The organism is Arthrobacter sp. Ms25, assembly GCF_059090365.1.
In genome coordinates, this window is the sequence record NZ_JBNHFP010000001.1 from 512,108 (window position 1) to 625,142 (window position 113,035).

Sequence of the window (113,035 nt, forward strand, 5' to 3'; positions counted from 1 at the left end):
CCGGAACGGCGGCAACGAAACTCCCGGCTCGCAGAGCTCGCGGGGAGTATTAAAGCCGCCTAGCCCGGAACGTCCTACGCGCCTGTTACAAGCACCACGTGCTTCATCGGGCAGAACCGCCCCGCCGTGGGTTCCCCTTCCCGCGGGTTGTACAGATGACGGGGCCAGGAAGGGCGCATAACCCCGTTACCTGTACAAACGGGAAGTAGTTTGGGCACAACATCCCAAGCTTTGGGACTCCTGTTACTGCTGGGGCCACACGCGCCACAGCAGCACCAGACCGTGGGACACGGTGCGGACAACAGACCCCGCCGTGCACAACATCCCAAGCTCCCGCCGGACACAAAAAGAGCCGGACCCCTCGGGGAGTCCGGCCCTTCAATGGAGAATTGCAGCGCTACTTCCCCCGCGCGCCGCGACCTCCCCGCGCCCTCCGGGCCTGGCGGACAGCGATGGCCGCTCCGCCGGGAACCTGCTTGTTGAAGCCGATGTACACAACCTGCGCCGCGGCCGCCGTCAGGAGGCAGGCGCCGAGCATGTGCAGGGCCACCAGGGCGATCGGCAGGTGCAGGAAGTGCTGGGCGTAGCCGATGGCCGCCTGGGCCAGGACGACCACGGTCAGCACCGCGAGGGCTTTGCGGACCCTGGCATCGGCACCCCGCCGGTAAACCAGGTACAGGGCCACGGCCAGGGCGAAGACCAGCAGGTACACGGGCACCACGTGGATACGGGTAATCAGGTCCGGGTTCAGGCCGTTGCGGGCGGCACCGTGGTCTCCGGCGTGCGGGCCGGAGCCGGTGACCACAACACCCAGCACCACGGTCAGTGCGGACAGGACGCCAATGGCGCCCAGCACCGGACGCAGGCTCGTGTCTGCCAAGGGTGCGTGGCGTGCTTCGAGGTCCAGCGCGGACAGCCGGGACCGGTTGACCATCACGACGGCGACGCAGATCATCACTGACGAGGCCAGGAAGTGCAGGCCCACCACCCACGGGTTGAGGTCGGTGAGGACGGTGATTCCGCCGATCACTGCCTGCGCGGGGACTCCGGCCAGCAGGGCGATGGAAAGCCACCATAGATCGCGGCGCGCGGCCCGGATCCGCCAGATCGAGAAGACCGTGGCGAAGGCAACGGCTGTCAGTACGAAGGTGAGGAGGCGGTTGCCGAACTCAATGATGCCGTGCAGGCCCATTTCCGGCGTCGTCACGAGGGAGTCCGCCGTGCATAGCGGCCATTCCGGGCAACCGAGGCCAGACGCCGTGAGGCGTACGGCTCCGCCGGTCACCACGATCACGATGTTGGCCACCAGTGACGCTACGGCGAGGTTGCGGATTAGGCGTCCGGCCGCGACCGGCTGCAGGCTGTTCGATTGCCGGGCGGGGACCCCGGCCGAAGTCTGTGACACGGTTTCTAACTCCATTTGAACCAGCGGACAGCGCCGAGGCCGCCCAGTATTGTCCACGCCAGAAGGATCAGCGTGGCGGAAATATTGAACTGCGAGTCGATCAGGGCCGAGCGCAGGGCATTGCCCAGGGCAGCCGAGGGCAGGACTTCGACGAACGGCTGCAGCACTGCGGGCAGGTTGCCTACCGGGATGATGATACCGCCGGCGGCTGCCAGGAGGATCCACAGCAGGTTGGTGATGGCCAGTGTGGCCTCGGGCCGGACGGTGCCGGCAACGAGCAGGCCCAGGGCGGTGAACGCCACCGCGCCGAGGAACAGCTGCACCGCGGCCGGCAGCACCCCGCTCAGCTCCGGCTGCCAGCCGAAGAACAGGGCGATAACCGAGACCAGCACCACCTGGATGACCAGGACGGCAAGGACGGCAATGACCTTTCCGGCAATCAGCCCGGTCCGGCCCAGCGGGGTGGTGGAGAGGTACCGGAGTACCCCGTAGCGGCGGTCAAAGCCAGTCGCGATGCCCTGGCCCGTGAAGGCCGTGGACATTGCACAGAGCGCAAAGATTCCCGGTGCGGCCATATTGATCCGGCTGGTTCCGTAGCCGTCCAGCAGGGGAGTGACCACCAGGGCCACCATGGCCAGCAGCGGCAGGACGACGGCGAGGATCAGCTGTTCGCCGTTGCGCAGCATCGTGAGGGCCTCGTAACGGCCCTGGTTCAGGATGCGCGCCGGCAGCGACGCGGGAGCACTCATCGGATAGCCCTTCCGGAAACGTCAAGGAAGACATCCTCGAGGGTGCGGGACGCCATATGTATCGACGACGGCAGGATGCCGCAGTCCTCCCACCAGGCAGCCAATGCGGTCAGGTCCCGCGGAGCCAGCGAACCGCGGACCGAATAGTGTCCCGGCGCTGCTTCGGCAACCTCGAAGTGGTGCGGCAGGCCGGCGGCGAGGGCGACGATGTCGAGCCCGGGGTCGGCGTCGAACGTCAGCAGCCGCTGCTCGGCCGGGGATCCGACCGCGGACGTCAGCTCCGCAACCGTTCCGGAAGCGACGGTCTTGCCGGCGTCAATGATGTAGACGTAGTCCGCGAGTTTCTGCGCGTCGTCCATCAAGTGGGTCGTGAGGATGATGCCGAGGCCCTCGGACCGCAGCTCCTCGATCAGTTCGAAGACGATTTGCCGCGACTGCGGGTCCAGGCCTGCGCTCGGCTCGTCCAGGAAAAGCACTTCCGGCCGGCCGATCAGCGCGGCAGCCATGGCCAGGCGCTGCTTCTGCCCGCCGGACAGGCGCCGGATGCCGGTGTTGGCGAAGCCGGCGATGCCCAGCCGGTCCACGAGTTCGGCGACCGGCCGGGGAGACTCGTACATCCGGGCGACGTGTTCCAGGAGGGCAACGGGACGGGCCGACGGCGGCAGGCCGCCTTCCTGCAGCATGACGCCCACGCGGCTGCGCAGGTGGGCGTCCGCACGGTACGGGTCCTGCCCGAGCAGGCGGATTTCCCCGCCGTCAATGGGCTGGAGGCCCTGGGCACATTCCAGGGTGGTGGTTTTGCCGGCGCCGTTGGCGCCGAGCAGGGCTGTGACGGAGCCGCGGCGGGCTGTGAAGTCGACGCCGGCGAGCACACGAATCATTTTGCCGTCGAGACCAGCAACCGGGCCGCAGTCCTTGATCAGACCTTTAATGGTCAGGCAGGGTTCATCGGTAGGCACCTGCATATTCTACGTTAGGTAGTACAGCCAACCGGAACGGATGCAGGGACCCCCGCCGGACCGGCTCCGGCAGCAGATCCCTCCAGGTGTTGCCGCTGTTGCTCACGGGAAAGCAACAGTCACACCAGCCCCACCGGGTGGGAAGCTCTGCGTCGCCGGAGTGGTTGCGGCAAACGAGAAGGCACAAATTACCGATTTTCGGGCGGAAATCGGTAATTTGTGCCTTGTAGATTCCCGGTCGCGCGGCATCAGGGTGGCCGACGCCGGCAGAACCATCCCCAGCAGGCAGCCGGACACCGCCGTCGTCGAATCCGCGGCCTCCACCGGGACCCGGGCGATGGTAGGTGCGAAGGCTGCGCAGATAGCAAGCCTTGCCTTAGTGGAATCAGGGAACAGATTAGGACATGCTTGTGTTGTGTATTCTGTGAGCAACTCTGAGACTAAGGCGGCGGCAATGCCGAATGCTGCCCGCGATGCGGAGGAGCGCACCCGGGACAAGGTCCTGGGTGCCGTTCTGGAACACGGCCCTGTCAGTGCGGCCGAGCTGGGTGAGCGGTTGGGCTTCACGCCTGCTGCCGTACGCCGGCATCTGGACGCCCTGTCCGGGAAGGGCCTGATCCAGGTCAAGCTCGTGCGCAATTCCTCCTCCGGAGCGGGACGCCCGGCACGCCGGTACGTGCTGAGTCCGCAGGGTCAGGCGCATCTGGGCAACGACTACCTCGACATCGCCACCGAGGCGCTGCGCCAGCTCGGTGCGGCGCTCGGACCGCAGGCAATCGAAGCCTTCGCCGCCGAGCGTTTCGGGGGGATGGAGGAGCGCTACCGTCCCGTCGTCGAGGCCGCAGGACCCGACGTCGCCGACCGCGCGGAGGCGCTGGCAGCGGAACTGACGAAGGACGGCTTCGTGGCGTCAACCACCATGATCGGTGCCACCGCGAAGAAGAGCACGCTGCTGAGCGTCCAGCTGTGCCAGGCACACTGCCCCATCCAGGGGCTCGCCACGGCCTATCCCGTTTTCTGTGACAAGGAAACCGAAGTTTTTGCCCGCCTCCTGGACGTGGACGTCCGCCGACTGTCCACACTCTCCAGGGGCGGCCACGTTTGTACGACCCACATCCCCGTGGGTCGGACCCGATCCGCGCCGCAGGTTCCACTGCGCGTCGAGACCACCCAGTCCACATCCATTCATCAGCAAGAAAGGCCGTGATGACGGATCAAGTAACCCAGAAGCCAACGGCACCTTCCATGGTGCCGGAGTCTGTGATTTCAGACATCCTGGAGAAGAACCCTGAACTCGAGGGCATCGGTACGTACGAGTACGGCTGGGCCGACTCGGACATCGCGGGCTCAACCGCCCGCCGCGGCCTGAGCGAGGAAGTCGTCCGCGACATTTCGGCAAAGAAGAACGAGCCGCAGTGGATGCTGGACCTCCGCCTCAAGGGCCTGAAATACTTCGACCGCAAGCCCATGCCGACCTGGGGTGCAGACCTCTCCGGCATCGACTTCGACAACATCAAGTACTTCGTGCGTTCCACCGAGAAGCAGGCGAAAAGCTGGGAAGACCTGCCCGAGGACATCCGCAACACGTACGAAAAGCTCGGCATCCCCGAAGCTGAGCGCGGCCGCCTGGTCTCCGGCGTTGCGGCACAGTACGAGTCCGAGGTTGTCTACCACCAGCTCCGCGAGGACTTGGAACGCCAGGGCGTCATCTTCCTGGACACGGACACCGCACTGAAGGAACACCCGGAACTGTTCCAGGAGTACTTCGGCACCGTCATCCCCGTCGGTGACAACAAGTTCGGCTCGCTGAACACTGCCGTGTGGTCCGGCGGTTCCTTCGTCTACGTCCCCAAGGGCGTCCACGTGGAGATCCCGCTGCAGGCCTACTTCCGTATCAACACGGAGAACATGGGCCAGTTCGAGCGCACCCTGATCATTGCGGACGAGGATTCCTACGTCCACTACATCGAGGGCTGCACCGCGCCGATCTACACCTCGGATTCGCTGCACAGCGCCGTCGTCGAAATCATCGTGAAGAAGGGCGCCCGCGTCCGCTACACGACCATCCAGAACTGGTCCAACAACGTGTACAACCTGGTGACCAAGCGCGCCATTGCACACGAGGGCGCCACCATGGAGTGGATCGACGGCAACATCGGTTCCAAGGTCACCATGAAGTACCCAGCCGTCTACCTGGTCGGCGAGCACGCCAAGGGTGAGACCCTGTCCATCGCCTTCGCCGGCGAAGGCCAGCACCAGGACACCGGATCCAAGATGGTCCACATTGCCCCGAACACCAAGAGCTCCATCATTTCCAAGTCCGTGGCCCGCGGCGGCGGCCGTGCTGCCTACCGCGGCCTGGTCCAGGTCCGCGAAGGCGCCAAGCACTCGGCCAACACCGTGCGCTGCGACGCCCTCCTGGTGGACACCATCTCCCGCTCGGACACGTACCCGTACGTGGACATCCGCGAGGATGACGTCACCATGGGCCACGAAGCCACTGTTTCCCGCGTCAGCGAGGAGCAGCTGTTCTACCTCATGTCCCGCGGCCTTCCCGAGGACGAGGCAATGGCAATGATCGTGCGCGGCTTCATCGAGCCGATCGCCCGCGAACTGCCGATGGAATACGCCCTTGAACTCAACCGCCTCATCGAACTCCAGATGGAAGGAGCCGTCGGTTAATGTCGAAGCTTAACGACGTCGTCGAAACCGTGACCGAAAAGGTCAGCAACGTAGTGGAGGAGGTCAAGGCGAAGGTTGGCTCCCCGAAGGAAACCAACCGGATCCGCATTGACGGCTTCACCGAGGAAGGCGAAAACCTTTCCCCGCTGAATGATGACTCCTCGCCCCTCGGCGGCGACAGCAGCAAGTCCCACAGCCACGGTGGCGGAGAGGGCATTCCGGACAGCTCACGCGCCGGCCGGATGACTTCCTTCCACCGGGCTGACTTCGGCAAACTGAACGGCCGCGAAGAGGACTGGCGGTTCACCCCGCTCAAGCGCCTGCGCGGACTGCACACCGCTGACCTCGACGGCACGGCTCCCGAGCTCGCCGTCGTCGCCCCCGACGGCGTGCGGGTCGAAAGCATCGCCCGGACCGATGCCCGCATCGGCTCGGCCGGCATCCCCGAAGACCGGGTTGCCGCCGCCGCCTGGGAGGACTTCCGCGAAGCCACCGCCGTCACCATCCCAGCCGAAACCGTCATTGACGGCAGCGTCACGCTGACCATCAACGGCGTCAGCAAGGATCCGGCAGCCCAGCACATCGTCATCACCGCGGAGAAGTTCTCCAAGGGTGTCGTGGTCCTGGACCACAAGGGTTCGGCAGTCCTGTCCCAGAACGTGGAAATCGTCGTCGGCGACGGCGCGGAACTGACCGTTGTCTCCGTCCAGGACTGGGACGACGACGCCGTGCACGCCTCCGCGCAGTACGCGAAGATCGGCCGGGACGCGAAGTTCAAGCACGTTGTCGTCAGCCTCGGCGGCGACCTCGTGCGGGTGACCCCGTCCTCACGGTTCACCGCCACCGGCGGCGACGTGGAAATGTTCGGCCTGTACTACGCCGACGCCGGCCAGCACCTGGAACAGCGCCTCTTCGTGGACCATGCAGTAGCCAACTGCAAGTCCCGCGTAATGTACAAGGGCGCCCTGCAGGGCCGCGACGCACACACCGTTTGGGTTGGCGACGTCCTGATCCGCAAGGAAGCAGAAGGCACCGACACGTACGAGGTCAACCGCAACCTGCTGCTGACCGACGGCGGCCGCGCCGACTCCGTGCCGAACCTGGAAATCGAAACCGGCCTGATCGAGGGTGCCGGCCACGCCAGCGCCACCGGCCGGTTCGATGACGAGCACCTGTTCTACCTGATGGCCCGCGGCATCCCCGAGGACACCGCCCGCCGCCTGGTGGTCCGGGGCTTCCTCACCGAGATCATCCAGCAGATCAAGGTTCCTGCCCTGGAAGAGCGTCTCACCGACGCCGTCGAGCGTGAGCTCGAAGCCTCCGGAGCCTACTAGGCCTCGTTGCCGAAGGTGCCGGCTCATCCCGGCACCTTCGGCCCGTGCCGCCTTCCATCCCCTAAAGCTTAGTAACGCACCCGCGGGTGCAAAGGAGAAAGCCAACTCGCATGTCTACTCTTGAGATCAAGGATCTTCACGTCAGCATTGAGACCGAACAGGGCCGCAAGCCGATCCTGAAGGGTGTCAGCCTGACCATCAACACCGGTGAGACCCACGCCATCATGGGCCCGAACGGCTCCGGCAAGTCCACCCTGGCCTCGACCATTGCCGGCCATCCCCGCTACACCGTGGACAGCGGATCCATCACCCTCGACGGCGAAGACGTCCTGGCGATGAGCGTGGACGAGCGTGCACGCGCCGGTCTCTTCCTGGCCATGCAGTACCCCGTGGAGGTTCCCGGTGTCACCATGACCAACTTCCTGCGCACCGCCAAGACCGCTCTCGACGGCGAGGCCCCCTCGCTGCGTCACTGGACCAAGGACGTCAAGGCGGCTATGTCCGACCTGCGCATCGACGCCGACTTTGCCCAGCGCAACGTCAACGAGGGCTTCTCCGGCGGTGAGAAGAAGCGCGTGGAGATCCTGCAGCTGGAACTCTTCCACCCCAAGTTCGCCATCCTCGACGAGACCGACTCCGGCCTCGACGTCGACGCCCTGAAGATCGTTTCCGAAGGCGTCAACCGCGAACACGCCAAGGGTGGCATGGGCACGCTGCTCATCACGCACTACACGCGTATCCTTCGTTACATCAAGCCCGACTTCGTCCACGTTTTCGTTGACGGACACATCGCCGAGCAGGGCGGCCCCGAACTGGCCGACCGGCTCGAAGAAGAAGGTTACGACCGCTTCACCGGCGCCAACGCCGCAGCCGGCGCGTAGTCACAGACAGCTGAAGGAGCAACAATGAGCGACTCCGACCTGGCCTCCACGTCCATCGAGGACGTTGAAGAGGCCCTCAAGGACGTCATTGACCCCGAACTGGGGGTGAATGTCGTTGACCTCGGTCTGCTGTACGGACTCAAGTACGCCGAGGACGGCGCGCTGCTGATCGACATGACACTGACGACGGCGGCCTGCCCGCTGACCGACGTGATTGAAGAGCAGACCGCCCAGGCACTGGACGGCGTCGTCGACGAATGGCGCCTGAACTGGGTATGGATGCCGCCGTGGGGACCTGACAAGATCACCGACGACGGCCGCGACCAGATGCGGGCCCTGGGCTTCAACATCTAGACGGTTCCGAACTGCACGCCATGCAAGGGCCGCTTCCCCAAGTCGGGGGAGCGGCCCTTGCTGCGTGTTACCGTGTCCGTCATGGGGAACAGCAGTGCGGCCGGTCCAGCTGGAACGGGACCTATGAGGGCGCCGACACCGAGCCGGACGGAAATCAGCAGGGTACTGTCCCATGCCCTCCGCCATGCACCGGAGCAATACTCGTTGACGCTCGACCCGGAGGGCTGGGCGCCGGTGGATGATATGGTCAGCGCCCTGCACCGGCTCGGTCCGGACTGGGAATCCGTTGACGTGCAGGTGCTTGAGGAGGTTCTTGACGCAGCGGAGAAGAAGCGTCACCAGATGTACGGCGGCCGGATCCGTGCGGTGCACGGCCACTCCGTAGCTGTCCAACCGGGAGGGGAACCGGATTCGCCGCCTGCGGTGCTTTTCCACGGCACTGCCCGTGCGGCCCTTCCTTTCATCCGTGCGTCCGGGCTCCTGCCTATGGAGCGGCAGTATGTCCACCTCGCGGAAACCGTTGAGCAGGCACGTCAGGTCGGCCGGCGGAAAGACTCCGATCCGGTGATCCTGACGGTGGATACGCCCATCGCGGCGTCAGCCGGCTGCACCTTCTACCGGTCTGCGTCGGGCGTCTGGCTGTCCGGGCCCATTGTGGCTTCCGCACTGGGGATGCCGGAAGGCTGAGCGGCGGGCGGGTTCGTTGGGGGGCTGGTGTTCCTTGGGGCTGGCGTGTTCCTTGGGGGCTAGTTGGGGGCAGGGTAGTCGCAGGTGGCTCCTCGGGCGGGCTAGTGAGGCGGGCATCCAGGACAGCCCCACCAGTCCGGTCGCGGGCCAGCCCCTTACAGTTTCCGACCTAGGTAATGGCGTACGAAAGACAGGTATTTTGGGTTTCCGGAGGGGCCGGTTTTAGCCTGAGTTCGGGCCGGAAATGTCAGTGCCGGATGAAATCCTTAAGCATGGATCAGGACGGGAACACCGGACGGATAACCGAAGATCAGGCGGGCGAAGACCGACAGGCGGGTGGTGCTGCTGGTGAATCCGATGCGGCCCGCTCGGCCTGCACTTTGTCGGTGTATCGGGCGGAACTGGTTGCCGGGGATGCCGGGCCTGCTGGTCTTACCGGTCCTGACTCACCTGCCGCGCCTGGCTCCGGCTACCCGGACGGTTTCACCGGGGTGCTGGCCCTGCAGAACCTGGAAGCCTTCGACGAACACACCACCGGTGATGCCCTCGCCCGGGTGGCGCATCTGATCCGGTGGGCCCAGGCCCAGCAAGTGAGGCTGATGCACCGGATGGAGGAACTCTTCCTCGAGAGTTTCCAGACCGAGGACGGTACGGTGCTCAGCGTGGACCCGGGCATGGCCTTCAGCCTGGCGTCCTGTGAATGCGCGACCATCCTGAACGTTCCGCAGACCACCGCGCAGGGAATGATGTCCGAAGCCGGCAGGCTCTGCGACACGCACACCGCAACCCTGGCCAGGCTCGAACAGGGACAGTTCAGCTACAGGCATGCGCAGGTGGTGCTGGACCAGACCCAGAACCTTCCCGCCGACGTGCTGCCCGGCTTCGAGGCTGACCTGCTCACGGCTGCTGCGGGGAAGACCCGGGGCCAGTTCTCTGCCAAGGCCCGGCATCTGCGGGAGAACCGGTATCCGGAGACCGTCCCGGAACGGCATTTGAGCGCTTTCGAGAAGCGCCGGGTGATCCTGGACCGGGATGAGGACGGGATGTCCTGGCTGGCTGCCCACCTCCGGGCAGCCGAAGCACAGCAGATTTACACGGCCTTGAGTACTGCTGCCCAGGGTGAGCAAGCCGACGGGGACCCGCGGACCCGGGACCAGCTGCGCGCGGACATCCTGACCCAGCTGCTGATGGGCGGCCTCGGATCGCATAGGGCGGGTGGAACCGGTAGTACGGCCAGCAAGACCGGGAGCAGCCGGACTGGGAGCGGCCGGACCGGGGACGGTCCCGAAAGAGATGGTCGGGACAAAGGGCACCGGAACAGTGGAACGGGCGAAACCGAAGAGAGCTGGGGACCCGATGGAACCGGTGCGGACCACGAGACGAACGCAGACAACGGACCCGACGGGCCGGGGGTAAAGACGGACAATGACCCAGGCGGTGAGGACGGCCTCGGTGTCCTGCCGCGGGCGGAGATCATGGTCCTGATCAACGCCGAAACCCTCTTCGGAGCCGACGAACAGCCCGCAGAACTGCACGGCTACGGACCCATCAGCGCCGAGGCAGCACGGCGGCTGGCCCGTAACGCCCTCCACTGGACCGGACTGGCCCGGGACCCGGACACCGGAGAAATCCTCGGCGTCGGAAGACGGCGGAAAGTCCCCGCCGGACTGGCCCGCTGGTTACGTGCAAGGGACGGAACCTGCCGGTTCCCCGGCTGCCGGGTCAGCACCGCACTCTCGGAAATCGACCACACCACCGACTGGGCCAACGGCGGACCCACGGAGCACGGGAACCTTGAACATTTGTGCCGCAGGCACCACCGGTTCAAGACCCTTGGCTACTGGAAAGCCTGCCAACCCGAACCCGGGGTGATCGACTGGACCTCACCTACCGGACGGACCTACCGCACCGAACCGTTCCTGGAGCTGGGACACTCACGAGCGGTGCCACCAAGCCCGGACACGGCAGAAGCCAGGGCCGAAGCGACGGTCGAAGCCATGAACGACGCCCGACCGCCGTTCTGATCCGGACTGGCTGGTCGGAGTGCGTGTCCAGAGGCCGTTGCTTTCGGGGATAGGGCGTCGGAGTAAAGCGGCATGTCTAGGCAGATCCGGCCCGAGCGGTCCGGAGGGGCGTAGGTGGCCTAGCCCTGGCAAACCCAAGGGACGCGCGGCAGCCTACTAGTCCTGCCGGGCTCCTATGCCCAAAAAGCCTTAGGCAGACGGCCCCGGGCAGACGACTCCCAGACCAAACTGACCCCGGAACCGGACGCCCTGCGGGCAGAACCTACGGACGGGACAGGTCCGCAGCGCTGAAGGTATCGCAGGATTCCAGGCTGCCGCCGTCGCTGTACCCCGCAAGGAACCACGCCTGACGCTGGGCACTGGAACCATGGGTCCAGCTTTCAGGGTTGACCTGCCCCGTAGCCGAAGCCTGAATACGATCGTCGCCCACTGCTGAGGCAGCGGAGAGGGCATCGGTGATGTCCGCTTCAGTAAACGGCGCGAGGAAAGGCACGTCCGAACCCGGAGCAGGCGACTCAGCTGCATGCCGCGCCCACAGACCGGCATAACAGTCGGCCTGCAGCTCGGTACGCACCGACGCAGAATCTGCTCCCTGCGGATCCGCATTCCGCCCGGCACTGGAGCCGGTGATTTGCTGGATATGGTGCCCGAATTCATGCGCAACTACGTATTCCTGCGCCAGCGGACCGCCGGAGGACCCGTAACTCGTGACAAGGTCAGAGAAGAATGCAGTGTCGTAGTAGGTCTGCTCGTCCGCAGGGCAGTAGAACGGACCGACAGCACTGGAGGCAGAACCACAGGCGGTGGTGGTCCGGTCCGTAAAGAGGACCACACCGGGTTCGGTGTAGGTCAGGCCGTAACCGGCCAGGTACGGTGCCCAGAAGCTGTCAAGGCTTTCGGCAGTACCCAGGATGCGGCAGTCGAGCCGTTCGTTGGCGTCTTCGCCGTTCAGGCAGGTGTCGATACTTTCGGACTGCGATTGGCCGGCAGCTACGCCGGAACCGTCGCTCAGGCCCAGCCCGTCAATGACGTCCGATCCGAAGAACAGCGAAAGGATCAGCAGCAGGCCGCCGCCCAGTCCGCCGCCTACAGCGATGCCTTTGCCCTTGCCGCGCCGGTCACTGACACGGGAAGAATCCAGGCGTGCGTTGTTATTGAAGCTCATGCCACTCAGATTATCCGTTGCCCGAAGCAACCTCTGCCGTAGGCGTATCGCCGATACCGCGGGCAGCAAGCGCATCACCGGTCTGCCGGGCGTACCCGACCGCACGGATAACCACAGGAACTGTCAGGGCACGAGGATTACGCTCCAGCCCGCGCGCCATGGCCGATTCCCGGACATCCCTGGCCGAGCCAAGGAGAAACGGAATGCTGCGCAGCATGAGCGCCAACGTCAGTCCGAACCGTTCCGGGTCCGCACCAAGAGGCCGCAGCGGACGCGCCAGGGTCACCAGGCCCTCCAGGAGGTCCTGCGGGGGAGTCGTCAGCATGAGAAGCCGGGCCGCCGTCACACAGACAGCAATATTTCCGGTCACCAGGAGGGCTGCCGCCACACCGGAAGACCACCATTGGAAGGCCCCCAGCAGCACCAGGACCGGCCACATCGAATGCAAGGGCACCCAGGACTGCCGCAGCAGGCGTGCGGCAGCATACGCCGTCAGGACCAGAACGACGGCGGCGGCCAGCATCGCAGGTGAACGCAGCACCAGCACGGCCCCTGACAGGAGAACCAGGGCACCGGCCTTGAGCCCCAGCGGAGCCGTATGCACTACGGAAGTACCCTCTCGATAAGCACCGAGCAGATCCACAGACCGCGCCGACCGTTTCACCGCGCCTCCAGGGACAGTGCACGGTAAGCAGCTATGGCTTCTCGCGGACCGCCGTCGAATACCACTGTTCCGCCGTCCATGACCAGCACCCGGTCCGCATCGGCGGCAAAGTCCAGGTCATGGGTGGTGTAGATAACCTGCTGGGGCAGCGAGGCGAAAACCCGCCTCAGCCGTGCGGTGTTCCGCAGGTCCAGCAGGGTGCTGGGCTCATCCGCCACCAGCACGGCAGGCTCAACCGCCAGCACCGACGCCAGCGCCATGAGCTGCCGTTCACCACCGGAAAGGTCGTAGATACTCCGGTCTGCCAGTTCCAGCAGCCCCAGCGCCTCCAGCCGGGCTTCCGCCGCAGCCCGCCGCTGCGTCCGGTTCCGGATCGTGGCGCGCAGGGACAGCTCGACGTCGTCCCGCCCGGTGGGCATCACAAGCTGCGACAGCGGATCGGTAAAGACGAACCCGACGCGCCGGCGCACGTCCGCCCCGTTCCGGGCAGTGTCCAGGCCATCCACAGTGACCGTGCCGGAATCCGGCAGCACGAGTCCGTTCAACAACTTCAGCAACGTTGATTTACCCGAACCGTTGGAGCCGATGACGGCGGTTCGAGCCGTATACAGCTCCAGCGAAAGAGGGTGAAGGACCGGAACGCCCGCCCCGCCGCCGGACGCGGAGGGCAGCACACAGGCGTCCTGCAGCAGGATGGAGGGCATCAGCGGTTCCGGCGTTTCGGATCCGCCATCGACGGAAAGGCCTTGAAGACGCTGACTGCCACGACGGCTGCGAGGACGTTCTTAATTACGTCCCCGGGCCAGAAGGCCATATCCGCTGCCAGCGCCGCGGGGAAGGACAGATGCGCGTTGATCATCAGGGCCGCAATCCCGGCCGGATGCACCACGGTGAAGCTGGTGGCCAGCGCTGCGGCGAACAGCAGGACGGCCCGTGCACGGCGCCGCACCACCAGCCGCGTCAGCAGTCCGACGACGGCGGCGGCCGCAGGGAAGGACAGGAGGTAGCCGGCCGACGGACCGGCCAGGACACCGAGGCCTCCGCTGAACCCGCTGAAGACCGGAAGCCCGGCGAGGCCGGTCAGCAGGAAGAGTCCGACGGCGGCAGCCCCGCGTCCCGGCCCCAGAAGCATCCCGGTCAGCATCACCGCGAGGGTCTGCAGGGTGATCGGCACCCCGGCACCCAGCGGCACGCCGGGAAGGATGGAGAATACCGCGGTGAGGGCCGCAAAGACGGCAATCAGTGACAGGTCGGCAGACGTCCACCGCCGGCGTCTGGGAAGCGGCCCGGGGACGGAAGAGCCCTGTCCGGCGGCACCGGAGACGGAGCGCGGCGCATCGGCCGAAGTGTTGTTCATCGCTGCACTTTTCCTTGGGAGGGAAGAAAAACGGACCGGTTAACGTTTCGAACACTAGCTGCGCATTAGCGGGATTCCATTGGAGGTTTTCTACAAACGGACTCCGGCGGCTAGACTGGGAAGGCTGTTCCGGCCAACCAGGCCTCCAAGACCGGTCTCTGTGACCCTCCCGCCTCGGTGGATTCCCACCGTTTCGAGGCCCGCGCACCGCGCAGCGTATCTGCAAGACAAAAACCTTCGAAAGGTCCACTGAGTGATTTCCGTATCTGGTCTCGAGCTGCGTGCAGGCGCACGTCTGCTCATGGAAGCGGTTTCATTCCGTGTTGACAAGGGAGACAAAATCGGGCTGGTAGGCCGCAACGGCGCCGGCAAGACCACCCTGACCAAGGTCCTCGCCGGTGAGGGACTCCCCGCTGCCGGTACCGTCAAGCGCGTAGGCGAAATCGGCTACCTGCCCCAGGATCCCCGCACTCCGGACATGGAACAGCTCGGCCGGGACCGGATCCTCTCGGCACGGGGCCTGGACAAAGTCTCCGCACAGTTGAAGAAGTGCCAGGACGAGATGGCCAGCGACGATCCCAAGATCTCCTCCAAGGCCATGAACCGCTATGACCGGCTCGAGGCGGAGTTCCTCTCTGCGGGCGGCTACGCGGCGGAGTCCGAAGCGGCCTCCATCTGCGCCAACCTGGCCCTGCCGGACCGGCTGCTGAACCAGCCGCTGAGCACACTGTCCGGCGGCCAGCGGCGCCGTGTGGAGCTCGCCCGCATCCTGTACTCCGACGCGGAAACGATGCTCCTCGATGAACCCACCAACCACCTCGACGCCGACTCCATCGCCTGGCTGCGGGAGTTCCTGAAGAACCACACCGGCGGCCTGATCGTGATCAGCCACGATACGGAACTGCTGGAAGCAACCGTAAACAAGGTCTTCAGCCTGGATGCGAACCGCGCCACCATCGACATCTACAACATGGACTGGAAGCGCTACAAGGTCCAGCGCGAGACGGATGAGCGGGCCCGCAAGCGCGAGCGTGCCAACACGGAAAAGAAGGCCGGCATCCTGCTGGCCCAGGCCAACAAGATGAAGGCCCGCGCCTCCGGCGCCTCGGCCGCCCAGAGCATGCTCAAGCGCGTGGACCGCCTGATGGGCGGCCTCGACGCCGTCCGTGCCAGCGACCGCGTCGCAGCCCTGCGATTCCCGGATCCGGCTCCCTGCGGCAAGACCCCGATGATGGCCGAGGGCCTCAGCAAAAGCTACGGTTCGCTGGAGATCTTCACCGACGTGGACCTGGCCATCGACCGCGGGTCGAAGGTCGTCATCCTGGGCCTGAACGGTGCCGGCAAAACCACCCTGCTGCGGATGCTGGCCGGCGTGGACCAGCCGGACACCGGAAAAATCATCCCCGGCCACGGGCTCAAGGTGGGCTACTACGCCCAGGAGCACGAGACGCTGGACACGGACCGGACGGTGCTGGAGAACATGCGTTCCTCGGCCCCGGATATGGACGACGCCGAGGTCCGCAGCGTCCTGGGTTCGTTCATGTTCAGCGGCGACGACGTCGACAAGAAAGCCGGAGTCCTGTCCGGCGGCGAGAAGACCCGCCTGGCCCTGGCCACCATTGTCGCGTCCTCGGCAAACGTCCTGCTCCTGGACGAACCCACCAACAACCTGGACCCGGCCTCCCGTGCCGAAATCCTGGGCGCCCTGAGCAACTACACCGGCGCCGTGGTGATGGTCAGCCACGACGAGGGCGCCGTTGCGGCGCTGAACCCGGAACGCGTGGTCCTCCTGCCGGACGGCGACGAGGACCACTGGAACGAAAACTACCTGGACCTGGTGACCCTGGCCTAGCCGGACCCTTCACAGACAACAGCGGCCCTGCTCCCATCGGAGCAGGGCCGCTGTTGTCTGCGGGAGCTAATACCCCTGGGCGTCCAGGATGGCGTCCTCTTCCTCTTCGCCCGTGGGGCCGCGCTTCTTCCGCGGCGGACGACGCCGGGAAGGCGGCGGGACGGCGGCAATGATGTCGTCGTCATCGTCGTCCTCGTCGTCGACGCCGTCGTAATACCGGTTCAGGGCTTCCTGCCGGGCGGCATAGCCCAGGCCGATGAACATCATCAGCGCAAACCCGTACCACTGCAGTCCGTAGGACAGGTGCAGGCCTTCATCCACTTCCGGCCGCGGGGCTGCTTCGGGAACGACGGCGGGGCTCGGGTCCTCGCTTGCCATCAGCCCGTAAGAACCCTGGTGCAGCGGATAGTCCAGTTCCCGGGAAAAGGCGGCCAGATCAATGGATGCCAGCTGCCCTTCGGGTGCGCCGCGGTCCAGCGTCGGTTCGGCGGCCTTAATCCGGGCCACCACACTGACCCGGCCCTCCGGTGCTGCCGGAATGCTGTCCGGATGTCCGGCTTCGTTGTCGCCGATCGGGAGCCAGCCGCGGTTGACGGCCACGCTGGTGCCGTCGTCGAGCTTCAGCGGCAGCAGGACCTCATAGCCGGGCCGGCCCTTCAGCGGACGGTTGCGGACGATGAACTGCTCGGTGGAATCGTAGGTGCCCTCAAGCCGCACGGGCAGCCACTCGGCCGATTCGTCATAGCTGTCGAAGTACTTTTCGGCCTCCCCGTACGGCACGGGGGCGGCGTCGTAATTGTTCTCGATGCGGGCGGTGTCGGCCAGGGACGCTTCGCGGCGCTCCATTTGCCACAGACCCAGGCTGACACAGGCGGCCGCCAGCACGCAGACGAGCACGAACCACCCGAACCAGCGGGCGGAAAAGAGGAACCGGTACATCTACTCCATCCCGCCTTCGCCCAGCGGGAGGGTTTCCTTCCAGAGGCCGCGGGTGCGCAGGTAATCCTCCAGCCATTCGCGGTGCTCCTCGCAGGACAGCCAGGTCTTGCGGCGTTCCGGGGTGTGGATCCGCGGGTTGTTCCACAGCAGCCGCCATGCTGCGTTGTGCCGGCAGGCTTTCCGGGAGCACACCGGTGTGCCGGGGCCTGCGTCCGGGGTGCCGGAGAGGGAATCGAGGAGGTTCATGCTGGAGGATCAGGCCTTATCTTCGTTGTCGTTGTCTACGATTTCGCCCGGCAACACAGTGGTTTCGGGGGTGTCTTCGGGCGTTTCGGCCGCCCGCGGGGCATCCAGCACGCCGGCCGGCGGCCGGTCTATCATCGCATCCGAGGCGGTCATGAGGCGGGTGTCCGAGCCGCCGTTGGCCATGATGACGGCAAAATAGGGGAGCACCACCGCTCCGGCAATCACCACCCACAACAGCCAGCCGTGGACAAAGAACATCAGGAACAGGCAGACCACGCGGATGCCCATGGACACGCCGTACTTAATCATGCGGGTGCGCATTTCATCCGTGTGCGGGCTGGGTGCATCGGTGATTCTGGGAACGCTTTCCCCGCGGTTTGTGTCCCTAGCCATCAGTAGCCATCGGTAGTCTTCCTCACCCTCTAAACAGGTTCGTTCATTCTCTCACTAGCGGCGGCGTTGCAGAAGTTGAATCCGGCGCACGTAGGATCGAGGAAACCCCCAATCGCTGGCTGAAAGAAGGAACATCCGTGCAGAACACCCCAGAGAACGTATCCGGCCGCAGCGTCCTGGTGACCGGAGGAAACCGCGGAATCGGGCTGGCCATAGCCAAAGCGTTCCTCGCCGCGGGGGACCGCGTGGCCATCACCTACCGCAGCGGAGAGGTTCCGGACGGGATGCTGGGCGTCAAGGCGGATGTGACGGATATGGCATCCGTGGACGCCGCGTTTACCGAGGTGGAAGCCGCCCACGGGCCTGTTGAAGTCCTCGTGGCCAATGCCGGGATCACCCGGGACACCCTGCTGCTGCGGATGAGCGAAGACGACTTTTCCGACGTGATCGACACCAACCTCACCGGTGCCTTCCGCGTGGTCAAGCGCGCCTCCAAGGGGATGCTCCGGATGAAGAAGGGCCGGGTGGTGCTGATCTCCTCGGTGGTGGGCCTCTACGGTTCGCCCGGACAGATCAACTACGCCGCATCGAAGTCCGGGCTGATCGGCATCGCCAGGTCGCTGACCCGCGAATTGGGCTCCCGCAACATCACGGCCAACGTCGTGGCACCGGGATTCATCAACACCGATATGACCCGAGCACTGCCCGAAGACACCCAGAAAAACTACCTGTCCTCCATCCCCGCAGGCCGGTTTGCCGAGCCTGAGGAAGTCGCCAACGTGGTGCGCTGGATCGCCGGCGACGAGGCAGGCTATATTTCCGGTGCAGTCATCCCGGTTGACGGCGGCCTGGGCATGGGGCACTAGCCACGGCGCACGCACTGTTCCCGATTCCTTGGAGGTTTCCTCAACTGCCGGCCGGGACACCGGCTGGCAGGATGGGTTCGGAGAGCTGAACATTTAGGTAGTTTCAACAAAAAGGAGATCCCATGGGCCTGCTGGAAGGCAAAGCCGCGATTGTCACCGGATCATCACGCGGAATCGGAGCCGAGGTGGCGCGTTTCCTGGCCGCCGAGGGTGCCGGCGTCGTCGTCAACTACCGCCAGAAGGCCCCGCGCGCCAACAAGGTGGTTGCAGCGATTGAGACCGACGGCGGACGTGCGGTGGCGGTGGGCGCGGACCTCACCGTCGCGGAAGGCCCGGCAGCCCTCGTGGCTGCAGCGCAGGAGAACTTCGGCGGTCTCGACGTTCTGGTGCTCAATGCCTCCGGCGGCATGGAAACCGGCATGGGCGAGGACTACGCGTTGAAGCTGAACCGCGACGCGCAGGTCAACATGCTTACTGCGGCTGTTGAGGTCATGCCGGCCGGTTCGCGGGTGGTCTTCGTTACCAGCCACCAGGCGCACTTCATTGCCTCGGTGCCGACCATGCCCGAATACGAGGCCGTGGCCCGAAGCAAGCGTGCCGGTGAAGACGCCCTTCGCGCCCTGCTGCCGCAGCTCGAGGAGAAGGGCATCACCCTCGTGGTGGTCTCCGGCGACATGATCGAAGGAACCGTCACGGCCACGCTCCTGGACCGGGCCAACCCCGGCGCCATCGAAGCACGCCGCGAGGAAGCCGGCAAGCTGTACTCCGTGGCCGAGTTCGGCGCCGAGGTGGCCCGGATGGCGACCGCCGATGTTGCTTCCGGCCACACCGAATATGTGGGCGGCGCCGACTACCTGACCGCAGGCGCAGCGGGCGAGCCGGCCTAGAGCGTCACGAAGTGCTGCACCAGGTCCAGGCGGGGCAGGTTCAGCACGGCATCCGCGGCGGCCTGCACTGCCGGCTTGGCGTTGAACGCCACGCCCAGTGCGGCCGCCGCAAGCATGTCCAGGTCGTTGGCCCCGTCACCGACGGCAATGGTGTGCTCCGGTGCCACATCCAGTGCCCGCGCCCATTCGGCCAGCGAGCGGGCCTTGACCGAGCGATCCACCACCTCTCCGGACACCGCACCGGTCAACACACCGTCCTCGATCTCCAGCACGTTTGCCCGCCGGAAGCTGAGCCGCAGCCGGTCGGCCAGCGGGTCCAGCACCTGGGTAAACCCGCCGGAGACAACGGCAACTCCGTGCCCGGCGGCCAGGAATTCCTTCACCAGCAGCTCGGCGCCGTCGGAAAGTTCAATTTTTGATGCCACGTCATCTATGACGGATGCCGGCAGTCCGGCCAGGGTCTTCACCCGGGCATGCAGGCTTGCAGCAAAGTCCAGTTCACCACGCATGGCCGCCTCGGTCACGGCCGCCACCTCCGCTTCGCGTCCCGCGTGGGCTGCCAGCAGTTCAATGACTTCCTGCTTGATGAGGGTCGAATCCACATCCAGCACCAGCAGCTTGCGGGCTTCCTCCAGCAGCGACGGTGGCACCACGGCACTGTGCTCGCCGCCCGGCTTTGCCGGTACGGCTGCCGCAGCTGCGGCCACCGTGCGCCGCAGCCGGGACAGGCCGCCGTCGTACCCCACGTAAAGCTTGGACACAGTGAAACCGTCCCCGGCGGCGTTCTCCAGTTCGAGGATCCGCGCACCCAGGCCGGAGACGGCAGCCTGCACCGCGCCCAGATAGGCGTCGGACAGATCCGTCCCGTAGCTGACGACACTGTATTCGGGGGAGTTCGGCATGGTTTCCGTTCTGCTCGGTTCGTCACTCTGGCACCGGTGCGGTGCGGGGGGATCGGAGGCCGCATCCGAACGGCCGCTGCGGCGTATCGTTTCGCCAATGCCCCTTTCCTTAGCCTAATGTCTAGTGCTATGAGTGATGTTCTTGAATTTGCCGGCGTCAGCGTTGTGCGCGGCGGCAAGACCCTGTTGGACGGCGTGAACTGGCAGGTCAAGGAGGGGGAGCGCTGGGTGGTCATGGGCCCCAACGGCGCCGGGAAGACAACGCTGCTGCAGATTGCCGGCGGTCGGATGCACCCCACCCGCGGTGTCGCGGGCATCCTGGAGGAAGTCCTCGGAGCAGTGGACGTGTTTGAACTGCGCCCCCGCATCGGCTTGGCCTCCGCCGCACTTGCCGGCCAGATCCCCGACGACGAGACGGTCCTCAACGTGGTGGTGACGGCGTCCTACGGGATGACCGGACGCTGGCGGGAAAAGTACGAAAAGCTCGATGAGCGCCGGGCCTTCAACCTCCTGCATGAGTGGGGCATGTCCACCTTCATGAACCGCCGCTTCTCCTCCCTCAGCGAGGGAGAGCGCAAGCGCGTGCAGATCGCCCGCGCCCTGATGACCGACCCGGAACTGCTGCTGCTGGACGAGCCGGCCGCCGGGCTGGACCTCGCCGGCCGGGAGGACCTCCTGTTCCGCCTCGGCGAGCTCGCCCGTGACGAGGAAGCACCCGCCATGGTGCTGGTCACCCACCACCTCGAAGAAGTCCCCACCGGCTTCACGCACGCGCTGCTGCTGCGTGACGGCAGCGTCGTGGCGTCCGGTCCCATCGACGAGGTTTTCACTGAACAGCACCTGAGCACGGCCTTCGACCTGCCGCTGGAACTGCGCCGCGAGGGCGGCCGGTATTCGGCCACTGCCCGGCGCAGCTAGGAAACCCCGCAGTGAGCCTTCAGTACCTGGAGTCCGCGGATGATCCGCGGGTTTCCGACTACACCTCCCTGACGGACACGTCCCTGAGGAAGCGGCGCGAGCCGGAGGAAGGCATGTACATTGCCGAGTCCTCCAAGGTCCTGCGCCGGGCCGTCGACGCCGGCCACCGTCCGCGGTCCTTCTTCCTGGCCGAGAAATGGCTTCCGGACCTGCAGGACATCCTGGACCGGTTCCCCGAGGTGCCTGCCTTCGTAGGCACGGCCGAAATGCTTGAAGAAATCACCGGGTTCCATCTGCACCGCGGCGCCCTGGCTGCGATGGAGCGGCCCGCTCCGCTGGAGCTGTCCCGGCTGCTGGCCACCTCCCGCCGCATCGCCGTCCTCGAAGACATCGTCGACCACACGAATATCGGCGCCATTTTCCGCTCCGCCGCAGCCCTGCAGGTGGACGCCGTCCTCGTCACGCCCCGCTGTGCGGATCCGCTGTACCGCCGGGCCATCCGGGTCAGCATGGGCACCGTGTTCCAGGTTCCCTGGGTCCGCCTGACGGACTGGCCCGGCCAGCTCGGCCAGCTCCGGGACGCCGGGTTTGTGACGGCGGCCCTGGCCCTGCGCGAGGACTCCCTGACCCTGGACCAACTCAGCGCCCGCCGCGACGAGCGTCTTGCCCTGGTCCTTGGCACCGAAGGCGACGGGCTCGCCGAAACCACCCTTGCCGGCGTCGACCTGGCGGTGCGCATCCCGATGAGCGGAGGGGTCGACTCACTGAACGTGGCGGCCGCCAGCGCGGTGGCTTTCTGGGAGTGCCGCCCCTAATCCGTGCCGGGCAGTCCGCTGCCCTTACCCTGCAGCTCCCCAGGTGCCAGACTGTGCCCAGTCACCCACCCCTTTGAGGATGTCAGCGGAGCAGCCATGGAACCCAGTGCGCGGACTCGGCAGGGAAAGGCCCTGGCGTTGTGGGCCGCGTTGCTGCTGACGGTTTCAGCCTGCGGACCCACAGCCCAGCAGCTGCAGGAGCGGGAGGCATCGGCGTCAGCCTCACCGTCGGCCTCCGTTCCCCCTGCGGCAAAACCGTCCCCGTCCGCCTCGCGGCAGCCGCTTTCCGTTCCCGCCACGGCAGCTCCGCCGCCGCGGGTCGGGGTCACCGGCAGCCAGACCGGAATGCCGCAGCCGGTCCAGGATGCCTGCCAGTGGCTGCTGCGCCGGGATCCGGACCCGATGCCCGGTGAGGAAGCGGGTGCCTGCGTCTCCGCGGCCATGGCTGCGGGGGAGGGCGGGATCCAGACCCTGCAGACCGACACCAGCTGGCTGCCGGCAGGCACCTACAGTGTCCGCTTCGCCACTGCGCCGGGTTTCGCCATGACCCTGGAGCACACGGACCAGGACCTTGCCGTCAGCATCCGGGACGGGCAGCGGACGCTGCGCAAGGACGGCAAGGACATTCCTGCGGACCCGGAGGGCTCAGCCGAAGAAGCCTATGCCGCGGTCCTCGCCGATGCCGCCGAACTGACCGTGCGGCCGGAAAAGGTGGCTGCCCTGCTAGCCTCCGCGGCTGCAGTGGAAGTCGGCTACGGTGCGCAGCTGGACGGCGGGGCCTATACGCAGATCCGCGGCAGCTTCGACACCGCAGGGACCGCCCCGGAAACCGGGCAGGAAACGGAGTCGTCCGCCGTCCTGCCGGCGGGTTCGTTCTCGCTCTACCTGGACGATTACTACCGTCCCGTCCGGATCGACATCACCGGGCTGAACCAGGGAATCACCTCGACCATCACTGCGGTCAATGCACAGTGGGGCACCCCGGGACTGTCCTGAATCCCGCGCCGGAGCGTTTCCTGCCCGGGAACGAAATGCGCTAGTATGGGTTGCTGGCCGAATATCCGGCCAACAAAGCTTTCCACCACACTGTGCCTGGCAAAATCCAGGCACCAAAAGAAGGTAAAACTGTGAAGTCTGATATCCACCCCAAGTATGCCCCGGTTGTCTTCCGTGACCTCGCGTCCGACACCGCGATCCTGACGAGCTCCACCGCCACGTCCTCCAAGACGATCGAGTGGGAAGACGGAAACACCTACCCGCTCATCGAGGTGGAAATTTCCTCCGCATCGCACCCGTTCTACACGGGTAAGCAGCGCATCATGGACTCCGCCGGCCGCGTGGAGCGCTTCAACGCACGCTTCAAGGGCTTCGGCACCAAGAAGTAGCCAGGAACGGAAACACAGCAGTACATGGAAAGGTCCGCCGGCATCAGCCCGGCGGGCCTTTCCCTATAAGGGGGCCATCCGGTCCCGTTACCGGTTCGGAGCAAAGGAGTCTTGATGGCAAGCGCAGAACACAGCGGACGCCGGCACGGAGAATACAAAGTCCCCGGCGGCAAACTCGTTGTCGTGGACCTGGACGTCCGCGACGGCCGGTTGGCGGATGTTTCCCTGGGCGGCGACTTCTTCCTGGAACCGGATGAAGCGCTCAAGGACATCAATGCCGCCCTCGAGGGCCTGCCCGCCGAGACGCCGTTCGGCGATATTGCCGCTGCCGTCCGCTCCCGGCTGTCGCCGGATGTGGTCCTCTTCGGTTTTTCGCCGGAGGCTGTAGCCACTACCGTGCGCCGTGCCCTGGGCAAGGCCACGGGCTGGGGTGACCACCAGTGGGAGATCATCCCGCCCACTCCGCTCTCCACGCACATGCACGTGGCAATGGACGAAGTCCTGGCGGAGGAAGTCGGTGCCGGCAAGCGCAATCCGACCCTCCGGTTCTGGGAATGGGAATCTCCGTCCGTGGTGATCGGCAGCTTCCAGTCCCTGAAGAACGAAGTGGATCCCGAAGGGGCGGAACGGCACGGGGTGACGGTCGTCCGCCGCATCACCGGCGGCGGTGCCATGTTCATGGAACACGGCAATGCCATTACCTACTCCCTATACGTTCCCCAGTCCCTGGTGGACGGCCTGAGCTTCGCGGATTCGTACCCCTTCCTCGATGCCTGGGTCATGGAGTCCCTGAAAAAGCTTGGCATCTCCGCCTGGTACGTTCCGCTCAATGACATGGCCACCGACCAGGGCAAGATCGGCGGCGCCGCCCAGAAGCGGTTCAGCAGCGGCGGGATGCTGCACCACGTCACCATGTCCTACAACATTGACGCGGACAAGATGGTCGAGGTGCTGCGGATCGGCAAGGAGAAACTCTCGGACAAAGGCACTACCAGTGCCAAGAAACGGGTGGATCCGCTCAAACGCCAAACCGGGCTCTCCCGTGAGGACATCATTGCCACCATGATGGACACCTTCGCCGCCCGCTACGGAGCAGTGGAGGCCGGCATCAGTGACGAGGAGCTGGCCCTCGCCGAGGAAAAGGTCGCGGAGAAATTCGATACCCAGGAGTGGCTCAGCCGGGTACCGTAACCCTGGCCCTGCGGACCGCCCGGCTACCCCGGTGCGGTCCGCGGGCCTAGACTGCGGGCATGGAGAAAAAGTCGCTGACCGCCCTCGCCCGCCAGCACATGGAATCATCCCGGCAGGCGGCCAGCGGACGCAGCGCGTCCACGGTCTACGGCGGACACGAGCATGTGCTGCGGCAGACGGTGATCGCCCTTCGGGCCGGGTTTGTCATGGACGAGCATGAGAATCCGGGCGAGGCCACGGTCTTTGTCCTGAAGGGCCGGGTATCCCTCGCCGCGGAGGGCAACACCTGGGACGGCTCCGCGGGAGACCTCCTGATCGTTCCCCAGGCACGGCACTCCGTGGCAGCACTGGAAGACTCGGCCATCCTCCTCACCGTGGCCAAACCCCAGCTCGCCTGACCGGATACCGCAGCAGCGCCACCGCAGCCCGCGGAACTACAGGGCCGCTGCCTGGACGCGCAGGGAACGAAGCAGCTGGTCCTGCTGTTCAATGATGATCCGCCGCAGTGCCGCCGGAGCCTGGGGATGCAGTTCCAGCCATTGAACCGACTTCTGCACCACCGGATGGTCCGCCGGCGCCGTTCCGGGAGCCGCGTCCTGGTGTCCCGGATAGAGCCCGGCGACCACGCGTGATGCCAGCTCAATGCTGCGCCCGGCCCACACCTCGGTGAGGGAAGCGAAATAGTCGTCCAGGTACGGGTCCAGCAGCTCATGGCTGCCCAGGCCGAATCCGGTAATGGTGGCCGAAAGCAGCTCATTGGAGAGGGCATCCGTGTGGACCGCAGCCTGCCAGGCGGCAGCCTTGACCTCGGGGTCGGGGAATGCCGCCGCAGCGGTGGTATGCCCCACCCGCCCCGACGCGGTGGTATCGCGCTCGAGTTCCGCGTCCAGTTCCGCTCGGGTTGCCGACCGGGTTGCGGCCAGGGCCACCCACAGACGCCAGCGCAGGTCGGAGTCCACGGCCAGGCCCTCGACGCCGGCACTGCCGTCCAGCAGTCCGCGCAGCAGCCCGTTGTGGGTGCTGCTGCGCCGCCCCGCACCCGCTGCTGCCCTCGCCCAGATAATCTGCCGGTCGCTGCCGGGCGCCGCTGCCTGAAGCTGGTCGGTGATATGGGCGGCGAACTCCTCGCGCAACGCTTCCCGGAGCGGTGCCGGAGCGTAGTATTCGATGGCGGCGAGGGCGTTGTCCAGCAGCACCTGCAGCACCCCGGCACCGCTTTCCTGCGCGGATACGCGCTGGACCAGGCGTACGTAGTCCTTGGCGCTGAGGATCCCGTCGCGGACGCTGTTCCACAGTGCCGACAGGGTGATGGCCCGGGCCAGGGGATCGCTCAGCCGGTGCAGGGATTCCATCAGGGTGGCCAGTGACGCGTCATCGAAGCGGATCTTGGCGTAGGTCAGGTCCTCGTCGTTGAACAGCAGCAGGGCCGGACGCTGCCTGCCGATCAGCTCAGGCACTTCTGTCCGGGAACCGGCGACATCCAGTTCCACACTGTCGATGCGGGCCAGGGCGCCGGCGGCATCGAAATCATAGAGCCCGATGCGGAGCCGGTGCGGCCGCGGAACCTGTTCACCGCTGACCGGATCCGGCGCGTTCTGCCGGATGACCACGGAAGTGTAGGCGCCGCCGTCGTCGGTTTCCGTCTCCGGGACCAGGACCGGAACGCCGGCGGTCTGCAGCCACCGGGCGGACCACAGTGCCATGTCCCGGCCGGATGCCGTCTCCAGGGCGGTGAGAAGGTCCGCGAGGGTGGTGTTGCCGAAGGCATGCTCACGGAAGTATCCCCGGGCCGCTTCGATGAAGGTATCAAAGCCCACGTAGGCCACCAGCTGCTTCAGGACGGAGGCACCCTTGGCGTAGGTGATGCCGTCGAAATTCTGTTTGGCCGCTTCCAGGTTCGGAATATCGGCAACGATCGGGTGCGTGGTGGGCAGCTGGTCCTGGACGTAGGCCCAGGCCTTGCGCCGGTTCGCGAAGCTGACCCAGGAATTCGTGAAGTCCGTGGCACGGTCCACTGCCAGCGCACCCATGTAATCCGCGAAGGATTCCTTCAGCCACAGGTCGTCCCACCACTTCATGGTGACCAGGTCCCCGAACCACATGTGCGCCATTTCGTGCAGGATGGTGTTTGCCCGGGCCTCGTACTGTGCCTCGGTGGCGCGGGACCGGAAGACGTAGGCCTCGGTGAACGTCACCAGGCCGGGGTTCTCCATGGCGCCCAGGTTGTACTCGGGCACAAAGGCGGAATCGTACTTGCCGAAGGGGTACGGGTAGTCAAAGAGCTCATGGAAGTAGTCCAGCCCGCGCTTGGTTACCGCGAAAATGTTTTCCGGGTCGAAGTACTCGGCCAGCGAGGAGCGGCAGTAGGCGGCCAGGGGTATCCGCAGGTCCGTACCGTCCTCGAGCCGGCGGGACCACTCGTCGTCGGCCCGGTGGTAGGGTCCGGCCAGCACTGAGGTGATGTAGGTGGAGATGCGCTGGGTGGGGGCGAATTCCCAGCGGCTGAGGGTACCGTCGCCCAGCGGCGTCCGCTGCGTTTGAACGCCGTTGGAGGCCACTTCCCATCGGGTCGGCGCCGTAACGGTGAAACGGAAGGATGCCTTGAGGTCCGGCTGCTCGAAGTCGGCAAACACGCGCCGGGCGTCGGCCGGCTCGTACTGCGTGTAAAGGTAGGTCAAACCGTCCGCAGGGTCGCGGAACCGGTGGAGTCCTTCACCGCTGCGGCTGTAGAGGGCCGTACCGTCGACGGTCACCGTGTTTTCCGCCTGCAGGCCCGCCAGGTGGATCCGGGAGGCGTCGACGGCCTCCGCCAAGTCCAGTTCGGCGCCGTTCAGGACAACGGAGGTGACCCCGCCGTGGATGAAATCAAGGAATGTCGCCGCGCCGGGCTCCGAACAGCTGAAGGTGATGGTGCTGCGGGTCCGGAAGCCGGCCGCATCGGGGTCTTCGGCATTCCCCAGGTCCAGATGGACGTCGTAGGAGGTCACGGACAACAGGCGGGACCGCAGGGCGGCTTCGTCACGGCTCAGGTTCTGGTTAGGCACCTGTTCATTCAATCACTTCTTTGGGAGCCGGTGCTGCCTCATGACGGGAGGAGGGCCGCAGGCGTTTCCTCAGCGGCCGGGCCCGGAGCCGGTCCGCAGCGGCGCAGAAGGACACGGTGGCAAGAACGATGAAATACGGAGCGTAGAGGTAGAGGAACCGGGAACGGGCCTCGAAGAACAGGAGGAACAGCAGCAGCCCGAGCAGGGCAATCCGCAGTGCGGAAAGCTCCGGGCGCAGCAGCCTGGGCGTCCGCAGGAACAGCGGCAGGGCTACGAGGGCCAGGACGGCGAACCAGGTTCCCTGCCAGATGGAGAGCATCCATTGGAAGTGGGGACGGGTGTCGCCGAGCAGGTCCTGGATACCGCGGTCGGCCGGATCTTGGGAGAGGAAGTTATCGGCGGTTACCCGCCCTTCGCCCCAGCTGAAGAACGAGCCGTCCCCGGTCACCCAGAGGAGTTTGTGGTTGAGGAAGGAAAGGTAGCCTCCCGGTCCCATTTCCGCCACGCGGTCCGCGTAGGTCTCCACCCCGTTCCTGAATTTCTCCTCCTGCCCCTCAATGGCCTCCGTGCTGAGGTAGTCCGCCTGGCTGTAGGCGCCGTAGTACGGGCCGTGGGGACCTTCCGAAGCCTGCGAGCCGACCATGAGGAAGTGCCCGGGATTCATTGCGTGCGGGTTGGAGGCGACGTCGAAGCCGACGGCGGGGGACCGGCGTTCATACTCCCCGATGAGGGAGTGGCCGATAAAGAAGCTTCCGCCCACCACGGCAACGGCGGTGAGCAGGACAGCGGTCTTCCTTCTGCGGACGAGCAGGCACAGTGCCGTGATGCCGGCCGCCGCCAGGCCTATGACGACGGTGGGTTTGACCCCGTAGCCCACGGCGGCGATCCCGCCGGCCAGTATCCACAGCGGAACCTGCACGGCACGCCGGGAGGAGCGGGCCGCCGCCAGGAGCAGGCACAGGACCAGGGAGGTGAACAACACGCCCGCCGTGTCCGAGTACAACACTCCTGCCCAGGGGGACAGCATCAGGAACACCGTGGACGGCAGGAGCGTGAGCGCTGCTGCCCTCCGGCCGGCCAGCATACGTGCCGCACCATAGGTCAGCACTGTTCCGCTGAAGAGCACCAGCCCGTTGAGGAATGCCGTAGCCATGGTGAGGTCGCTGAAGCCCAGCGACAACACCAGCTCAAAGTAGGCGGCAACCAGCAGTGTGAGAAGGAGGTTGTTCGGATTGACCTGGAAATAGCCGTCCACCGATTCCAGCGTTCCCTGGGCCAGCCCGGCCGCGGAGGTGTAGACGGCGTAGGAATCCCAGTCCGCCGGGATCCGGACGGCGTACGCCACCCGCATTTGTACGGCCAGCAGCAGTGCCCAAAGGGCTGTCCACGCGGCGACGGACCAAAGCCTGTGCACGGACGGGAACCGGACGTTCCGCAGCAGCAGGTACAGGGCGGACAGGAGCAACAGGACAACCGCAGCTGCGGCCAGGGACCAGCCGGTGGAGTAGCGGGAGGCACCGTAATGCGGATTGACCAGGTTGTTCAGCAGGGCCCAGAGGATGACGGCGCAAAAGACCAACCCGGCGATGGCCGGAAGCCGTGCCGGCCACGGAGCCCGGCGGAGAGACGAATCTCTGCGGAGAGGCGGAGCCCAGCGGAAAGGCGGAGCATGCCGCCGCTTCACGCCCTCGGCAGTATCGTTCGCTGCGCCTTCATCGGGCATGGCCGTGTCCTTTGGAAGCCGTTGGAGAATCGGGCTGGTAAATCCTATCAGGAACGTGATCCCGTCATCCGGCCAGCTGCAGTGCTACGGCCAGCCCCAGGCCGGAGACCAGCAGCCAGGAAACCAACCCGGCTGCGGCCGCACGGACACCGGAGGCGGCGACCGTCCGGAACCGGACGCCTGCCCCCAGTGCGAAGAGAGCCGCCGCAAACAGCAGCTCCTGCACTAACGCAGCGGTGTCCAGGACCGCTCCGGGCAGCACACCCCAGGTCCGGACCAGGATCAGCGCGAGGAAGCCCAGGACAAATAGCGGAACCAGCGGCGGCCGCTTGCCTTTGGCAGGGCCCGGCGCATCGGTTCGGCGGACGAGGAGACCGGCAGCGGCGGTCATCGGCGCCAGGAGCACCACCCGGGCCAGCTTCACGACGACGGCTGCGGCCAGTGCCGCCGCCCCTGCGGTCTGCGCCGTGGCGACCACCTGCCCGACGTCGTGCACCGACGCTCCGGCCCAGGAACCGAATACCTCCGGCGGCAGCCCCAGGAACCCGGCCGCCACGGGCAGCACCGCGATGGCCAGGGTGCCGCACAGCGTCACCAGGGCCACCGGGACCACTGTGTCTTCAGTGCGGGTCCTGCGGGCGGCGGCCATTGCTCCGACGGCGGAGACGCCGCAAATGGAAAAGCCTGCCGCTATCAGCACCGGCTCATCCCCGGGCAGGCGAAACAGCCGGCAGATGCCGTAGGTGCCCGCGAAGGCCGCCAGCACCAGGACCACGATCAGCACCAGTGCAGACCAGCCCAGTCCGGCAATGTCCACCAGGGAGACCTTCAACCCCAGCAGCACGATGCCGAGGCGCAGGAACTTCCGCGCGGCCACGGCAAGCCCCGGCTTCCAGGCACCTGTCACCTGCGCCGCGGGTCCGGGCAGATTGGCGGCCAGCAGCCCCAGCACCACAGCTGCGGTCAGGACCGGAACTGCCGGCAGGAGCAGGTGCAGCAGGTAGGACACGGCGACGGCGGCGGCCGAGGCCAGCAGCCCCGGAACGGTGCCGCGCACGCGGGCGGGGAAGGAAGGCAGCGCAGGCGGGGAAGGGGCGGGGGAGGCTGGCACGTCTCCAGCCTGCCGTAGTCCGCTCCGTTCTCCAAAGCCCGATGCACCCCGGCGGCGTCCGCTGTGCACGGAAGTCGGCGATCCGGGGACCGGCCGTACTGGGGGCCGCCCCTCCGTTGCTACCATGGGGGCACCATCCTCAAGCCATCGGGGGAAGCGACCATGAGTCCCCAGGACAACCGCCGGGACATTGCCGGCGCCTCCGACACGATCCTCGAATCCCCGTGGTTATACCCCGCCGCCGAGGTTGCAGCGGCGCTGGGCACGGACCCGGAAACCGGGCTCGACGCCGACGAGGTCCGGGAGCGCCGGCAGCGTCACGGGCCGAACCAGCTCGCCGAGGGCAGGAAAGTGCCGGCGTGGCGGAAGATCCTGGCGCTGCTCTCGGACCGGCTGACCATCGTCCTGATCATTGCCGCGGTTGTCAGTGCCGTTGTCTCCCGGGAGTGGGAAACCCCCGTGGTGATCCTGCTCGTGATCATCCTCAACACCTCGCTGAACTACGTGCAGGAACAACGGGCGGAAAGCAGCCTCGAAGCCCTGCGCAATGCGTCCGTGGCCAGCGCCCGGGTGCTGCGTGCGGGCAGCCCGGCCACCGTGGAGCGGACGGAACTGGTTCCCGGCGACGTCGTGCTGCTGGAGGCGGGGGACAGTGTGCCCGCGGACGGACGGCTGCTGGAGGCCGTGCGCCTGCAGGTGGCCGAGGCGGCCCTCACCGGTGAGTCTCAGCCCACTAACAAGGCGGCGGCGGCGCTTTCCGATCCGCAGCTTCCGGTGGCGGACCGCGTCAACCTGCTGTTCATGGACACGGACGTGACCCGCGGGCGCGCAGTGCTGCTGGTGACGGGGACCGGCATGGACACCCAGATCGGCACCATCGCCCACCTGCTGGGAAGCACCCGGGAGGAAAAAACCACCCTGCAGCGCAGCATCGACCAGCTGGCGCGGGTGCTGACCTATATCGCCTTCGCCGTGGTTGCCCTCGTCTTCGTGCTGGGGCTGCTGCGCGGAGACAGCTGGGAGGACCTGTTCCTGACCGCTGTCTCGCTGGCCGTCGCCACCATTCCCGAAGGGCTGACCGCCGTCGTGGCGTTCACCCTCGCCATGGGCGCCTCCCGGCTCGCTGCGCGCGGGGCAATCATCAAGCAGCTGGCTGCGGTGGAAACCCTGGGCAGCACGTCACAGATCTGCACCGACAAGACCGGCACGCTCACCCTCAATGAGATGACGGTACGGCGGCTCTACTCGCCCGCCGGCCGCCGCTTCCGGGTAACCGGGAACGGCTACTCCACCGACGGAAAGATCCTCAGCCCCGACGGCCAGGCAGCCCCGCTGCCCCCCGAGGCGTATCTGGCCATGGCGCTGTGCAACGACGCCTCGGTCGAGGACGGCAGGCTCACCGGCGACCCGACCGAGGGAGCCCTGGTGGTGCTGGCGGAAAAGGGCGGCATCGACGTTGCCGGCGCCCGGGCCACCCACCGCCGCGTGGCCGAGGTTCCGTTCGATTCCGACTACAAGTTCATGGCTACGTTCAACCGCGGTGACGGCACCGCCGTGACCTGCAACGTGAAGGGAGCGCCCGGCGTCGTCCTGGACCGGGCGGCTTTCCTGCAGACCCCGGACGGTCCGGTGCCGTTGGATGCGGAGGAACGTGCACGTATTTCCCGCGACGTCGAGTCGCTGGCCAATGCGGGCCTGCGGACCATGGCCGTAGCCGGGCGGGTTCTTGATGCACCCCTGCCGTCCAGTCCGGAAGCACTCTTTGCCGAAGCCTCGAACCTGGTGCTGTACGCCGTCGTCGGGATCCTGGACCCGCCCCGGCAGGAGGCGGCCGAGGCCATTGCCCGGGCGCATCAGGCGGGGATCGATGTGCACATGATCACCGGCGACCATCTGGTCACGGCTTCGGCCATTGCCAGGGACCTCGGGATCGAGGGCAGGGCCGCCGCCGGCACGGCGCTTGACGCCATGGATGATGACGAGCTGCGCCGGCAGGCCCCGCACCTCGGGGTGCTGGCCCGGGTTTCCCCCGAACACAAGATCCGGATCGTGACGGCGCTGCAGGCCGACGGCTACATCGTGGCCATGACGGGCGACGGCGTGAACGACGCACCGGCACTGAAACGGGCCGACATCGGCATTGCCATGGGCATCACGGGCACCGATGTCTCCAAGGGTGCGGCCAAGATGATCCTCACCGACGACAACTTCGCCACCATCGTGGCCGCAGTCGAAGAAGGCCGCGGCATTTACGACAACATCCTGAAATTCGTCCGGTTCCAGCTGACCACCGCCTGGGGGTTCGTGCTGATCTTCCTTGCGGCGGCAACTTTCGGCTTTGCCGGCGGGGCGCCCTTCACCGCTCTGCAGATCCTGTGGGTGAACATCATCATGGACGGCCCGCCTGCACTGGCCCTGGGCGTGGACCGCACCGATCCGGAAGTCATGAAACGTCCGCCCCGGCCGGCGGGCGAACCCCTGCTGACCGGGCGGCGGATCGCTGTGCTCACAATGCTGGGCATCGTCATGGCCGTGGGCACCTGTACGGTGCTGGTCAACGCGCCGCGCTGGTTCCCGGAGAGCGCCGGCAGCACCGACTTCGCCGGCACCATGGCCTTCACGACCTTCGTGTTCTACCAGGTATTCAACCTGCTCAATGTCCGCTCCGAAACGGGCAGCATCTTCACGCTGCGGACCTTCACCAACCGGGCCGTCTGGGTGTCCCTTGTCGCCGTCGTGGTGCTGCAGATCCTCGTGGTGGAGCTGGACATCTTTTCGGGCATCTTCGACACGGTGCCGCTGACCTCGGCGCAGTGGATGCTGTGCATCGGCGTCGGCGCCACCGTGCTGGTGGTCTCGGAGCTCGGCAAGGCAGTCCAGCGCCTGGCCGGGCGGCGCGGCCGCCGGCCGGAGCAGGCTCCCGTGTCCTACCAGGGGGAGGGCTTGTAGTCCTTCAGGAAGACCCCGTACTGGTCTTCTCCGTTTTCACCCATCACGATCGGGTCATAGACCCGGGCCGCGCCGTCCACCAGGTCCAGCGGTGCGTGGAAGCCCTCCTCGGCCAGGCGCACCTTGGTGGGGTGCGGACGTTCGTCGGTGATCCAGCCGGTGTCCACCGCGGTCATCAGGATGCCGTCCGTTTCCAGCATTTCCTGGGCGCTGGTGCGGGTAAGCATGTTCAGCGACGCCTTGGCCATGTTGGTGTGCGGATGGCCGGGGCCCTTGTAGCGCCGGGAGAACTGGCCCTCCATGGCAGAAACGTTCACGATGTACTTCCGCCGTGCTTCGGATGCGGCCATGGCCGGGCGGAGCCGGTTCACCAGCAGGAACGGCGCCGTGACGTTGCACAGCTGCACCTCCAGCATTTCCAGCGGATCCACTTGGTCCACCACCTGCGTCCAGCTGTTGATCGGAGCGGTGTCCGGCACCAGCCCGCCGGCGTCGATAGCCGTTCCGGCTTCCATCCGGGCCAGCGACGAGGAGCCGGCGGTGAGCGCCAGCGCGGTGACCGCATCGGCCGCAAGCACGGGATGGGCGGCAACGGACCCGGCCAGGGCCGTCGGGTGCGCATCGTAGGTATGGCCGAACGTGACCAGTTCGGGCATGGGGCCGTCCGGGAGCGGCGCCAGTTCCGCGTCGGTCAGCGGGCGGTACGCATTGGAAGAACGGCGCACGGTCTGCGCTGCGTTGTTGATGAGGATATCCAGCGGTCCGGCGTCCGCCACGGACTCGGCCAGGGAAATGACCTGGGCGGGGTCACGCAGGTCGATGCCGACAATGCGCAGCCGGTGCAGCCAGTCGGCGGAGTCCTCCATCGCGGCGAAGCGGCGGGCCGCGTCCTTGGGGAAGCGGGTGGTGATGGTGGTGTGTGCGCCGTCGCGCAGCAGCCGCAGCGCAATGTACATGCCGATCTTGGCCCGGCCGCCGGTCAGCAGCGCACGCTTGCCGGTCAGGTCCGTGCGGGCATCGCGCTTGGTGTGGCTGAAGCCGGCACATTCGGGGCAGAGCTGGTGGTAGAAGGCGTCCACCACGGTGTAGGGCTGCTTGCAGATGTAGCAGTTGCGCGGCTTCAGGAGGGTTCCGGCGGACGGACCGTGGGCGGCGCTGGTGAGCTGGGCACCGCGCGTTTCATCATCGATCCGGTCAGCTGCACCGGTGGCGGTGAGGGCGACGACGGCGCGGTCCGCCTCGGCGACGGCGGAGCGCTTTTCGTTCTTCCGGTGCTTCTTAACGGACTTGAACATTTTGGCGGTGGCCCGCCGGACGGCAACGTAGTCGGGGTTCTCTTCATCCAGGACATGGATGGAGGCCAGGACCTTCAGTGCGGTAGAGATGTCTTCCGGGCTTAGTTCAGGGGTACTCATGGGGGCCTTTACGCTCATCGGCACCGGAGGATCCACAGTGCAGGCGCACCGTGTGCGCCTTCAGAGGATACCGGAGAAGACCCGGGGCACCCGTATCGGGGGCGGGGTGCCGGGATATCTCACACCCGGCACCCCCGCTCCTGGACGCTTAGTCCTCCGGAATCCGCTGCCCCTTGCTGAGCACCGTCAGGCCGGATTCGGTCACGGTGAACCCGCGGCTGAGGTCAAGTTCCCGGTCAACACCCACAGTCGCGCCCGCCGGAATGCGTACGTTCTTGTCGATGATGGCCCGGCGGACCACGGCTCCCTCGCCTACGTACACCTTGTCCATGAGCACCGAATCGGTCACCTCCGCGTTGGAGGCGACGTAGACGTCCTGCGCCAGCACGGAACCGGTCACCGTGCCGCCGGAAATGACCGTCCCGTCGGACACGATGGAGTCGAAGGCGGTACCGGCCTGGTCGGAGGCGCTGCGGACGAACTTGGCGGGCGGGGAGATGCTCTGCCGCGTGTAGATGGGCCACTTCAGGTTGTACAGGTTGAACGCCGGCAGCGGGGAAATCAGGTCCATGTTGGCGTCGTAGTAGGAGTCCAGGGTGCCGACGTCGCGCCAGTACCGGTGGTCGTTGCCGGTGGCACCGGGGATGACGTTCCGCGTGAAGTCGTAGACGGCGGCGTCGCCGCGTTCCACGAAGTACGGGATGATGTCCCCGCCCATGTCGTGCTTGGTGACCAGGCGTTCCTCGTCCCACTGCAGCGCCGAGACCAGGGCGTCGGTGTTGAAGACGTAGTTGCCCATGGAGGCCAGGAAGCTGTCGGGATCGTCCGGCAGGCCCGGGGTGGATTCCGGCTTTTCCACGAATGCGGCAATGCGCTCCGGGTTCTCGGGATCGGTTTCGATCACGCCGAACTGGTCCGCCAGGTGCAGCGGCTGCCGCACGGCGGCAACGCTCACCGAGGCGCCGGAAGCAATGTGCGCCTCCACCATCTGTGAAAAGTCCATGCGGTAGACGTGGTCCGCGCCGATGACGACGACGATGTCCGGCTGGGCGTCCTCAATCAGGTTCATGGACTGGTAGATCGCGTTTGCGCTGCCGAGGAACCAGCTCTTGCCCACACGCTGCTGGGCGGGCACCGATGCCACGTAGTTCTGGAGCTGGGTGGAAAGCCGCCAGGTCTCGGAGATGTGCCGATCCAGGCTGTGGGACTTGTACTGGGTCAGGACCACGATCTGCAGGTACCCGGAGTTCACCAGGTTCGATAATGCGAAGTCGATGAGCCGGTAGCGCCCGGCAAACGGAACCGCCGGTTTAGCCCGATCTGCGGTAAGCGGCATGAGCCGTTTACCCTCGCCGCCGGCGAGAACTACTGCAAGGACCTTCTTAGGCGCCATTGTCTGAACCTCTTCCAAAAAATAAGACTACTGACTTCACACTAGATCACAGGTTGCCCGGTGCACTACGTTGGTTTAGTGCGAGTAGATATTGTGTCGAAGGAATTCCCGCCGGAAATCTACGGGGGAGCAGGCGTTCACGTTGCCGAGCTCAGCCGTGTCCTGGCCGGAGAAGTAGATTTGAATGTGCATTGTTTCGGGGCGCCGCGACCCGAAGATTTCCATGGCGCAAAGGTAAGGAGCTACGGGGTACCGGCGGAACTGCATTCCGCGAACCCGGCAGTGCAGACCCTGGGCACGGACCTGGAAATCCTGGCCAACCTGGCCGGCGCGGACCTGGTCCATTCACATACCTGGTACGCCAACATGGCCGGCCACCTGGGGTCGCTGCTGCACGGCATACCGCACGTCCTCAGCGCCCACAGCCTGGAGCCGCTGCGTCCGTGGAAGGCCGAGCAGCTCGGCGGGGGATACGCGGTGTCCTCCTGGGTGGAGAAGACCGCCTACGAAGCGGCGGCCGCCATCATCGCGGTCTCCGAAGGCATGCGGCAGGACATCCTGCGCAGCTATCCGGACGTGGATCCTTCGAAGGTGCGGGTGGTCCACAACGGGATCGACGTGCAGCAGTGGCAGCCGGATGCAGACACCGAGGGCGTCCGCGCCTTCGGGATTGATCCTGACCGTCCCAGTGTGGTTTTTGTGGGCAGGAACACCCGCCAGAAGGGCGTACCGTATCTGCTCCGTGCGGCGGCGCTGCTGCCGCCGGAGGTCCAGCTGGTCCTGTGCCTCGGTGCGGCGGATACCCCCGAACTGGCTGCGGAGACCGCGGGGCTGATCGAGGAACTGCGGCGCACCCGCACCGGCGTCGTGGTCATCGAGCGCATGCTTCCGCGCGCCGAGCTGATCAAGATCCTCTCCGTCGCCACCGTCTTTGCCTGCCCGTCGGTCTATGAACCGCTGGGCATCGTGAACCTTGAGGCCATGGCCTGCGGCACCGCCGTCGTCGCCAGCGCCACCGGCGGGATCCCGGAAGTGGTGGACACCGGCGTCACCGGCCTGCTGGTACCCATCGACCAGGTCACCGACGGTACCGGCACGCCGCTGGACCCGGAGAAGTTCGTGCAGGACTTCGCCGCTGCCCTGACCGCAGTGGTCAGCGATCCGGATTTGGCCCGGCGGATGGGCGAGGCCGGCCGGGCCCGTGCCACCGAGCAGTTCTCCTGGGAGTCCATCGCCGAAACCACCCTCGATGTCTACCGGTCCGTCCTGAAGTAGCAGGCACAACCAGCCCTGAACACGAAGAAGGCGCCGCCGCTGATGCGACGGCGCCTTCCGTGTCCCACGGAGGAACCCGCTACTTCCGGCCGGACTTCTTCTGCGCGGCCTTCTGTCGGGCAATCAGGATCTTCTCGTCCACCGGAGCGGCACCGCTGGCCCGCAGCAGGCGCTGGTACTCCATTGCCTCGTCCTGGCGGCCCTTCTCCGCACCGGAGGCAACCTTGGCCCGCAGGTGTTCCTGGCCGTACCCGAAGGAGTCCACCAGGTCCAGGGCATGCGGGCGGATCTTGGCCAGCAGGCGGTTGATGTACGGCCCGAGGGTGCGGGCGCGCTGGGCGGACAGGCGTCCGTTCATCAGGTACCAGCCCAGGTTCTTTTCAATCAGGCACAGACCGAACAGGTCGCGGACCCAGGTCAGGACCTGCCGGGTGCCCTCGTCCTCCACCTTTTCCAGCCCGCGGGTGAAGGCCTCCCACTGGAGCAGTTCGGCGTGGGCACGTGCGGCTTCGATCAGGGCGTGCTGGTTGTCGTTGAAGACGGCGGCGCCCTTGTCCTTCGGCAGCCCGCGGGCTTCCTTGAGCGCAGTGGCAACTTCGGCGACCATGGTCCCGACCCGGTCCGCCAGCAGGTCGTGCTGGGTCCGCGGATCGCGCAGGGCAATGGCGGATTTCTTCTCCGAGCCGGAGTCGCGGAAGGACTGGGCAATCCGGCGCAGGCCCGTGCGGTGCAGGGTCAGATCCGTGGCCTGGCCCACCACATAGCGGGCGAGGACACCGAAGTCCGCTCCGGCGAATTCCTTGGCGTAGTCGGCCAGCAGGCGCTTGGCGACCAGCTGCAGCAGCACCGTGTTGTCACCTTCGAAGGTGACATAGACATCCAGGTCCGCGCGCAGGGCGGTCAACCGGTTTTCGGACAGGAACCCGGCGCCGCCGGTGGCTTCGCGGCATTCCTGCAGCGTATCCAGGGCATGCCAGGTGGACAGCGACTTCAAGGCCGCCGCCAGTGTTTCCAGGTCCTGGCGGTCTTCGTCGGTGTCGTGGGCCCCGGAGAAGACATCGTCGAACTTGTGCAGCAGTTCCTCGTGCGCGAAGGCCGCAGCGAACGTTGTGGCCAGGCGGGGGAGCAGGCGGCGCTGGTGCTGCTGGTAGTCCATCAGCACCTCTTCCTTGATGTCCGAGGCGCCGTTGAACTGGCGCCGCTCGGTGCCGTACTGGATGGCCGTCTTCAGCGCCAGCTTGCTGGCATTGACGGCCGCGCCGTCGAGGGAAACGCGCCCCTGCACGAGGGTGCCGATCATGGTGAAGAAACGGCGGCCGGGGCTGGCAATGGCGGAGGTGTAGGTGCCGTCCGCGGCGACGTCGCCGTATTTGTTGAGCAGGTTGGTCCGGGGGATGCGCACATTGCAGAAGTGCAGCCGGCCGTTGTCAATGCCGTTCAGTCCGCCCTTGACGCCGTCATCCTCGCCGCCGACGCCGGGCAGGAAGCCGTTGTCGTCACGCAGCTCCACGTAGAAGGCATGAACGCCGTGGTCGACACCGCGGGTGATGAGGTGGGCGAACACGACGGCGGCCTTGCCGTTGACGGCGGCGTTGCCGATGTAGTCCTTCCAGGCGGCACGGAAGGGCGTGTTGATGATGAACTCTTCGGACGCGGCGTCGTATTCAGCCGTGGTGGCGATGCTCGCGACGTCGGAACCGTGGCCGGTTTCGGTCATGGCGAAGCAGCCCGGAATCTCCAGGCTCATGATGCCCGGCAGCCATTTTTCATGGTGCTCCCTGGTGCCCAGGTGCATTACGGCGGAACCGAAGAGGCCCCACTGGACGCCGGCCTTGATCTGCAGCGACGGATCGGCCACCACGAGTTCGGTAAAGCCTGCGACGTTTGCACCGTGGCTGTCCTCGCCGCCCACGTACTTGGGGAACGCCCCGTGGACGGACTTGCTTTCCACCAGGATCTTCAGCTGGTCCATGACCCGCTTCCGGTGCTCGGTGTACGTCAGCCCCGCAGGCGTCTGCATGGCTTCCATGCCGGCGAGCCTGCGGGCTGCAAGCCGGTTTTCGGCCCAGGTGCCGAGCAGGACCCGGCCCAGCGACTCCACGTCCACGACGGCGGCGTCGTTGTCGCTGATCGCGGCGCTGGCCGGCAGCTGCCGTTCGGTGGGGGAAAGTGTTTGCGTCATTGCGTTTCCTTCTCGTGGTTGGAGGGAGCAGGGGCGGGGGACGGGTGTCCCCGGTCGTAGCCGATGCCGTCAAAGAGCCAGGCGGTCAGCTGGTCGGTCATTTGTTCTTCCGTGGGCTTCCCGGGGCCGGGGGGAGCGGCAATCCACCGCTCACCTGCTGCCCGGATCATCCCGAGTGCCGCCGTGGGCCAGTACTGCGCGGTGGCGCTGGCCTCGGGTGGAACCTCCCGGCCCTCGAGGTAATGGCGCATGGCCGAGTCCATCATTGCCGTGATGGTTTCGAAGAACGAGGAGAGGGTGGAATCGATCTGTCCCGGTCCGCCGTCGGCCAGCTGGCCGGTGACGAAGAGATACACGTTGGGGGAGGTTTCGGCCATCTGCAGGTAGGCGGAAACCATGGCGCGCAGCCCGGACCGGACGGAGATGGCTGTCCGGCCCGCTTCCAGGATCTTTTCCTGCATCCGTGCCACCGCCATTTCGCCCATGGCCTTCTGCAGTCCGGCCTTGTCTCCGAAATAGCGGTAGAACACGGACTTCGACGTCCCGGAAGCGGCGGCAATCTCTTCCATCGACGCCGCGCAGCCCAGGGTATGGACCGCCCGGCGGGCGGTCTTGATGAGGGTACGACGGCGCTCGGCCCGGTGCGCTTCCCAGCGAAGGGCGCGGCCGTCCGCAGCCGGGGACGGCACAGACGGATCTTCAAGTGCGTTGTTCACGATACTGAGCGTATCAGGTACGCTGGGTTACAGTAACTGGCGTCACATCGCCCCCCATGGACTCCCAAGGAGAACGACGAATGGCTGCACAGCCTGAATCCGCACGAGCTACCCCCACGACCAACGGCGCCGGCTCTTCCGTGCGCAAGGCGGTGGTGATCGGCGGAAACCGCATTCCCTTCGCCCGCTCAGGCGGCAAGTACACCTACAGCTCCAACCAGGACATGCTCACCGCCGCGCTGGACGGGCTGATTGCCCGTTTCGGCCTGCAGGGCGAACGCATCGGCGAAGTTGCCGGCGGCGCGGTCCTGAAGCACTCCCGCGATTTCAACTTGACGCGTGAAGCGGTCCTGGGCTCGGCGCTGTCGCCTGAGACCCCCGCCTATGACGTGCAGCAGGCCTGCGCCACCGGCCTCGAAACGGTGGTCAGCCTCGCCAACAAGATCAAGCTGGGACAGCTTGAATCCGCCATTGCCGGCGGCGTCGACTCCGCTTCGGACGCCCCCATCGCCGTGAGCGAAGGCCTCCGCCGGGCACTGCTGGACCTGTCCCGCGCCCGCACCACCAAGCAGAAGCTGGCCGCGGTCGCCAAGATCCGCCCCAAGGACCTGTCCCCGAACGCGCCCTCCACCGGCGAGCCGCGCACCGGGCTGTCCATGGGCGAGCACCAGGCCCTGACCACCGCCCAGTGGAAGATCACCCGCGAAGCGCAGGACGAACTGGCCTTCAACAGCCACCGCAACATGGCTGCCGCCTACGACCGCGGGTTCTTCGACGACCTCGTCACCCCGTACCGCGGCCTGGCAAAGGACGCGAATCTGCGCCCCGACACCACCAGGGAAAAGCTGGCCAAGCTCAAGCCCGTCTTCGGCAAGTCCCTGGGCGACGCCGCCACCATGACCGCCGGTAACTCCACCCCGCTGACCGACGGCGCTTCCGTGGTACTGCTGGGCTCGGAAGACTATGCCCGCGAACACGACCTGCCGATGCTGGCGAACATCGTGGATGCCGAAGCCGGCGCCGTCGACTTCGTGCACGGCAAGGACGGACTGCTGATGGCTCCGGCCTTCGCCGTCCCGCGCCTGCTGGCCCGCCATGGGCTCACCTTCGACGATTTCGACTTCTTCGAAATCCACGAGGCCTTCGCCGGCACCGTGCTCTCCACCCTGGCTGCCTGGGAGGACGAGGAATTCTGCCGCACCCGGCTGGGCCTGGACGCCCCGCTGGGCAGCATCGACCGCAGCAAGCTCAACGTCAACGGCTCCTCCCTCGCCGCCGGCCACCCGTTCGCCGCCACCGGCGGCCGGATCGTGGCGTCGCTGGCCAAGATGCTGCATGAAAAGGGCTCCGGCCGCGGCCTCATCTCCATCTGCGCTGCCGGCGGGCAGGGCCTCGTCGCGATCCTGGAGGCACGCTGATCATGAGCGACGCCTACCTGAACCTCGTGAACAAGGGCTTCACCAAGGAGCTCTCCAAGAAGCTGGGCCTGCCCCGGCCTGCGATCCTGCGCCGCTTCGATCCGGCTCAGCCGCTCGTGCCGGGTCCGGTGCTCGTGCTGGGAGGGAGCACGGCCGCCAACGAGCTGTCTCAGCTGCTCCTCGGCTGGGACCAGGACGTGCGCCGGCACGCCACGCCGAAGGAAAAGCTCGGTGCCATCCTGATCGTGCTCGACGACGCCGCCGCACCGACGGACCTGGGTGAACCTACCCTTGCCGCCGGTGCGGCCCTGCGGGACCTTGCCCCCGGCGGGCGGGTCATCACCGTTTCCCGCCCTGCCGCAGAAGCCCAGGATCCGGCAGCGGCCGCGGCCCGCCAGGGCGTCGACGGCACCCTGCGTTCCATTGCGCACGAGCTGCGTGCCGGTGCCACGGCCAATGGCATTGTGCTGGCCAACGGCGTACAGGCAACTGCTCCTTCGGTCGCGGCTGCCCTGCGGTTCCTGCTCTCGGGTAAGAGCGCCTACGTCAGCGGCCAGTTCGTCACTGTCGGCTCGGATGCCGGGAAGCTTCCCGGGGACTGGAACGCGCCGCTTGCCGGCAAGGTCGCTGTGGTTACGGGGGCCGCCCGCGGCATCGGCGCAGCCATTGCCCGCGTGCTGCACCGCGACGGTGCGCAGGTCATCGTGGTGGACGTGCCTGCGGCCGGAGAGCAGCTGGCCCAGGTGGCCAACGAGATTTCCGGCACCGCGCTCCAGGTCGACATCACCCGCGAGGACGCCGCTGACCGCATCCTCACCCACGCCGTCGAACGCTACGGGCACCTGGACATCGTGATCCACAACGCCGGCATCACGCGTGACAAGCTGCTGGCCAACATGGACGAAGCCCGTTGGGGCTCGGTCATTGCCGTCAACATTGCCTCGCAGCTGCGGATGAATGAAACCTTCCTGGCCTCCGGCGGGTTCACCCCCGAAGGCCGGATCGTCTCGCTGGCATCCACCAGCGGCATTGCCGGCAACCGGGGACAGACCAACTACGCAGCGTCCAAGGGCGGCGTGATCGGCATGGTCCGTGCCACCGCACCGCTGCTGGCACCGCGCGGCGGTTCGATCAACGCCGTCGCACCGGGCTTCATTGAAACCGACATGACCGCGGCCATTCCCGCGCTTACCCGGCAGGTTGCCCGCCGGCTCTCCAGCCTGCAGCAGGGCGGCCTGCCCATCGACGTCGCGGAGACCATTTCCTTCCTCGCCTCCGACGCCGCGGCAGGCGTCAACGGCCAGGTGGTGCGGGTCTGCGGCCAGAACATGGTGGGCGCATGACGGACACCCAGCTGAATGAAATTCCGGCGCTCGGGCGGCTGTACGCCGGTGCGGTGGGCAGCGCGGCGAAGTCGCGCCTGACGCCGTCCAAGGGCGCCGGGACCCTTCCGGCGGACCGGCACATAGTGCGCAACGCCTCCGTGGACCTGGACCGGCTCACCGATTTCCAGCGGCTGGTCCTGCACAGCGCCACCGACTACCTGCCCACCGGATACGTGCATACCTTTGCCTTCCCGGTGGCCATGAGCGTCATGGCGCGCGAGGACTTCCCGCTGCCCCTGCTCGGGATGGTGCACCTGCGCAATGAGGTGCAGCACCTGCGGCCGATCCACTACGGAGAACCGCTGACGGTCACGGCGTGGGCGGAAAACCTTGCCGGCCACCGTGCGGGAACCTCTGTGGAACTCGTGGCGGAGGTCGCCGTGGATGCCGACGGCGGCCCGGAGACTGTGTGGCGGGGCCGTTCCACGTATCTGGCCAAGGGCGTCTTCCTGCCGAAGATCGACCGTCCGGACAAGTCGGCGGTGCGGGCGGAGTTCATTCCTCCCCTCCCGACGGCGCTCTGGCGGCTGGGTGCCGACGCCGGACGCAACTATGCGCGGGTCTCCGGCGACTTCAATCCCATCCACCTCAGCCGCCTCTCGGCCAAGGCCCTGGGCATGAAGCAGTCCCTCGCGCACGGCATGTACCTGGCCTCCCGCGTGGTCGGGGATGCGGTGCAGACCCATGAGGGTCCGTTCCAATGGACCATCGACTTCGAGTCGCCGGTGTTCCTGCCGGGGACCGTTGCCGTGGCCATCTCCGACGACGAGACCGCCGACGGGTGGGCCGGTTCCACCTTCACCGGCTGGAACCCCCGGTCCCACCGCCGGCACTTCGCCGGCTCGGTCACGCCGCTGGACACCGTGTCCGGACCGCACGGATTCAGCGCCGCCACCGGCGCCTAAGCACCTCCGTAAACAGCCCGTCCGCCTCCGGCAAGTGCCCGGAAGCGGACGGGCTTCGTGTACCTCCTGCTAAGGTTCGACCATGATTGATGCCGCCGGCCTGCTGGTTGCCGCCAAGGAACTCGACGCCGCCGATCCCCTCGCGGGCTACCGGGACCGGTTCCTGCCGGCAGAGGGAGTCCGGGCGTACCTGGACGGGAATTCCCTGGGCCGCCCGCTCCGCGCCACCGCCGAAAACCTGCAGGACTTCGTGGCGCACCAGTGGGGCGGACGCCTGATCCGCGGCTGGGACGAGCAGTGGCTCGAGACGCCCGGCCGGATCGGCGACGAGCTCGGCGAGGTGGCGCTCGGTGCCGCCCCCGGACAGTGCATCGTGGCGGACTCCACCACCGTGCTGCTGTACAAGCTGGCCCGTGCCGCCGTCGCCGCCCGCCCCGGCCGAACCGAAATCCTGCTCGATGCCGACAACTTCCCGACCGACCGGTACGTCCTGGAAGGCGTGGCACGCGAATGCGGCCTGACCCTGCGCTGGGTGTCCGCCGACTACGCCGGCGGGGTGACCGCCGAAGCGGTCGCAGAGGCCGTGGGTCCGCAGACCGCGCTGGCCGTGTTCAGCCACGTGGCCTACCGCTCCGGCTATCTTGCCGACTCGGCCGCCATCAATAAGGTGGTACACGACGCCGGGGGACTGGTCCTGTGGGACCTGTGCCATTCGGTGGGTGCCGTCCCTGCGCAGCTCGATGCCGAGGGCACGGACTATGCCGTGGGCTGCAGCTACAAGTACCTGAACGGCGGACCCGGAGCGCCGGCGTGGGCCTACGTGGCCGCCCGCCACCAGGCGGAGTTCTCCCAGCCCATCCAGGGCTGGCTGGGTTCGGACGACCCGTTCGGCATGGTGCAGGGCTACGTTCCGGCCCGGGGCATCCGCCGGCTGGTCTCCGGCACCCCGCCCATCCTGGGCATGCTTGCCATGCGGGACATGATTGCCCTGATCGGTGAGGCCGGGATGGACGCCGTCCGCGCGAAGTCGAAGGCGCTCACCGAATACGCCGTCACGGCCGTCGACGTACTGCTGGCCCCGCACGGCGTCGTGCTGGCCTCTCCCCGCCATCCGGACCGCCGCGGCAGCCACATCACCATCGACCATCCGAAGTTCCGGGCTGCCACCGCCGCCTTGTGGAAGCAGGGCGTCATTCCGGATTACCGCAATCCGGACGGTATCCGGCTGGGCCTGTCTCCGCTGTCCACGTCCTTCACGGAGACCTTCACAGGGATCGAAGCGGTCCTGGCCGAGCTCAAGGCCTGACCTGCGCCCACCCGTTGCCGTCCGGCCGGCCGCAGGCCATTATCGGGGGCATGACCAAATACCTCATTTCCTTTCCGACTGAAGCCATGGTGGTCACGCCCGAGGAGCTTCCCGTCGTCGCCGCCGATTCCCGCGCCGTAATTGCGGAAGCGAAGGCCGCCGGCGTCTATGTATTCGGCGGCGGGATCGCGGAGGAGATTGAGCCTGTGCTGGTTTCCGCCGACGGGTCGGTGAGCCCGGATATCTATCCCGGCAGCCGGCTCAAGGGCGGCTTCACCGTGCTGGAACTGCCGGGCCGTGCGGACGCGGAGGAGTGGGCACGGAAGATCGCCGTCTCCTGCCGGTGCCCGCAGGAACTGCGCGAGTTTTGGTTTGACCCGGAGAGCTAGCCGGCCCTAGGCCTGGCCGGCCTTGACCGCAAGGACCGGGCAGGAGGCCTCCAGCAGCACGCGCTGGGAGGTGCTGCCCAGGATGAGCTTGCCCACGGGCGTCCGGTGCCGGATCCCCAGCACCACCAGCCCGGCACCGTGGTTTTCCACTGCCTTCAGGATCTCTTCGGCGGCGTCGAAGTCCCCGATCGGGTGAAGGAGGACGTGGGAAACGCCGCTGCCCTCCAGGACCCCGGCGAGGGTCTGCAGGTAGTCCGGAGCGGCTCCAGAGCGGGGCTTGCGCGTACTTTCCACGTTGACGACCACGAGGCCGGTGGCCAGGTCCCGGGCGGCGCGGAGGGCTGCGCGCAGTGCTGTTTCCCCCTCGGGAGTGGGGACGTATCCGACGACGACGCTCATGGTTTCCTTCTTCCTGCCTGGGCCTCTTCCTGCCTGGGTCAACTCAGCTGCGAAGGGTCGCTGAACCGGGTCCGGCGGGCCTTGACGCCCCGGTTCCAGGCCCAGGTGATCACCCATAGTGCCAGACCGAGCAGCAGCAGCAACCCGGCAATCCGGTACTCGATGGCGTCCTGCGCCCACGGACCCAGCAGGAAGGCACAAGTGGCGGCACCGATGAAGGGCATGATGCCCGGCGAGCGGAAGTGCGCCCGGTCGACAGGAGACCGGCGCAGGACAAGGCAGGCAATGTTGACCACGGCGAAGACCGCCAGCAGCAGCAGCGCGGTGGTTCCGCCGAGCGCCGTCACCGTTTCGCGGCCCATGAAGTTGGTGACCACGATGATCAGCCCCACCGCAATCGCCGTCGTAAAGAGGATCGATGCCCATGGTGTGCGGCGCCCGGGAAGAACCGCCGACAGGCCGCGGGGCACGACGTCCTGCTTCGCCATGCCGTACAGCAGGCGGCTGGCCATGAGCATGTTGATCAGGGCGGTGTTCGCGACGGCGAAGATGGAAAGGAACGGGTAAATGGTGTCCACGGGCAGATTCGGGGCGCCGGCCCGCACCACGTCCAGCAACGGGGTGGTGGATTCCGAGAGCTGCCCCACCGGCACCAGCGCCACGGCGGTGATCGAGACCAGCAGATAGACGCAGACCGTGATGGTCAGGCCCGTGAGCATGACCTTGGGGAAAATCCTCGAAGGATCACGGGTCTCTTCGGCCATGTTCACTGAATCTTCGAAGCCGACCATCGAAAAGAACGCCAGGGCCGTGGCTCCGGTCAGGGCCAGGAATACGCCCTTGCCCTCCGCGGTTTCAAAGACGACCACCCGGGAGAAATCCACATTGCCCTGGCTCATGGCCCAGAAACCGATGGCAATCACGATCAGCAGCCCGGTCAGCTCAATGGCCGTCAGCACGATGTTGAACTTCACGCTTTCGGCCGCACCCCGCAGGTTGACCGCCGCCAGCAGCAGCACGAAGGTCACGGCGACCGCAGTGACCGCAGCCTGCCCCCACTCCAGGTGAAAGCCGACGATGAAATTCTCGGCAAGGAATTTCGATGCCGTAGAGGCGGAGGTGATTCCGGAACAGAGCACGGCGAAGGTCACGAGGAAGGTCAGGAAATGCACCCCGAAGGCCTTGTGGGTGTACAGGGCCGCACCGGCGGCCTGCGGGTACTTGGTGACCAGTTCAAGGTAGGACAGGGCGGTAATGGTCGCCACCGCGAACGCCAGCAGGATGGGCGCCCACGCGGCGCCGCCGATTTCGCCGGCCACCTGTCCGGTCAGCGCATAGACACCGGTGCCGAGGATATCTCCGACGATAAAGAGCAGCAGCAGCTTGGTGCCCATGACCCGCTTGAGCTCGGGCTGGACGGTTTCCGCTTTGATGTCAGCCATGGCTGTCCTTCCGGACGTTCAGGGATGCCGCGTTGGTCGGTATTCTGCGCGGTGTCGCGCCCAATAGGCAACGGTCGGCGGTGACGGTTTAACCGGGCGCCGCAGGAATCACCCGGACCGCGCCGATCCGGCGCCCCCGCACGCCCAGGACCTCGAGCCGGCAGCCCGGGGCGGGCACGGTGTCACCGGGCCGGGCCATCCGGCCCAGCTGCTCCAGGATGTATCCGGCCACGGTTTCATACTGGCCCTCCGGCAGGCCGATGCCGGTCAGCCGTTCGAACTCCTGCAGGATGAGGGCGCCGTCCACCACCAGCTGACCCTTTTCCCTGCGGTAGCGGTCTTCGGGATCCCGGCCGGTGTCGTACTCGTCGTATATCTCTCCGACCAGTTCCTCCACCAGGTCTTCGAGTGTGACAATGCCGTCCGTGCCCCCGTATTCATCGGCGACGACGGCGATATGGCTGTTTTCCCGGCGCATCCGGCCCAGCGACGGCAGCACTGCAGCGGTCCCGGGCAGGAACAGGACGGGACGCAGGATGTCGGCTACGGTGCGTCCATCCGGATCCGGAGCATCCGGGTCCGGCATCAGGTCACGGACGTGGATGAACCCCAGGATGTCGTCCACTGACCCTCCGGTCACCGGGTACCGGGAATAGGGCTGGTGCCGCACCCGGGTGCGTGCGTCTTCCAGCGGGAGGTCCGCCGGGACAAACACCACCTCGGTCCGGGGCCGCATTACCTCCTGCACCAGCCTCGTGCCCGCCCCGAAAACGTCCGAAAGGATCCGGCGGCTGTCCTCGGCCAGCATCGGGCTGGCGGCCACCATGTCCCACAGCTCCTGGCTGCTCACCGGCACGGTCTTCACCTGCGGGTCACCGCCCAGCAACCGCACCACGGTATCCGTCGAGAAGGACAGCAGCCGGATGACGGGGCGCATCAGCACCGCAAACAGGTTCAGGGCGGGGGAGAGGATCCGCGCGAAGGCGGCCGCGTTCTGCATGGCCAGCCGCTTCGGGACCAGCTCCGAAAACACCAGGGACAGGTAGGCCACGGCAAGGGTGAGCAGGATCAGCGCGGTGGTTTCCGCCGTCGGCTGCGGCACACCCCACTGCCGCAGCAGGGGCACCACCGCCGGAGCCAGTGCCGACGCACCGTACGCGGCCGAGAAGAAACCGGAGAGCGTCACGCCGATCTGGATGGCGGACAGGAACAGGTTCGGGTTGCGGGCCAGGCGTGCCGTCCGCCTGCCCTGCTTTCCCGTCCGCTCTATCGCACTGATCTGGCTCTCGCGGAGGGAGACCAAAGCCATTTCCGCGCCGGCGAAGATTCCGCCCAGCAGGATGAAGAACAGTACGAGCAGGAGGTTAAGGGCATAGCTGCCGTCCATGGTCCGAGGGTACCGAAGCGTGCCGGGGGATGTGAGTCAAAGATCACACCGGGCGGTTTCGGGCAAACAAAAAAGTCCTCCCGGAATCCGGAGATTCCAGGAGGACTTCGCTGTGCGCGGAGGGGGACTTGAACCCCCACCCTCGTTAGAGGACTAGCACCTCAAGCTAGCGCGTCTGCCATTCCGCCACCCGCGCTTGGGTGATCTCCACAGCCCTTCAGTTGTTTCAAAGCTGTGGAAGCAACGGGAAAAACTCTAACACGGTTTTGGTCCGAACCACGAATCGGCCCAAGCCGGGGGCCGGTCCGCGCCCTGTCGCAGGGAAATACGGCCCGCCACGGCCCTTCGCTGGCTAAGCTGGCTGCACAGGTCACCGAAGGAGAACCCCATGCCCACAGACGTCCGTGCCGAGCAGCCCCGCGCCGAAGATGAGGTAACCCGGATCTGCCAAGAGCTCATCCGCTTTGACACCTCCAACTTCGGTGACAACTCCGGTCCGGGGGAGCGTGCCGCAGCGGAGTACACCGCCGGCCTGATTGAAGAAGCCGGCCTGTCTGCCGATCTCTTCGAGTCCGCCCCGGGGCGGGCTTCCGTGGTCACGCGGATGGAGGGCACCGATTCCTCCCTGCCGGCGCTGGTGGTCCACGGACACCTCGACGTGGTGCCGGCGCAGAAGGAGGACTGGACGGTGGACCCGTTCAGCGGCGAGGAACGGGAAGGGCTGATCTGGGGCCGCGGTGCCGTCGACATGAAGGACATGGATGCCATGATCCTGTCCGTGATGCGCTCCATGGCACGGACCGGCACCCGCCCGCGCCGGGACATTGTCTTCGCGTTCTTCGCCGATGAGGAAGCGGGGGGCGACTACGGAGCGCGCTGGGCGGTGGAACACCGGCCGGAGCTGTTCGACGGCGCTACGGAGGCCATCTCCGAGGTGGGCGGCTTCTCGGCAACCATCGGCGGGAAGCGGACGTATCTGCTGCAGACAGCGGAGAAGGGCATCTCCTGGCTGCGGCTGGTGGCCCACGGCCGGGCCGGGCACGGCTCCCAGATCAACACCGACAACGCCGTCACCCGGCTGGCCCGCGCCGTGGCGAACATCGGCAGCCATCCCTGGCCCATCGAACTGACAGACACCACCCGGGCCTTCCTGGACGGCGTCACGGAACTGACCGGCGTCGAGTTCGATCCGGACAACCCGGACCGGATCCTTGCCGAGCTGGGCACGGTGGCCCGGTTCGTGGGTGCCACCCTGCAGAACACCTCCAACCCCACGGTGCTCAATGCCGGGTACAAGCACAACGTCATTCCGGGCACGGCCGAAGCCCTGATCGATGCGCGGACCCTGCCCGGTCAGGAGGAACAGGTCCTGGCCACCATCCGCGAGTTGGCCGGCGAAGGCATCGACGTCAGCTATGAACACAAGGATGTCTCCCTTGAAGTACCGTTCAAGGGCAACCTTGTCGACTCGATGATCAGCGCCCTGCAGGCAGAGGATCCGGGCGCTCCGGTGCTGCCCTACACACTCTCCGGGGGCACGGACAACAAGTCCCTGAGCCGGCTGGGCATCACCGGCTACGGTTTCGCCCCGCTGCGCCTGCCCGCCGAGCTTGATTTCACCGGCATGTTCCACGGCGTCGACGAGCGGGTGCCGGTGGACTCCCTGAAGTTCGGCACCCGGGTCCTGTCCCGCCTGCTCACGAGCTACTGACCCAAGGAGGACCCCTGTGGCCGCTACTGAGATCCTTACTCCGGAACTGTTGGAGCGCCTGCGCTCCCGTGCCGCAGGCTACGACGAGACCAACAGCTTCTTCACGGAGGACTTGGAAGACCTGCGGGCGGCGGGTTACCTCGCCCTGTTCACGCCGGCTTCGGAGGGCGGAGCCGGGATGGGGATTCCCGACGTCGTCGCCTGCCAGCGCCTCCTGGCGTCCGCGGCTCCGGCTACGGCGCTGGCCGTGAACATGCACCTGGTCTGGTGCGGGGTCGCGCACCTGCTGGCACTGAAGGGGGATGACTCGCTGGACTTCGTCCTCCGGGAAGCAGCCGCGGGCGAGCTGTTCGCCTTCGGCGTGTCCGAACCCGGCAACCCCGCCGTGCTCTTCGATTCGCACACCGAGGCCCGTCCCACGGGCGACGGCGGCTACGGCTTCACCGGCACCAAGATCTTCACCAGCCTGTCCCCGGCCTGGACCCGGCTGGGTATCTTCGGCAAGGATTCCTCAGACCCGGAGGAACCGCACCTGGTCTTTGGTTTTGCTGACCGCGGGACTGCAGGCATCAGCATCGCCGATGACTGGAACACCATGGGCATGCGGGCCAGCCAGTCCTGCACCACGCGCCTGGAGAACGCCGTGGTGCCGGCACCGCGGATGGTCCGCACGACGCCGGTGGGTCCGCACAGTGATCCCTTCGTGTTCGGGATTTTCGCCCTGTTTGAAACCCTGCTGTCCGCCGTCTACACGGGCATCGGGGACCGCGCCGTCGAACTGGCCGCGGACTCCGCCCGGGGCCGCGCCTCACGGGCGGGCGAACCGGCGTCGTCCGATCCCGCCACCCGCTGGAAGATTGCCGACGCGGCCCTGCGGATGGACGGCGTGCACCTGCAGCTCGGGGCAGTGGCACGGGACCTGGAAGACGGCGCCGACCACGGCAGCTACTGGTTCCCGCTGTTGTCGGGGCTAAAGTACCGGACCACCGAGACGGCGCGCGGCGTGGTCGAAACCGCGGTCCGGGTGGCGGGCGGGCGCAGCTATTTCCGGGGGTCGGAGCTGGAACGGCTGTACCGCGACGTCCTCGCCGGGATGTTCCACCCGTCGAGCGAGGACTCCGTGCATGCCAGTGTGGCCAACGCCGTGCTCGGGCCCGTGGAGTAAGGGCTGGGGCGGCAGGGGAGAGCTACGGAGTCCGCTGGACGCGCAGGACCCTTCGGCGCAGCCAGAACCGCCTGCCGCCGCCGCTGTAGATCCGGCTGCGGTGCAGTTCCCACTTGCCGTATTCGGCATGTTCAACCAGGCGTCGCCGGGCGTCCGGCAATGATTCGTGGGGATCCACCGACACCACCAGGTACTCGTAGTCCCGTGCATTTTCGCGCCGGCGGGAGACATCAGGTGCAAGAATTTGTTCGCGCATTTCCCTCCAATTTTCCCTACTTTACCGATAACGTCTAGGTCATGAGCATAGATCCGCGCATCGCGCTCCAGTCCCTCGTCACCGCGTTCGAGGAGCATCTCGCGGCTGCGGCCGCCCGGCGTGGTGATAAGGATCCGGTGGTCGAAAGCGCGTACTTGGCCATCGCCGACGCCTTCGAAGTCTATGAGGAAGTGCTCTACGACGCCTACGGCGAGGTGACGCCGCTGGAGATCTACGAAGACGATGAGGACGAAGGCGACTACGAGGCCGGGGATAACCCGGGCGACGTCCCGGCCGACGGGCCCCGGCCGGCCGGAGACAACGGCAACCCGCTGGGCCGGGCCAACCGGTAACGGCCGGGACGGGACCGGGCCGTCCGTCAATTAGAGTCTTAGGTGTGAATTGGTTTGAAGCGATCTTCCTTGGCCTGATCCAGGGCCTGACAGAATTCCTCCCCATTTCCTCCAGCGCACACCTGCGCATCGTGGGGGAACTGCTGCCCGGCGCCCAGGATCCGGGGGCGGCCTTTACCGCCATCACCCAGCTGGGTACCGAGACCGCCGTGGCGGTGTATTTCTGGAAGGACATTGTCCGGATTGTCCGGTCCTGGTTCGGTTCCCTGTTCGGCCGTGTGCCGCGCAGCGACCCGGACGCCCGCATGGGCTGGCTGATCATCCTCGGCAGCCTTCCCATCGTGGTCCTTGGCCTCTTTTTCCAGGACCAGATCGAAAGCACCTTCCGCAGCCTGTGGGTCGTCGCCACCATGCTGATCGTCTTCGGCATCATCCTGGCAGTGGCTGACGCTGTCGGCCGCCAGCAGCGCACGCTGGACCAGCTCACTTACCGGCACGGCATCCTGTACGGCTTCGCCCAGGCGCTGGCACTGATCCCGGGCGTTTCCCGTTCCGGCGGCACCATTACGGCCGGCCTGTTCATGGGATACACCCGTGAAGCAGCTGCACGCTACGCCTTCCTGCTCGCCATTCCCGCCGTCTTCGGCAGCGGACTGTTCCAGCTGGTGAAGTCCCTGAATGAACCGATGCCCTACACCGGGCTGCAGACCGCCGCCGCCACCGTGGTCGCCTTCGTTGTGGGCTTCATCATCATCGGCTGGTTCCTGCGCTACGTCTCCACCCGCAGCTACCGGCTCTTCGTCTGGTACCGCATCCTCCTGGGTATCTGCATCTACCTCCTGCTGGGCTTCGGCGTCCTTACCGCCTAGCCGCGCCCGTTAGAGTGGAAGGGTGATTGCCTGGAAATCTTCAACCCCGCCCTCCCTGCCCGGCACGTCGGACGACGTCCGGCTCTATGACACGGCCGCGCAGGCACGCGTGGCGGTACGGCCCGCCGGAGAGGCGAGCATGTACGTCTGCGGAATCACTCCGTACGACGCCACGCACATGGGCCATGCGTCGACCTATGTGGCCTTCGACCTGCTGAACCGGCAGTGGCGCGACGCCGGACACTCGGTCCGGTATGTGCAGAACGTCACCGACGTCGATGATCCGCTGCTCGAACGCGCCAACGCCACCGGAGCGGACTGGCGCGAACTGGCCCAGGAACAGACCCAGCTTTTCCGCGACGATATGGAAGCGCTCAACGTCCTGGCCCCGGACCACTACATCGGAGCGGTCGAGGCAGTGGAGTGGATCGTTCCGGTTGTCGAAGACCTCATGGACCGCGGCCTGGCCTACCGGGTTCCGGGTGCCGCAGGCGAGCCCGACGGCGATCTCTACTTCGACGTCGACGCCGCCTCCCGGCTTGCCGAGGGCGATCCGGACGCCTGGTGGCTGGGGCAGGTCTCGCACCTGACCCGCGAGCAGATGCTGCCGGTTTTCGCCGAACGCGGGGGAGACCCGCAGCGTCCGGGCAAGCGGAACGCCCTGGACCCGCTGCTGTGGCGCATGGCACGCACCGGCGAACCGTCCTGGGACGGCGGCAGGCTCGGCACCGGACGCCCGGGCTGGCACATTGAGTGCTCCGTGATTGCCCAGCGCTTCCTGCCGCGTCCCTTCACCGTGCAGGCCGGCGGTTCGGACCTGGTCTTCCCACACCACGAAATGAGTGCCGGCCATGCCTTTGCCTGCGAAGGCACGCCGCTGGCTTCGCACTACACCCACGCGGGCATGGTGGGGCTGGACGGCGCCAAGATGAGCAAGTCGCTGGGCAACCTGGTCCTGGTCTCGAAGCTGCGCGCCGAGGGAGTGGAGCCCGCTGCGATTCGACTGGTGCTGCTGTCCCACCACTACCGCACGGATTGGTTCTGGACCTCCGACCAGCTGCGCGGAGCCGAGGAAAGCCTGGTTACCTGGCGCAGGGCCCTGCAGCACGCGAACGACGACGACGCCGCCGCACTCCTGCAGCAGATCCGCACCGCGCTGGCCGATGACCTGGACGCTCCCGCCGCCCTGCAGGCCGTAGACGCCTGGGCCGGTACAGCGGTATCCGGTAACGTGCCCGGAACCCAGACCGGCGCGGAACTGGTCTGCTCCGCGCTGAACGCGCTGCTGGGTATCCAGCTCTAAGCGGAGAGACACGAAAACGCCGGCCGCCCCTCGGGTGCGGCCGGCGTTCTCGTTTCCCCTGCTCAGTCCCGGCGGCGGCGCTTCAGGTAGCGTTCAAACTCCCGGGCAATGGACTCCCCGCTGGCCTCAGGCAGCTCCGCCGTGTCCTTCGCTTCTTCGAGCTGGCGGACGTAGGCGGCGACCTCAGGATCCTCCGTGGCGAGCTCGTCCACGCCCCGTTCCCAGGCTTCGGCCTCCTCGGTCACCAGGTGGGTGTCCAGGGGCGCCTGCAGCAGTTCCTCGATGCGGTTCAGCAGTGCCAGCTGCGCCTTGGGCGACGGCGCCTGCCCCACGTAGTGCGGTACGGCTGCCCAGAGCGAGATGGACGGAATATCGGCCAGGTTCGCCATCTCGGACACCACGCCGACAATGCCGATCGGCCCCTCGTAGGAGGAAGGCTCCAGGCTCAGGCCTTCCTGCAGGTCCGCTTCCTCGCAGGAAGCGCTGACCGGGATGGGGCGCGAGTGCGGAACATCAGCCAGCAGTGCCCCCGCGAGGACAATGCAGTCAACGTCCAGTTCCTGAGCCAGGGCAATGAGTTCGGCGGTGTAGGCCCGCCACTTGTACGAAGGCTCGACGCCGGTGACGAAAATGACATCCAGGTTGCTGCCCGGCACCTCGGCCCGGGAGATCCGCGTGGTGGGCCATTTGATCCGGTGTCCGCCTGAGGCAGTGCGCTTCAGCGTGGGCCGGGTGAACTGGAAGTCGTAGTATTCGTCGGCATCGATACTGGCTATTTTTTCGCTGTCCCAGTGCCGACTCAGGAATTTCAGGGCGTCGGAGGCTGCTTCGCCTGCGTCGTTCCATCCTTCGAACGCAGCCAGCATCACCGTGACGCGTTCGGAGGACGTCCCGTCGCCAAAGAAATCCTGGAGGCCTGTGGCTTCAAAGCCTTCGGTATTGCTCACCACTTCACACTATGCCCCGCCGGCCCCGCGTGTCAGGAGCGCGTCACGGCGCTTCGCGGAGAGCAAAAGAAACACCGGCTTCCGCGGCCCCGTAGACTGGGGACATGCCCCTCCTCTCCGATTCCCCCAACAGCCGTGCCGACGCAGCATTGCAGGCAGTTTTCTGGGATATGGACGGCACCATCGTGGATACCGAGCCGTACTGGATAGCTGCCGAAAAGGACCTCACGTCGGAGTTCAGCGTTGACTGGACGGATGCGCAGGCCGAAGCCATGGTAGGGCAGGCACTGGAAGCCAGTGCAGGGATGCTGCAGCAGGCCGGCGTCGCCCTGGGAACCCGCGAGATCATTGACCGGCTGATTGGCCGCGTTGCAGCTCAGGTACGCCGGGAGGTGCCGTGGCGGCCGGGGGCCCGGGAGCTCCTGACCGAACTGCAGGCCGCCGGGATTCCCTGCGCCCTGGTCACCATGTCGGAGCAGGTGCTGGCACAGGAAATCCTCCGCGCCCTTCCGGCGGGAACGTTCGGCGTAGTGGTCACCGGCGACATGGTCGGCAGGGGAAAGCCGGACCCCGAGCCCTACCAGCTGGCCTTCGATACCCTCGCCGCCTCCGTTCCCGGGCTGGCGAAGGAGCGGGTCGTCGCCATTGAAGACTCACTGCCCGGTGCCACTTCCGCCCAGGCTGCCGGTCTGGTGACCCTGACCGTACCGAACTTCGTGCCGCTGCCGGCGGGCGCCTTCGAGAACGAATGGGACACCCTGGCCGGCCGCGGGGTGGAACACCTGTGCGGGCTGCTTCCCGGATATGCCCTGGAGTCCGCCAGGTGAGCAGCAACGGGCCCGCCGACACCGAACGCCGCGAAGGTATCCCGCTGGGGAGCATTGCCGGGGTACCGGTGATCCTAGCGTACTCATGGTTCCTCATCGCGGCGCTGATCGTCGCCGTCTTCGGACCGCAGGTGCGGGAAGCCTTCCCACGCCTGGGTGCCGGGGCCTTTGCCGTCGCCCTGGGCTACGCGGTCCTGCTGCTGCTCTCGGTCCTGGCACACGAGGCAGCGCACGCCCTGACCGCCCGCGCCTATCACTGGCCTACCGCCAAGATCGTGCTGACGCTGTGGGGCGGACACACGCAGTTCGGTGAGCTGCGGTCCACTCCGGGACGTTCCCTCCTCGTTGCCCTGGCCGGCCCGGGCGCCAACTTCCTGCTGGCGGCAGCCGGCTTCGGTGTCGAGCAGTTCCTCGCCGAAGACAGCGTGGCTGCGCTCGTCACCTTCATTTTCGTCACCGCGAACCTTCTGATCGGCATGTTCAATATCCTGCCCGGGCTTCCGCTGGACGGCGGACGCATAGTGGAAAGCGCGGTCTGGAAGATCACCGGTTCGCAGGAACGCGGCACCGTTGCCGCCGGATGGGCCGGACGCATCATTTCGGTCCTGCTCCTGGCTGCCCTCTTCGTTCCTCCGTATCTCCGGGGCGAAGCACCATCACTGAGCCTTGTGCTGCTGGCCGCCCTGGTGTGCGGTGTCCTCTGGATGGGGGCGGGGGCTGCCATCGCCAACGCACGGGTGCGCCTGCGGCTGCCCCGGGTCAGCGCCGGCGCCCTGATGGAACCGGCGGTATCCCTGCCCGGCGTAGCACCCGTGGGGCAGGCGATGGCCCTTGCCCGCGAACAGCCGGACGCCGCCGTCGTGGTCACCGCCGCCACCGGACAACCGGAAGCGGTCGTGGACCGCGCAGCCCTGGCATCGGTTCCCGGCGAGCAGGCCGGACACGTTCCGGTGAGCGCCGTCGCCCGCCCGCTGGCAGCCGGCGCCTATGTTCCCGAGGAAGCTGCCGGATCCGAACTCGTCCAATACCTGGCCAAACTGCAGGGCAGCGAGTACGCGGTTATCAACCGTGACGGAACGGTGGTCGGCCTGCTGCGCCAGGCCGCCGTCGTCGCCGCCGTCACGGGAAAACCCGCCCGCCCCGGCCTCTGAACCTTCCAGCCTTCCTGCCCCGCCCGGCTGCAACGCGCCGGCACCCCAAGCCCGCTAGAGAACCAAAGGAACACCATGAACTCCGAAAACCAGGAGCAGGCCACCACTGCCGCACCCCACGGCGCCGAGATCCGCCGAGGACCGCTGCGGCCCGGGGAACGCGTCCAACTGACAGATGAGAAGGGCCGCCGCAACACCATCACCCTCACCGAGGGCGGCGCCTTCCACACCCACCGCGGCTACCTGCAGCACGACTCCGTCATCGGACTGCCCGAAGGGTCCGTGGTGTCCAACACCGCCGGGCACCAGTACCAGATCCTGCGCCCGCTGCTCTCGGATTTCGTCCTCTCGATGCCGCGCGGCGCCGCCGTCGTCTATCCCAAGGACGCGGCCCAGATCGTCACCATGGCTGACATTTACCCGGGCGCCCGCGTGGTGGAAGCCGGCGTCGGCTCCGGTGCCCTGAGCATCTCGCTGCTGCGCGCCGTCGGTGACCACGGCAGCCTGCACTCCTACGAACGCCGCGAAGAGTTCGCCCAGATTGCCCGCGGCAACGTGGAGACCTTCTTTGGGGGACCGCATCCGGCCTGGGACATCAGCCTCGGCGATTTCCAGGACGAAGTGGTCAAGACGCAGGAACCGGGCAGTGTGGACCGCGTGGTCCTGGACATGCTGGCGCCGTGGGAGTGCACCGACGCCGTAGCGACCGTACTGGCTCCGGGCGGCGTGTGGATCTCCTACGTGGCCACCGTCACCCAGCTGTCCCGCACCGCGGAGGCCATCCGCGCCGACGGCCGGTTTACCGAACCGGACGGCTGGGAATCCCTGGTCCGCGGCTGGCACCTGGAAGGCCTGGCCGTACGCCCGGACCACCGGATGGTGGCGCACACCGGCTTCCTCCTCACCGCCCGCCGGCTCGCCGAAGGGGCCACCGGGCTCGTGGCCAAGCGCCGTGCCTCGAAAACCAACTTCAGCGAAGAGGACCTCAACGCGTGGACCCCGGCCGCGGTCGGAGAGCGTGAAGTGTCCGCCCACAAGCTGCGCCGTGCCGCCCGGGATGCCAGCTCCACCGTGCAGCGCGGAGCCCTCGAAAACGCCGAAAAGTTCCAGCAGGAGACCGACACGCCATAGCGGGGGTAACCGGCGAAACACAAGACGCCGTACCCCGTGTATCTTCCGTAGCGCTGGGTTACTGTCATTGGACAGACCCAGAGCTACGTGAAGGCGGTCGGTAACATGACTGAACCCGAGAACGTTGGACCCGGGACCGGGGGATCCCGCCCGGTGTCCGCAGCATCCGTAGCAGGCACCGAAGCACGCCAAGTGAACGTCCTCCGGGACAAACTCCGGAATCTGGACCGGCAGCTCGCTGCCCTGACCCACAACAACGCCCGGCTCGTGGCCATGCTGGAAACCGCGAAAGCCGAGATTATCCGGTTGAAGGATGCCCTGGAGAACGAGGGTGCAACGCCCTTCAGCTTCGGCACCGTCATCGGAGTCAACCAGCGCCGCGACGCCGAACCCGGCGTGACGACCATCGCGGCAGTGCAGGAAAGCCTGGACATCATCCAGTCCGGGCGCAAGCTCCGGGTTACCGTTTCGCCCCTCCTGGACCTGGGCCAGATTGTCCCGGGCCAGGAGGTGCTGCTGAACGAATCCCTCACCGTCATTGCCGCCCTCGGCTTCGAACGCGCCGGGGAACTGTTCACGGTGAAGGAACTGCTGGACCCGGACCGGGTGCTGGTGATCGGACGCGCGGATGACGAACGCGTGGTCCGGCTCAACGGCCCCCTGGGCCGGGAAAAGGTCCGGGTGGGGGACGCCCTCACCGTGGACACCCGCATCGGCTACGCGCTGGAAAAAATTCCGCGCAGCGAAGTGGAGAACCTGGTCCTGGAAGAGGTCCCGGATATCTCGTACGCGGACATCGGCGGGCTCGGCCCGCAGATCGAGCAGATCCGTGACGCCGTCGAGCTCCCGTTCATGCATCCGGACCTCTACCGGGAGCACGGATTGAAGCCGCCCAAAGGCATCCTGCTCTACGGCCCTCCCGGCTGCGGCAAGACCCTGATCGCCAAGGCGGTGGCCCATGCCCTCGCGGCGCGGGTGATGGAGCAGAACGGCACGCTGGGTACGCGCAGCTACTTCCTGAACATCAAGGGACCCGAGCTGCTGGACAAGTATGTGGGGGAAACCGAGCGGCACATCCGGCTGATCTTCGGCCGCGCCCGGGAGAAGGCCTCCGACGGCAGCCCCGTGGTGGTGTTCTTCGACGAGATGGACTCACTGTTCCGCACCCGCGGGACCGGTGTCTCCTCCGACGTCGAAACCACCATCGTCCCGCAGCTGCTCAGCGAAATCGACGGCGTGGAGAAGCTGGAGAACGTGATCGTCATCGGTGCCTCCAACCGGGAAGACATGATCGATCCGGCCATCCTGCGTCCGGGACGCCTGGATGTGAAAATCAAGATCCAGCGGCCCGACGCCGAAGGCGCTGCAGAGATCTTCGCCAAGTACCTGACCCCGGACCTACCGCTGCACCGCGACGACCTCGCCGAGCACGGCTACGACCCGGTGGAAACGGTCAATGACATGGTCCGGCGCACGGTGGAGAAGATGTACGCCGAGGACAAGGCCAATGAATACCTGGAGGTCACCTACGCCAACGGCGATACGGAGATGCTCTACTTCAAGGACTTCAACTCCGGTGCCGTCATCCAGAACGTGGTGGACCGGGCCAAGAAGTACGCCATCAAGGACCTGCTGCAGCTGCACCAGCGCGGGCTGCGCATCGACCACCTGATGCGCGCGGTGGTGGATGAGTTCCGCGAGCACGAGGACATGCCCAACACCACCAATCCGGATGACTGGGCACGGATATCGGGCAAGAAGGGCGAGCGGATCACCTACATCCGGACCATCGTCCAGGGCAAGGCGGGACAGGAACCGGGCCGGACCATCGAAACCGCCGCAAACCCGGGACAGTATCTGTGACCGTCCGCCGTGTCATGGGGACGGAAACCGAATACGGGGTGCTGGCTCCGTCCCTTCCCTCCGCCAACGCCACCGTGCTCTCCAGCCAGATAGTCAACGCCTATGCTGCCACCCTGCGGACCGGCGCGGGCAATCTCTCCGGGACGCGGTGGGACTACACCGACGAGGCACCGCTGAACGACGCCCGCGGATTCGCGGTGCCCCGTGCCGCAGCCGATCCCACCTCACTGACGGACGAACCGCCCGTGCTGGACGCCGAACAGATCGCCATGGAGGGCGGCGGACCGGCCGCCCTCTACGGCGAACAGACGCAGGATAACCCGGTGCTGATGAACATGGTCCTCGGGAACGGCGCACGCCTGTACGTGGACCATGCCCATCCCGAGTATTCCTCGCCGGAAGTGACCCGCCCCCGCGACGCGGTGCTGTGGGACAAGGCCGGGGATGCCGTGGTGCTGGCAGCCATGCGGCACATTGCAAGGACGCCCGGATTCGCGCCGGTGCATCTGTACAAGAACAACACCGACAACAAGGGTGTCTCGTACGGGTCCCATGAGAACTACCTGGTGCCCCGCAGCGTCCCGTTCGCGGCGCTGGCCAGCGGACTGGTGCCGTTCTTCGCATCCCGGCAGGTCATTGCCGGATCCGGGCGGGTGGGCATCGGCACCAACAACCAGCGCCAGGGTTTCCAGCTAAGCCAGCGGGCGGATTTCTTCGAAACGGAAGTGGGCCTGGAAACCACCATCCGCCGGCCGATCATCAACACCCGCGACGAGCCGCACGCCGTGGCGGAAAAGTACCGGCGGCTGCACGTGATCATCGGCGACGCGAACCTCAGCGAAGTGTCCGCCCTGCTGAAGATCGGCACCACCTCGCTGGTGCTCTCCATGATCGAAGCGGGCACGGCCCCGCCCGTCGAACTCCGCGACCCGGTAGGGGCGCTGCAGGCCATCAGCCATGACCCGACGCTGGAACAACTCGTGGAACTGACGGACGGGCGGATGGTGACAGGCCTGGACCTGCAGGAGATCTACTTCGAAGCGGCGGCGGCCTTCTCCCGCGCCGGCGGCGGAACGGATCCGGACACCGAAGACATCCTGGCCCGCTGGTCCGCACTGCTGGGCACCCTCAAACGGGATCCTCTCGCCGCATCCGGTTCCGTGGACTGGGTGGCGAAACTGAAACTCCTGCAGGCCTACCGCGAGCGCGACGGGCTGGGCTGGTCCGATGCACGGCTGCACCTGGTGGACCTGCAGTACTCCGACATGCGTCCGGAGAAGGGCCTGTATTACCGCCTGGCCGCCCGCGGGCAGATGGAACGCATCCTCACCGACGCGGAGATTGCCCGTGCCGTCACCACCCCGCCGGACGACACCCGCGCGTACTTCCGCGGGAACTGCCTTACCCGGTTTCCGAAGGAAGTCATCGGGGCGAGCTGGGATTCGATCATCTTCGAACTTCCCTCCCGCCGGCGGCTCCAGCGGATCCCCACCCGGGAGCCGCTGCGCGGGACACGGGCGCTGACCGAGGAACTCTTCAACGCATCGGCCGACGCCGAGGATTTTGTCACCAGACTCCTGACCGGTTCGGACGCCGCCGTGGCACCATAGGACTAAGCTTCACCCCGGGCAGGACAGGGCTAGCAAGAAAGGGCTAGGCATCATGGCAACCCAGGACCGCAGAAACACCGGAACCCATCCCGTCGAAGAAGAAGAAACCGAGGCCGTCCCGCCCCCCGCCGCCGAAGCGGAAGCCACCACCGAAACAGAGGGCGTGGACGACCTGCTGGACGAGATTGACGGCGTGCTGGAAAGCAACGCCGAGGAATTCGTCCGCGGCTTCATCCAGAAGGGCGGTCAGTAACGGATGGCCCCCCGGGACCCCGCCGCCTCCATCCACGAAGCCCCCACCTCTTCCTTTACCGACCATCTCACGCGCCACCGCCCGGAACTGCTGCCCTCCTCCCGGTCTCTGGGACCGGCATCGCACGGTTCCGCGGCGGAGCTGGCTCCGCAGGCAACCACCATCGTGTCCCTCACCTACGCGGGGGGAGTGCTGATGGCCGGGGACCGGCGGGCGACGATGGGCAACATGATCGCCAGCCGGCACATCAAGAAGGTCTTCCCGGCGGATAACTTCTCCGTGCTCGGCATCGCCGGGACGGCCGGTCTGGCCCTGGACATGATCCGGCTGTTCCAGGTGGAACTGGAACACTACGAGAAAATCGAGGGAACGCCCATGAGCCTGGACGGCAAGTCCAACCGGCTCGCCGCCATGGTCCGTTCCAACCTTCCGCTGGCGCTGCAGGGGCTGGCCGTGGTTCCGCTCTTCGCGGGTTTCGATGCCCAGCGCCGGGTGGGGCGGCTTTTTTCCTACGACGTCACCGGCGGCAGGTACGAGGAGTATGAGCACCACAGCGTGGGCTCCGGATCGGTCTTCGCACGCGGCGCCCTGAAAAAACTCTGGCAGCCGAACCTGGACGAGGAGGATGCCGTCCGGGTGGCCGTGGAGTCCCTCTACGACGCGGCCGACGACGACTCGGCCACGGGCGGGCCGGACATGGTGCGGCGGCTGTGGCCGGTGGTCTACGTGGTCAACAGCGCCGGCAACCGGGAGATCCCGGAGCGGGAACTGCAGCAGTTGACCCAGGACCTCGTCTCACGGCGCACCGCCGCCGGGCTGGAGGCGTAACCGTGACCCAGCAGTTCTATGTCTCGCCCGAACAACTGATGAAGGACCGGGCGGACTTTGCCCGGAAAGGCATCGCCCGGGGCCGCTCGGTAGTCGTCCTGACCTGCCGGGAGGGCATTGCCCTGGTGGCGGAGAACCCCTCACCGTCCCTCCATAAGCTCAGCGAAATCTACGACCGGATCGGTTTCGCCGCCGTCGGGAAGTACAACGAGTTCGAGTCCCTGCGCCAGGCGGGCATCCGGTTCGCCGACGTGCGGGGCTACTCCTATTCGCGTGACGACGTCTCGGCGCGGGGCCTGGCCAGCGTCTACGCGCAGAGCCTGGGCTCGGTGTTCACCACCGAAGGAAAACCGTTCGAAGTCGAGCTGGCCGTGGCTGAAGTGGGGGAGGACCCGTATTCCGACCGCCTGTACCGCCTGAATTTCGATGGCTCCATCGCGGACGAGAGCAACTACACGGTGATGGGAGGCCAGGCCGAAATCGTCAACGAAGCCCTTAGCCGGAGCTGGAACCAGGATGCGGACTTCAGTTCCGCCATCCGCACGGCCGTGACGGCCCTGTCCGCCACCCGGTCCGCCGACGGCCCGGGCAACGGGTCGGCCAACGGGCAGGCGGCGGAACCGCTGGGTGCCGGGCTGCTCGAAGTGGCCGTCCTGGACCGGGACCCGCTTTCCACGCGCGGCACGGTGCGGGCATTCCGCAGGATAAACACCGTTGAGCTGGACCGTCTGCTGTCCAGCGCGGAAGGAGACTGATGGACCGCAGGATCTACGGGGTGGAAACCGAATACGGCATTGCCTATTCCGGACCCGACTCGCGTCCCCTTTCGCCTGAGGAAGTGGCCCGCTACCTCTTCCGCAAGGTGGTCAGCTGGGGCCGCTCGTCCAATGTCTTCCTGACCAACGGCTCACGCCTGTATCTCGATGTGGGATCGCACCCGGAATACGCCACCGCCGAATGCGACGACCTCGCGCAGCTGGTGGCACACGACCGCGCCGGGGAACTCATCCTCGAGGACCTGGTGGAGGAAGCGGAGGACCGGCTGAAGGCCGAAGGGTTCAACGGCAGCGTCTATCTGTTCAAGAACAACACGGACTCCGCAGGCAACTCCTACGGCAGCCACGAAAACTACCTCATTCCACGGCGGCTCGAATTTTCCCGGCTGGCGGACGTCCTCATCCCGTTCCTCGTGACCCGCCAGCTCCTGGTCGGCGCGGGCAAGGTGCTCAAGACCCAGTCCGGCTCGCTTTTCGCGTTCTCGCAGCGGGCGGACCACATCTGGGAGGGTGTCTCCTCCGCGACCACCCGCTCCCGGCCCATCATCAACACACGGGACGAGCCGCATGCCGACGCCGAACACTACCGCCGCCTGCATGTGATCGCCGGAGATTCGAACATGTCCGAGACGACCATGCTGCTGAAGGCCGGCACCGTGGACCTGATGCTGCGGATGATCGAGGCCGGGGTGCTGATGCGCGATCTCCGGTTGGAGAACCCCATCCGGAGCATCAGGGAAACCTCCCATGACCTCTCGGGCCGGCAGCCGCTGAAACTGGCCAACGGATCCACCATGACGCCCCTGGACCTGCAGCGGATCTATCTCCAGCGGGTACAGGACTTCGTGTCCGCGAACGGGGAGCATAACCGGCATGTCGGGCGGATCCTCGACCTGTGGCAGCGGACCCTGGACGCCGTCGAGTCCGGCGACTACTCGGGCATTGACACCGAGATTGACTGGGCCATCAAGAAGAAGCTGGTGGACCGCATGGGGGAGCGGCACGGCCTTGACATGACCTCTCCGCGGCTGGCCCAGGTGGACCTGACCTACCACGACATTTCCCGGCGCCGCGGATTGTTCTACCTGCTGCAGTCCCGCGGGGAGACGGCCCGGGTGGTGGAGGACAGCGACATCAAGGAAGCCGTGGACCAGCCGCCCCAGACCACGCGCGCAAAGCTGCGCGGGGACTTCGTCCGGCGCGCCAAGGCCGCCAACCGCGACTTCACGGTGGACTGGGTGCACCTCAAGCTCAATGACCGGGCCCAGCAGACGGTGCTGTGCAAGGATCCCTTTGCCTCAGTTGATGAACGGGTGGAGGCCCTGCTTTCCACTCTCTGAGCTTCGCGCGGCCCGTACCTAGGATTCATCCAGCCGGACCGGCTAGTCTGGGGCATGTTGCGGCCGCGCGGCGCCTATCTGCCCGGCGTGCCGGCACCTGCGGTACGGCCGCCTGCCTCACTGTCCACCACTGAAAGAAGTACTGTGCGTAAAGTACTAGCCATTCTCCTGCCCTTCCTGCTGTTCCTGACCGCCTGTTCCGGCGGCGACGACGCCAAGCCCTCCGGGCCGTTGTCCTCCGTGAAGATCGAACGGGGCGACGACGAAGCCTCCGTGCCCAGCGTCGATTTCGAGGAGCCGCTGAGCGTTGACGAGCCCACCCTGACCCGGATCAACGACGGCGACGGCGAGGAACTGGAAGACGGCCAGACCGCGTCGATCCGCCTCATGATGGTGGACCCCGAGACCGGAGAAGCCGGCCAGGAAACCTACACGGCGGAAACTGCCGAAGACATTGCAGTGGACGAGACCCTGAAGCAGAACAACGAGCAGATGTACAGCGCCCTGCTGGGTGCGCCCATCGGCTCCGACTTCGCGTACTTCGTCCCGGGCAACGACGCTGCCGGCACGCAGGCACAGTTCATCGTTTTCACCCTCGCTGATGCCCGCGACGTCCCGACCCGTGCCTGGGGCGACGACGTGGCCCCGGTCGAAGGCCAGCCGTCCGTCGAACTGGACGGGGACGGCAAACCCACCATCACGATTCCGGACACGGAAGCACCCACGGAGCTCGTTGCACAGGACCTCAAGACCGGCGACGGCGACGTGGTGGAAGCCGACGACACCGTAACCGTGCAGTACCACGGGGTGAAGTGGTCCGACGGAAGCGTCTTCGACTCCAGCTGGGAACGCGGCAGCCCGACCAGCTTCGGCCTCAATCAGGTCATTTCCGCCTGGACCGACGGGCTGGCCGGCAAGACCGTTGGCTCGCAGGTCCTCATTGTGGCTCCGCCCGCCACTGCCTACGGTGCAAACGAAGGCAACGAGCTCCAGAACGAAACCCTGGTGTTCGTCGTCGACATCCTCGAAGCCAAGTAACCGGATAGGATTGCAGGCAGTCCCAACACAAAGGAGCACCCATGTCATTCGGCAAGCGTGAATACGACCGCCAGAAGCCGGAAATCGATTTCCCGGCCCACGACGCACCCACCGACCTCGTCATTGAGGACCTCGTAGTCGGCGACGGCCGGGAAGTGCAGGCCGGAGACACGGTTTCCACCCATTACGTGGGCGTCGCCTTCTCCACAGGCGAGGAATTCGACGCGTCCTGGAACCGGGGCACGCCCCTGGACTTCCGGGTAGGCGTGGGCCAGGTTATCCAGGGCTGGGACCAGGGCCTGCTGGGCATGAAGGTCGGCGGCCGCCGCCGGCTGGAAATCCCCTCCTCGATGGCCTACGGCGACCGCGGCGCCGGGTCCGCCGTGGCCCCGGGCGAGTCCCTGATCTTCGTGGTGGACCTGCTCGGCGTCCGCTGATTTCCACTGCCCGGAAGGGGCGGAACCGCTGTCATCAACGACGGCGGTTCCGCCCCTTTCGCATGCAGCGTCCGGAAGGAAGGTAGATTAGCTCCCGTGTCCGCCAAGAGAACCGAGCGTCTGCTCAACCTGGTTATTGCCCTTCTGTCCACCCGCAGGGGCTTCACCAAACACGAGTTGTTCGAAGAAATTGAACTGTACGGGGAAGCCGCCACGGCCGATGCCCGCGAGAAACTGTTCGACCGGGACAAGGCGTTCCTGCGGGAGCAGGGGATTCCGGTGGAGTCCTACAGCGACGACGTGCCGTACGAGGACAACGCCGCCCAGCGTTACCGCATCCGGCAGGACGCCTACCGGCTTCCCGGCGTGCGCTTCACGCCGGAGGAATCCGCCGTCCTGACCCTGGCCGCCCGCATGTGGGACCAGGCCTCGCTCGGCTCCGCCGCCGCCCGCGCGCTGCGCAAGCTCTCCGCCCGGGGCGTACTGCCCGACGACGCCGGCGCCATTCCGCTGCAGCCCAGCATCCGCACCAATGATCCGCACTTCGACGAGATCTGGCGCGCCGCCACCACCCGCACCCCGCTGACCTTCGGCTACCGGCCGCCGGGCTCAGCAGCCCAGTCCGTGCGCAGGGTGCAGCCCTGGGGGATGGGCAGCCGTTTCGGCCACTGGTACCTGGTGGGCTACGACCTTGACCGCGCCGCGGAACGGATCTTCCGGCTCTCCCGCATGGAGGGCCCGGTCCGGCTGCGGCCCGGCACCTACACCGTGCCCGCGGACTTCGACATCGACACCTCGCTGGCCTCCCTGGACGACGTCTACGCTCCCCGCCCGGCCGTGGTGGATGTGCGCCCGGACGCCGGAGCCGCCCTGCGGCTGCAGGCGGAATCGACCGAAGCCGGGGACGCCGGCCGGGACCGGCTGCACCTGCGGGTCCGCGATCTGGACGGACTGGCGGCCGACACGGCAGCGCTGGGCGCGGCCGCCGTCGCCGTCGAACCCCCCGAGCTCGTGGACGCCGTCCGCACCGCCCTGACACGCGCCCTTCAGGCCCAGAGCCTGCCGCTGCCTGCCTTCGAACTGACGGAGACGGCAGCTCCCGCACGCCGCCCGGCGTCCGGAGCCCAGGACCACCTCACCCGCCTGCTGGACCTGGTGCCGTACGTGCTGGCAAACCAGGGCGCCGACATGAACGAAACCGCCGCCGCGTTCGGCATCAGCAAAGACCAGCTGGCCAAGGACCTGTCCCTGCTCTTCGTGAGCGGACCGCGGCATTACCCCAACGGACTGATGGACGTCAGCTTCGACGATGACCGGATCTACATTGAGAACGCCGAGAACCTGTCCGAGCCGGTGCGGTTCGGCATGGACGAAGCGGCTGCGCTGATCGTGGGCCTGGACACATTGTCGGCGCTGCCCGGCATCGGCTCCTCCGCTGCCGTAGCCAGCGCGCTGGAGAAACTGACGGAGGCGGCAGGGGAGGCCGGCGGAGTCGGGACAGCGGTCGCGGCACGCCTGGACGACGCCGCCGGCGGTGCCGTCCTGGCCGAACTCCAGCAGGCCATCTCCGGTGCACGCCAGCTGGAACTGCGCTACCTGGTGCCGCGCCGCGACGAAGTCACGCTCCGCACCGTGGACCCCCGCCGCCTGTTCTCGGTGGATAACACCTGGTATCTGGAGGCGTGGTGCCACCGGGCGGAAGCTCCGCGCAACTTCCGGGTTGACCGCATCCACGGAGTGCGGGACACCGGTCCGGCGCTGACGCACGCGCCGGAGCCCGGAGCAGCGTTTCCCGCCAGCCTGTTCACTCCCGGCCCACTTGACCGCAGGGTTACCCTGGTCCTGGATCCGGCTGCCCTCTGGGTCGCCGAGGCCTACGACGCCGAGCGCCAGGCCGCCCTGGCGGATGGACGGACAGCTGTGGAACTGCGCACGGCCGATACCGCCTGGATTCCCGCGTTTACGGCCCGGCTGGGCGGAACGGCGGCCGTCGCAGCCCCGGCGGAGCTGCGGGAAGCCGCGCTGGCCTGGCTGCGGGAGGCCGCCGCCAACTACCCGTCCGCCTAGCCGCCGGTCCGACCGGGCAGGCAGTCTCCACTATGCTTGGGGGTATGCCTTGGTGGTCCTGGATACTCATTTGGTTTGCCCTCGCGGCAGGCGCCGCGGGCTTCTACGCCCTGATCGGCTACCGGCTCTTCCGAAGGTTCCTCGCCGTTCTCCGGGAATTCGAAGCTGCGTCTGCCAAGCTGTCCCCACGCGTTCCGGACACGGTCCCGTCCACCGTGGTGGACGAAGGGCCTGCCGGCATCTTCACCGAGCCGGCCGAGGCACGGCGGGCCTACGACGCCGGCAAGGCGGCCCGCCGGGAAGCCCGGCGGCTGCACCGCATCGAGCGGCGCACCGCCAAGGGCCAGCCCCGTGCGTGGCGGGATTTCCCGGAACTCTGACATAGAATATTTCCCAATGAAAGGACACCGCCATGAGGCTTGAAGGCTGGCAAATCATCGTCATAGTTGTACTTGCTCTGCTGCTCTTCGGCGCCCCGAAGCTTCCCGGATTGGCCAGAAGCCTGGGCCAGTCCCTGCGCATCTTCAAGTCCGAGGTGCGCCAGATGAAGGACGACGACAAGGATCCCGCTCCCACCGATCCGGTCGTAGGGAAGGTAGTGAACCCCGACGCAGGAACCAAGGGCACGGAGCAGACCTTCTTCCCCGGACAGACCCCGCCGTCCGGTGCACCGGGCGGTCCCGCGGACTCCGCGGGTAACCCGCCAACCGGCCGCTAGCAGCCGTGGCGCTGAATAAAGGGCGCAAATCCAACCCCGAAGGGCGGATGGCCCTCAAAGAGCACCTGCGGGAATTCCGCAACCGGCTCTTCAAATCCGCCATCGCCGTTGCCCTGGGCACCGTGGGCGGGTTTTTCCTCTACATGCCCGTCTTCAACGCGCTGACGAAGCCGCTCATTGACGCCGGAACTTCCGGAGGGCGGTTCACCACCATCAATTTCGAGGGCGTCGCGACCCCCTTCGACCAGATGGTCCAGGTCTCGGTTTTCGTCGGCCTCGTGGTCTCCAGCCCGGTGTGGCTTTACCAGGCCTGGGCATTCATTACGCCCGGACTCAAGCGCAAGGAACGCCGTGCGGCCCTGGGCTTCCTGGCCGCCGCCGTGCCCCTGTTCATCGGCGGCATTGTCCTGGCGTGGCTGGTCCTGCCCCAGGCCGTACGGGTGCTGACCGATTTCACGCCTGAAGGCGGATCAAACGTCATTACGGCCTCGGTCTACCTCGCCTTCGTGCTGCGGCTGCTCCTGGCCTTCGGCATCGCTTTCCTGATTCCGGTCTTCCTGGTGGGCCTGAACCTGGCCGGGCTGCTGTCCGGCCGCACCATCATCAAGTACTGGCGCATCACGGTGTTCGCCATCTGCCTTTTCGCAGCCATGGCGGCCCCCGGCGCCGATGCCCTGAGCATGTTCTACCTGGCCGCACCGCTGCTGGCGCTGTTTGCCCTGGCGGTCGGCATTTGCCTGATCAATGACCGTCGCCGCGTCCGGAAGCAGGCTGCACGCGAAGCCGCCGTGGAAGCCGACGCCGACCGGGCAACCCCCATCGACAAGCTGTAGGGGCGCAGGGACGCGTTCGCCCACCGATGATTGTGGCGTGCCTGCCCCGACGCAGCGCATAGGCTGGGCTTATGACTTCTCCTTCGGAGCGGTACCTAGCCGCGAAACAACGTTCCGAACACGCCAGGACCCGGTTGGGGGTCTTCGAGCAGTCGCTGGGCTTCGAACTGGACACCTTCCAGTCCGAAGCCTGCCGGTCCCTCGAAGCCGGCCGCGGCGTCCTCGTCGCTGCCCCCACCGGCGCCGGCAAGACGGTCGTGGGGGAGTTCGCGGTCTACCTCGCCCTGCAGCAGGGGCTGAAGGCCTTCTACACCACCCCCATCAAGGCCCTGAGCAACCAGAAGTACAGCGAACTGGCGGCAACCTACGGCAGCGACCGGGTGGGCCTGCTGACCGGAGACACCAGCATCAACCCGGACGCCGACGTCGTCGTCATGACCACCGAAGTCCTCCGGAACATGCTCTACTCCAACTCGGACACCCTCATGGACCTCGGCTACGTGGTCATGGACGAGGTGCACTACCTGGCGGACCGGTTCCGCGGGGCGGTGTGGGAGGAAGTCATCATCCACCTGCCTTCCGACGTGCTGGTGGTCTCGCTCAGCGCCACGGTGTCCAACGCGGAGGAATTCGGTGCCTGGCTGGACACTGTCCGCGGAGACACCGATGTGGTGGTTTCCGAACACCGGCCCGTACCGCTGTGGCAGCACGTCATGGTGGGACGGGACATCTTCGACCTGTTCGAATCCGACGTGTCCTTCGATGAAGCCGCGGACGAGCAGCCGGGCATCAAGGAGCGTTACCGGGTCAACCCCGAGCTGATGGAACTGGCACGCGCCGAGTCCCGCATCAACCAGCGGGGCCACTGGGGAGGGCCGCGCGGCTCCTCCCGCGGCGGGCGGCGGGACTCCTCCCGGGGCGGACGCTCCGGCGCCGGACACGGCGGCTCGCCCATCACGCGCCTCCAGCGGGCCTCCCGCCCCCAGGTCATTGCCCAGCTGGACCGCAACGGCCTGCTTCCCGCCATCACGTTCATCTTTTCCCGGAACGGCTGCGAGGGCGCGGTCCGCCAGTGCGTCGAGTCGGGGCTGTGGCTGACCGACGAAGACGAGCGGCGGGAAATCGCCCGCGTGGTAGACGAAGCCACCCAGGACATTCCCGAGGAAGACCTTGAGGTGCTCGGCTTCTGGACCTGGCGGGAGGGCCTGGTCCGCGGATTCGCCGCCCACCACGCTGGCATGCTGCCCACCTTCAAGGAAGTGGTGGAACGCCTCTTCGCCGCCGGTCTGGTCCGCGCCGTCTTCGCCACCGAAACCCTGGCGCTGGGCATCAACATGCCGGCCCGCTCGGTGGTGCTGGAAAAACTGGACAAGTTCAACGGTGAAGCACACGTGGACATCACCGCCGGCGAATACACCCAGCTGACCGGCCGCGCCGGCCGCCGCGGGATCGACGTCGAAGGCCACGCCGTCGTCCTCTGGCAGCCCGGCACCGATCCTGCGGCCGTCGCAGGCCTGGCCTCGCGCCGGACCTACCCGCTGAACTCCAGTTTCCGGCCCACCTACAACATGAGCATCAACCTCATCGCCCAGTTCGGCAGGGAACGGGCCCGCGGAATCCTCGAGTCCTCCTTCGCCCAGTTCCAGGCGGACCGGTCAGTGGTGGGCCTGGCCAAACAGGTGCGTTCGCGGGAGGAATCGCTGGCCGGCTATGAGAAGGCCATGACCTGCCATCTGGGCGACTTCAACGAGTACGCAGCCCTGCGCCGGCAGCTTTCGGACCTGGAGAGCACCGCCTCCAAGACCAAGGCCCGGAACCGGCGCAGCGCGGCCGCCGCTTCCCTGGAGAACCTGCGCCCGGGGGACATCGTCTTCCTTGCCGGGGGCCGGAACGCCGGCCACGCCGTCGTGCTGGACGTGGATGCCTCTGCCCGCGAGGTGCGCCCGGCAATCCTCACCGAGGACAAGCAGATCCGGCGCATCAGCGCGTCCGATCTTCAGGACGCCCTGGAACCGGTCTCGCACATCCGCATCCCGAAATCCTTCAACTCCCGCTCGCCCAAGGACCGGCGCGATCTGGCCTCCTCGCTTCGCAACGCGCTGCATGACCACCGGCCGCCGCGCCCGGCAGCCGCCCGCGCCAACGCCATGCATACGGCCGGAACGGAGCGGCAGGAGAAGGCGATAGCCGAACTGCGCCGGAAAATGCGCGCGCACCCCTGCCACGGCTGCAGTGACCGTGAAGACCATGCCCGCTGGGCCGAGCGCTGGTGGAAGCTGCGCCGGGAAACCGACAACCTCGTCGGACAGATCCGGGGCCGGACCAATACCATCGCCAAGACCTTTGACCGGGTCTGCGACGTGCTGGCCCGGTATGGCTACATTGCCCCGGATGCGGCGGGCCTCGACTCCGTCACTCCGGCCGGGCAGAAACTGCGGAGGATCTACGGCGAAAAGGACCTGCTGGTGGCCCTCTCGCTGGAACACGGCGCCTTCGACGACCTCGACGCCGCCGAATTGGCCTGCCTGGCCTCCGCCCTGGTCTACCAGGCCAAGCGCGAAGAGCGCGGGCTGCGGCCGAAAATGCCCAGCGTGGCGCTCGAATCCGCAGTGGACACCGTCATCCGCCAGTGGTCCGAACTCACGGACCTGGAGGAGGCGTCCCGGCTGCCCCAGACCGGCGAGCCGGAGCTGGGACTGGTCTGGCCCATGTACAAGTGGGTCAAGGGCAGGCATCTGCAGGTGGCCCTGAACGGTACCGAACTCGCCGCCGGCGACTTTGTCCGCTGGGCCAAACAGGTGATTGACCTGCTCGACCAGCTGGCAAAGGTTCCGGATCTGCCAACAGGTATGCGCCGTCGCTTCCTGGACGCCATTTCCCTGGTGCGCCGCGGCGTCGTCGCCTACTCCAACGTCGGCGACTGAACCCCGGCCGCCGCCCCCTTCTTCCAACGTGCAACAGAAAACAGGTGAGTCCTTGAACGGCAGTCCCATCCAGAGCGCCCCCGCCCTGACGCTCTACCGCAACGGTTCGGTCTACAGCGCCGGCGATCCCTTTGCCACAGCCATGCTGGTGGACGGAGACACGATCGCCTGGGTCGGCTCCGAGCAGGCCGCCACGTCCATCCAGGACAGCAAAATGGAGGTGGTGGACCTGCACGGCGCGCTGGTTGCCCCCGGCTTCGTGGACTCCCACGTCCACACCACCGAGCTGGGCATGTCACTGTCCACCCTGGACCTGAGCGGCTGCACTTCCCTGGCAGACCTGCTGGGCCGGGTTGCGGACTACGCCGCCGGATCCACCGGCCTGATCCTGGGCTCGAACTGGGATGAGTCGCGCTGGCCGGAACGGCGCGTCCCGGACGCGGCGGAGCTCGACGCCGCGTCCGGCAACCGACCGGTCTACCTCTCCCGCTCCGACGTGCACTGCGCGGCCGTGTCCGGCACGCTGGCGGCCGAGCTGCGGCTCCAGGAGTACGACGGCTGGGACAACGGTTTCGTTGTCCGTGCCGCCCACGACGCCGCCCGCACCGTGGCGCGCGACGCCGATCCGGACCAGCGGGGCGTGTTCCAGCTGGCCGCACTCAAGCACGCAGCCTCGCGCGGAGTGGTGGCCGTGGCCGAAATGGCCGCACCCCACATTGCCCCGCCGGAGGACCTGCGCCGCCTGCTGGGCCTGGACGGTCCGCTCGTCGAGGAGCCGCTGCCGCAGGTTCTCCCGTACTGGGGCCAGCTGGTGGAAACCGAAGCCGAAGTCACCGGCCTGGTGGACTTTTTCGAAGGCCGGCTGCTGGGCCTGGCCGGAGACCTGAATATTGACGGTTCCTTCGGCGCCCGCACCGCTGCCCTCCGCGAGCCGTACACCGACCGCGCCGAAGCCTCCGGCACCCTGTACCTGACGGCGGAACAGGTGGGGCGCCATCTCACCCTGATGACCAAGGCGGGACTGCAGGGCGGCTTCCACGTCATTGGCGACGCCGGTATGAACACCGCGTTGGCGGGGCTGCGCATTGCTGCCGAGGCCGTGGGCGAGGCGGCTGTCCGGGCTGCCCACCACCGGTTGGAGCACGCGGAGATGACCGATGACGCTGCCATTGCCGAACTGCTGCGCTTCGGCATCACCGTCAGCCTCCAGCCCGGATTCGATGCCGCGTGGGGTGCACCGGGCGGTCTCTATGAGCAGCGTCTCGGCGGCCGTCGGGAGAGCATGAACCGCATGGCGTCGCTGCTCTCTGCCGGTGTGCCCGTTGCCCTGGGTTCCGATACCCCCGTACTGCCGCTGGATCCCTGGTCCGGGGTGCGCGCCGCTGTGTCCCATTCCAATCCGAAGGAGCGGGTCTCGGCACGGGCGGCGTTTATCGGCCACACCCGGGCCGGCTGGCGTGCTGCCGGGGAGACCAATTTCATGCGGGGACAGCTGGCTGCCGGCGCACCGGCTTCCTTCGCGCTGTGGGAGGTGCAGGAACTGATGGTCCAGACGCCGGATGCCAATGTCTCGGCCTGGAGCACCGATCCGCGTGCCGGTACGCCGCTGCTGCCCGCGCTGGACAACGGCGACGAGCCGCGCTGCCTGCAGACGGTCCACAACGGCCGGGAACTCTACCGGGCGCCGGCCTGGTGTGAACGGTAAATTACCTATGCGTCTGCATCTGCTCCGACACCGCCTCTGACCTGCACTAACAGACAAACCTCCTAGTCAGCAGGCTGATTGACAGAGACCAGCCAGCACGTAGGCTATGAAGATCGTAGTCGGGGCCGGCTCAGTAAGGGATGCCGGGGCGTTGTTCCGGATCGCATCCAGGCAGTGCCTTGGATGCCGTTCCGCCGGTCCCGTGCTGCCGTGGCCCGTTGCAGGTGCACCGGAGAAAATCCTCCGCCGTGCCGCTTCCCGGGTCCAGCATTACACAACCGGGTGGGGCCAACCGTCAGTAGAAAACAGGGCCGGCAGTTACGCCGGAACTGGCCCGAAGACGGCTGGACCCGCCCGGTTGTGCTGCATCGGGCCTCAGTGCCCGGCCCGCCGCTCCGCAGACTCCCATATACTGGATAGTCTGCCGGGGGACTAACCCCGTCCCCGAACACCGCGGCGTGCGTCCGCTGAAAGGCCTACCGAGTGCGTGTCCTGACCATCATCCCCACCTACAACGAGATCGAGTCGCTCCCCATCACCCTGAAGCGGCTGCGGAACGCAGTTCCCGATGCGGATGTACTGATTGCGGACGATAACAGCCCCGACGGCACCGGCGCCTACGCGGATGAAATCGCCGCCCAGGACCCGAAGGTCCATGTGCTGCACCGTAAGGGCAAGGAAGGCCTCGGCGCGGCCTACATTGCGGGCTTCCGCTGGGGCCTGGAACGCGGCTACGACATTCTGGTCGAAATGGATGCGGACGGCTCGCACCGCCCGGAGGAGCTGCCGCGCCTGCTGGAAGCTTCCAAGGCGGGTGCAGACCTCGTCATCGGTTCCCGTTGGGTGACGGGGGGATCGGTGGTCAACTGGCCGCTTCGCCGCAAGCTGCTCTCGCGTGCGGGGAGCACGTATTCGCGGTTCATGCTGGGCATCCCGGTCCGTGACATCACCGCCGGCTACCGTGCGTTCCGACGCGGCACCCTTGAGCAGCTGGACCTGGGTGCCGTTGAATCCGTGGGTTACGGCTTCCAGGTGGACATGACCTTCCGGGTGGCACGCCTGGGGCTGCGGATCACCGAGGTGCCCATTACCTTCGTTGAGCGCGAACTGGGAGACTCCAAAATGAGCGGCAACATTGTGGTTGAGGCGATGGCCAACGTTACCCGGTGGGGACTGACTGCCCGTTGGCAGAAGCTCACCGGGCGCAGCTGAGGTTAAACGAAGGAAGCGCGGCGGCTGCCAAGTGGCAGCCGCCCCGCTTCCTTTATGCTGTCCCGGCCCCGCCGGAAGGACCGCTAGGCGCTGGTGCGCTCTCCGCGGCGTTCGCGCAGGATGTTCAGGCGGTCCTGGAGGATCGTCTCGAGTTCGTCGATGCTGCGGCGTTCCAGCAGCATGTCCCAGTGCGTACGCACGGGCTTGTCATTGCTCGTGTCAGGCTTCTCGCCGTCCACCAGGAGGGCTTCCTTGCCGGTCTTGGAAATCCAGACCGGGGGAATGTCGGCTTCGGCCGCGAAGGTTACGAAAACCCGTTCCCCATCCTCACAGCGGTATTCCACCCGCTGGCGGGGAGCCGGTTCCACACCGGATTCAGTCTCCATGCTCTGCGCGCCGAGGCGCATACCCCGCAGGCTACGATCGCTCATCTTTTCTCCCTCTTCAATCCGCTGGATCCGCTGGCGGATCCTTCTGTTATGCCGGTGCCAACCCTGCCTGCCGACCGCGGGCGGAGCGGTCGTCCGGCTTCCGTCCATGCCGTCCCAGCTGGTACAACGCCGGCGGCGCCGCAGCTGTTCCCGACGGCGGTGACGTTGGGTGCCGCAGCTGTTGCCCGGCAAACAGACAATTATACCGGCACCAACGCGGAACCGCCTACCGGGGGAGTGTTACGGGCTAGAGCCCGCCGGAGCTGCCCGGTGCCGCCGCGGAACCGGTGTTCTGCGTCGGGGCGCTGCCGTTGGAGGAATGCGCGGCGGGGTCCGGGACGAAGTCCCCCAGTGCACTGCCTACGCCCTTCAGCGCCTCGCCGAGTTCGCTTGGGATGATCCACAGCTTGTTGGACGTGCCTTCGGCCAGCTTCGGCAGGGTTTGCAGGTACTGGTAGGCGAGCAGCTTCTGGTCGGGATTGCCCTTGTGGATGGCTTCGAAGACCTTCCCAATGGCCTGGGATTCACCGTCGGCGCGCAGGATGGCGGCTTTCGCATCACCCTCCGCGGCCAGGATGGCCGCCTGCCGGCGGCCTTCAGCCGTGAGGATCTGGGACTGCTTCGTACCCTCGGCCGTCAGGATGGTTGCACGGCGTTCCCGCTCGGCCCGCATCTGCTTCTCCATGGAATCCTGGATCGACAGGGGCGGTTCAATGGCCTTGAGCTCTACCCGGGAGACGCGGATGCCCCAGCGTCCGGTGGCCTCGTCCAGGACGCCGCGCAGCTGTCCGTTGATGCGGTCGCGGGACGTCAGTGCTTCCTCCAGGTTCAGCCCGCCCACCACGTTGCGGAGGGTGGTGGTGGTCAGCTGTTCCACGGCCTGGATGTAGTTGGCGATCTCATAGGTTGCTGCCCGGGCGTCGGTGACCTGGAAGTACACGACCGTGTCGATGGACACCACCAGGGAGTCCTCGGTGATGACCTGCTGGGGCGGGAAGGACACCACCTGTTCACGCAGGTCCAGCAGCGGCAGCATCCGGTCCACGAACGGGACCAGGATGGTCAGGCCGGGGTTCAGCGTCCGCTGGTACTTGCCAAGCCGCTCCACCACACCGGCCCGTGCCTGCGGGACGATCTTGACGGCCTTGACCAGGACGACCAGGACAAAGATCACCAGGACGGCAAGAATGACTAGGACGGCTGTTGTGCTCATGTTCCCCCTTAGGTTCCGCAGGTTCCGGAAGGCAACCCGCGTGTGTGGCCGGCGGCCGGGCCGCCGGAGTGCGTCAGTAGGCTGCTTTCTGTTCCGTGCCGGCGGCCTGCACGACGGCGGTGGCACCCTCGATGCGTGCCACGCTGACCTCGACGCCGGCGGGCAGCCGGGAGCCGTCGACGGTGCGGGCGGTCCAGGTGTCGCCGCCGATCTTCACCGTCCCGGAGGAACCGGTCACGGATTCGAGCGTCAGCGCGGGCGCGCCCACGATCCGGTCAATGTTCGACAGCTGGTCCTGGGTGCTGTGCTGAAGGTGCTTCAGGGCCAGCGGCCGGATAACACCGATCATGAGGACGGAGACCACCGCAAACACCACGACCTGCAGGACCGGCGGGACGGCGAAGAAGGAGGTCAGCATGGCCGCGAGGGCTCCCACGGCCAGCATCCCGAAGAACAGGTCCAGGGTAAGGGCCTCCACAGCGGCAAAACCCAGGAACAGCACCAGCCACAGGGCCCAGCCGTAGCTGAGCAACCATTCGTAGACTTCCTGCATCCGTTTCCCCTTACGTTTCGGACATCCTTCACCGATCCCCTGTGAGCACCGGCGACGCCCGCACGCGGGGCGGCAGAGTCCGGCGCTTAGTTCATTGTGCCCGAGTCAGCGGCGCAGTCCTAGTGCCGGCGGATGCGGATGGATAACGTTTTGCCCCGCGCGGCTCTAGACGGCGCGGAAAATCTGCAGGGTGAAGGACGCAGTCACGGCAACCGGATCCGGCAGCGCAGCCACGGTACGTTCAAGGACAACCGGATCCAGGTGCCGGGCGGAGGGCCCCATCAGCACCACGTTGCGGATGTCGGCCCGGCGCAGCTGCATCGGGTAGGTGCAGTGTCCGGTGTGCAGGGGAGCGAACCCGGATGCCAGGGACGCGGCAACCCGTTCTTCCTTCTCGGCGGCAATGCCCAGCATCTCCGCCTCGGCCCGGATTTCCTGCAGGTGCCCGGGCCGGGGCGTCACTACGGCAAGGATCCCGCCGGTGGCCAGGACCCGGCGGAACTCCTGCGGATTCCGGGGCGCGAAGACATTCAGGACCACGTCCACGGACTCATCCTGCAGCGGCAGCCTCCGCCAGACGTCCCACACCAGCGCGTAGGCGCCGGGCAGTGCACGGGCAGCCCGGCGCAGGGCATATTTGGAAATGTCCAACGCCGCTGCCGAGGCATCCGGAAGTCGGCGGAGGACCTCGCCGAGGTAATAGCCGGTTCCCGCGCCGGCGTCGAGCACTGCCGCCGCGTCCGGGGCGGCGGCCGCCGTGAGCCGGGCCAGCTCGTCCGCGAGGGGCTGATAGTGTCCGGCCGCCAGGAAGTCGGTACGCGCCTGGACCATGGCAGCGGTGTCGGCCTGGAATTTGGTGCCGCCGCCCGTGAGGAGGTTGAAATACCCCTGTTTGGCCGCATCGTATCGGTGCCCGGCCGGGCAGCTGAGGGTCCGGAAGCCGTTGTCGGGTTCGAGGTCCGCTCCGCAGACGGGGCAGGCCAGCAGCGGGAGGGAAGGCATGATTCCATCCTAAGGCGGCAGTTGGCCCCCGCGGCCGGGGACATTAGGCTTCGGAGCGTGAACCCATGTGACCTGCCTCTCATCAATTCCCTGTCCGCTCCGGCAGTGCATCCGGATGCCCTGCACTGCGTGGTCTCGGTGACCCGCCCGGACTTCGGCGCCGATGCCTATACCGGGCAGCTGTGGCGTGTCCCGCTGACGCAGGGCGGCCGGCCGCGGCGGCTCACCCGCGGATTCCGGGATACGTCCCCCAAGTACAGTGCCGACGGCTCCAGCCTTGGATTCCTGCGCGCAGCGCCGGGGGAACCGGCCCAGCTGTTCGTCCTGGGTGCCGGCATCGCGGAACCGGTGCAGCTGACGGACGCCCCGCTCGGCGTTTCCTGGTTTGAGTTCTCACCCGACGGACTCAGCGTGGTGTTTTCCTCCCGGGTACCGGAGGCCGGCCGGTACGGGACCACGGACGGCGTGGGGCCCGGTGCCGAAGATCCCCGGCTCATCACCACGTTCAGGTACCGGATGAACGCGGTGGGCTACACCGGCGACAAACCCGTCCACATCTTCCACCTGACGCTTCCGGACCTGGAGGCCGAGCCGCACATCGAACCGCGGGGCAGGGCGAAGGATGCAGGCGGCCCCGGAACGGGACTGCCCGAACCCGTCCAGCTGACCTCCGGCACGGCGGACCACCTGCGGCCGGTGTTCTCCGCCGACGGGAGCCGCATCCTTTTCACGGCTTCACCGGAGCAGGACGACTCCCTCATCTCCGATGCCTTCAGCATCCGCCCGGACGGCAGCGGCCTGGGCCGGCTGACGAACCATGATGCCGGGAACCCGCTGGCGGTCTCGGACCCGGTGGAGAGCGCCAACGGCCACTGGCTGTTCTACCTCGGCCAGGAGGTGTCCGTCACCGGCACGGATTTCGTCGCCCGCAACACGGCCCTGTACGCGGCACCTGCCGCGGATCCGGCCGCGGCCCGGCGCCTGACGGACCCGGAGACCGTCGACCTGTCCGACGGCACTATCGTGCCGCACCTGTCCGCGGAGGTGCTGGTCTTCAACCGGACCCGCGGGACGGGGGAACTCCTGGCCGTGGACCCGCGCGGTCGCGTGGAAGTGCTGGCAGCCGGTCCCCGGGTCATTGAAACCGCAGGCTCCCGGGACGGCACCGTGGTGGTCGGCTATACCGATCCCCGCACCGCCGGCGACCTGGCCGTCGTCGACGGCGGAGGCCTCCGCCCGGTTACCGATTTTTCCGCAGCACTGCGCCGGGAGACGACGGTGGCCGTACCGCTGGAGGAAACCTATCCCTCCGGGGACGGCTATCCCGTGCACGGCTGGCTGGCACTGCCCGATGGCCCGGGCCCCCACCCGGTGCTGCTCAACATCCACGGTGGCCCGTTCTCCCAGTACGGCTGGGGATATTTCGACGAAACACAGGTCTACACCAAGGCCGGCTACGCAGTGCTCATGTGCAACCCCCGGGGGTCGGCCGGGTACGGACAGGCGCACGGCCGGAGCATCAAGGAGGCCATGGGCACCCATGACCTTGCGGACGTGCTGGCGTTCGTGGACGGCGCGCTGGCCGCGCATCCGGAACTGGACGCAAACCGGCTGGGGATCATGGGCGGCTCCTACGGCGGCTACCTCACGGCCTGGACCATTACGCACGATCACCGGTTCTCCGCCGCCGTGGTGGAACGCGGCTTCCTGGATCCGCTCTCCTTTGTCGGCTCCGCGGACATCGGCTGGTTCTTCAGTGCCGGCTACACCGGCACCGACCCGGCCGCGGTCCTTGCGCAGAGCCCGATGGCGTGCGTGGACTCCGTCCGCACGCCCACCTTTGTGGTCCATTCCGAAGACGACCTGCGCTGCCCGGTGGAACAGGCACAGCGGTATTACACCGCCCTGAAACTGAATTCCGTGCCCACCGAAATGCTGCTGTTTCCGGGTGAGAACCATGAACTCTCCCGCAGCGGCACGCCGTGGCACCGGCGGCGCCGCTTCGAGCACCTGCTCTCCTGGTGGGCCCGCTGGCTGCCCACCGCGCAGAACCCGGCCCCGGAGCAGGCGCGCACCCCGGAACCCGCCGGGGCCTAGAAGCCCAGGATCCGCTGGGCCTCGCCGATCCCCGGTGAGGCCCAGCGGCGCGCGTACTCGGCGTTGCTGCACAGGGACCGGGGAAGCATCCTGTCCACGTACACCGTTCCGAACAGATGGTCCGTTTCATGCTGGACTATCCGTGCCTGCCACCCGCTGAAGCGTTCCATGCGCTGCCGGGACTCGACGTCGGTATAGTCCAGCACCACGGACCGGAACCGGCGGACCACGCCCTGGTAGCCCTCGAAGGACAGGCAGCCCTCGAAAAACTCCGCCGTTTCCGCGCCGTCTGCTTCATACCGCGGATTGATGATCGTGAAGAAGGGCAGGGGAGACCGCTCCCGGACGGCAGAAGCCTCCGCGCCGGCGTCGAAGGTGTCCTCCAGTACGGCGATCTGCAAGGGGATGCCCAGCTGGGTGGCCGCCAGGCCCACGCCGGGTGCATCGTGCATGACCCGCCGCATGAGCGCGACAAGGGCGTCAAGTTCTCCGGCGTCCAGTTCGCCGTCAAAAGGCAGCGCCTCGCGCCGGAGGGCGGGGTGCCCCAGTTGGACTATCGGTACGAGCTCCTGGTCGAGCATCGGCAGGACCAGGTCGCGCAGCAGGGTAGTGGATTCTGAGGGCACCGCTTTATCCTAGTGGCCGGTACGGGTATTCCCGCGCAGCACCGAAGGCGTAACGTCTGGAACATCATGACCGAGCAGCAGCCTTACAGCGTCCTGGGACGGTATCCGGGGTTCGAGTTACGCCACTATCCGGCGCACGTGGTCGCCCAGGTCACTGTGAACGCTGACTTTTCGAGGGCCGGGAACACCGGTTTCCGGCACCTGTATGCGTACATCAGCGGGCGGCACCGGCAGGGTCCGGATTCAGGTGTCCTGGCCATGACGGCTCCGGTCCTGCTGGAGCCGAGCCCGCTGCCGGGAGCCTTCTGCATTGCCTTCGTCCTGCCCCTGGACCTGGCGGCCGTGCCCGCCCCCGAGGATCCGGCCGTCAGCATCGTGCCGATACCGGGGCAGACGGCAGCGGCGTCGTCGTTTTCGGGACGCTGGAGCGAGGCGAGCTACCAGAGCCGGCGGGCCGCCCTCCTGTCGGCGGTATCCGCCCAGGGCTTCATCGCCCGCGGCGGTACCCGGTTCGCGCGGTTCGACCCGCCTTTGCGGCCGTGGTTCCTGCGCCGCAATGAAGTGGTTCAGGATGTGGAGGGGCCGGGGGATTGACGCGGCAGTGCACTGATGTCCGGCCGTGGATCAGTTGCCAGCCGCGCGTGGGTTTCCACATCGAAACGGGCATCGCCGTACCGCAGTTTCGCGCGCTCGATGCCCTCCGGCCGGAACCCCGCTGCCAGCGCCACCCGGCAGGACGCGGGGTTGTTGGTCCGGTGTCCCAGCTCGAGGCGGAACAGGCCGCCTTCACCGAAGGCCCAGTCCGCTGCCGCCGCAACGCCGCGGGAGGCAAGGGAATGTCCCCGCGCCGACGGAACCAGCCAATACGAGACCCAGGCGGTCTGGTGCCGCATGTCAATGGAGCTGATGCCGATGTTCCCGACCGCCGTGCCGTCCACGTCGACGGCGAAGCTGCGCCGCTCCGGCGAGTCGGTCAGTGCGGTTGCCAGGTACGCGGCGGCCTGGTCGGCGTCGTCGACCCGGCGGCCCAACTGGTACTCCAGCAATGGGTCGGCGGCGAAGGCCGCCGCGAGGGACGGTGCATCCGCCCGGTTCCAGGGACGTAGCAGGGGAGAGGCGGGCATTGGCCGGTTATTCTGCGGGCGGGACGAATCCCAGCGGCAGCAGGTCCGGAGCGGGAATGCTGACCGGGCCGTCTGCCGTCGGCAGGATCACGCGGATCCCGGGGTAATAGTCGGCAAGGACCTGCCGGTCACGGCCGCAGGGACTTTGGACACCGCGGCCGTGGTTGCCGACAGCGACAATGCAGGTCCGCTCGCCGGATCCCGCAGCCCGTGCCGCACCCAGGGCAACAAGTTCGGCGCAGGGACCGCCGGTGAAGTGGTACAGGTTGACCCCGGCGTGCATGCCGCCGTCGGCCGTACGGACGGCAGCGCCCATGGTGTGGATGCCGTCTTCATCCGGTCCGGCGTCGGTGGCGGCGTCAATGGTACGGCGGGCCAGGTCCACGAGCGCCAGGTCCGCCGGGGTGAGCGGCAGGGCGGATGCGGGGAGGGAACTAAGCATGCGGGAGATTCTACGGGTTAAAGACAAACAGCCGGGGCCCGCCGTACGGCGGAACCCGGCTGTGCGGCTCGGAAGAGACTAGCCCTCGCAGTCCAGGCAGTAGGCCTCGCCGTTCTTTTCGCGCGCGATCTGCGAACGGTGGCGTACGAGGAAGCAGGACATGCAGGTGAACTCGTCTGCCTGCGGCGGAACCACCTTGATGAGCAGTTCTTCGCCGGACAGGTCCGCTCCCGGAAGGTCAAAACCGTCGATGGCATCTGACTCTTCGACATCGATGACTGCAGTCATCGCTCCGCCGCGCTGCTGAGCTTTCAGGCCCTCCAGGGAGTCTGTCTGCTGGTCTTCTTCCTTGACGCGCGGGGCATCGTAATCGGTAGCCATTTTTTTGTGCTTATCTCCTGATTGTGGGGGGGTGAAGCGTAGATCATATAGGGCAACGAAAGTCGCTGCACCAAACCGTACAGGCGTGGCGGTCCACGTATGACGAAATACGGCAGGAAAGTGATCAACATCCCGCCGGGGATCTCTATTCCCGCGTCCGCAACGGCGTCCGGACGGACGGAATCGGCCGGTGGGGCGGGGACTGGCGGGGCAGCGGCGTAGGTTATGTAAAGCGGGACGCCCGGGTCAAGCAGCCCGATGAGGGCATTATGTCAACTTATGACGACGGGCGGGTGCAGGAGGTGGAGTCCCGGACCTGTCTGACCAGGTCGGGCCCCCGGCAGGGCAGGGCAGGAGCCGGCGGGCGGTTATGTCAACCCGCGGGCCGACGCCGGTAGGTCGCCGGGGGACGTTATGTCAACTGATTTGCGGGGCGGGATCCAGCACCGGCAGGGCGGAAACGGCCCGACCAGGTCAGGCTCTTTCCGGCCCCTGCGAGCCCGTGGCTTTCGCCGGACCAGACTGCAATCCCGGCCGAAGCCAGAGCGCAGAATTGGCAGACGCAGGCAAAATCTGCGGAAAAGCAGCAAAAACGGGGGATGAGCGGGCAATCGGGGCCGGATGGACGGTTCGGGAATATTCGTGGTTTCCGCCACTTCCGGCACCCCGTTTATAACGCCGATAATCCACATTATGTCAACTAGCGTTGAGAAGGAGCTCCCCCAGGGCCGCTGATACCAAGGATGGACGTTCGGTATGGAGCTGGAACGGCTGTCAGTCTGCTGCTGTCCGCTGTGCAGCTGACTAACCTCTGGGGCACCGATGGGACATCGATGGCATACCGGCTGCTGTCCGGGATGCCTCTAACGGGCTTATCGTGTGGCGGCTGCCAGCCGGCTGGCCATCGGCTGTGCAGTTAACGGGCCCTCGGCGCACGAAATAGGCCCGTTAGCTGCAAAATGAACGAGCTCGAGACCGGGTTGCCGGTTGCCCGCCAGGTTCGGCAACCCGGTGAACGCATAACGGGCCTATGGGACCGGGTCGACTGTCCGGTGTGCCCGGACTGACCCAGCGGGACCGTGGGAACCGGCGAAGTATCGATCAGCAGGCCGGAACACCGGTGCCCGCCAGGACCGCGTCCGGCCGTTCCGGGTTCCGCTCCCCCGCGGCTGCCGCCGCGACCAGCGGCCATCCCGGCACGGGCCACCGTTGGCGCGCCGGTCCGCTGACGTTACCGTGTGGCCCCGGAACGTCACAGGGACAGATAAGGGATAGCAAATGCAGCCATGGGACAACGGCATCAGGGCCGTCACGATGTTCGTCGAAGAAACTTCGGCCGCCAGGCACTTCTACCGGGACATTCTTGGCCTTCCCGTGGTTTTCGAAGACGAGGACTCGGTGGTGTTCACGTTCGGCGGTGTACTGGTGAACCTCCTGGCGGCAACGGCCGCACCCGAACTCATAGCTCCGGCCGAAGTAGGAAACGTGGGAACCGGGTCACGCTTTGCGCTGACTGTTCCGGTTCACGACGTGGACGCGGTGTGCCGCGACCTCGTACAACGCGGCGTGCAACTGCTTAACGGTCCGATGGACCGGCCGTGGGGACCCCGGACAGCGAGCTTCCAGGACCCCGACGGCCATATCTGGGAGCTCGCCCAGTAGGTGATGGACACGGCTCTGCTTAGGGCAGAACATCCGCAGGCGTAAAACCGTCCCGCGGCAGCGGGGTACGTTCTACCATCAAGCCTGACTGAGACTCTTCCTTTCGACCGCCCCCGCAAACCGGACGCCGACCCTTTGTGGCGGCAGGTGCTCGGAGAACTCCTGCGGCGGCTGCGGCATGAACGCGACTGGACCCTCGGCGGCCTTGCGGCACGTGCCGGGATTTCCCCGCAGTACCCAGCGGCCCGTCCAGGACCAGGACGCGGCGGTCGAAAAACTCCTGGCGGATTCGATCGGTAAACAGCGGGGCTTTTTCCGTTTCATTCATGCCTCCACGCTGCTCCTGCCCGGCCGTCGGGAGAAGAGGCCTCCGCCGTCGGCAGATCTGCTGCCGGCAGAGGCGGGCGGCACCAGCTGCCGGCAGGCGGGCGGCACCTGTCCGCCGGAAAAATTTTTCCCCGGCTGTCGATATGCATCCTGCCCGTTCGACGTCATAGTAGGAGGCGCATCAGCACCTTCCACGGACACGCAGCAAGGAGAGTGCCATGAAGTACATGTTCATCATGCGGGCAACCGACGAGGCAGTGCAGGCTTCCAAGGACATCCCGTTCGAGGAGATCATCAACCGGATGGGCGCCTACAACGAGGCGATGATCAATGCCGGAGTAATGATCGGCGGCGAGGGCCTGGCCGACCTTTCGGAAGGCAGCGGATTCGTCGTGGACTTCTCCGAGGACCCGCCGCTGGTCACGGACGGCCCATACGGCGAAACCCACGAGCTTTTCAACGGCTTCTGGATTGTGCAGGTCGGTTCCCGCGAGGAAGCCGCCGAGTGGGCGATGCGGTGCCCGCTGGGCCCGGGGTCCAGGCTCGAGGTCCGCCGCGTGACCGAAGCATCCGATTTCGCCGACTTTGCGGACAACGAGTTCATCCGGAAGGAAGAGCAGTGGCGCAGGGAAGAGGAAAAGCTGACGTCGGAGAACACCTAGCCGTGGACCAGGCGGCAGCGGTCCGGAGGCGGCTCGACGCGCTGTGGCGCATCGAAGGCGCGCGGATCGTTGCCGCCCTGGCCAGGGTGACCGGCGACGTCGGACTGGCTGAGGACGCTGCGCAGGACGCCGTCGCCGAAGCCCTGGTGTCCTGGAGTTCCACAGGCATTCCGCGCAATCCCGGCGCCTGGATCACTGCGGTGGCGAGGCGGCGGGCCATCGACCGGTGGCGGCGGGCGAAGCGGCTGCAGGACAGGTACGGGATGCTCGCACGCGGAGCGCAGGACGAGGCGGCCCCCGAGTGGGACCCGCTGCCCGACGACGTGCTTCGGCTTCTCTTTACGGCCTGCCACCCGGTGCTCTCCGCGGAGGCGCAGGTTGCCTTGACGCTGCGGGTGGTGGGATCCCTGCGCACCGAGGAGATTGCCCGGCTGTTCCTGCTGCCGGCAGCCACGGTGCAGCAGCGCATTGTCCGGGCCAAGAGAACGCTGGCGGCGGCACGGGTTCCCTTTGAACCGCCGGAGCCGAATGAATGGACGCCCCGGCTGCGCGGCGTCCTGCATGTCATCTACCTGATGTTCACCGAAGGGTATGCGGCCACCAGCGGGGAGAGCTGGACCCGGCCGGACCTGGCGAACGAGGCGCTGCGGATCGGGCGGATCCTGACCGGGCTGGTTCCACGGATACCGGAAGCGCACGCGCTTCTCGCCCTGATGGAATTTTCCGCCTCCCGCTTCGCCGCCCGCAGCGGTCCCGGCGGTGAACCCGTCCTGCTGGCCGACCAGGACCGTACCCGCTGGGACCGGGCGCAGATCCAGCGCGGCATTACAGCCATGGCCCGTGCCGACGGGTTATCGGCGGAGCTGGGACGGGCACGGGGCAGCTATGCACTGCAGGCCGCCATCGCGCAGTGCCACGCCACCGCCGCCCGCCCGGAACAAACGGACTGGCCGCGGATCGTCCTGCTGTATGAAGCACTGGGCCGGCTCTCCCCCGGTCCGGTGGTTGACCTCAACCGGGCAGTGGCGGTCTCCATGGCCACCGGCCCCGAAGCCGCGCTGGCCATCGTGAACCGGCTGGCGGATCAGGGGGCACTGCGCGGATCCCATCTGCTGCCCAGTGTGCGGGGCGAACTGCTGGCACGGCTCGGCCGGACGGAAGAGGCACGTTCGGCATTTTCCGCGGCAGCGGCCCTCGCCGGGAATCTGGCCGAACGGAACATCCTGGAGCGCAGGGCCGGTGCCCCCTGAGTTGCCGGCCGGGACGCAGCGGTTGGTAGAGTCCACCCAACGCTCCTGCTCCTCCCACCCTAAGGACCGCCTTGACCGCTGACCCGCACCCGTCCTCCTCCGCCGCGATGCAGGACCCGCACTGGTGGCGGCAGGCCGCGGTGTACCAGATCTACCCGCGCAGCTTCTCGGACTCCAACGGCGACGGTCTCGGTGACCTGCCCGGTATCACGGCCAAGGTCCCGTATCTGGCGCAGCTGGGGGTCGACGCCGTGTGGCTGAGCCCGTTCTACCCCTCGGCGCTCGCAGACGGCGGGTACGACGTCGACGACTACCGCGCCGTCGATCCCCGGCTGGGCAGCCTGGACGACTTCGATGACATGGCGGCGGCCCTGCATGCCGCCGGCATCAAGCTGATCGTGGACATTGTCCCGAACCATTCCTCCAACCGCCATGCCTGGTTCCGGGAAGCACTGGCATCCCCCAAGGGGTCCGCCGCCCGCAGCCGGTACATTTTCCGCGACGGAACGGGACCGGACGGAAGCCTGCCGCCGTCGGACTGGCAGTCGGTCTTCGGCGGCAGCGCCTGGGAACGGGTGCCGGACGGGCAGTGGTACCTGCACCTGTTCGCCCCGGAACAGCCGGATTTCAACTGGGAAAACCCCGAGGTGCACGAGGAGTTCCTCACCACTCTGCGCTTCTGGTCCGACCGCGGGGTAGACGGCTTCCGGATCGATGTGGCCCACGCACTGGCCAAGGACCTCACGGAACCGCTCGCCGCCAGGGCCGAGCTGGCGGCCGAAGGAGAGGGCCTGGACGGCGGCCACCCCTTCTGGGACCGCGACGAGGTCCACGAAATCTACGCCGAATGGCGGAAGCTGTTCAACGAGTACGACCCTCCGCGCACGGCGGTGGCGGAGGCCTGGGTGCACGCCTCGCGCCGCGGGCGCTACGCCAGCTCCGAAGGCCTGGGCCAGGCATTCAACTTCGACCTGCTCCAGGCGGACTTCGACGCCTCCCGGTTCCGGGAGATCATCACCGCCAACCTGGACCAGGCCTCCGCCACCGGCGCCTCCTCCACCTGGGTGCTCTCCAACCACGACGTCGTCCGGCATGCCACGCGGTACGGCCTGCCGCCGGCTCCGGTCGGTAGCTCCAAAGGGCAGGACGGCAAGGCGTGGGTCTTCTCCGGCGGCACCGAACCGCCGGTGGACCGGGAGCGCGGCCTGCGCCGGGCACGGGCGGCCACGCTGCTGATGCTGGCACTGCCCGGCTCGGCCTATTTGTACCAGGGCGAGGAACTGGGCCTGCCCGAAGTGCCCGATATCCCGGATGCGGACCGGCAGGATCCAACGTTCTACCGCAACGCCGGCGTGGACAAGGGCCGCGACGGGTGCCGGGTCCCCCTGCCCTGGACCGCCGGCGGGCCATCCTTCGGATTCAGCGCTGGGCCGGCCCATCTGCCCCAGCCTGAGGACTTCGCCGCTGCCGCCGTGTCGAGCCAGGAGCAGGACGGGGACTCGACCCTGAACTTCTACCGGCAGGCGCTGAAGCTGCGCGGGAAGCAGCAGACGGCAGAGGACCTCGACTGGCTGGAAAGCCCCGCCGCCGTGCTGCACTTCCGGCGCCCCGGCGGGTGGCAGAGCATCACCAACTTCGGCTCGGCGGCAATCGAGCTGCCGGAGGGGGCCGTGCTGCACAGCAGCGGCCCGCTCGACGGCGGCCTGCTGCCGCCCGACACCACCGCCTGGCTGGCCTAGCTCCGGACTCCCTTCGGATACCGTCACGCCCGCCACCTGTTGACGGGGACCGCCGGATGGCTACCGTGGTGGGGACGGCATCCCGGCGTGCCGGCCGGTACTGCCGATTCCGCCCGTATCCGAAGGAGGTCCCGCCATGGACCCGATCCCCGGTATCAATGTCTCAGTTCCGCCCAGCGGCCCGGGCTGCGTGGAATGCTCCGAGCAGGACGGGTGGTGGTACCACCTGCGCAGATGTGCCGAATGCGGGCACATCGGCTGCTGCGACAGTTCCCCGGGGCAGCACGCCACCCTTCATGAACAGCAGACCGGGCACCCCGTCATCCGGAGCTTCGAGCCCGGCGAGGACTGGTTCTGGAACTACGCGGATTCCTCGGTGTTCGCCGGACCGGAGCTGGCCCCGCCTACCCACCATCCGGAGCACCAGTCCGTGCCCGGCCCCGCGGAGCGGGTGCCCGCAGGCTGGCAGGAGCTGCTGCACTGAAATACGCCGCCGGTGAGGCTGACAGGTCTACACTGTAAACATGACTAGAACCTACATTGTGACCGGATCAGCTTCGGGCATCGGAGCAGCAACCGCCGCGATCCTGAAGGAACGCGGCAACACCGTCATCGGCGTTGACCTGCGCAACGCCGACGTCGAGGCGGACCTGAGCAAGCCCGAGGGCCGCTCCGCCGCCGTCGCCAAGGCCGTGGAACTCGCCGGCGGAAACGTCGACGCCGTAATCGCGTGTGCGGGCATCTCCGCCCCCGCGCCTATCACGGTGGCCGTGAACTTCTTCGGGGTAACGGATTTCCTGACCGAACTGGCACCCACGCTCGCCAAGAGCAGCGCCCCGCGCGCCGCTGTCGTCAGCTCCATGGCCAGCCTGCAGCCCAACTCCCCCGAGCTCGTCGACGCCATGCTCGCCGGCAACGAGGAAGAGGCCCTGCGGATCGGCGCAGCGCTCGCGGAAAACGGCCCGCAGACCGGCTACCTCAACTACCCGTCCAGCAAGCGGGCCCTGAGCCGCTGGGTCCGCAGGGAAAGCATCAGCCCCGCCTTTGCCGGCGCCGGCATCCCGCTGAACGCGGTTGCCCCCGGCACCGTGCTCTCGGCCATGACGCGCGACCTGCTGGCCACCCCGGAAGGCCGGGCCATGGTGGATTCCAACGTGCCCATGCCCCTGAACGGCCACTCGGAACCGGAGGTCATTGCCCGCCTCCTGATCTGGCTGACCTCCGAAGAGAACACGCACACCACGGGACAGACCATCTACACCGACGGCGGCGCCGACGCCACGCTGCGCGGCGACGATATCTGGTCATAACCGTTTCTCCGCTGTTCAGCGGATCCGCCGGTGCCGGCGAGGACTATCTCCCGGCGCCGGCGGCGGACCCGGCGCAGGACACCCAGCCGCAGCGAGACGTAGGCCAGCCCCCCGACGGGAATCGGCAGCCAGAACTGCAGGATCCGCCAGGACAGCACCCCCGCGACGGCCGTATGCGCAGGGACACCGAAACCCACCAGGGTGGGCACCAGGAGCCCTTCCACCAGGCCCACCCCGCCGGGGGTCAGCGGCACCATGGACACCAATCCGGCCAGGGAGTACGCCACCAGCAGCTCCCCCGCGCCCAGCACATGGCCAAACGCGGCCAGCAGCACCCACAGGCTCGCTGCGTCCAGGATCCAGCGCAGCGCTGCCAGGGCGACCCCGGCCAGGAGCCGGCGCGGCTGCGCACGGAACATCTGCGTTTCGCCGGCCACCGTGCGGACAAACCTTTCTGCGCCGTCCGGATGCATCAGCGGAATGGCCCCGGCCAGTGACCGCACCACCCGCACTGCTCCCGCCAGGTGACGGTCCAGGATGACCAGGAGGATCACGACCAGCGTGAAGAGGACCAGCACCACGGCACCGGCGGCTGCGTAATAGCCGTGCACATCCACCTGCCCGAGCAGTGACAGCAGTCCGAGGCCGAACAGCAGCCCGAGAATGAGGTTGGCGCCCAGTACCTGGATGGTGGCCGCGCTGAGGGCGTCCTGCGACGGCGTCCCGGCAAGGGTCAGCAGCCGGAACCGGGCAGCCGCAGACGTGGTTCCCCCGCCCGGCACCACGTGGTTGACCGCGGTATCACACAGGTCAATGCGGACCAGGGTGAAATAGGACGGCCTGGATGTGCCCGGAAGCACCACCCGGGTCAGGGCACTGTAGCTCAGCCACGATCCTGCCTCCAGAAGCAGGGCTCCGGCCAGGACGAGCAGCGGCAGGCGGGCCATGGACCGAAGCACGTTGTCTGCCCCCACCAGCTGCGGCAGGACCACGTACTCGAAGATGAGGACCAGGACCACTGCCACAACCAGCCAGCGCAGGTACCGCCACCGTCCACGCCCCGGACGCCGGGAAGAGCCTGCCGAAGTGCCGTGCCTGGGCATGTATCAAGCACAGCAGACGGACTGCGCCCGGGCCAGCCCCCGACGTCGGCAGCGGCGGGATGCGGCCAAGTGCGCCTTTCGCCGCGGCTTTCCCAGAAACGGAACTTTCTGACATGATGTTGGTATGTTGCCAACACGATGTTGGCAACTTCCAACTCACTCAAGGGGTTCCGATGTTCCTAGCGCTGCGCGAGTTGCGCTTTGCCCGGGCCAGGTTCGGATTGATGGGCGGCGTCGTCGCCCTGATCGCCGTCCTCATGGTCCTGCTTTCCGGCCTGTCCTCCGGGCTCGTCAACGACGGCGTGTCCGGCCTGAAGGCCATGCCGGCCACCGCCTTCGCCTTCAACGAAGGCACCAAAACCGACAACGCCTTCTCCCGCAGTGTTGTCGACGAACACCAGGCCGAGGTCTGGGCCGAACAGCCCGGCGTCGAGGAATCCGCCCTGATGGGCACCGCCATGATGAACGGCACCACCGGCAACGGCACCCAGGTTGACCTGGCCCTGTTCGGGATCGACACCGATTCCTTCCTGGCGCCAACGGTCGGCGAGGGCCGCGGCATTTCCGCACCCGAGGAGATAGTGGTTTCCTCCACCGCAGCAGACGAGGGCCTGGAGATCGGTGACGTGGTCACCCTCGAGCGCATCGGCGTCGAACTGACGGTGGTGGGCTACACCGACGAGCAGGCCACTTTCGGCCATGTCGACGTCGCTTACCTGCCGCTGGACACCTGGCAGTACCTGGCCGGCGGACAGAGCGCCCCCGGGACACCGACGGAGGACGCTGTCTCCGGTTCCGGCTTCACCACCGCCAGCACCGTTGCCCTGAAGGCAGCCGGCGATTCCGACATTGATTTCGCCGCCGGTGACGAGGCGGCCGGAACGGTCACGTCAACCCTGGCCGAGTCCTTCAACGCCTCCCCCGGCTACTCCGCCGAAACAATGACCCTGGAAATGATCCAGGTGTTCCTGTACGCCATCTGCGCCCTGGTGGTCGGGGCGTTCTTCACCGTCTGGACCATCCAGCGCAAGCATGAACTCGCGGTGCTCCGCGCCGTCGGTGCCTCGACCGGCTACCTGCTGCGCGACGGCCTGCTACAGGCGGCCATCATCCTGGTCACCTCAACCATTGCAGGGATTCTCGCCGGACTGGCCCTGGGTGCCGGACTGAGCGGTACGGCCATGCCGTTCGCCCTCGAAGCCGCACCCATCCTGACGGCCACTGCCCTGACGATTGTGCTGGGCTTGGCAGGTGCGGCCCTGGCCATCGTAAGGATTTCCCGCGTAGACCCCCTGGCAGCCCTCGGAGGACAGAGATGAGCACCGACACCGAACAACGCACCCCCCGCACGCGGACCGGCGGATTGCTGGTCACGTCCGCCAACCTCGCCCTGGGCGACGGAGACAGTACGGTGCAGGCCCTGGACAATGTGTCCCTGACCGTCCGCCCGGGCGAGATGGTCGCCGTCGTTGGCCCGTCCGGCGCCGGAAAGTCCAGCCTGCTGGCTGTCGCCGGTGCCCTCACCACCCCCGACTCCGGATCCGTCGAGGTCAACGGAGTGGACCTGGGCACCTTGGGCAAGGCGGCCCGGGCCCGCTTCCGGCTCAAGGAGATCGGATTCGTGTTCCAGTCCGGGAACCTGATTCCGGCATTGACTTCGGCTGAGCAGCTGCGCCTCATGCAGAAACTGGCGGGCACCCGGGATCCTCTCGACCCGCTGGAACTCCTGGCGGCCGTGGGCATGGAGCATAAGGCACGGAGCCGGCCCGACCAGCTTTCCGGAGGTGAGCGCCAGCGCGTGGGGATTGCGCGTTCACTGGTGAACCGGCCGTCGCTGCTGCTCGTGGATGAGCCCACCGCAGCACTGGACCGGGCCCGCAGCCAGGAGGTGGTTGCCCTGCTCGCCAGGGAAACCCATGAACGCGGCGTTGCTACAGTTATGGTGACGCACGATCACGACGTCCTGCACCACTGCGACCGCGTCGTCGAAATGGTGGACGGACGCCTCTCAAGCTAGCAAAAGCAAGAACAGGAGGGCCCAAGGGTGCCCCGAATTACTGCCCCCACGGTGGCCGAACACCGGGCGGCACAGCAGCGGGCGCTGCTGGACGCGGCACGCACCCTCCTGGCCCGGACCGGCGAGGCCCCCAGCATGGCCGAGGTGGCCGCGCTGGCGGGCCTGGCTCGGCCCAGCGCCTACCAGTACTACAAGTCCCGCCAGGACCTCCTCCACGCCCTGGTGCTGGATGTCTTTCCCCGCTGGACCCAGCGGGTCCGGGAAGCAATGGACGCCGAGCCGGAACCGGCAGACCGCATCATGGCCTATGTGCTGACCAACATCGCGCTGGTGGCGGAGGGTGAGCACGCGGTGGGCAACGCCCTCGCCGCCGTCGCGCCGGGAGAGGAACTCACCAACCAGAGCGCCATGATGCACCGGCAGCTGCAGACTCCCCTGGTGGACACGCTGACGCTGCTGGGCGCGCCGGACCCGCAGGTAACGGCCGAACTCATCAATGCGATTGTCCACTCGTCCACCCGCCTGCTGGAATCCGGCGCCGCGCGGCAGACGGTGGAGGATAGGGTCCGCGGGCTCCTCGGCCCCTACGTCCGCGAAAACAGAACCACCCCCGCCCCGGAAGGCACGCCATGACAGACACGACCACCCGCCCTTCCGCCGCTGCCGTCCGGACCTGGCCCTGGGTCCTCGCCTCGGACCTGGCCCTGATCATCCTCTTCGCGGCCCTGGGCCGGCAGAACCACGAACACGGGCTGGGATTGCCCGGCATCCTCGTGACGGCACTCCCGTTCCTCCTGGCCTGCCTGCTGGCCTGGGGTGCGGTGCGCGCCTGGCAGCGGCCCGCCCGGCTCTGGCCGGCCGGCGTCGCCATCTGGCTCACCACCGCAGCCGTCGGCCTGGGCCTCCGCGCGCTGGCCGGCGGCGGCACCGCCGTCAGCTTCATGCTCGTCACCTTCGCCGTACTCGGGGTCTTCCTGCTGGGCCAGCGCCTGCTGTGGCGTGGCGCCGCCCGCCTTCGCTCCCGGAGCGTCCGCTAGGCTCGAAGAGAGCACCAGTACAGACCGCCGCAGGAAAGGCCTCCCCATGATCACCGCTTTTGTCCTCATCCAGACCGATGCCGCAAGGATCCCGGAATGTGCGGAGGAAATCTCCGAAATCGACGGCATCAGCGAGGTCTACTCCGTCACCGGCGATTGTGACCTGATCGCCATTGCACGCGTCCAGCGCCACGAGGACCTCGCCGACGCCATTGCCAACCGCCTGTCCAAGGTGGAAGGGGTGATCGGAACCACCACGCAGATTGCGTTCCGTGCCTACTCCCGGCACGACCTCGACGCGGCGTTCTCCCTCGGCTTCGACAACTAGGCGCCGCCAGGTCTCTGCCGGGCCGCCTACTGCGTGACAGCCACCCAGCGGTCCAGTGCCGCCTGGGCCGCACCGCTGTCGATGGAGTCGCAGGCCCGGACCAGTCCCCGGGAGAGCCGCTCGGTCAGCGGACCGTCCGCCGTTCGGTCCAGTGCCACCAGGGCCGCCGCCGCGTTCAGCACGACGGCGTCCCGCACGGGGCCCTTGTCCCCCGCGAGTACGCTGCGCACCACCGCTGCGTTCGCGGCGGCGTCACCGCCCCGCAGATCCGCCAGCGTGGCCCGGCTGATGCCGATGTCCAGGGGATCCACGACGGACTCCTCCACGGCACCGTTACGGACTTCCCAGACGGTGGAGACGCCGGTGGTCGTCATCTCGTCCAGCCCGTCTTCCCCGCGGAACACCAGCGCGCGGACGCCGCGCCGGGCAAGCACGCCGGCCATCAGCGGAGCCAGCCGCGCATCGGCCACACCAATGGCGGACGCGCTGGGGCGGGACGGATTCGTGAGCGGTCCCATGAAGTTGAAGGCAGTGGCTACGCCCATCTCCCTCCGGGGCACGGCGGCGAACCGCATCGACGGGTGGAAGACCTGCGCAAAGCAGAAGGTGATTCCTGCCTCGACGGCTGCCTGCGCCACGCGCTCCACGGACAGGTCCAACCGGACTCCCAGCGCCTCAATGACGTCCGCCGAACCGGAGGCCGACGACGCCGCACGGTTACCGTGCTTGACGACCTTCGCGCCTGCCCCGGCGCACACGAGGGCGGCCATGGAGGAAATGTTCACCGTGTTGTGGCGGTCCCCTCCCGTGCCGACGATGTCGAGGGTCTCCCCCGGGATGTCGATGGGACGGGCGTTAGCGACCATCGCTTCCACAAGCCCGGTGAGTTCGTCGACGGTTTCACCCTTGGCTCGCAGGGCCACCAGGAAACCGGCAATCTGGGAGTCGGTGGCGTTGCCGGCCATGATGGTTGCCATTGCCCAGCGCGTCTGTTCGGTGGAGAGATTCCTGCCCCCGATCAGCTCAGTAATCAGGCTTGGCCAGGTGTCGCCGGAACTCGGAATCGTAGTCACACACCCTAGGTTATCTACGTTTCGTAGAAAATGCCGATTTCTTTCTCGGGGCCCAATTCCGCGCCAATACAGGGATCGGGGCCAGCGGGGCCGGGTTCGGACGCGCCGTAGGCCGCGATCTGTTGGAGAACTGGGCGGTTTTACCGCCATAATGTCTATGTGACAACAGCGACCCATGCCCCCAGTACCCCGGCTCACCCCACGCTGAACCGCCCCAATATGGTTTCCGTAGGAACCGTGGTGTGGCTCTCCAGCGAACTCATGTTCTTTGCCGCTCTCTTCGCCATGTACTTCACCCTTCGCTCGACCTCGAGCGATCTGTGGGCCATGGAGGCCGACAAGCTGAACGTCCCGTTCGCCTTCGTGAACACGGTGATCCTTGTTTCCAGTTCCTTCACCTGCCAGGCCGGCGTCTTCGCCGCAGAGCGCCTTCAGCCACGCCGCACCGGAGGGCTCCTGAAGCTTTCCCGCTGGGGCATGACTGAGTGGTTCCTGCTGACCTTCGTACTTGGGGCGATTTTCGTCTCCGTACAGGCCTACGAATACGCCATGCTCGTCTCGGAAGGCGTCTCCCTCTCGTCGAACTCATACGGTTCCGCGTTCTACCTCACCACCGGCTTCCACGGCCTGCACGTGGCCGGCGGCCTGATCGCGTTCCTCTTCATCATCGGCCGTGCCTACGCCGCCAAGCGCTTCGGACATTTCGAAGCTACTTCGGCGATCGTAACCTCGTACTACTGGCACTTCGTTGATGTGGTCTGGATTGCCCTGTTCGTCATCATCTACTTCCTCAAGTAACACTGCTTGAGGACCGCACCCCACGAAATACTTCAAAGTGGCACCTGTTTCCCAAAGACCACATAAGTTAGGAACTACGAAGTGAAGGCACTATCGCAAAGGCGGCGTCATCCCCTCGCAGCAGTCGCGCTGCTGCTGTTGGGACTCCTCGTTACGGGTGGTCTCTATGCCGTAGCCAACGGGGCCAACCAGGCCCAGGCGGCTACCACCACGTACACTGCCGAAGACGTCAGCGAGGGCGAGAAGCTCTTCGTCGCCAACTGTGCAACGTGCCACGGCATTGAAGCCAGCGGCACGGAGAACGGTCCTTCGCTGGTGGGCGTCGGCGCAGCATCCGTCGACTTCCAGGTTGGCACCGGCCGCATGCCGATGGCCATGCAGGGCCCGCAGGCCCAGGAGAAGCCGGTTCAGTTCGACGAAGACCAGACCGCTGAGCTGGCTGCCTACGTTTCCAGCCTCGGTGCCGGTCCTTCGGTTCCGGATTCCGAATACCTCGAGGCCGATACCTCCGACGAAGAGGCATCCGCCAACGGCGGCGAGCTGTTCCGCGTGAACTGCGCCATGTGCCACAACGCCGCAGCTGCCGGCGGTGCATTGACCCGCGGCAAGTTCGCCCCGAGCCTTGACGGCGTCAGCGAGAAGCACATCTACGAGGCCATGGTCACCGGCCCGCAGAACATGCCCGTCTTCAACGACACCAACATCACGCCCGAGGACAAGCAGGACATCATCACGTTCCTGAAGGACATCGAAACCAGCGGTTCCCCCGGTGGAGCCCAGCTGGGCTCGCTGGGTCCGGTATCCGAGGGCCTGTTCATCTGGACCGCTGGTCTGGGAATCATCATCGCTTTCACCATCTGGTTGACCTCCCGGTCTTCCTAACCACAGCCGCGCTCACCTCCACGGGTGACATCACAGTTACATATAGGTCTATAAATGCAGTTTTCACAGAAGGATGAGGGGGATCATGGGCGACCATAGTCACGGCAGTCCGAACACCTCGGGCACCGTCGCTACGGCTGGCCAGGGAGATGAGGAGAAGTTCCAGAATCCGGGACTTCCCCCGCACCGCCCTCGTCTAGCCGACACACATCCCCGCGCCGAAAAGCGGGCAGAGCGGCAGGTGGCGAGCCTGTTCATCGTGTCGATCATCGGCACCATCGTATTTTTCATCGGATACTTCAGCATCCACCTGGACGATGCCAGCATCGCTGAACTGCGGCTGCAGAACATCCTCCTGGGAATCGGCACCGCCTTCGCCATGCTGGGCATCGGCGTCGGCATTGTCCACTGGGCGAAGACGCTTATGCCGGACCACGAAATCACGGAAGAGCGCCACGAGATCCGTCCCGAAGAGGACCGTGTCATTGCCGAGAAGATGGTTGGGGACATCATTGAGGAAACGGGCATCAAGCGCCGTCCCCTGATCCGCAACACGCTCCTCGGCGCCATGGTCCTGGCCCCGCTGCCGGCCATCGCCGTCTTCCGTGACCTGGGTCCCCTCCCGGGCGACACCCTCCGCCACACCATGTGGGAAGCCGGCACGCGGCTGGTCCGCGACCCCAGCGGTACCGCCATCAAGGCCTCGGATGTCACCCTGGGTTCGGCCTTCCATGTCATCCCCGACGGCCTGAACGACCTCCCCGAGCACAAGCTCGAGGAAAAGGCCAAGGCTGTAGTCCTTCTGATGCGCCTGAACCCCGAGGATCTGAACCCCTCCCCCGGCCGCGAGGACTGGGCAGTGGACGGCATTGTCGCCTACTCCAAGATCTGCACCCACGTCGGCTGCCCGGTGGCCCTTTACGAGCAGCAGACGCACCACCTGCTGTGCCCGTGCCACCAGTCGACCTTCGACGTGACGCAGGAATGCAAGGTCATCTTCGGCCCGGCCGGCCACGCGCTGCCGCAGCTGCCGATCGAGGTTGACGCCGAGGGTTACCTCGTCGCCAAGAGTGACTTCCAAGAACCTGTCGGACCGAGCTACTGGGAGCGTGGCTAACCATGAGTGTTCCCTCCGCCACCCCTTACGAGGCGAAAACCCGTCTGGGCCGCATCACGAACTTCGTTGACTCCCGGGTCAGCGGTTCCGCCATGGTCAAGGAGTTCGGCCGCAAGGTCTTCCCCGACCACTGGTCCTTCATGTTCGGCGAAGTTGCACTGTACTGCTTCGTCATCCTCCTGATGACCGGCACCTTCCTGACCTTCTTCTTCGATCCGTCCATGGCGGAAACGCATTACGAAGGCAGCTACGTTCCGCTGCGCGGCGTCGAAATGTCCGTGGCCTACGAGTCCTCCCTGAACATCTCCTTCGATGTCCGCGGCGGCCTCTTCATGCGCCAGGTACACCACTGGTCGGCACTGCTGTTCGTAGCAGCCGTGTCGGTACACATGCTCCGCGTGTTCTTCACCGGCGCCTTCCGCAAGCCGCGCGAACTCAACTGGGTGGTGGGCGGCGTCCTGCTGATTCTGTCCCTGGCTGCCGGCTTCACCGGTTACTCCCTCCCCGATGACCTGCTCTCCGGCAACGGCCTGCGCATCATCGACGGCGTCATCAAGTCGGTCCCCGTGGTCGGTACGTACATCAGCTTCTTCCTGTTCGGCGGTGAATTCCCCGGAACCGCGATCATCGGCCGCCTGTACATGCTGCACATCCTCCTGGTTCCGGCGCTGATCCTGCTGATGATCGCCATCCACCTGTTCATGGTGGTCATCCACAAGCACACGCAGTTCCGCGGCCCCGGACGGACCAACAACAACGTTGTCGGTTACCCGGTCGGCCCGGTCTACGCGGCCAAGGCCGGCGGCTTCTTCTTCATCGTCTTCGGCGTGATCGCGATCATCGCCGGACTCTTCACCATCAACCCGATCTGGAACTACGGTCCCTACGATCCCTCCCCCGTGTCCGCCGGTACCCAGCCCGACTGGTACATCGGCTGGGTTGACGGCGCCCTGCGCCTGATGCCCGGGTTCATCGGGGCGTTCCCGCTGGAGTGGGTCATCCCGTTCCCGTGGGGCGACAACACCCTGTCCCTGAACGTGCTGCTGCCGGCCCTCGGCCCGGCCGGGCTGGTCTTCACGCTGCTCTTCACCTGGCCGTGGATCGAAGCCTGGCTCACCAAGGACAAGCGCTCCCACAACCTGCTGGACCGTCCGCGCAACGCACCGTTCCGTACGGGCGTCGGTGTTGCCGGCGTCGTGTTCTACTGCGTCATGTGGGCTGCCGCCAGCTCCGACCTCATCGCCACGCACTTCGATGTGTCGCTGAACGACGTGACGTACTGGCTGCGGGTCCTGTTCTTCGCCGGTCCGATCCTGGGCTTCGTCATTGCCCGCCGCATCGCCCTGGCGCTGCAGCGCAAGGACCGCGAGATTGTCCTCCACGGTGTGGAGAGCGGACGCATTGTCCGTCTCCCCCACGGTGAGTACATCGAGGTCCACGAGCCGCTGGACGAGTACAAGCGCTACCGCCTGGTGGACTTTGACTCGTACAAGGCGATCCCGGCCCAGCCGGACGCCAACGGCAAGGTCTCGGGCAAGGAGAAGCGCCGCGCGAAGCTGTCCCGCTTCTTCTTCGAGGACCGCGTTGCACCCGTGACGCCGTCGGAACTCGAGAATGCGCATCACCACGAGTCACCTGCCGAGGTCGAAGCCAAGGCCGACGACCAGGCATCGATTGAACAGCGCTAGCCCGTAAAGCTACGCAAAGAGGGCCCGACCGGATGTATGTATCCGGTCGGGCCCTCTGCTTTTGTCCGGGGCAGGGCATGCACCTCTCGGGAGCATGCCCTGCCCCGGGGTCGGTCAGGCGAGGGTAAACGGGCGCTTGGCCGGGAGCGGATAACGCTGCTTCAGTGCACCGGGCTGTGCCGCCGGCGCCGATCCTATGGTGAGCTTGGTGAAGTCCAGCAGCGGATCGCGCAGGACAACCTTCAGTCCGGCCACGGCTTTGTTCACATCCGGGACCAGGCAGTAAATGTTCAGCTTCCGGGGCGCGAACTCGGTGTGGTCGACCTCCCCCAGTCCCCGCCAGAGGAAATACGAGGAGATGGCCTGGGTGGCCTTGTGTTCAAGGTAGCGGTCCCGCTCGGTCCCCGCAGCCGTCTTGAGGGCATACTGGACGATGACCCAGTGCTGGTCCTCGGGCTCGATCTCACCGTAGCCATCCTCCTGGGAGGCAACAGCGAAGGCATGCAGCAGGTTCTCGGCATCCTCCGGAGCGACATCCTGGACCTTCGCTGAGCCCTCGTGCCCTACCGGCCCGGACGTCAGCATCAGCTGCCCGTCATCCTCGTCGTAGAGTGCCTCCCGGAAGTGTAGTACCCCCGCATCGTCGCGCTTGTACATCCGAATGGTAACCATGGTTGGTGTTCCTCTTCCTGCTATGGGGGTGGAGTGTGGGCCGGAGCCCCTGACGGGGGCCGTCAGGCGTTCGGGTGCCTGCGCGGGTGGTATGAACGGGGAGTACGTATTCCGGGCCGCTGGAGCGGCACCCAGAGCTTGTAGCGGTCCGCGCGGTAGTAGGACACGGAGTAGTCCACCATCGCCCGGGATACATAGGCGTGACGCTGGATCTTGAGCACCGGTGCGCCAAGCTCGACGTTGAGCAGCCGGGCAATGGATGCGGACGCGGCAGTAGCCTCAATGGTGTCCTCTCCCCACTCCATGACCAGGCCGTAGCGTTCACTGAGTACGTTGTATAACGACGTCGGCGGCTGCTCCTCGAGGATTCCCGGCACGTAGTGCGCCGGGATAAAGTTCTCATCCACGCTCATCGGCTCACCGTCGGCCAGCAGCTGCCTGCGGAACCGGATGACCGGCTGGCCCGGTTCCATCTGGAGTTCGCGGGCCACGAGCTGCGAGGCGCCGATCTGTTCGAAGCTCAGGACGTGCGCGTCCGGAACCATGCCGCGGCGGTGCATTTCCTCGGAGTATGAGGTCAGCTGCACCTGCAGGTCCATCTTGGGGCGTGCAACGAAAGTGCCGAGCCCGACAACGCGCTCCAGGACACCGTCGGACACCAGGGCATCCACGGCCTGGCGGATCGTCATGCGGGCCACCGCAAAGTGTTCCGATAGCTCCCGCTCGGAAGGAATGATTTCCCCCGCCCCGGCATGGGTCTCGACGAACCGCCGCAGGATGCCCTGGAGCTGTACATGCTTGGCCACTCCCGCGCCGGGGTCGATGCCCTCCGTCAGCAGCCGCAGGCGGTGATTGCTCATCGGCGGTTCCCCGAACGGACGGACGGACCGTAACTGCGCATACTTGAACTCCGCCCCTTCGGCTGGGAAAACTGCTGCCGTCTAAGAATACCGGTATCCCTGCCGGACCCTCCCCCGGCACCCCCTGCCACACCGGGAGTTAACGCAAAAGGAAGGACCCGCAGTCTCCTGCGGGCCCTTCCATATGTTGTGCTTTGTCCCAGCCCTAGTGGGCGTGGTTACCGCGGCTGTATTCGAAGACCCAGCCAACCAGTGCGATGACGGCCAGGCCGGCTCCGATGTACAGAACCCACCAGCCCACGGCCATGCCCAGGAAGCCGATGGCGGCGGAGGCGCCCAGCAGCAGCGGCCACCAGCTCCACGGGCTGAAGAAGCCCTGCTCGCCGGAGCCTTCGTGGATCTCGGCGTCCAGACGGTCCTCGGGACGGGGGCCGACCCGCTTGCCGGTGAAGCCGATGTAGTAGGCGATCATGCCGGACATGCCGCCGGTCAGGAACAGCGCCAGGTACCCGACGGGCTCCGTCCACTCCACCAGGTAGCCATACACCACGCCGACGGCGACGAAGAACGGCGCCATGTAAGCGAAGAGCTTAGTCTCAACCTTCATTAGACTTTTTCCTTCCGGTCGCCGGGGCCGAATACCTTTGCCGCGGCGGAATCGTCAGTGACGTGCTGCTGCAGCTCGGGGTGGTGCAGGTCCAGTGCCGGACGCTCCGAACGGATACGGGGCAGCGAGGTGAAGTTGTGGCGCGGCGGCGGGCAGGAGGTTGCCCATTCCAGCGATCCGCCGAAGCCCCAGGGATCATCCACTTCAACCTTCTTGCCGTGACGCCAGGTGATGTACACGTTCCAGAAGAACGGGATCATCGAGGCGCCCAGGACGAAGGAGGCGATGGTGGAGAACTGGTTCATCGCGGTGAAGTTGTCCTCCACCAGGTAGTCCGCGTAGCGGCGCGGCATGCCCAGGACACCCAGCCAGTGCTGAATGAGGAAGGTGCCGTGGAAGCCGATGAACAGGAGCCAGAAGTGGATCTTGCCCAGGCGTTCGTTGAGCATCTTGCCCGTCCACTTGGGCCACCAGAAGTAGAAGCCGGCGAACATGGCGAACACGACGGTACCGAAGATGACGTAGTGGAAGTGGGCAACCACGAAGTACGTATCCGAGACGTGGAAGTCCAGCGGCGGGGAGGACAGGATGATGCCGGTCAGGCCGCCGAAGAGGAACGTAATGAGGAAGCCGATGCTCCACAGCATGGGGGTTTCGAAGGTAATGGACCCCCGCCACATGGTGCCGATCCAGTTGAAGAACTTCACGCCGGTAGGCACCGCGATCAGCATGGTCATGAAGGCGAAGAACGGCAGCATGACGGCGCCGGTCACGTACATGTGGTGAGCCCACACCGTGACGGACAGGGCGGCGATGGCGATGGTCGCGTAGACCAGGCCCTTGTAGCCGAAGATCGGCTTGCGGCTGAAGACCGGGAAGATCTCGGACACGATGCCGAAGAACGGCAGCGCGATGATGTAGACCTCGGGGTGGCCGAAGAACCAGAACAGGTGCTGCCACAGGATGGCACCGCCGCGCTCAGGATCGAAGATGTGTGCGCCGAAGCGGCGGTCCGCGCCCAGGGCGAAGAGTGCTGCGGCCAGCGGCGGGAACGCCATCAGGACCAGGATGGCCGTGACCAGGGTGTTCCAGGTGAAGATCGGCATGCGCCACATGGTCATGCCCGGGGCACGCATGCAGATGATGGTGGTGATGAAGTTGACGGCACCGAGGATGGTGCCGAAGCCCGACAGTGCCAGGCCGAAGACCCAGAGGTCACCGCCCACGCCCGGTGAGAACGTGGTGCTGGACAGCGGGGTGTAGGCGAACCAGCCGAAGGACGCAGCGCCCTGCGGGGTGATGAAGCCGGCCACGGCAATGGTGCTGCCGAAGAGGAAGAACCAGAACGCGAGGGCGTTCAGCCGCGGGAAGGCAACGTCGGGTGCGCCGATCTGCAGGGGCATGATGACGTTGGCGAAACCCGAGAACAGCGGGGTTGCGAACATCAGCAGCATCACGGTGCCGTGCATCGTGAACAGCTGGTTGTACTGGTCCTTGGTCTGCAGGATCTGCATACCCGGTTCAAACAGCTCCGCACGGATGACCAGGGCCATCACGCCTGCGAGGCAGAAGAAAATAAATGAGGCAATCAGGTACATGTACCCGATCGTCTTGTGGTCAGTGGAGGTGATCCAGTTGACGACGATACGTCCCTTGGAGACGGGTACTACGCGGGGTGCAACCCTGGTGCCGGAATCTTCCGAAGTGTATTCGAGAGTAGTCATAGCGTCCTCCTACCTCCTAACTTCGCTTGATTCTGAGCTGTACTGGCGGTCGTATTCCCCGTCGACCTGGCCGCTGGGCAGCCCGGCTACGTACTGGTCATACTCGTCTTCGGTTACTACCTCGACGTTGAAGAGCATTTCTGAGTGGTATTCACCGCAGAGTTCGGCGCACTTGCCGTCGAAGGTGCCGGTCTTGCCGGTTTCGAGGGTGATCACGTTGGTGCGGCCGGGGTAGATATCCATCTTCTGCAGGAAGGCAGGCACCCAGAAGGAGTGCTGAACGTCGCGGGTGTTCAGCTGCAGCTCAATGGTCTGGTCCACAGGGAGCACCAGGGTCGGGAACTCGTCGGCCGAGACTTCGGTGCCGTCGAGGTTGACCTGCGTGCCCTGGTAGTACTTGTCCTCATTGACATAGTTGAAGTCCCAGGACCACTGCTTGGCGCGCACGTCAATGATGACCCGGTCCGGGTCATCACTGGTTGCGTTGATCGCCTTGATGTCCTGGTTGGTGAAGTAGAACAACACCAGGACCATGAACAGCGGAACGGCCGTGTAGAAGATTTCCAGCGGCAGGTTGTAGCTGAGCTGGCGGGGGTACCCGGTCTCGTTCTTGCGGCGGCGGTAGGCAACCATGCACCACAGGATCAATGCCCAGGTGAGGATGCCAACCGCCAGGGCGGCAATCCACGAGTTGACCCACAGGTCAATGATCCGGCCGGTGTGGTTAGTGGTGTCGCGGTCCGACGGCAACCAGCCCGTTTGAGCCTCTGATGAACACCCCGATAAAAACAACGCGCCGGCCGACGTTACGGCTGAGATCTTTAAGATCCTGGCGCGTCGGCTGCTGGTTCGGTCCTGCGAACTCACAGACGGCCCTTCCTCTTGTTGCGTGCAAGTGCTGTCCGTAACGGGACAAAAAAGTTCCCTCGTACGGACATTAGTTTTACTACTACGTGTAGAGCTTACCCGTACGCGCGGCGATCCAGTGACAGATCGCCGCCGCGCCGGGCGTTTAAATGCTCCTATTACGGGCCGCCGCAGCCTTTGGTCCTAGTGGAAGGAATCTCCACAGGCACAGGAGCCGCCGGCGTTGGGGTTGTCGATGGTGAACCCCTGCTTCGAGATGGTGTCCTCGAAGTCGATCGATGCTCCGGACAGGTACGGCACGCTCATCTTGTCCACAATGACCTCGACGCCGTCGAAGTCACGGACGGCGTCGCCGTCGAGGACCCGCTCGTCGAAGTAGAGCTGGTAGATGAGTCCCGAGCAGCCCCCGGGCTGGACGGCCACGCGGAGGCGGAGGTCGGTGCGGCCTTCCTGCTCCAGCAGGCTGCGGACCTTCTGTGCGGCTACATCCGACAGCAGTACTTCATGTACGGGCAGTTCGGCCGCAGCGGTCATGTTTTCGCTGGTGGAAACGCTCATAGTTTCTCTCTTTCCTCAGCTGGTCTTTCCGCGTGCATGCCTCGATTCGCCTGCCGCGGGCCGGACCAGTGTCTCAATGGTACGTCTGCTGACCCCCAACGATCTAACAGGTGCCGGGCCCCAAAGAATTCCCGCCCGGCACCTGCCCGTGCCGGTTTCCTAGCCCGCCGATGCTCCCAGGCGTGCCAGGAGCAGGGCTTCGGCGAGGATGGCGTTCCGGAAGTCACCCAGATCCAGTGACTCGTTGGCGCTGTGGGCGCGCGAATCCGGATCCTCGACGCCGGTGATCAGGATCTGCGCGTTCGGGAACAGTTCCACTAGATCCGAAATGAACGGGATGGATCCGCCCATGCCGGACTCCACCGGCTGCACGCCCCAGGCCCGCTCGAGCGCCCACAGGGCGGTACGCGCCGCGCTGGCGCTGGTGTCCGTGGCAAACGCGTTGCCCTGCTCCCCCGGCGTGAAGGTGACCTTGGCGCCAAACGGGGCGTTGGCCTGCACGTGTGCCTCGATAGCTGCCATGGCTGCCTCCGGGCTCTGACCCGGGGCCAGGCGGAGGCTGAACTTTGCACGGGCCTTCGGCTGGATGGTGTTGGAGGACATTGCCACGGTGGGTACGTCGATGCCGATGATCGAGAGCGCGGGCTTGGTCCACAGCCGGGAGGCGATGGAACCGGTTCCGGCCAGCCGGACGCCGTCGAGCAGGGACGAATCGGCACGGAAGTCCGCTTCGGGATACTCCACGGCGGCGTCGTCGGACGAGACGAGGCCGGCGATGGCGACGTCACCGGCGTCGTCGTGGAAGGTGGAGATCAGTCGGGCCAGCAGGGTGGGGGCGTCCAGCACCGGTCCGCCGAACATGCCCGAGTGCACGGCGTGGTCCAGGACCTGGACCTCCACCGTGCCGTCGACCAGGCCGCGCAGGCTGGTGGTCAGCGCCGGCACGCCGACCTTCCAGTTGCCCGAGTCGGCAACCACGATGACGTCGGCGCGGAGCAGGTCCTGGTAGGTCTCCAGGAAGGTGCGGAACGTCGGGGATCCGGCTTCCTCCTCACCTTCTATGAACAGGGTGACGCCGACGCCGGACTCCTCCCCCAGCACCTCCTCCAGGGCCCGCAGGGCGCCGATGTGCGCCATGATGCCGGCCTTGTCATCTGCCGCCCCGCGGCCGTACAGCCGGCCGTTGCGTTCTTCGGCGGTGAAGGGGTCGGATTCCCACAGGTCCGGGTCCCCCGGCGGCTGGACGTCGTGGTGGGCGTACAGCAGCACGGTCGGGGCGCCGGGCCGGGCGGGACGGCGGGCGACGACGGCGGGGCCGCCGGGGGTGCCGTTGTTATCCACCCGCAGCACCTGCACATCGTCGATGCCGGCCTCCCGGACCAGGTCGGCGACGGCGGCGGCGCTGCGGTTGAGGTGCTCCGGATCAAAGGAGTCCCACGCGATGCCCGGGATGGTGACGAGGGATTTGAGCTGCTCGACGGTCCGCGGGAAATCCGCGGCCACGCTGGCGCGCAGGGCGTCCTCATGGACGTCCGCGGATGAGGGAGTTGCGTCTGGGGTGGGGTTGGAAGTCATAGCCAAAACCCTACAATCATTCACGGTATCCTTGGGATGTGTTCGGACGAAAGAAAGAAGCGCCCACCGCGCAGGAAACTGTGGACCAGGCAGCTGCCGCTGACCAGGCAGCCGACGTACGGGTGGGCAAGGGTGCCCCGACGCCCCGCCGCAAGGACCAGGTAGCCGCCCGCCGCCGCCCGCTGGTGCCCGACGACCGGAAGGCAGCAAAGGCCGCCAACCGCGACGCACTCCGGGAGGAGCGGCTGAAGACCCGCCGCGCCCTGGACACCGGCGAAGAGCGTTACCTTCCCCTCCGGGACAAGGGCCCCAACCGCCGGTTTGTCCGCGACATTGTTGATGCCCGCTGGAACCTCGGCGAATTCATCATGATTGCGGCCCTCGTCTTTGTCCTGTTCAGCTTCATCCAGAACATCGACGTGCAGCTGATTGTGATGGCCGCGTTCTGGGTCCTCATTCTTTTGGTCATCGCGGACAGCTTTATCCTGCGCCGGCAGATCCGGAAGCGCCTGACGGCGAAGTTCGGCGGGCCCAATCCCGGTGATGTCTGGTACGGGATCAGCCGGTCCCTGCAGCTGCGCCGCTTCCGCCTGCCGAAGCCGCAGGTCCGCCACGGCCAGTACCCCTCCTGACGGATTCCGTAAACTTTTGCACCAATAAGTAAACTTCCGCACCAATAAAAGGAAGGGCCGCCTACCAGGCGGCCCTTCCGCTGTTAACGGCGCGTCACCGGCGGGAGCGGGCCAGGCCCCGGTTGATCCGTGCCGCCCAGAACGGACCCTCATACAGGAACGCGGTGTACCCCTGCACCAGGACAGCGCCGGCGTCGAGGCGCTCCTGCACATCGGCAGCCGTTTCCACTCCCCCTACGGAAATGATGGCCGGGCCGTCCTCCCCCAGCCCGGTGCGGAGCCGGCGCAGCACCTCCAGCGACCGCTTCTTCAACGGAGCGCCGCTGAGTCCCCCGACACCGCAGGCTATGACCCGCTCCGGGTCCGTCACCAGGTTTTCCCGGGTCACGGTCGTGTTGGTGGCGATCACCCCGTCCAGCCGCAGGGACCGGGCCAGCTCAGCGACGTCGTCAATGTCCGCGTCGCTGAGGTCCGGGGCAATCTTGACCAGCAGCGGAACGTGCCGCCCGGCGGCCTCGTCCGCGGCGCTGCCTACCCGGGCCAAAAGCGGTCGCAGCGTGGAGATGTCCTGCAGCAGCCGCAGCCCCGGCGTGTTGGGGGAGCTCACATTCACCGCCAGGTAGTCCGCCTGCGGCGCCAGGGTCCGTGCACTGGCCAGGTAGTCCTCCACGGCGTCGGCCAGGTCCACGGTTTTCGTCTTGCCGATGTTCACGCCGATGACCGGGCGCGGCGTACCGAAGGTTCTGTCCAGGACCTTCCGCGCCCTCGCCAGCCGGGGCGCGACGGCGGCGGCGCCGTCGTTGTTGAAGCCCATGCGGTTAATGACCGCGCGGTCTTCCACCAGGCGGAACAGGCGGGGCTTCGGGTTTCCCGGCTGCGCCTGTGCCGTGACGGTTCCCACCTCTATGTGGCCGAAGCCCAGGTTGCTCAACGCAGGGACCCCGGAGCCCTCCTTGTCGAAACCCGCGGCAAGGCCGAACGGCGACGGGAAGGACAGGCCCAGGGCTTCGGTCCGCAGGACCGGCGCGGGACGCATCAGCCGGCGCAGCACCGGCCCGGCAGGGGTCCGGGCAGCTGCCCGGATCAGGACAAAACCGATCCGGTGTGCCAGTTCCGGGTCCATGCCGGAGAAAACAATCCGGAAAAAGGTGGGGTATATGCGCATGATCCAAAGATTGCAGACGCGTGCACGCACGCCAAACCCCCGGCGGTAAGTTGAGCGCCCGGTCCGCTATTGTCGACACCATGCGCCGCGAACACCCGTCCTGGAAACCAGACATTCTCGGCGACGGGTTCCGCTGCCTGACCCTGGACCTCGGGGCCGACGAGGAAGGCCCGGTCGTGGCCACGCTGGTTTCCTACCTCCCACCCGCACCGCCGGTCCCCGCGCAGGACGCAGTGGACGCGGTGCTGTACCTGCACGGATGGAGCGACTACTTCTTCCAGGCAGACCTCGCCCGGTTCTGGGCGGCGCAGGGTGTTGCGTTCTATGCCCTGGACCTGCGCAAGTACGGCCGGAGCCTGCGCCCGGGCCAGTCGGAGGGCTTTGTCACGGACCTCGCGGAGTACGACGCCGATATCGGGGCGGCGCTGGCGGCCATGGAGGAGGACATCCGGGAACGGTACGACGCCGGCATGCGCACCACCCTGATGGCGCATTCAACCGGCGGACTGGTCGCGGCGCTCTGGGCCGACCGTTTCCCGGGCCGGCTGCAGGCATTGATCCTCAACAGCCCCTGGCTTGAACTCAGCGGCAGTTCCATGCTTCGGTTCGCCACCAATGGGCTGGTTGAACCGGTGGCCCGGCGGCGGCCCAAGACGCGGCTGAAAATCCCGGAATTCGGTTTCTACTACCGCAGCATCAGCTCCACGATGGACGGTGAATGGGACCTGGATCCGCAGTGGCGCCCGCCGTTCAGCTTCCCCGTCCGCGCCGGCTGGCTCAAGGCGGTGCTGGGCGGTCATGCACGGGTTGCCCGCGGACTCGATATCCGCGTCCCCGTACTGCTGCTGGCCTCCGCTGCCTCCACCATCTCCCCGACCTGGAACCCGCTGATGCTCAGCACGGACAGCGTGCTGGACGTGAACCTGATGGTCCAGCGCGGTGTCCTGCTCGGCCCGGAAGTGACCGTGTACCGGTTCGACGGCGCCCTGCATGACACCCTGCTCTCCGCGCTGCCCGTCCGCTCCCGGGTCTATGCGGGAATCCGGCGGTGGGCCGGGGCCTTTATGCTCCCGCGCTAGATTCGGCCGGAGCCGCGTCCGCGGCAGGGCCCGCCGCCTTGTCCACGGCGCCGCCGTACCTGCGGTCCCGGCGGGCGTAGATTTCCACCGCTTCCCACAGGGTTCGCCGGTCCACGTCCGGCCACAGGGTGTCCATGAAGACCATTTCGGCATACGCGGACTGCCAGAGCATGAAGTTGGAGAACCTCTGCTCTCCCGAAGTGCGCAGGAACAAGTCGACGTCGGGCAGGTCCGGTTCGTCCAGGTACTTCTGGATGGTCTTCTCGGAAATCGATCCCGGCCGCAGCCTGCCCTTCTGCACGTCGGCGGCGATGGCCGCAACGGCGTCGGCAATTTCGGCCCGGCCGCCGTAGTTGACGCACATGTTCAACGTGCACACCGTGTTGCCACGGGTCTGCTCTTCGGCGATTTCCAGTTCCCGCACCACGCTCTGCCACAGCCGCGGGCGGCGGCCGGACCAGCGGATCCGCACACCCCACTCGTTGAGCTGGTCACGCTGCCGGCGCAGGACGTCCCGGCTGAAACCCATCAGGAAGCGGACTTCCTCCGGGGAACGCTTCCAGTTTTCGGTGGAAAACGCATACACGGACACGTGGCGGATGCCCATCTCAATGGCGCCGGCCATCACGTCCAGCAGGGCCGCCTCACCGGCGCGGTGGCCTTCGGTCCGGGGCAGGCCGCGCTGGTTCGCCCAGCGGCCGTTGCCGTCCATCACGATCGCCACGTGGGCCGGCACCAGTTCAGTCGGAACCTGCGGCGGAACCGCACCGGAGGGATGTGGTTCGGGCAGGCTCATGGGCCCTGCCTGCCGGGCCGTCGGGGTTTTCGAACGCAAGGTCAGACACGCTCCACATGTTGAAGGGACCGCAGCACCCGTTCCAGGTGCCACTGAAGATATCCGGCCACCAGGCCTGCGGACTCATGGCGCGGCTGCGGGCCGGACTCGTCCGCGGTGGCCCAGTCGCCGGTAAGCAGCGCGGCCAGCAGCGTCATGGTCTCCGGTGACGGCGACGCCGAGCCCGGCGGCCGGCAGACCGGACAGACCGCACCGCCCAGCGCCGCGGAGAACGCGGTGTGCGGCCCCGGAGCACCGCAGCGGGCACAGTCAGTGAAACTCGGCGCCCACCCGGCCGTGGCCAGCGCGCGCAGCAGGTAGGAATCCAGAATCAGTTCGGGAGCGTGGAGGCCCCGGCTGAGCGCGGCAAACGCGCCGATCACCAGCTGGTAGTGGGCTTTCGAGGATTCACCGTCAACGTCGGTCAGGCGCTCCGCGGTTTCGGCAATGGCAGCCGCGGCGGTATAGCGCGCATAGTCGGAGGCAATGCCGTGTCCGTAGGCCCCCTTGGTCTGGGCCTGGGTCACGATGTCCAGGTTGCGGCCGTGGGAGAGCAGGAGCTCGGCCACCATGAACGGTTCCAGCCTCGCACCGAACTTGCTCGACGTACGCCGCACGCCCTTGGCAACGGCGCGCACCTGCCCGTGCTCGCGGGTCAGCAGCACCAGGATGCGGTCCGCTTCGCCCAGTTTATGGGTGCGCAGGACCACCGCGTCATCCCGGTAGGTGCGGGAGGCAAAGGATTTGGCCACGAAAGCTATTTTCCCACGTCCGGGGGCGCCGGGCGGACCGTTGCCCTCCGGCGCGCCCCGGAGGCCGCTACGACTGGTCCCGGATGGCCCGGTTCACGGCGGAAATCACGGCCTTCAAGGCGGACATGGTGGTGTTGGGATCTATGCCCACGCCCCACAGCACCCGCTCCCCCACTGCCAGTTCAACGTACGCGGCCGCATGCGCGTTGCCGCTGGCCGACAGTGCGTGTTCGGTGTAGTCCAGCAGCCGGACATCGATGCCGTCCTGCTCCAGGATGGTCAGCAGTGCCGCTATCGGGCCGGTCCCGCTGGCCGTCCGGCGGTGCTTCACGCCGCCCGTGGCCAGGGTTGCAGTCAGATTGAAGCGGCCGTCGGCAGCGGTGTCGGCGTTCACGGACGTGAGTTCATAGTGTCCCCAGGCGGCGCCGTCGGACTC

109 protein-coding genes and 1 tRNA gene (1 of these 110 only partly in view) are annotated in these 113,035 nt (G+C 66.7%); 65 read left to right on the forward strand and 45 right to left on the reverse strand.

Translation table 11 applies throughout. The features are described 5' to 3' along the window. Positions 1-397 precede the first annotated feature (397 nt). From AC5RT8_RS02360 to AC5RT8_RS02370, 3 genes are read right to left on the reverse strand one after another with little or no spacing between them, the layout of a single operon-like run. Positions 398-1,405 (reverse strand): COX15/CtaA family protein, encoded by a 1,008-nt coding sequence (locus AC5RT8_RS02360; protein ID WP_494094090.1) that lies wholly within the window; start codon positions 1,403-1,405, stop codon positions 398-400. A 5-nt stretch (positions 1,406-1,410) separates the two neighbouring features. After that, positions 1,411-2,154 carry an ABC transporter permease gene (locus AC5RT8_RS02365; RefSeq protein ID WP_494094091.1) on the reverse strand — a complete coding sequence of 248 codons (744 nt, stop codon included), beginning with the start codon at positions 2,152-2,154 and terminating at the stop codon, positions 1,411-1,413. Further along, positions 2,151-3,119, reverse strand: coding sequence for an ABC transporter ATP-binding protein (locus AC5RT8_RS02370; RefSeq protein WP_494094092.1), 969 nt, complete (start codon positions 3,117-3,119; stop codon positions 2,151-2,153). Before AC5RT8_RS02370 ends, AC5RT8_RS02365 begins: the two co-directional genes overlap by 4 nt. Before the next feature lie 448 nt (positions 3,120-3,567). Between AC5RT8_RS02370 and AC5RT8_RS02375 the strand changes: the two genes are divergently transcribed. The 7 genes from AC5RT8_RS02375 to AC5RT8_RS02405 all read left to right on the forward strand — a co-directional run bounded on the left by AC5RT8_RS02375 (position 3,568) and on the right by AC5RT8_RS02405 (position 11,075). Beyond that, entirely contained in the window at positions 3,568-4,320 is a 753-nt protein-coding gene (locus tag AC5RT8_RS02375; RefSeq protein WP_494094093.1) for a helix-turn-helix transcriptional regulator, read from the forward strand. Further along, a complete protein-coding gene (sufB, locus tag AC5RT8_RS02380; protein ID WP_494094094.1) occupies positions 4,320-5,795 on the forward strand; it encodes a Fe-S cluster assembly protein SufB in 1,476 nt (491 codons plus the stop codon). Before AC5RT8_RS02375 ends, sufB begins: the two co-directional genes overlap by 1 nt. Next, positions 5,795-7,129, forward strand: coding sequence for a Fe-S cluster assembly protein SufD (gene sufD / locus AC5RT8_RS02385; RefSeq protein WP_494094095.1), 1,335 nt, complete (start codon positions 5,795-5,797; stop codon positions 7,127-7,129). The genes sufB and sufD overlap by 1 nt, the downstream gene beginning before the upstream one ends. Before the next feature lie 110 nt (positions 7,130-7,239). Further along, a complete protein-coding gene (gene sufC / locus AC5RT8_RS02390) occupies positions 7,240-8,010 on the forward strand; it encodes a Fe-S cluster assembly ATPase SufC (RefSeq protein ID WP_494094096.1) in 771 nt (256 codons plus the stop codon). A 24-nt stretch (positions 8,011-8,034) separates the two neighbouring features. Further along, the gene (locus tag AC5RT8_RS02395) at positions 8,035-8,364 is read left to right on the forward strand and encodes a metal-sulfur cluster assembly factor (RefSeq protein WP_494094097.1); all 330 of its coding nucleotides are present in this window, start codon (positions 8,035-8,037) and stop codon (positions 8,362-8,364) included. 123 nt (positions 8,365-8,487) lie between these two features. Continuing rightward, a complete protein-coding gene (locus AC5RT8_RS02400) occupies positions 8,488-9,051 on the forward strand; it encodes an RNA 2'-phosphotransferase (RefSeq protein WP_494094098.1) in 564 nt (187 codons plus the stop codon). 272 nt (positions 9,052-9,323) lie between these two features. After that, positions 9,324-11,075 carry an HNH endonuclease signature motif containing protein gene (locus AC5RT8_RS02405; protein WP_494094099.1) on the forward strand — a complete coding sequence of 584 codons (1,752 nt, stop codon included), beginning with the start codon at positions 9,324-9,326 and terminating at the stop codon, positions 11,073-11,075. A gap of 262 nt (positions 11,076-11,337) precedes the next feature. Here AC5RT8_RS02405 and ypfJ read toward each other — a convergent pair whose 3' ends face one another. From ypfJ to AC5RT8_RS02425, 4 genes are read right to left on the reverse strand one after another with little or no spacing between them, the layout of a single operon-like run. Beyond that, on the reverse strand, positions 11,338-12,240 hold the full coding sequence (gene ypfJ / locus AC5RT8_RS02410) for a KPN_02809 family neutral zinc metallopeptidase (RefSeq protein ID WP_494094100.1): 903 nt from the start codon (positions 12,238-12,240) through the stop codon (positions 11,338-11,340). Between the two features lie 10 nt (positions 12,241-12,250). Then, positions 12,251-12,844, reverse strand: a complete 594-nt coding sequence (locus AC5RT8_RS02415; protein ID WP_494094101.1) for an energy-coupling factor transporter transmembrane component T — start codon at positions 12,842-12,844, stop codon at positions 12,251-12,253. Between the two features lie 56 nt (positions 12,845-12,900). Then, positions 12,901-13,608, reverse strand: coding sequence for an energy-coupling factor ABC transporter ATP-binding protein (locus AC5RT8_RS02420; RefSeq protein WP_494094102.1), 708 nt, complete (start codon positions 13,606-13,608; stop codon positions 12,901-12,903). Beyond that, positions 13,608-14,261: a biotin transporter BioY gene (locus AC5RT8_RS02425; RefSeq protein ID WP_494094103.1), complete on the reverse strand. Its 654-nt coding sequence runs from the start codon at positions 14,259-14,261 to the stop codon at positions 13,608-13,610. Before AC5RT8_RS02425 ends, AC5RT8_RS02420 begins: the two co-directional genes overlap by 1 nt. Positions 14,262-14,514: 253 nt before the next feature. Here AC5RT8_RS02425 and AC5RT8_RS02430 point away from each other — a divergent pair, with 253 nt between their 5' ends. Further along, positions 14,515-16,113 (forward strand): ABC-F family ATP-binding cassette domain-containing protein, encoded by a 1,599-nt coding sequence (locus AC5RT8_RS02430; protein ID WP_494094104.1) that lies wholly within the window; start codon positions 14,515-14,517, stop codon positions 16,111-16,113. Positions 16,114-16,179: 66 nt separating this feature from the next. On the opposite strand, the gene AC5RT8_RS02435 is transcribed toward AC5RT8_RS02430, so the two are convergent. The 3 genes from AC5RT8_RS02435 to AC5RT8_RS02445 are packed head-to-tail and all read right to left on the reverse strand — an operon-like array spanning position 16,180 to position 17,691. Continuing rightward, the gene (locus AC5RT8_RS02435) at positions 16,180-17,052 is read right to left on the reverse strand and encodes an SURF1 family cytochrome oxidase biogenesis protein (protein ID WP_494094105.1); all 873 of its coding nucleotides are present in this window, start codon (positions 17,050-17,052) and stop codon (positions 16,180-16,182) included. Next, positions 17,053-17,298 carry a hypothetical protein gene (locus AC5RT8_RS02440; RefSeq protein ID WP_494094106.1) on the reverse strand — a complete coding sequence of 82 codons (246 nt, stop codon included), beginning with the start codon at positions 17,296-17,298 and terminating at the stop codon, positions 17,053-17,055. 9 nt (positions 17,299-17,307) lie between these two features. Further along, complete coding sequence (locus tag AC5RT8_RS02445; protein ID WP_494094107.1) at positions 17,308-17,691, reverse strand: DUF3099 domain-containing protein; 384 nt, start codon at positions 17,689-17,691, stop codon at positions 17,308-17,310. A 137-nt stretch (positions 17,692-17,828) separates the two neighbouring features. Here AC5RT8_RS02445 and AC5RT8_RS02450 point away from each other — a divergent pair, with 137 nt between their 5' ends. Beyond that, entirely contained in the window at positions 17,829-18,557 is a 729-nt protein-coding gene (locus AC5RT8_RS02450; RefSeq protein ID WP_494094108.1) for a beta-ketoacyl-ACP reductase, read from the forward strand. A 122-nt stretch (positions 18,558-18,679) separates the two neighbouring features. Further along, a complete protein-coding gene (locus AC5RT8_RS02455; protein WP_494094109.1) occupies positions 18,680-19,444 on the forward strand; it encodes an SDR family oxidoreductase in 765 nt (254 codons plus the stop codon). Here AC5RT8_RS02455 and serB read toward each other — a convergent pair. Beyond that, on the reverse strand, positions 19,441-20,346 hold the full coding sequence (gene serB, locus AC5RT8_RS02460) for a phosphoserine phosphatase SerB (protein WP_494094110.1): 906 nt from the start codon (positions 20,344-20,346) through the stop codon (positions 19,441-19,443). The two genes, AC5RT8_RS02455 and serB, sit on opposite strands and share 4 nt — an antisense overlap. Before the next feature lie 129 nt (positions 20,347-20,475). Between serB and AC5RT8_RS02465 the strand changes: the two genes are divergently transcribed. From AC5RT8_RS02465 to AC5RT8_RS02490, 6 genes are all read left to right on the forward strand, one after another. Beyond that, a complete protein-coding gene (locus tag AC5RT8_RS02465) occupies positions 20,476-21,264 on the forward strand; it encodes an ABC transporter ATP-binding protein (RefSeq protein WP_494094111.1) in 789 nt (262 codons plus the stop codon). A gap of 11 nt (positions 21,265-21,275) precedes the next feature. Continuing rightward, positions 21,276-22,079 carry a TrmH family RNA methyltransferase gene (locus AC5RT8_RS02470; RefSeq protein WP_494094112.1) on the forward strand — a complete coding sequence of 268 codons (804 nt, stop codon included), beginning with the start codon at positions 21,276-21,278 and terminating at the stop codon, positions 22,077-22,079. Between the two features lie 96 nt (positions 22,080-22,175). Continuing rightward, the gene (locus tag AC5RT8_RS02475) at positions 22,176-23,075 is read left to right on the forward strand and encodes a hypothetical protein (RefSeq protein WP_494094113.1); all 900 of its coding nucleotides are present in this window, start codon (positions 22,176-22,178) and stop codon (positions 23,073-23,075) included. A 131-nt stretch (positions 23,076-23,206) separates the two neighbouring features. Continuing rightward, complete coding sequence (locus tag AC5RT8_RS02480; protein ID WP_494094114.1) at positions 23,207-23,464, forward strand: type B 50S ribosomal protein L31; 258 nt, start codon at positions 23,207-23,209, stop codon at positions 23,462-23,464. 114 nt (positions 23,465-23,578) lie between these two features. Continuing rightward, positions 23,579-24,655, forward strand: a complete 1,077-nt coding sequence (gene lplAB / locus AC5RT8_RS02485; protein ID WP_494094115.1) for a lipoate-protein ligase LplAB — start codon at positions 23,579-23,581, stop codon at positions 24,653-24,655. A gap of 59 nt (positions 24,656-24,714) precedes the next feature. Continuing rightward, on the forward strand, positions 24,715-25,053 hold the full coding sequence (locus tag AC5RT8_RS02490; RefSeq protein ID WP_494094116.1) for a cupin domain-containing protein: 339 nt from the start codon (positions 24,715-24,717) through the stop codon (positions 25,051-25,053). 36 nt (positions 25,054-25,089) lie between these two features. On the opposite strand, the gene pepN is transcribed toward AC5RT8_RS02490, so the two are convergent. The 3 genes from pepN to AC5RT8_RS02505 form a co-directional block, all read right to left on the reverse strand. Then, the gene (gene pepN, locus AC5RT8_RS02495; protein ID WP_494094117.1) at positions 25,090-27,699 is read right to left on the reverse strand and encodes an aminopeptidase N; all 2,610 of its coding nucleotides are present in this window, start codon (positions 27,697-27,699) and stop codon (positions 25,090-25,092) included. 4 nt (positions 27,700-27,703) lie between these two features. Then, the gene (locus AC5RT8_RS02500; protein ID WP_494094118.1) at positions 27,704-29,422 is read right to left on the reverse strand and encodes a glycosyltransferase family protein; all 1,719 of its coding nucleotides are present in this window, start codon (positions 29,420-29,422) and stop codon (positions 27,704-27,706) included. A gap of 64 nt (positions 29,423-29,486) precedes the next feature. Beyond that, positions 29,487-30,500, reverse strand: a complete 1,014-nt coding sequence (locus AC5RT8_RS02505; RefSeq protein WP_494094523.1) for a YeiH family protein — start codon at positions 30,498-30,500, stop codon at positions 29,487-29,489. A 195-nt stretch (positions 30,501-30,695) separates the two neighbouring features. Between AC5RT8_RS02505 and AC5RT8_RS02510 the strand changes: the two genes are divergently transcribed. Next, positions 30,696-33,482, forward strand: coding sequence for a cation-translocating P-type ATPase (locus AC5RT8_RS02510; RefSeq protein WP_494094119.1), 2,787 nt, complete (start codon positions 30,696-30,698; stop codon positions 33,480-33,482). Here the strand turns inward: AC5RT8_RS02510 and AC5RT8_RS02515 are convergent. Continuing rightward, on the reverse strand, positions 33,461-34,897 hold the full coding sequence (locus AC5RT8_RS02515; RefSeq protein WP_494094120.1) for an SDR family NAD(P)-dependent oxidoreductase: 1,437 nt from the start codon (positions 34,895-34,897) through the stop codon (positions 33,461-33,463). The genes AC5RT8_RS02510 and AC5RT8_RS02515 overlap by 22 nt on opposite strands. A gap of 148 nt (positions 34,898-35,045) precedes the next feature. Continuing rightward, positions 35,046-36,290: a glucose-1-phosphate adenylyltransferase gene (gene glgC / locus AC5RT8_RS02520; protein WP_494094121.1), complete on the reverse strand. Its 1,245-nt coding sequence runs from the start codon at positions 36,288-36,290 to the stop codon at positions 35,046-35,048. Between the two features lie 78 nt (positions 36,291-36,368). Here glgC and glgA point away from each other — a divergent pair, with 78 nt between their 5' ends. Next, positions 36,369-37,565 carry a glycogen synthase gene (gene glgA, locus AC5RT8_RS02525; protein ID WP_494094122.1) on the forward strand — a complete coding sequence of 399 codons (1,197 nt, stop codon included), beginning with the start codon at positions 36,369-36,371 and terminating at the stop codon, positions 37,563-37,565. A 79-nt stretch (positions 37,566-37,644) separates the two neighbouring features. Here glgA and AC5RT8_RS02530 read toward each other — a convergent pair whose 3' ends face one another. Together AC5RT8_RS02530 and AC5RT8_RS02535 are read right to left on the reverse strand one after the other, a co-directional pair. Further along, positions 37,645-39,747, reverse strand: a complete 2,103-nt coding sequence (locus AC5RT8_RS02530) for an acyl-CoA dehydrogenase family protein (protein ID WP_494094123.1) — start codon at positions 39,745-39,747, stop codon at positions 37,645-37,647. Continuing rightward, on the reverse strand, positions 39,744-40,463 hold the full coding sequence (locus tag AC5RT8_RS02535) for a TetR/AcrR family transcriptional regulator (RefSeq protein ID WP_494094124.1): 720 nt from the start codon (positions 40,461-40,463) through the stop codon (positions 39,744-39,746). Before AC5RT8_RS02535 ends, AC5RT8_RS02530 begins: the two co-directional genes overlap by 4 nt. Positions 40,464-40,543: 80 nt before the next feature. On the opposite strand from AC5RT8_RS02535, the gene AC5RT8_RS02540 reads away from it, so the two are divergent. The 5 genes from AC5RT8_RS02540 (at position 40,544) to AC5RT8_RS02560 (ending at position 45,866) form a co-directional block, all read left to right on the forward strand. Next, positions 40,544-41,881: an acetyl-CoA C-acetyltransferase gene (locus AC5RT8_RS02540; RefSeq protein ID WP_494094125.1), complete on the forward strand. Its 1,338-nt coding sequence runs from the start codon at positions 40,544-40,546 to the stop codon at positions 41,879-41,881. A 2-nt stretch (positions 41,882-41,883) separates the two neighbouring features. Further along, positions 41,884-43,224 (forward strand): 3-oxoacyl-ACP reductase, encoded by a 1,341-nt coding sequence (locus AC5RT8_RS02545; RefSeq protein ID WP_494094126.1) that lies wholly within the window; start codon positions 41,884-41,886, stop codon positions 43,222-43,224. Then, on the forward strand, positions 43,221-44,171 hold the full coding sequence (locus tag AC5RT8_RS02550) for a MaoC/PaaZ C-terminal domain-containing protein (RefSeq protein ID WP_494094127.1): 951 nt from the start codon (positions 43,221-43,223) through the stop codon (positions 44,169-44,171). Before AC5RT8_RS02545 ends, AC5RT8_RS02550 begins: the two co-directional genes overlap by 4 nt. An 82-nt stretch (positions 44,172-44,253) precedes the next feature. Beyond that, on the forward strand, positions 44,254-45,477 hold the full coding sequence (locus AC5RT8_RS02555; RefSeq protein ID WP_494094128.1) for a kynureninase: 1,224 nt from the start codon (positions 44,254-44,256) through the stop codon (positions 45,475-45,477). Between the two features lie 50 nt (positions 45,478-45,527). Next, positions 45,528-45,866, forward strand: coding sequence for a YciI family protein (locus AC5RT8_RS02560; RefSeq protein ID WP_494094129.1), 339 nt, complete (start codon positions 45,528-45,530; stop codon positions 45,864-45,866). A gap of 6 nt (positions 45,867-45,872) precedes the next feature. On the opposite strand, the gene AC5RT8_RS02565 is transcribed toward AC5RT8_RS02560, so the two are convergent. From AC5RT8_RS02565 to AC5RT8_RS02580, 4 genes are all read right to left on the reverse strand, one after another. Further along, entirely contained in the window at positions 45,873-46,265 is a 393-nt protein-coding gene (locus AC5RT8_RS02565) for a universal stress protein (RefSeq protein WP_494094130.1), read from the reverse strand. A 38-nt stretch (positions 46,266-46,303) separates the two neighbouring features. Beyond that, positions 46,304-47,707: an APC family permease gene (locus AC5RT8_RS02570; protein ID WP_494094131.1), complete on the reverse strand. Its 1,404-nt coding sequence runs from the start codon at positions 47,705-47,707 to the stop codon at positions 46,304-46,306. Between the two features lie 88 nt (positions 47,708-47,795). Continuing rightward, positions 47,796-49,094, reverse strand: coding sequence for a hemolysin family protein (locus AC5RT8_RS02575; RefSeq protein WP_494094132.1), 1,299 nt, complete (start codon positions 49,092-49,094; stop codon positions 47,796-47,798). A 113-nt stretch (positions 49,095-49,207) separates the two neighbouring features. Continuing rightward, positions 49,208-49,290, reverse strand: a tRNA-Leu gene (locus AC5RT8_RS02580). A 192-nt stretch (positions 49,291-49,482) separates the two neighbouring features. Here AC5RT8_RS02580 and AC5RT8_RS02585 point away from each other — a divergent pair. Then, entirely contained in the window at positions 49,483-50,805 is a 1,323-nt protein-coding gene (locus AC5RT8_RS02585) for a M20/M25/M40 family metallo-hydrolase (protein WP_494094133.1), read from the forward strand. A gap of 16 nt (positions 50,806-50,821) precedes the next feature. Continuing rightward, positions 50,822-51,970, forward strand: coding sequence for an acyl-CoA dehydrogenase family protein (locus tag AC5RT8_RS02590; protein ID WP_494094134.1), 1,149 nt, complete (start codon positions 50,822-50,824; stop codon positions 51,968-51,970). A gap of 22 nt (positions 51,971-51,992) precedes the next feature. Here AC5RT8_RS02590 and AC5RT8_RS02595 read toward each other — a convergent pair whose 3' ends face one another. Next, a complete protein-coding gene (locus AC5RT8_RS02595; protein ID WP_494094135.1) occupies positions 51,993-52,226 on the reverse strand; it encodes a DUF5703 family protein in 234 nt (77 codons plus the stop codon). A gap of 41 nt (positions 52,227-52,267) precedes the next feature. Between AC5RT8_RS02595 and AC5RT8_RS02600 the strand changes: the two genes are divergently transcribed. The 3 genes from AC5RT8_RS02600 to mshC are packed head-to-tail and all read left to right on the forward strand — an operon-like array spanning position 52,268 to position 54,751. Next, complete coding sequence (locus AC5RT8_RS02600) at positions 52,268-52,579, forward strand: hypothetical protein (RefSeq protein ID WP_494094136.1); 312 nt, start codon at positions 52,268-52,270, stop codon at positions 52,577-52,579. 44 nt (positions 52,580-52,623) lie between these two features. Beyond that, positions 52,624-53,448 carry an undecaprenyl-diphosphate phosphatase gene (locus tag AC5RT8_RS02605; protein WP_494094137.1) on the forward strand — a complete coding sequence of 275 codons (825 nt, stop codon included), beginning with the start codon at positions 52,624-52,626 and terminating at the stop codon, positions 53,446-53,448. A gap of 22 nt (positions 53,449-53,470) precedes the next feature. Then, on the forward strand, positions 53,471-54,751 hold the full coding sequence (gene mshC, locus AC5RT8_RS02610; protein WP_494094138.1) for a cysteine--1-D-myo-inosityl 2-amino-2-deoxy-alpha-D-glucopyranoside ligase: 1,281 nt from the start codon (positions 53,471-53,473) through the stop codon (positions 54,749-54,751). A 62-nt stretch (positions 54,752-54,813) separates the two neighbouring features. Here the strand turns inward: mshC and AC5RT8_RS02615 are convergent, their stop codons facing one another. Beyond that, the gene (locus AC5RT8_RS02615; protein ID WP_494094139.1) at positions 54,814-55,698 is read right to left on the reverse strand and encodes a PAC2 family protein; all 885 of its coding nucleotides are present in this window, start codon (positions 55,696-55,698) and stop codon (positions 54,814-54,816) included. 104 nt (positions 55,699-55,802) lie between these two features. Between AC5RT8_RS02615 and AC5RT8_RS02620 the strand changes: the two genes are divergently transcribed. The 18 genes from AC5RT8_RS02620 to AC5RT8_RS02705 all read left to right on the forward strand — a co-directional run bounded on the left by AC5RT8_RS02620 (position 55,803) and on the right by AC5RT8_RS02705 (position 76,411). Further along, on the forward strand, positions 55,803-56,525 hold the full coding sequence (locus AC5RT8_RS02620; RefSeq protein WP_494094140.1) for an HAD family hydrolase: 723 nt from the start codon (positions 55,803-55,805) through the stop codon (positions 56,523-56,525). Then, on the forward strand, positions 56,522-57,676 hold the full coding sequence (locus AC5RT8_RS02625; protein WP_494094141.1) for a site-2 protease family protein: 1,155 nt from the start codon (positions 56,522-56,524) through the stop codon (positions 57,674-57,676). The genes AC5RT8_RS02620 and AC5RT8_RS02625 overlap by 4 nt, the downstream gene beginning before the upstream one ends. 75 nt (positions 57,677-57,751) lie before the next feature. Beyond that, a complete protein-coding gene (locus AC5RT8_RS02630) occupies positions 57,752-58,807 on the forward strand; it encodes a tRNA (adenine-N1)-methyltransferase (protein ID WP_494094142.1) in 1,056 nt (351 codons plus the stop codon). Positions 58,808-58,912: 105 nt separating this feature from the next. Continuing rightward, complete coding sequence (gene arc, locus AC5RT8_RS02635; RefSeq protein ID WP_494094143.1) at positions 58,913-60,670, forward strand: proteasome ATPase; 1,758 nt, start codon at positions 58,913-58,915, stop codon at positions 60,668-60,670. 14 nt (positions 60,671-60,684) lie between these two features. Next, entirely contained in the window at positions 60,685-62,280 is a 1,596-nt protein-coding gene (gene dop, locus AC5RT8_RS02640) for a depupylase/deamidase Dop (protein ID WP_494094524.1), read from the forward strand. Between the two features lie 52 nt (positions 62,281-62,332). Then, the gene (locus AC5RT8_RS02645; protein ID WP_494094144.1) at positions 62,333-62,533 is read left to right on the forward strand and encodes a ubiquitin-like protein Pup; all 201 of its coding nucleotides are present in this window, start codon (positions 62,333-62,335) and stop codon (positions 62,531-62,533) included. Between the two features lie 3 nt (positions 62,534-62,536). After that, the gene (prcB, locus tag AC5RT8_RS02650; protein ID WP_494094145.1) at positions 62,537-63,361 is read left to right on the forward strand and encodes a proteasome subunit beta; all 825 of its coding nucleotides are present in this window, start codon (positions 62,537-62,539) and stop codon (positions 63,359-63,361) included. 2 nt (positions 63,362-63,363) lie between these two features. Continuing rightward, a complete protein-coding gene (gene prcA, locus AC5RT8_RS02655) occupies positions 63,364-64,116 on the forward strand; it encodes a proteasome subunit alpha (RefSeq protein WP_494094146.1) in 753 nt (250 codons plus the stop codon). After that, the gene (pafA, locus tag AC5RT8_RS02660) at positions 64,116-65,477 is read left to right on the forward strand and encodes a Pup--protein ligase (protein WP_494094147.1); all 1,362 of its coding nucleotides are present in this window, start codon (positions 64,116-64,118) and stop codon (positions 65,475-65,477) included. The genes prcA and pafA overlap by 1 nt, the downstream gene beginning before the upstream one ends. A gap of 144 nt (positions 65,478-65,621) precedes the next feature. Then, on the forward strand, positions 65,622-66,515 hold the full coding sequence (locus AC5RT8_RS02665; protein ID WP_494094148.1) for an FKBP-type peptidyl-prolyl cis-trans isomerase: 894 nt from the start codon (positions 65,622-65,624) through the stop codon (positions 66,513-66,515). A gap of 41 nt (positions 66,516-66,556) precedes the next feature. Continuing rightward, the gene (locus tag AC5RT8_RS02670) at positions 66,557-66,952 is read left to right on the forward strand and encodes an FKBP-type peptidyl-prolyl cis-trans isomerase (RefSeq protein WP_494094149.1); all 396 of its coding nucleotides are present in this window, start codon (positions 66,557-66,559) and stop codon (positions 66,950-66,952) included. A 96-nt stretch (positions 66,953-67,048) separates the two neighbouring features. After that, positions 67,049-69,019, forward strand: a complete 1,971-nt coding sequence (locus tag AC5RT8_RS02675; protein ID WP_494094150.1) for a helix-turn-helix transcriptional regulator — start codon at positions 67,049-67,051, stop codon at positions 69,017-69,019. 44 nt (positions 69,020-69,063) lie between these two features. Continuing rightward, complete coding sequence (locus AC5RT8_RS02680) at positions 69,064-69,399, forward strand: hypothetical protein (RefSeq protein ID WP_494094151.1); 336 nt, start codon at positions 69,064-69,066, stop codon at positions 69,397-69,399. A 32-nt stretch (positions 69,400-69,431) separates the two neighbouring features. Then, positions 69,432-69,737 carry a Sec-independent protein translocase subunit TatA gene (gene tatA, locus AC5RT8_RS02685; protein WP_494094152.1) on the forward strand — a complete coding sequence of 102 codons (306 nt, stop codon included), beginning with the start codon at positions 69,432-69,434 and terminating at the stop codon, positions 69,735-69,737. 5 nt (positions 69,738-69,742) lie between these two features. Beyond that, positions 69,743-70,570: a twin-arginine translocase subunit TatC gene (tatC, locus tag AC5RT8_RS02690; RefSeq protein WP_494094153.1), complete on the forward strand. Its 828-nt coding sequence runs from the start codon at positions 69,743-69,745 to the stop codon at positions 70,568-70,570. A 71-nt stretch (positions 70,571-70,641) separates the two neighbouring features. Next, entirely contained in the window at positions 70,642-73,494 is a 2,853-nt protein-coding gene (locus AC5RT8_RS02695; protein WP_494094154.1) for a DEAD/DEAH box helicase, read from the forward strand. Between the two features lie 52 nt (positions 73,495-73,546). Beyond that, positions 73,547-75,199 carry an amidohydrolase gene (locus tag AC5RT8_RS02700; RefSeq protein ID WP_494094155.1) on the forward strand — a complete coding sequence of 551 codons (1,653 nt, stop codon included), beginning with the start codon at positions 73,547-73,549 and terminating at the stop codon, positions 75,197-75,199. 483 nt (positions 75,200-75,682) lie between these two features. Beyond that, positions 75,683-76,411, forward strand: a complete 729-nt coding sequence (locus AC5RT8_RS02705) for a polyprenol monophosphomannose synthase (protein ID WP_494094156.1) — start codon at positions 75,683-75,685, stop codon at positions 76,409-76,411. Between the two features lie 83 nt (positions 76,412-76,494). Here AC5RT8_RS02705 and AC5RT8_RS02710 read toward each other — a convergent pair whose 3' ends face one another. The 4 genes from AC5RT8_RS02710 to AC5RT8_RS02725 all read right to left on the reverse strand — a co-directional run bounded on the left by AC5RT8_RS02710 (position 76,495) and on the right by AC5RT8_RS02725 (position 79,610). Continuing rightward, on the reverse strand, positions 76,495-76,842 hold the full coding sequence (locus tag AC5RT8_RS02710; protein WP_494094157.1) for an RNA polymerase-binding protein RbpA: 348 nt from the start codon (positions 76,840-76,842) through the stop codon (positions 76,495-76,497). 247 nt (positions 76,843-77,089) lie between these two features. Next, positions 77,090-78,055: an SPFH domain-containing protein gene (locus tag AC5RT8_RS02715; protein ID WP_494094158.1), complete on the reverse strand. Its 966-nt coding sequence runs from the start codon at positions 78,053-78,055 to the stop codon at positions 77,090-77,092. 73 nt (positions 78,056-78,128) lie between these two features. Beyond that, complete coding sequence (locus AC5RT8_RS02720; RefSeq protein WP_494094159.1) at positions 78,129-78,608, reverse strand: NfeD family protein; 480 nt, start codon at positions 78,606-78,608, stop codon at positions 78,129-78,131. A gap of 165 nt (positions 78,609-78,773) precedes the next feature. Then, positions 78,774-79,610: a methyltransferase domain-containing protein gene (locus AC5RT8_RS02725; RefSeq protein ID WP_494094160.1), complete on the reverse strand. Its 837-nt coding sequence runs from the start codon at positions 79,608-79,610 to the stop codon at positions 78,774-78,776. Between the two features lie 57 nt (positions 79,611-79,667). Between AC5RT8_RS02725 and AC5RT8_RS02730 the strand changes: the two genes are divergently transcribed. Further along, positions 79,668-81,707 (forward strand): S9 family peptidase, encoded by a 2,040-nt coding sequence (locus AC5RT8_RS02730; RefSeq protein WP_494094161.1) that lies wholly within the window; start codon positions 79,668-79,670, stop codon positions 81,705-81,707. Here AC5RT8_RS02730 and AC5RT8_RS02735 read toward each other — a convergent pair. Then, positions 81,704-82,288 (reverse strand): peptide deformylase, encoded by a 585-nt coding sequence (locus AC5RT8_RS02735; protein ID WP_494094525.1) that lies wholly within the window; start codon positions 82,286-82,288, stop codon positions 81,704-81,706. The genes AC5RT8_RS02730 and AC5RT8_RS02735 overlap by 4 nt on opposite strands. 111 nt (positions 82,289-82,399) lie before the next feature. On the opposite strand from AC5RT8_RS02735, the gene AC5RT8_RS02740 reads away from it, so the two are divergent. Next, entirely contained in the window at positions 82,400-82,927 is a 528-nt protein-coding gene (locus AC5RT8_RS02740; RefSeq protein ID WP_494094162.1) for an SOUL family heme-binding protein, read from the forward strand. Here AC5RT8_RS02740 and AC5RT8_RS02745 read toward each other — a convergent pair. The 3 genes from AC5RT8_RS02745 to AC5RT8_RS02755 form a co-directional block, all read right to left on the reverse strand. After that, positions 82,900-83,457, reverse strand: a complete 558-nt coding sequence (locus AC5RT8_RS02745) for a GNAT family N-acetyltransferase (RefSeq protein WP_494094163.1) — start codon at positions 83,455-83,457, stop codon at positions 82,900-82,902. The genes AC5RT8_RS02740 and AC5RT8_RS02745 overlap by 28 nt on opposite strands. 7 nt (positions 83,458-83,464) lie before the next feature. Beyond that, positions 83,465-83,899 (reverse strand): cytidine deaminase family protein, encoded by a 435-nt coding sequence (locus AC5RT8_RS02750; RefSeq protein WP_494094164.1) that lies wholly within the window; start codon positions 83,897-83,899, stop codon positions 83,465-83,467. Positions 83,900-83,977: 78 nt separating this feature from the next. Next, positions 83,978-84,280: a DUF4193 domain-containing protein gene (locus AC5RT8_RS02755; RefSeq protein WP_494094165.1), complete on the reverse strand. Its 303-nt coding sequence runs from the start codon at positions 84,278-84,280 to the stop codon at positions 83,978-83,980. Positions 84,281-85,558: 1,278 nt separating this feature from the next. Here AC5RT8_RS02755 and AC5RT8_RS02760 point away from each other — a divergent pair. From AC5RT8_RS02760 to AC5RT8_RS02785, 6 genes are all read left to right on the forward strand, one after another. Further along, a complete protein-coding gene (locus AC5RT8_RS02760; RefSeq protein WP_494094166.1) occupies positions 85,559-85,942 on the forward strand; it encodes a VOC family protein in 384 nt (127 codons plus the stop codon). Between the two features lie 545 nt (positions 85,943-86,487). Next, positions 86,488-86,931 carry a YciI family protein gene (locus AC5RT8_RS02765; protein ID WP_494094167.1) on the forward strand — a complete coding sequence of 148 codons (444 nt, stop codon included), beginning with the start codon at positions 86,488-86,490 and terminating at the stop codon, positions 86,929-86,931. Between the two features lie 2 nt (positions 86,932-86,933). Then, entirely contained in the window at positions 86,934-88,181 is a 1,248-nt protein-coding gene (locus AC5RT8_RS02770) for an RNA polymerase sigma factor (protein WP_494094526.1), read from the forward strand. 107 nt (positions 88,182-88,288) lie between these two features. Then, the gene (locus tag AC5RT8_RS02775) at positions 88,289-89,920 is read left to right on the forward strand and encodes a glycoside hydrolase family 13 protein (RefSeq protein ID WP_494094527.1); all 1,632 of its coding nucleotides are present in this window, start codon (positions 88,289-88,291) and stop codon (positions 89,918-89,920) included. Between the two features lie 136 nt (positions 89,921-90,056). Then, entirely contained in the window at positions 90,057-90,404 is a 348-nt protein-coding gene (locus tag AC5RT8_RS02780; protein WP_494094168.1) for a UBP-type zinc finger domain-containing protein, read from the forward strand. A gap of 40 nt (positions 90,405-90,444) precedes the next feature. Next, on the forward strand, positions 90,445-91,230 hold the full coding sequence (locus AC5RT8_RS02785; protein WP_494094169.1) for an SDR family oxidoreductase: 786 nt from the start codon (positions 90,445-90,447) through the stop codon (positions 91,228-91,230). Here the strand turns inward: AC5RT8_RS02785 and AC5RT8_RS02790 are convergent. Then, on the reverse strand, positions 91,176-92,333 hold the full coding sequence (locus AC5RT8_RS02790; RefSeq protein WP_494094170.1) for a lysylphosphatidylglycerol synthase transmembrane domain-containing protein: 1,158 nt from the start codon (positions 92,331-92,333) through the stop codon (positions 91,176-91,178). The genes AC5RT8_RS02785 and AC5RT8_RS02790 overlap by 55 nt on opposite strands. Positions 92,334-92,506: 173 nt before the next feature. Here AC5RT8_RS02790 and AC5RT8_RS02795 point away from each other — a divergent pair, with 173 nt between their 5' ends. The 5 genes from AC5RT8_RS02795 to AC5RT8_RS02815 are packed head-to-tail and all read left to right on the forward strand — an operon-like array spanning position 92,507 to position 95,715. Continuing rightward, on the forward strand, positions 92,507-93,652 hold the full coding sequence (locus AC5RT8_RS02795) for an ABC transporter permease (protein ID WP_494094171.1): 1,146 nt from the start codon (positions 92,507-92,509) through the stop codon (positions 93,650-93,652). Beyond that, positions 93,649-94,350 carry an ABC transporter ATP-binding protein gene (locus AC5RT8_RS02800; RefSeq protein ID WP_494094172.1) on the forward strand — a complete coding sequence of 234 codons (702 nt, stop codon included), beginning with the start codon at positions 93,649-93,651 and terminating at the stop codon, positions 94,348-94,350. The genes AC5RT8_RS02795 and AC5RT8_RS02800 overlap by 4 nt, the downstream gene beginning before the upstream one ends. 27 nt (positions 94,351-94,377) lie before the next feature. After that, positions 94,378-94,983: a TetR/AcrR family transcriptional regulator gene (locus AC5RT8_RS02805; RefSeq protein WP_494094173.1), complete on the forward strand. Its 606-nt coding sequence runs from the start codon at positions 94,378-94,380 to the stop codon at positions 94,981-94,983. Beyond that, on the forward strand, positions 94,980-95,387 hold the full coding sequence (locus AC5RT8_RS02810; protein ID WP_494094174.1) for a DUF3054 domain-containing protein: 408 nt from the start codon (positions 94,980-94,982) through the stop codon (positions 95,385-95,387). Before AC5RT8_RS02805 ends, AC5RT8_RS02810 begins: the two co-directional genes overlap by 4 nt. A 46-nt stretch (positions 95,388-95,433) precedes the next feature. Then, positions 95,434-95,715, forward strand: coding sequence for an Lrp/AsnC family transcriptional regulator (locus tag AC5RT8_RS02815; protein WP_494094175.1), 282 nt, complete (start codon positions 95,434-95,436; stop codon positions 95,713-95,715). 26 nt (positions 95,716-95,741) lie between these two features. Here AC5RT8_RS02815 and trpD read toward each other — a convergent pair whose 3' ends face one another. Beyond that, positions 95,742-96,788, reverse strand: coding sequence for an anthranilate phosphoribosyltransferase (gene trpD / locus AC5RT8_RS02820; RefSeq protein ID WP_494094176.1), 1,047 nt, complete (start codon positions 96,786-96,788; stop codon positions 95,742-95,744). Positions 96,789-96,947: 159 nt separating this feature from the next. Between trpD and ctaE the strand changes: the two genes are divergently transcribed. From ctaE to qcrB, 4 genes are all read left to right on the forward strand, one after another. Then, complete coding sequence (gene ctaE, locus AC5RT8_RS02825) at positions 96,948-97,586, forward strand: aa3-type cytochrome oxidase subunit III (protein WP_494094177.1); 639 nt, start codon at positions 96,948-96,950, stop codon at positions 97,584-97,586. An 81-nt stretch (positions 97,587-97,667) separates the two neighbouring features. Then, positions 97,668-98,468 (forward strand): cytochrome bc1 complex diheme cytochrome c subunit, encoded by an 801-nt coding sequence (qcrC, locus tag AC5RT8_RS02830; RefSeq protein WP_494094178.1) that lies wholly within the window; start codon positions 97,668-97,670, stop codon positions 98,466-98,468. An 85-nt stretch (positions 98,469-98,553) separates the two neighbouring features. Continuing rightward, on the forward strand, positions 98,554-99,585 hold the full coding sequence (gene qcrA / locus AC5RT8_RS02835; protein ID WP_494094179.1) for a cytochrome bc1 complex Rieske iron-sulfur subunit: 1,032 nt from the start codon (positions 98,554-98,556) through the stop codon (positions 99,583-99,585). A gap of 2 nt (positions 99,586-99,587) precedes the next feature. Continuing rightward, positions 99,588-101,273: a cytochrome bc1 complex cytochrome b subunit gene (qcrB, locus tag AC5RT8_RS02840; RefSeq protein WP_494094180.1), complete on the forward strand. Its 1,686-nt coding sequence runs from the start codon at positions 99,588-99,590 to the stop codon at positions 101,271-101,273. A gap of 114 nt (positions 101,274-101,387) precedes the next feature. Here qcrB and AC5RT8_RS02845 read toward each other — a convergent pair whose 3' ends face one another. From AC5RT8_RS02845 to AC5RT8_RS02875, 7 genes are all read right to left on the reverse strand, one after another. After that, entirely contained in the window at positions 101,388-101,945 is a 558-nt protein-coding gene (locus AC5RT8_RS02845; RefSeq protein ID WP_494094181.1) for a hypothetical protein, read from the reverse strand. A gap of 62 nt (positions 101,946-102,007) precedes the next feature. Next, the gene (locus AC5RT8_RS02850; RefSeq protein ID WP_494094182.1) at positions 102,008-102,805 is read right to left on the reverse strand and encodes a GntR family transcriptional regulator; all 798 of its coding nucleotides are present in this window, start codon (positions 102,803-102,805) and stop codon (positions 102,008-102,010) included. Between the two features lie 205 nt (positions 102,806-103,010). Continuing rightward, positions 103,011-103,412: a cytochrome c oxidase subunit 4 gene (locus AC5RT8_RS02855; protein WP_494094183.1), complete on the reverse strand. Its 402-nt coding sequence runs from the start codon at positions 103,410-103,412 to the stop codon at positions 103,011-103,013. Continuing rightward, entirely contained in the window at positions 103,412-105,136 is a 1,725-nt protein-coding gene (ctaD, locus tag AC5RT8_RS02860; protein ID WP_494094184.1) for an aa3-type cytochrome oxidase subunit I, read from the reverse strand. Before ctaD ends, AC5RT8_RS02855 begins: the two co-directional genes overlap by 1 nt. Before the next feature lie 9 nt (positions 105,137-105,145). Further along, the gene (gene ctaC, locus AC5RT8_RS02865; RefSeq protein WP_494094185.1) at positions 105,146-106,003 is read right to left on the reverse strand and encodes an aa3-type cytochrome oxidase subunit II; all 858 of its coding nucleotides are present in this window, start codon (positions 106,001-106,003) and stop codon (positions 105,146-105,148) included. A gap of 183 nt (positions 106,004-106,186) precedes the next feature. Beyond that, the gene (locus tag AC5RT8_RS02870; RefSeq protein WP_494094186.1) at positions 106,187-106,561 is read right to left on the reverse strand and encodes a HesB/IscA family protein; all 375 of its coding nucleotides are present in this window, start codon (positions 106,559-106,561) and stop codon (positions 106,187-106,189) included. Positions 106,562-106,720: 159 nt separating this feature from the next. Beyond that, positions 106,721-108,136 (reverse strand): dipeptidase, encoded by a 1,416-nt coding sequence (locus AC5RT8_RS02875; protein ID WP_494094187.1) that lies wholly within the window; start codon positions 108,134-108,136, stop codon positions 106,721-106,723. A gap of 38 nt (positions 108,137-108,174) precedes the next feature. On the opposite strand from AC5RT8_RS02875, the gene AC5RT8_RS02880 reads away from it, so the two are divergent. Then, positions 108,175-108,768 (forward strand): DUF3043 domain-containing protein, encoded by a 594-nt coding sequence (locus tag AC5RT8_RS02880; RefSeq protein WP_494094188.1) that lies wholly within the window; start codon positions 108,175-108,177, stop codon positions 108,766-108,768. Positions 108,769-108,862: 94 nt separating this feature from the next. Here AC5RT8_RS02880 and AC5RT8_RS02885 read toward each other — a convergent pair whose 3' ends face one another. Then, positions 108,863-109,933, reverse strand: a complete 1,071-nt coding sequence (locus AC5RT8_RS02885) for a quinone-dependent dihydroorotate dehydrogenase (RefSeq protein ID WP_494094189.1) — start codon at positions 109,931-109,933, stop codon at positions 108,863-108,865. A 20-nt stretch (positions 109,934-109,953) separates the two neighbouring features. On the opposite strand from AC5RT8_RS02885, the gene AC5RT8_RS02890 reads away from it, so the two are divergent. Next, positions 109,954-111,012: an alpha/beta hydrolase gene (locus AC5RT8_RS02890; RefSeq protein WP_494094190.1), complete on the forward strand. Its 1,059-nt coding sequence runs from the start codon at positions 109,954-109,956 to the stop codon at positions 111,010-111,012. Here AC5RT8_RS02890 and AC5RT8_RS02895 read toward each other — a convergent pair. The 3 genes from AC5RT8_RS02895 to leuA all read right to left on the reverse strand — a co-directional run. Further along, the gene (locus AC5RT8_RS02895; protein WP_494094191.1) at positions 110,996-111,808 is read right to left on the reverse strand and encodes an isoprenyl transferase; all 813 of its coding nucleotides are present in this window, start codon (positions 111,806-111,808) and stop codon (positions 110,996-110,998) included. The genes AC5RT8_RS02890 and AC5RT8_RS02895 overlap by 17 nt on opposite strands. Before the next feature lie 41 nt (positions 111,809-111,849). Then, positions 111,850-112,599 carry a DNA repair protein RecO gene (recO, locus tag AC5RT8_RS02900; protein ID WP_494094192.1) on the reverse strand — a complete coding sequence of 250 codons (750 nt, stop codon included), beginning with the start codon at positions 112,597-112,599 and terminating at the stop codon, positions 111,850-111,852. 67 nt (positions 112,600-112,666) lie between these two features. Next, positions 112,667-113,035, reverse strand: the final stretch of a protein-coding gene (gene leuA / locus AC5RT8_RS02905) for a 2-isopropylmalate synthase (protein ID WP_494094193.1). Its footprint extends 1,374 nt past the window's final position; the window shows 369 of its 1,743 coding nt (coding positions 1,375-1,743); the start codon falls outside the window, past its right edge — the gene reads right to left on this strand; it ends in the stop codon at positions 112,667-112,669.

Excerpts from the sequence above, each read along its gene's own strand:
- AC5RT8_RS02515 (WP_494094120.1), bottom strand. The coding sequence starts at position 34,897 with ATGAGTACCCCTGAACTAAGCCCGGAAGACATCTCTACCGCACTGAAG.
- AC5RT8_RS02595 (WP_494094135.1), bottom strand. The coding sequence starts at position 52,226 with ATGCGCGAACAAATTCTTGCACCTGATGTCTCCCGCCGGCGCGAAAAT.
- AC5RT8_RS02395 (WP_494094097.1), top strand. The coding sequence starts at position 8,035 with ATGAGCGACTCCGACCTGGCCTCCACGTCCATCGAGGACGTTGAAGAG.
- lplAB (WP_494094115.1), top strand. The coding sequence starts at position 23,579 with ATGGCAAGCGCAGAACACAGCGGACGCCGGCACGGAGAATACAAAGTC.
- AC5RT8_RS02440 (WP_494094106.1), bottom strand. The coding sequence starts at position 17,298 with ATGAACCTCCTCGATTCCCTCTCCGGCACCCCGGACGCAGGCCCCGGC.
- AC5RT8_RS02875 (WP_494094187.1), bottom strand. The coding sequence starts at position 108,136 with ATGACTTCCAACCCCACCCCAGACGCAACTCCCTCATCCGCGGACGTC.
- AC5RT8_RS02425 (WP_494094103.1), bottom strand. The coding sequence starts at position 14,261 with ATGAACAACACTTCGGCCGATGCGCCGCGCTCCGTCTCCGGTGCCGCC.
- AC5RT8_RS02755 (WP_494094165.1), bottom strand. The coding sequence starts at position 84,280 with ATGGCTACCGATTACGATGCCCCGCGCGTCAAGGAAGAAGACCAGCAG.
- serB (WP_494094110.1), bottom strand. The coding sequence starts at position 20,346 with ATGCCGAACTCCCCCGAATACAGTGTCGTCAGCTACGGGACGGATCTG.
- AC5RT8_RS02560 (WP_494094129.1), top strand. The coding sequence starts at position 45,528 with ATGACCAAATACCTCATTTCCTTTCCGACTGAAGCCATGGTGGTCACG.
- pafA (WP_494094147.1), top strand. The coding sequence starts at position 64,116 with ATGGACCGCAGGATCTACGGGGTGGAAACCGAATACGGCATTGCCTAT.
- arc (WP_494094143.1), top strand. The coding sequence starts at position 58,913 with ATGACTGAACCCGAGAACGTTGGACCCGGGACCGGGGGATCCCGCCCG.
- AC5RT8_RS02435 (WP_494094105.1), bottom strand. The coding sequence starts at position 17,052 with ATGTACCGGTTCCTCTTTTCCGCCCGCTGGTTCGGGTGGTTCGTGCTC.
- AC5RT8_RS02375 (WP_494094093.1), top strand. The coding sequence starts at position 3,568 with ATGCCGAATGCTGCCCGCGATGCGGAGGAGCGCACCCGGGACAAGGTC.
- AC5RT8_RS02370 (WP_494094092.1), bottom strand. The coding sequence starts at position 3,119 with ATGCAGGTGCCTACCGATGAACCCTGCCTGACCATTAAAGGTCTGATC.
- AC5RT8_RS02500 (WP_494094118.1), bottom strand. The coding sequence starts at position 29,422 with ATGCCCGATGAAGGCGCAGCGAACGATACTGCCGAGGGCGTGAAGCGG.
- AC5RT8_RS02715 (WP_494094158.1), bottom strand. The coding sequence starts at position 78,055 with ATGAGCACAACAGCCGTCCTAGTCATTCTTGCCGTCCTGGTGATCTTT.
- sufB (WP_494094094.1), top strand. The coding sequence starts at position 4,320 with ATGACGGATCAAGTAACCCAGAAGCCAACGGCACCTTCCATGGTGCCG.
- AC5RT8_RS02710 (WP_494094157.1), bottom strand. The coding sequence starts at position 76,842 with ATGAGCGATCGTAGCCTGCGGGGTATGCGCCTCGGCGCGCAGAGCATG.
- AC5RT8_RS02800 (WP_494094172.1), top strand. The coding sequence starts at position 93,649 with ATGAGCACCGACACCGAACAACGCACCCCCCGCACGCGGACCGGCGGA.
- AC5RT8_RS02365 (WP_494094091.1), bottom strand. The coding sequence starts at position 2,154 with ATGAGTGCTCCCGCGTCGCTGCCGGCGCGCATCCTGAACCAGGGCCGT.
- AC5RT8_RS02510 (WP_494094119.1), top strand. The coding sequence starts at position 30,696 with ATGAGTCCCCAGGACAACCGCCGGGACATTGCCGGCGCCTCCGACACG.
- AC5RT8_RS02780 (WP_494094168.1), top strand. The coding sequence starts at position 90,057 with ATGGACCCGATCCCCGGTATCAATGTCTCAGTTCCGCCCAGCGGCCCG.
- AC5RT8_RS02405 (WP_494094099.1), top strand. The coding sequence starts at position 9,324 with ATGGATCAGGACGGGAACACCGGACGGATAACCGAAGATCAGGCGGGC.
- AC5RT8_RS02795 (WP_494094171.1), top strand. The coding sequence starts at position 92,507 with ATGTTCCTAGCGCTGCGCGAGTTGCGCTTTGCCCGGGCCAGGTTCGGA.
- tatA (WP_494094152.1), top strand. The coding sequence starts at position 69,432 with ATGAGGCTTGAAGGCTGGCAAATCATCGTCATAGTTGTACTTGCTCTG.
- AC5RT8_RS02785 (WP_494094169.1), top strand. The coding sequence starts at position 90,445 with ATGACTAGAACCTACATTGTGACCGGATCAGCTTCGGGCATCGGAGCA.
- AC5RT8_RS02735 (WP_494094525.1), bottom strand. The coding sequence starts at position 82,288 with ATGCTCGACCAGGAGCTCGTACCGATAGTCCAACTGGGGCACCCCGCC.
- AC5RT8_RS02845 (WP_494094181.1), bottom strand. The coding sequence starts at position 101,945 with ATGGTTACCATTCGGATGTACAAGCGCGACGATGCGGGGGTACTACAC.
- AC5RT8_RS02670 (WP_494094149.1), top strand. The coding sequence starts at position 66,557 with ATGTCATTCGGCAAGCGTGAATACGACCGCCAGAAGCCGGAAATCGAT.
- AC5RT8_RS02750 (WP_494094164.1), bottom strand. The coding sequence starts at position 83,899 with ATGCTTAGTTCCCTCCCCGCATCCGCCCTGCCGCTCACCCCGGCGGAC.
- AC5RT8_RS02445 (WP_494094107.1), bottom strand. The coding sequence starts at position 17,691 with ATGGCTAGGGACACAAACCGCGGGGAAAGCGTTCCCAGAATCACCGAT.
- AC5RT8_RS02620 (WP_494094140.1), top strand. The coding sequence starts at position 55,803 with ATGCCCCTCCTCTCCGATTCCCCCAACAGCCGTGCCGACGCAGCATTG.
- sufD (WP_494094095.1), top strand. The coding sequence starts at position 5,795 with ATGTCGAAGCTTAACGACGTCGTCGAAACCGTGACCGAAAAGGTCAGC.
- AC5RT8_RS02400 (WP_494094098.1), top strand. The coding sequence starts at position 8,488 with ATGAGGGCGCCGACACCGAGCCGGACGGAAATCAGCAGGGTACTGTCC.
- AC5RT8_RS02455 (WP_494094109.1), top strand. The coding sequence starts at position 18,680 with ATGGGCCTGCTGGAAGGCAAAGCCGCGATTGTCACCGGATCATCACGC.
- glgC (WP_494094121.1), bottom strand. The coding sequence starts at position 36,290 with ATGGCGCCTAAGAAGGTCCTTGCAGTAGTTCTCGCCGGCGGCGAGGGT.
- AC5RT8_RS02740 (WP_494094162.1), top strand. The coding sequence starts at position 82,400 with ATGACCGAGCAGCAGCCTTACAGCGTCCTGGGACGGTATCCGGGGTTC.
- AC5RT8_RS02870 (WP_494094186.1), bottom strand. The coding sequence starts at position 106,561 with ATGAGCGTTTCCACCAGCGAAAACATGACCGCTGCGGCCGAACTGCCC.
- AC5RT8_RS02490 (WP_494094116.1), top strand. The coding sequence starts at position 24,715 with ATGGAGAAAAAGTCGCTGACCGCCCTCGCCCGCCAGCACATGGAATCA.
- AC5RT8_RS02695 (WP_494094154.1), top strand. The coding sequence starts at position 70,642 with ATGACTTCTCCTTCGGAGCGGTACCTAGCCGCGAAACAACGTTCCGAA.
- AC5RT8_RS02570 (WP_494094131.1), bottom strand. The coding sequence starts at position 47,707 with ATGGCTGACATCAAAGCGGAAACCGTCCAGCCCGAGCTCAAGCGGGTC.
- qcrA (WP_494094179.1), top strand. The coding sequence starts at position 98,554 with ATGGGCGACCATAGTCACGGCAGTCCGAACACCTCGGGCACCGTCGCT.
- AC5RT8_RS02565 (WP_494094130.1), bottom strand. The coding sequence starts at position 46,265 with ATGAGCGTCGTCGTCGGATACGTCCCCACTCCCGAGGGGGAAACAGCA.
- AC5RT8_RS02885 (WP_494094189.1), bottom strand. The coding sequence starts at position 109,933 with ATGCGCATATACCCCACCTTTTTCCGGATTGTTTTCTCCGGCATGGAC.
- AC5RT8_RS02790 (WP_494094170.1), bottom strand. The coding sequence starts at position 92,333 with ATGCCCAGGCACGGCACTTCGGCAGGCTCTTCCCGGCGTCCGGGGCGT.
- ctaD (WP_494094184.1), bottom strand. The coding sequence starts at position 105,136 with ATGACTACTCTCGAATACACTTCGGAAGATTCCGGCACCAGGGTTGCA.
- AC5RT8_RS02765 (WP_494094167.1), top strand. The coding sequence starts at position 86,488 with ATGAAGTACATGTTCATCATGCGGGCAACCGACGAGGCAGTGCAGGCT.
- dop (WP_494094524.1), top strand. The coding sequence starts at position 60,685 with ATGGGGACGGAAACCGAATACGGGGTGCTGGCTCCGTCCCTTCCCTCC.
- AC5RT8_RS02600 (WP_494094136.1), top strand. The coding sequence starts at position 52,268 with ATGAGCATAGATCCGCGCATCGCGCTCCAGTCCCTCGTCACCGCGTTC.
- AC5RT8_RS02555 (WP_494094128.1), top strand. The coding sequence starts at position 44,254 with ATGATTGATGCCGCCGGCCTGCTGGTTGCCGCCAAGGAACTCGACGCC.
- AC5RT8_RS02575 (WP_494094132.1), bottom strand. The coding sequence starts at position 49,094 with ATGGACGGCAGCTATGCCCTTAACCTCCTGCTCGTACTGTTCTTCATC.
- AC5RT8_RS02895 (WP_494094191.1), bottom strand. The coding sequence starts at position 111,808 with ATGAGCCTGCCCGAACCACATCCCTCCGGTGCGGTTCCGCCGCAGGTT.
- AC5RT8_RS02585 (WP_494094133.1), top strand. The coding sequence starts at position 49,483 with ATGCCCACAGACGTCCGTGCCGAGCAGCCCCGCGCCGAAGATGAGGTA.
- AC5RT8_RS02850 (WP_494094182.1), bottom strand. The coding sequence starts at position 102,805 with ATGAGCAATCACCGCCTGCGGCTGCTGACGGAGGGCATCGACCCCGGC.
- sufC (WP_494094096.1), top strand. The coding sequence starts at position 7,240 with ATGTCTACTCTTGAGATCAAGGATCTTCACGTCAGCATTGAGACCGAA.
- AC5RT8_RS02545 (WP_494094126.1), top strand. The coding sequence starts at position 41,884 with ATGAGCGACGCCTACCTGAACCTCGTGAACAAGGGCTTCACCAAGGAG.
- AC5RT8_RS02420 (WP_494094102.1), bottom strand. The coding sequence starts at position 13,608 with ATGCCCTCCATCCTGCTGCAGGACGCCTGTGTGCTGCCCTCCGCGTCC.
- AC5RT8_RS02815 (WP_494094175.1), top strand. The coding sequence starts at position 95,434 with ATGATCACCGCTTTTGTCCTCATCCAGACCGATGCCGCAAGGATCCCG.
- AC5RT8_RS02855 (WP_494094183.1), bottom strand. The coding sequence starts at position 103,412 with ATGAAGGTTGAGACTAAGCTCTTCGCTTACATGGCGCCGTTCTTCGTC.
- AC5RT8_RS02645 (WP_494094144.1), top strand. The coding sequence starts at position 62,333 with ATGGCAACCCAGGACCGCAGAAACACCGGAACCCATCCCGTCGAAGAA.
- prcB (WP_494094145.1), top strand. The coding sequence starts at position 62,537 with ATGGCCCCCCGGGACCCCGCCGCCTCCATCCACGAAGCCCCCACCTCT.
- qcrB (WP_494094180.1), top strand. The coding sequence starts at position 99,588 with ATGAGTGTTCCCTCCGCCACCCCTTACGAGGCGAAAACCCGTCTGGGC.
- AC5RT8_RS02475 (WP_494094113.1), top strand. The coding sequence starts at position 22,176 with ATGGAACCCAGTGCGCGGACTCGGCAGGGAAAGGCCCTGGCGTTGTGG.
- AC5RT8_RS02530 (WP_494094123.1), bottom strand. The coding sequence starts at position 39,747 with ATGACGCAAACACTTTCCCCCACCGAACGGCAGCTGCCGGCCAGCGCC.
- AC5RT8_RS02775 (WP_494094527.1), top strand. The coding sequence starts at position 88,289 with ATGCAGGACCCGCACTGGTGGCGGCAGGCCGCGGTGTACCAGATCTAC.
- AC5RT8_RS02550 (WP_494094127.1), top strand. The coding sequence starts at position 43,221 with ATGACGGACACCCAGCTGAATGAAATTCCGGCGCTCGGGCGGCTGTAC.
- ypfJ (WP_494094100.1), bottom strand. The coding sequence starts at position 12,240 with ATGAGCTTCAATAACAACGCACGCCTGGATTCTTCCCGTGTCAGTGAC.
- AC5RT8_RS02810 (WP_494094174.1), top strand. The coding sequence starts at position 94,980 with ATGACAGACACGACCACCCGCCCTTCCGCCGCTGCCGTCCGGACCTGG.
- AC5RT8_RS02745 (WP_494094163.1), bottom strand. The coding sequence starts at position 83,457 with ATGCCCGCCTCTCCCCTGCTACGTCCCTGGAACCGGGCGGATGCACCG.
- AC5RT8_RS02630 (WP_494094142.1), top strand. The coding sequence starts at position 57,752 with ATGAACTCCGAAAACCAGGAGCAGGCCACCACTGCCGCACCCCACGGC.
- AC5RT8_RS02540 (WP_494094125.1), top strand. The coding sequence starts at position 40,544 with ATGGCTGCACAGCCTGAATCCGCACGAGCTACCCCCACGACCAACGGC.
- AC5RT8_RS02720 (WP_494094159.1), bottom strand. The coding sequence starts at position 78,608 with ATGCAGGAAGTCTACGAATGGTTGCTCAGCTACGGCTGGGCCCTGTGG.
- AC5RT8_RS02465 (WP_494094111.1), top strand. The coding sequence starts at position 20,476 with ATGAGTGATGTTCTTGAATTTGCCGGCGTCAGCGTTGTGCGCGGCGGC.
- AC5RT8_RS02680 (WP_494094151.1), top strand. The coding sequence starts at position 69,064 with ATGCCTTGGTGGTCCTGGATACTCATTTGGTTTGCCCTCGCGGCAGGC.
- AC5RT8_RS02760 (WP_494094166.1), top strand. The coding sequence starts at position 85,559 with ATGCAGCCATGGGACAACGGCATCAGGGCCGTCACGATGTTCGTCGAA.
- AC5RT8_RS02725 (WP_494094160.1), bottom strand. The coding sequence starts at position 79,610 with ATGCCTTCCCTCCCGCTGCTGGCCTGCCCCGTCTGCGGAGCGGACCTC.